We start from the raw sequence: 108764 nt of genomic DNA on the forward strand, positions 1-108764 counted from the left end.
AACTGATGGGCGAGGCCCTGCTGGCCGCCCTGGAAGCCTGATATGAAGAAAATCTGTTCGATCTACCGCAGTCCGCGCAAGAATGAGATGTACCTCTACGTGCTCAAGGCCGATGAGCTCAAGCGCGTGCCGGAAGGCCTGCTGGCCGCCTTCGGCCCGCCGCAGCTGGCGTTCAGTCTGGTGCTGTCGCCGGACAAGCCGCTGGCCCGCGAGGACATCCACAAGGTTCTGGAAAACCTCGAGACCCAGGGCTACCACCTGCAGATGCCGCCGCCGGAAGAGGACTACATCCAGCACCTGCCGGAAGAGCTGCTGCGCCGCAACGACCCGGTCTGATGCGGATACTCCTCGCCGAACAGGGCGCCGCGCGCTACGCCGAGCTGCTGCACGCCGCCGCACCGCAGCTGCTGCTGGTGTGTGGCGATGAGCAGGAGCTGGCGCGCCAGGCCGCCAGCTGCCCGGTCTGGCTGGGCCAGCCGGACCAGCTGGCGCCCCTGCTGCGTCAGGGCCACCGGCCGCAGTGGCTGCAGTCGACCTGGGCCGGCATCACGCCGCTGCTGGCGGCCGGGCTGCCGCGCGACTATGCGCTGACCCGCGCGGTCGGCATCTTCGGCCAGGTCATGGCCGAGTACGTGCTGACCTACCTGCTGGCCCATCGCCGGCGCCTGCTGGCGCGCCTGGTCAGCCAGGTGGAGCAGCGCTGGGATGCCTTGCCGCCGGCGAGCCTGCGCGGGATGAAGGTGCTGATCGTCGGCGCCGGCGATATCGGTTGTGCGGTGGCGCGTTTCCTCGAACCGTTCGGCGTCGAGCTGCACGGCATCGCCCATGCGCCGCGGGCCATCGCGCCGTTCGCCGAGGTGCACGGCCTGGCCGCGCTGGGCGAGCAGGTGGCCTGGGCCGAGGTGCTGATCAACCTGCTGCCGGACACCCCGGCGACCCGCGATATCTACGATGCCGCGCTGTTTGCGCGGATGCCGGCGCAGGCCTTGTTCATCAATGCCGGGCGCGGCGTGGCAGTGGTCGACGCCGACCTGCTGGCGGCCCTGCACGGCGGCCTGCTCGGCGGCGTGGTGCTCGATGTGTGCCGCCAGGAGCCGCTGCCGCCGGGCCATCCGTTCTGGGAGGCGCCGCGTCTGCTGCTCACCGGGCACAGTTCGGCACCGACCGAGCCGGCGGCCATGGTCGAGCTGTTCCTCGACAACCTGCGCCGCTGGCAGGCCGGGCAGGAGCTGCGCGGCCGGGTGGATTTCGCCCGCGGCTACTGACCGTCAGCAGCAGATCCCGGCTCTGCCGTGCGCCGTGCACAGCGGGGCCGGTGTGTGTGCTGCTGCCTAGAGCCTGTGTATAGGCGGGTTCTTAGAAACTGAAACGCTGCAGCATTCCCTGCAGGCGCCCGGACATGGCTTGCAGGCCCTGGATGGCCTGGACTATGCCGCCCTGGGCCGCCGAGTTCTCCTCGACTATCTGCGCCACCCGCTCCACGTTCATCGCCACCTGCTCGCTGGCGGCGCGCTGCTCCTGCAGGGACAGGGAGATCACATTGACCGCCTGCAGCGACTCGCCCAACGCCGTGCGGATGTCCTGCATCGCCGTGCCAGCCTGTTCCACCAGCTGCGTGCCGCTGCTGAGCCGCTCGCGCCCGGCGCTCATGCTGCTCTTGGCCTTGTGCATGCCGCTCTGGATTGAGTCGACCAGGCCGACGATCTCGGTGGTCGACTGCGCCGTGCGGCTGGCCAGGCCGCGCACTTCGTCGGCCACCACGGCGAAGCCGCGGCCCTGCTCGCCGGCCCGTGCCGCCTCGATGGCGGCATTCAGGGCGAGCAGGTTGGTCTGCTCGGCGATGCCCTTGATCACGTCGACTATGGCGCTGATGTTGGCCGACTGATCGGCCAGGTGTTCGATATCCGCCGCGCTCTGCGTCACCAGTTCGGCGATGCCACGCATTTCCGCGATGGCCGCGGCGGTCACCAGCAGGCCGTCGTCACTCAGGCTGCCGGCCTTCTGCGCCATGTCGCGGGTCTGCTGGGCATTCTCGGCGATCTGGCTGATGCTCACCGCCATTTCTTCCATGGTGGCGGCGATGGCCGAGGCGGTATCGCTCTGGATATTGGCGCTGTTGAGCACCTGCTCGGAGGAGGTGGCCAGTTGCAGGGAGGCGCATTCGATCTGCTCGGAAGCCTCGCCGATATTGCCGATCATGTCGCGCAGGCCATGGTGCATGCTCTGTACCGACTTCATCACCCCGGTGCTGGCCTGTTCCAGGTTGGTTTGCGTGGCCAGCTGGCCCTGGGCGATGCGTGCGCTGATGGCTTCCAGCTCGCCCGGTTCGGCACCCAGCTGGCGTTTGAGCAGGCGGGCGAAGTACAGGGCCTGGGCCGCACCGAAGAGCAGGGCGAGCAGCAGCACCGCCACGCTCAGCTGCAGATTGCTGGCATAGGCGCCCTGGCCCTGCTCGAACTGGCGCCTGGCTTCGAGCAGTTGCACCTCGATCAGCTCGGAGAACCTGGCCGAGAGGGGATCGATCAGTGGGTAGAGGCGGTTGTCGGCGAATTGTCCGACCGCGTTCAGGTCGTTCTGCCGCAGCATGTGCTGCAGCTCGCCGAGCGGTTGGTTGGCGGCGGCCATCAGTGGCTTGATCGCTTCGATCAGGCGGCTTTCCTCGGCGATCAGCTGGGTCGCCAGGTAGGCCTGCCAGGTGTCCTCGATGCGCTGCTCGGCCTGTTCGATCAGTTGCTGCGCCGCCGCTGGCGTGAGGGCTCCGCTGCGCGCCTTGTGGGTGGCGTCGACGATGTTCACCGCATACAGGTCGGCGATCAGCTTGAGATCGCGCAGCGGTACCACGCGGTCGAGGTAGACGGTTTCCAGGCCGCGCACGGTAGTCTTGAGGCCATGCACGCCGAGCAGGCCGACCAGCAGCAGGCCGGATAACAGGACGACAACCAGCAGCAGTAGATGGGTTCTGATCTTCCAGCTTTTCATTATTATCTTCCTTGACGAAAGGCGGCTTCCGTTGCGCCGTGGCAATAGGCCAGCGTTGTATCCAGCCTAGACCAGATCTGCCCGATTTCAGTAAAAAACTGCATGCTTGGTCAGCAAAGTCACGGGCGGATAAGCGCGGGCTATCATCGCCCGCGCGATCCGCTAACCACCAGTCGCCGGCGCTTGGCCCGCCCTCGCACAAGGGCTAGACTGCCGGCCTTTTCCGCCCAGCAGTCCGAGTCATGGCCGCCAAAGTCGAACCCTTCTGGAAACGCAAGACCCTCGCCCAGCTCGACCAGGACGAGTGGGAGTCGCTGTGCGACGGCTGCGGCCTGTGCTGCCTGCAGAAACTCGAGGACGAGGACGACGGCAGCGTCTACTACACGCGCATCGCCTGCAAGCTGCTGGACCTGAAGACCTGCCGCTGCACCGACTACGCCAAGCGCCGCGCCCAGGTGCCGGACTGCATCCAGCTCACCCCGGCGCAGGCCGACCAGTTCCAGTGGCTGCCGCCGACCTGCGCCTACCGCCTGGTCAGCGAGGGCAAGGACCTGCCACTCTGGCACCATCTGGTCTGTGGCGACCCCGACGCGGTGCACCACGAACGCATTTCCCAGTCCGGCCGCATGCTCAGCGAGAACAGCGTGGCCGAGGACGACTGGGAGGACCATCTGATTTTCCGCGCCGGTTGAGCGATTCGCGCCAAGGCTGGTCCTAGGTCTACACCTATTCACGCATGGAGCCTGCACAATGCCCGCCCGTCTCAAACTGCTGTCCGCCGCCCTCCTGCTGAGCCTGAGTGCACCGCTCTGGGCGGCGAAGAAAGTCGACCTGGACTACCAGGTGCGCTTCCTGCCCGAGAGCGACCAGGCCGAGGTCAGCCTGATCCTGGAAGACAGCGACCTGGTGCGCAGCCTGACTTTTGATCTGGGCGACAAGGGCTACTACAGCGACTTCCAGGCCGATGGCAGCTGGCAGCTGGACGGCGCCGAGAAAGGTGTCTGGCAGCCGGGCAAGGGCCAGAGCAAACTCAGCTACAAGGTGCGCATCAGCCACCCGCGCCAGTCCGGTAGTTTCGATGCGCGGATGACGCCGGACTGGGCCCTGCTGCGTGGCGATGATCTGGTGCCCAGCGCGCACCTGATCAAGGATGACTCGATCGAGCTGGTCTCGCGCCTGCAGTTCGAGCTGCCCAACGGCTGGAAGGGCGTGGAGACCGGCTGGCCGCGCATCGGCGAGAACCGCTTTCGCATCAATAACCCGACGCGCAAGCTGGACCGTCCCACCGGCTGGATTCTCGCCGGCAAGATCGGCAGCCGTCGTGCCCGGCTCGGCGACACCGAGGTGACCGTGGCCGCGCCAGTGGGCGAGGGCATGCGGCGGATGGATATCCTCACCCTGCTGACCTTCGTCTGGCCGGAAGCCCAAGCGGTGTTCCCGCGCGACCCGGCCAAGCTGCTGATCGTCGGCGCCGGCGACCCGATGTGGCGCGGCGGCCTGTCGGCGCCCAACTCGCTGTTCATGCACAGCGACCGCCCGCTGATCAGCGAAAACGGCACCAGCTCCCTGGTGCACGAGCTGGTCCACGTGTTCAGCCGCATCCGCGACACCGACCGGAGCGACTGGATCAGCGAAGGCCTGGCCGAGTACTACGCCATCGAACTGATGCGCCGCGCCGGCGGCATGAGCGAGGACCGCTACCAGGCGATCCGCAAGAAGCTGATCGGCTGGAGCAAGCCGGTCGAGAGCCTGCGCACCGAGGAGTCCAACGGGGCGGTTACCGCCCGTGCGGTGCTGCTGCTGCAGGAGCTGGACCGGGAAATCCGCAAGCACACCAACAACCAGCGCTCGCTGGACGATGTCACCCGTGGCCTGATGCGCCTGGACAAGGCCAGCACCAAGGGCCTGATCGAGATCAGCGAGAACGTCATGGGCCGCGCGTCGGATGTGCTGGACAGCCCGTTGCTGCGCTGAGCCCTACCGCGTGTGCCGTAGGAGCGGCTTCAGCCGCGAACGCAGGCAACTCGGTGCCGGGCCTGTTCGCGGCTGAAGCCGCTCCTACGGAAGGCCCTGCGTGCCTGGGCCCATGGCTGGAAAAGCCTGCGCAGGCTTCCCTGCCGCTGGATAACGCTTTGCCTGTCCACCTTTGCGGCGCCCCGGAGCGAGTCGGAGCAAAGTCTTGAGCCGCCGCTAGAACAACGGCCCCGAGCGGGTGTTGTTGCCCTTGGCCAGGCGGTCGTAGAGCACCACGTTGACCGTGGCCGCCAGGTTCATGCAGCCCTGGGTGGGGATGTACACCACCTCGTCGCCGCACCAGTCGCGGATTGCCTTGTCCAGCGAGCCGTCTTCCGGGCCGAAGATGTACAGCGCGCGGTCCGGGTGGGTGTAGTCGGGCAGGGCGCGGGCGCCTTCCACCAGCTCCACCGCCACCGGCGTGCAGCCCAGCGGCACGATGCGGCGCAGGTCGTCGATATTGATCAGCGGAATGTCCTGGTGGACCTTCTTGGTGTCGGTGACGAAGTCCTTGGCGCGGTCATAGCGGGTGCCGGTGTAGAACACCGAGCTGACGCCATAGCAGCCGGCGGCGCGCATGATCGAGCCGACGTTTTCCGGTGACTTGGGATTGAACAGGCCGATGCAGCTGTAACGTTTGTTGGCCACGGGGAAGCTCGCGCAAAAAAAGACGCGATTATACGGCTGCCGCTTCGCCCGCGCCCGCCCGCTAGTCCTTTTGTAGGAGCGGCTTTAGCCGCGATGCAGTCTGGTTTGAGAGCATCGCGGCTGAAGCCGCTCTCACGAAGACCGCTAGTCCTTCTTCAGCAGGCTGGCCAGGTCGCCGAAGGCCTTGTAGGTGGTCTTCGCCGCCTGGGGGCTGGCGGTGGAGCCTTCGGCGAAGTACTGCTGGTCGGTGTAGCGCGAGTGCTCGTTGTCATGACAGAACAGGCACAGCAGTTCCCAGTTGGAGCCATCGGCCGGGTTGTTGTCGTGGTTGTGGTCGCGGTGGTGCACGGTCAGCTCGCTCAGGCGCTTGCCGCTGAACTCGCGGGCACAGCGGCCGCACACGTGCGGGTACATCTTCAGGGCTTTCTGCCGGTAGTCTGCTTCGGCCTTGGCCGACAGGGTGTAGCTGGGATTGGTGCTCATGGCAGGACCTGTGGTCGGGTGACGAACGCGGTGGTTCCGATGCTGCCAGAATAAAGCCAAAGTCCGCGCAGCTGGAGCCCCCGATGCGACTTTTTCCCTGCGTTAGCCTGATCCTGCCGTTGCTCCTCGTTTCCACCCTCGGCGTGGCCGGGCCGCCGCCGGGCTCGCCGGGTACGGCCACGCCGCAACCCTATGGTCAGCCGCAGGCTCGCCCCCTGGGTAGCAGTCAGCGCCATCCACCCCTGCTCAACAGCCCGGCCCAGCACAGGCCGTTGAGTCAGCCGCGGCCGGTGCCCAGGGACCGGCCCCTGCCGCAGCTGGAGCAGCCGCGCACGTCCAGCCCCGCGCCGGCCAAGCCGGCCGGGCAACGCTGAGCCTCAGACGCGCCCCAGCACCTTGAGCAGGAAGGCATATTCCAGCGCCACGTCCTTGAGCCCCTGGTAGCGCCCGCTCATGCCGCCATGGCCGGCGCCGAGGTCGGTCTTCAGTAGCAGCAGGTGGTTGTCGGTGCGGGTGGCGCGCAGCTTGGCCACCCACTTGGCGGCTTCCCAGTACTGCACGCGGCTGTCGTTGTAGCCGGCCACGGCGAGCAGCGCCGGGTAGGCCTGGGCGCGCACGTTCTCGTAGGGCGCGTAGCCCTTGATCCGCTCGAACACCTCGGGCTGGCTGGGATCGCCCCATTCGTCGTACTCGGTGACGGTCAGCGGCAGGTCGGGGTTCTGCATGGTGTTGAGCACGTCGACGAAGGGCACTTCGGCAATGGCCGCGGCGAACAAGTCGGGACGCTGGTTGAGCACCGCGCCGATCAGCAGGCCACCGGCACTGCCGCCGCTGATGGCCAGCTGCGCAGGCGAGGTCAGGCCGGCGTCGATCAGGTGCTCGGCGCAGGCGATAAAGTCGCCGAACGTATTGGCTTTATGTTCCAGCTTGCCGGCGCGGTACCAGGCCTCGCCCAGCTCGCCGCCGCCGCGCACATGGGCGATGGCGAAGACGAAGCCGCGTTCCAGCAGGGACAGGCGGGCGTGGGAGAACCAGGGGTCGAGGCATTCGCCGTAGGCGCCGTAGCCGTAAAGGTAGAGCGGTGCGGGGGGGCCTGCGGCGAGCACCTCGCGGCGCGCCACCAGGCTGATCGGCACCTGGCTGCCGTCGGCAGCGCTGGCCCACAGTCGGCGGCTTTCATAAGCGTCGGCATCGAACGGGCCTTCCACCGGGGTCTGCTTGAGCACCTTCTGTTCGGCGCTGCGCAGGTCCAGCTGACGGATCTGCGCCGGGCGGCCCAGCGCCTCGTAGCGCAGGCGGATCACCGGGCTGGTGAACTCCAGGCTGTCCTGCACATGCAGGCTGTAGGCGGCATCCGGCAGCTGCACCGGGTAGGGCGCGGCGCCCTGCGGGTGCACTTCGATGATCGGCAGGCCGCCCTGGCGCAGGCTGAGGATGAAGGCGCCGGCATTCAGGCTGACGCCTTCGAGCATGCGCTGGGGGTCGTGGCCGATCAGCTGCTGCCAGTGCGCGCGGCTAGGGTGTTGCTCGTTGGCCTGGAACAGGGCGAAGTTGATGCCGCTCTGGTTGCTGCGGATCAGCCAGGCCCAGGCGCCGTCCAGCTGGCCGTGATCCACATAGTACTCATGGCCTTCCTCACGCGGCGCCAGGCAGGCGAACTCACCCTGCGGGGTGTCGGCATCCAGCACCCAGCTTTCGCTGGTGGTCTTGCTGCCGAGCAGCAGCACCAGCTGGCGCTCGGAACTGGCGCGGTAGCAGCTGAGGAAGAAGCGCCCGTCGCTTTCCTCGAACACCAGTTCGGCGCTGGCCTCACCCAGGCGGTGACGGTGCAGTCGGTGCGGACGATGGCAGTCGTCGAGGGTGGCGAAGAACAGGGTCTGGCTGTCGTTGGCCCAGGTCAGGCTGCCGTCGCAGTCTTCGAAGGGCAGGGCGCTGATGGCGCCGCTGCGCAAGTCCTTGACGAACAGCTGGTAGACCTCGTCGCCGGCGGTATCCAGGCTGTAGCCGAGCAGATTGTGGTCCGGGCTGGTGCTGAAGGCGCCCAGCGCCAGGTAGCCGTCGCCAGCCAGCGCGTTGGGGTCGAGCAGCAGCTGTTCGGCGCTCTCGTCCACCGTCAGGCTGCCGTCGGCCGGCAACGGGCAGCGGTAGTGGCGCGGGTATTCGTCGCCGGCGGTGGTGCGCTGGTAGTACAGCCAGGGGCCCCAGGGCGTCGGTAGCGACAGGTCGGTCTCGCGGATGCGGCCCTTGATCTCCTCGAACAGCGCCTCGCGCAGCGGCGCCTGTTCGGCCAGTTCGGCCTCCAGGTAGGCGTTCTCCGCCTTGAGGTAGTCGAGCACCTCGGCGGCATCACGTTCCTCCAGCCAGTGGTAGGGGTCGGCAGCGGCTTCGCGACGGGCAATCGGGGCGTTGGGCATGGGGCTTCCAGGGTGGCTTGGGGACGCCGGTGACGGCAGGGGCGCCGGGGCGCTTAAAAGCCGTTATCATAAGCGCCCCTTTGCCGGCCAAGCCATCAACCCGCATGACTGAACAAGACTATCTGCTTGCCTGGGCCATTTACGCCGTTTCCGCACTCGGCTGCCTGCTGGTCTGGTTCCAGATGACCGGCTGGATCTGGCGCTGGCTGCGCGAGCCGCTGCGTCTGCTGGTGGCCGTGCTGCTGCTGACGCCGACCCCGGTCGACCCGGCCCGCGAGCTGTTCGCCCCGGCCATCGCCATCACCGCCATGGACCTGCTGCTCAAGGTCGGCAACAACGCCTGGCGCGCGGTGGCCGATCTGGCCATGTACGGGCTGATCGCCTTCGGCGTGTGGCTGGCCTTCGCCGCCCTGCGCTGGCCGATCGAGCGCTGGTGGAACGCGCGGCGTGCGCCGGCGCCCGGCATGGCGGCGGAAGACGAGCCGACCCTGCGCGAGATGATGGCCCGCGACGAGGGCATGCACGGCGATACCCGCCTGGATGCCAACGGCGACCGCCGCCTGCGCATCGAACCGCGCCTGTAAGGCCTGCCCCGCCAAGGCCCGCAAGTGGCAAGAGACAAGGAGTGCCGATGAACTGCGTGTTCTGCGCCATCGTCGACGGCCAACTGCCGGCCCACATCGTCCATGAGGACGAACACTTCCTGGCGCTGCTGGATATCTTCCCGTTGCGCCCGGCCCATCTGCTGATAGTCGCCAAGGGCCATGCACCGCTGCTCGCCGACCTGCCGCCGGTTGCCCGCGAGGCCCTGCTGGCCCTGGCCGACCGGGTGGGCCAAGCGCTCTATCGCAGCGATCCGCGCGTGCTGGGGATCAACTTCCTGATCAACGACGGCCCGGTAGCCAATCAGCACGTACCGCACCTGCATCTGCACCTGATTCCGCGCCGCACAGGCGACCTGCCGGCGCTATGCTGGCGCATCCTTACCCGCTTCCTGCCGCTGGGCCGCAAGCGCATCGAGGCGCGGTTGCAACAGCAAGCGCAGCGGCTGCGCTGCGCCCTGCAATGAGAGCTAGCAAGCATGTGTGAACTGCTCGGCATGAGTGCCAACGTCCCCACCGACATCGTCTTCAGCTTCACCGGGCTGATGCAGCGCGGTGGCGGCACCGGCCCGCACCGCGACGGCTGGGGCATCGCCTTCTACGAGGGGCGCGGCCTGCGCCTGTTCCAGGATCCGGCCGCCAGCGTCGAGTCGGAAGTCGCGCGCCTGGTGCAGCGCTACCCGATCAAGAGCGAAACGGTGATCGGCCATATCCGCCAGGCCAACGTCGGCCAGGTCGCGCTGGCCAACACCCACCCCTTCGTGCGCGAGCTGTGGGGGCGCAACTGGTGTTTCGCGCACAACGGCCAACTGGCCGCTTTCGCCCCCACGACCAGCTTCTACCGGCCGGTGGGTGACACCGACAGCGAGGCGGCCTTCTGCGACCTGCTCAACCGCGTGCGCGCCGCCTTTCCCGAACCGGTGCCGGTCGAGGCGCTGCTGCCGGTACTGATCCAGGCGGCCCAGCATTACCGTCGGCATGGCGTGTTCAACTGCCTGCTGAGCAATGGCGACTGGTTGTTCGCCTTCTGCTCGACCAAGCTGGCGCAGATCACCCGCCGCGCGCCGTTCGGCCCGGCGCGGCTGAAGGATGCCGAAGTGCTGGTGGATTTCCAGGCGGAAACCACGCCAAACGATGTGGTCACGGTGATTGCCACCGAACCGCTGACCGATAACGAGCGCTGGAACCTGTTCCAGCCGGGCGAATGGAGCCTGTGGCGGCGCGGTGAGCGCGTGGCCCACGGGCAGATGGGGGAGTAGGGCGATGTTTCGGGGTTATCTGCGTCTGGTGCTGTTCGGTCTCGGCCTGCTGGTCGGGGTGCAGGTGCCGGGCTTCATCGACGACTACGGCAAGCGCGTGGCCGCGCACCGCGCCGAATCCGAGGAAAGCCTGAGCGGTTTCCGCGAGACCGCGGCGCGCTTCTTCAACGGCGATCTCAACGCCCTGGTCGCCCACTACAAGGCCAGCACCGACGAGGTGATGCGCAGCGACGCGCAGAGTGTCGAGCACCTGGTGCGCCGCGCCGAACTGCTCGAAGGCGAGTGGCTGGCCATGCAGGGGCCCTGGTACGCCCAGGCCTGGCACCTGGCCAGTGCGGCGAACCGCGAGCTGCTGGACGAAACCGTCGAGGCCTACAGCTACCAGGTGCTGCTGGCGCCGCAGGCGATTGCCTGGGGCCTGGGCTGCGGGTTGCTGCTGGCCTGGCTGGTGGAGCTGCTGGTGCTCGGCGCCGGCTGGACCCTGGGCTTCGGCCGCAAGCACAAGATCATCGCCCACGAGCAGCGCCACTGGCGCTAGACCCTCTCCGGATCTTCCGTAGGGTGCATACGCACCAGAGACCTGTGCGTGCGTGGTCTGTGGTGCGCGCGGCGCACCCTACTGCGATAGTTAAATCCGCAAGTCGGTGCAGGGTCCCGGCCACAGCCTGATCGCGACCGGCAGTGCCGAACTGTTTGTCCAGCGTGCCGGGGGGGGGCTCGGGTGCTAGCACTTCAGGCGAGGCGGATCACGCCGAAGGTCTCCGGCATGTGGAAGTTGAGCTCCGGCACCGGCCGCCAAGAGGCCCAGTGCGGGTGCGAGGTCTCGTCGGCGCACTTGAACAGGTTGCAGCGCCAGGCCTGCCCGGACAGCGCGCCCAGCGGGCCGACGTAGGCTTCCAGCAGCGCGAAGGGCAGGAAGAACTGCAGGCACCATTCGGTCGGCCCGCTTAGCTCCGGTTCCACCACGGCGGGCAGAGTAGAGCGGATGGCCACCTGGCGACCCTGTTCGGGCGTCAGTTTGACGAATTCCTTGAAGCCTCCGGGCGCCCGCTCGGCATCGGTGATGTAGTAGCTGAGCAGGGTGCCGTTGCCGCTCATTTCCAGGTTCAGGTAGCCGTTGTTCTCGGCGTGCCCGACCTTGGGCTGGAAGTACACCTCGACGCAGCTGTCCTTGCATACCAGGTCCTGGAAACTCGTGTGAACGCAGCGCACGTAACGGTCCTGGGCGCGGAAGATGCCGTGGATGCCGGCAGCGCTGTACAGCAGGCGGGCCTCGGTGAGCGGGCGGTGCGCGCTGCTCTCCGGACGGAACTGCTCGATGCGGATGATCTCGGCGGCCTGCCAGGCCGGGGCCGACCAGTCGGCACTCAGGGCCAGCGGTTCGGTGAGGCGATTGACGCGGTATTCCATCGGTGGGATTCCTGCCGTGGGCACGCTCAGAACCTGTTTACGATCTCCTGACTCGCGGCCATACCGCGTTAAAAGTGGCCTCAAAATGCTCATTTACACCTCGTAAACTGCGCTTTTTCGGCCACTTTTGCCTTGTATGGCTCTAATTCAGAAGATCGTAAACAGGTTCTCAGGCACCCTGGATCACGTAGACCTTGCGCACCCGGCTGAGGTTTTCCCAGGTGCCCTTGAAGCCGGCCGCCACCACGAAGGTGCTGCCGGGGCCGAACTCGCGGCTGCTGCCGTCGGCGTCGGTCAGGCGCACCTGGCCTTCGAGGATGTGGCACAGCTCGTCGTAGTCGCAGTCGCAATATTCCTTGTGGCTACCGGCCTCCCAGACGCCTGCGGTGAAGTGCTTGCCGGGGTTGCTGAAGTGGTGCCAGGTGTGGCTGCGGTAGGGAGCCTCGACGATGGCGGGATCGCTGATGTCGCGGACCAGGGCCTCAACCGGGCTGGCGGCGAAATCGGTGACGTGGGCGGGCATCTTGGACACGGGATTTCCTTATTGTTGTGATTCAGGAATCGAAGCCGACGCCGAAGGCGTCCAGGGTCTTCAGCAGCAGGTTGCGCCGGCCGCTGCGGTCTTCCTCGGCCAGGCCGCGTTGCGCCAGGCTGATGCTGGCGTAGCGCAGCGGCTCGGGCGGGAAGGGCACCGGCGTGCGATTGAGCATGCGCAGCGCGGTGCGTTCGGTGTGCTGGCCATCCAGCAGGTCGAGCACTGTGGCGGCGGCGAAGCGGCTGGCGGACACGCCCTGGCCGGTGAAGCCCAGGGCATAGGCGATGCGTCCGCCGGCATGGCTGCCGGTGAACATGGTGGTGCGCGCCGAGGAGTCGATGATGCCACCCCAGGCATGGCTGAAACGCACATCGGCGAGCTGCGGGAAGGTCTGCTGGAACTGCTCGGCGAGGCGCACGAAGGTCTGCGGGCGCTGGGTCAGGCCTTCGTCCAGGCGGCTGGCGAAGGGGTACACGGCGTCGTAGCCCCCCCACAGGATGCGCTGGTCGGCGGTCTTGCGCAGGTAGTGGAACTGGTTGCCGGAATCGGCGATGCCGTAGTGGCCGCGCCAGGCGATGCTGCGCAGTTGCTCGTCGCTCAGCGGCTCGGTGGTCAGCGCGTAGTCGTAGATCGGGATGATCGCGGACTTGTGCCGCGGCAGCAGGTCGGTGAACACGTTGGTGGCTAGTGCTACCCGTTCGGCCTGGATGCTGCCGTAGTCGGTCTTCAGCAGCAGGTGGCCGGGGTGTTGCTGCAGGGCCCGCACCGGACTGTGCTCGTAGATCTCGATGCCCTGCTGCAGGCAGGCGCGGCGCAGTTCCCGGGCCATCTTGGCCGGGTTGAGCAGGGCGTAGTTGCTTTCGAATAGGCCGGCGCCGTACAGCGGTGAGTCGAAGCGTTCCTTCAGTGCGCTGCCTTCCAGGTACTCGCAGGCGATGCCGAGGCGCCGGTATTTCTCCTCCAGGCTGCGCAGTCCCTCGACCTGCCAGGGGCTGCTGGCCACGCTCAGCTTGCCCTGGCGCTGGAACTCCGCGGCCAGACCCAGACGTTGCACATCCTGCTCCAGCTCGTCGAGGTTCTGCCGGCCCAGGCGGATCAGGGTTTCGGCTTCGGCGGGCCAGCGTTTCAGGGTGTTGGACACGCCGTGGGAAATGCTCGGCGCACAGAAGCCGCCGTTGCGCCCGCTGGCCGCGCCACCGCAGGCTTGCGCCTCGACCAGCACGATGCGCGCCTGCGGATGACGCTGGCGCGCCAGCAAGGCCGTCCACAGCCCGCAGAAGCCGCCGCCGACTATCGCCAGCTCGCAGTGCAGCTCACCCACCTGGCGGCTGAAGCCAGGTGCGGGGCCCTCGGCGTCCAGCCAGTAAGGCAGGGGAATGGCTTGCTCAAGGCTGTGCAGGGCGCGATCGCTCATGGGGTGGCTCGCTGGTGGGTTAGGGACTGGGTAGCTGGAGAATCGCCCGGGCGGCCACTTCGGTGCCGCGCGAGGCCTGCATCTGTGCGCTGGCCTGGTGCAGGCGCTGCCGCATGGCGCTGTCGCCGAGCAGTTGGGCGATGGCGGCGGGCAGTGCTGCAACCGGATCTGCGAAGCGCGGCAGATAGCGGCCGACGCCGACTTCCTCGGCGCGCCGGGCATTGTCGTGGCCGTCCCAGCAGTAGGGGATGATCAGTGACGGCAGGCCGAAGTACAGGGCCTCGCAGAAGCTGTTGTTACCACCGTGGTGGATAAACAGCTGGCATTCGCGCAGCACCGCCGGCTGCGGGAACCAGCTGTCCAGGTAGACGTTGTCCGGCACGCTGTCGTACTGCTCGCGGTAGGCGCCGACGTTGATCAGGAAGCGATAGGGCAGGCCGGCCGCTGCGTCGATCAGGCGCTTCATCATGCCGACGTCGGCGGCGCCGAGGCTGCCGAAGCTGAGGTAGATCAGTGGTGCGTCATTGTTGCGCGGGAACTGCGGCGCCACGTACGGCGCCTCGCGGCGCACGCAGCCATCCAGGTAGACGAAGCGCGCCGGGTCGAGTGGCCGCTGGCGGGCGTAGCGCACCGGCGTTGGCGACAGCAGCAGGTTGAGCCAGGGCGATTCTTCGAGGAACAGGCCTGGGGCGCAGGGCTTGTGCCCGCAGCTTTCCAGAAAGCGGGAAAAGCGCTCGTGGGCCGGGGCAACGGCTTTGACGTAGTGCTGCCAGTACTGAGCGCAGGCTTGCGGGTCGCTGGCGCTGGCGCCGGACAGGTAGGGCGGCGCGGCGGTGTCGGGCAGCTCCGTCTCGGCGCAGGATATCACCCGCACCCAGGGGCAGCCGGCCTTGGCGATGGCCGGGAACATCACCACGTTGTCCAGCACGATGGCGTCCGGCTTGAGCCGGGCCAACAGCTGCTGCAGGGGTTTCTCCGCCTCGATGGCGGTATCGATGATGGCTTCCCAGGCCGGCACCACGTAGCTGTCGATCTGCTCCAGCGGAGTCTGGTCGAAGTAGGGGATGCTGCGCTCGATAAAGCGCTCCCAGTAATGCTGGTGTTCCTCGGCGGAGAGCGCGCTGCCGACCAGGATCGGGTACTCGGCGAAACCGTATTCGGCGAACAGGCCCTGGAAGTGCTCGTGGCAGATGAATACCGGGCGTGCACCCTGCTCGCGTAGCGCCTGGGCGATGCCGATGCAGTTCAGCGCGGCGCCGAAGCTGGCTTCGGGGAACAGGGCGATCAGTTTTTCTTTGGGCATGGCGGGTCGTTTCCGTGACCAGGGGGTGGCCCCGGTCTGGCTGGTGTTTTTAGATCATGTATTTTTTGATAAAAAAATACACTGTTTTTTTGAATAAATTAGTACCGGGCGTAAATCAGGCCCGGGGAATGCCGCGGTTGGCGGTCTGTGGGCGCTGTGCGGCGGACAGGCGCAGGTGCAGGCGCATCAGGTCGGCGGCGATTTCCATCTGGCCGCGCTCGATCGCCTCGATGATGCGCAGGTGCTCGCGCAGGGCTTCCTGCAGGCGGTGCACGCTGACCATCGGCAGTAGGTTGGGCAGGCGCCGCAAGCGCTGGTGGTGGAGCAGGGCGTCGCAGATGAAGCGGTTGCCGCAGCTCTGTGCGATCAGCTCGTGGAAACTGATGTCCAGCTCGCGGAACTGCTCGATGTCGAAGGCTTCGATGGGTTGGTTGAGCAGGTTTTGCGTGCCGCTGCGCAATAGCGACAGGCGCTGGCGGTCGGCTTCGAAGTCTGGCGAAAGCAGGGCTTCGGGCTCCAGCAGCATGCGATAGCGCAGGCTGTCTTCGAGGGCGCTGAGGTTGTTCAGTAGTGGGCGGAACAGCCAGGACTGGCCGGGGCCGCGCTCCAGTACCTGGTCTTCGGTCAGCTGGCTCAGCACCTTCTGTGCGGCCGGTCGGCCGATGTCGTAGCGGCGCATGATCTCGCTGGCGTTGATGCTGTTGCCCAGGCGGCCGGCCATGCGGTCGCGCAGTACCGAGGCGGCCATTTGCTCTTCTGCGGCTTGCGGTAGTGCCGGGCTGAGTGCCTGGTTGGCCGGGTCTGCGCTCAGGTAATAGCCGCGGCCGGCCTGGTGCTCGGCCAGCTGCTGTTCGAGCAGTAGGTTGAGGCCGGCGCGGATCAGGGTGCGCGACACCTGGAAGGTGCGGGCCAGTTGCTGTTCGGAGAGGGCGTCGCCGGCTTCCATGCCGTTTTCCTGGGCGTGCTCGATGATGCGGCGGGCCAGCTCCAGGTGGTTGGTGCGGGGTTTCTTTTCGCGGGTAGTGCTCAATCCGTTTGCTCTCTAAATGGGCGGTTGCGGCGCGTGAATCACCTTATGCCACAGCGGCGAACCCCCAACAACAAACAGAAAATTGTTGACTTGGTGTTTCATGTGGTATTTATTCGAAAAAAAAGACACGCAACACCGCTTCAGCTGCCTTCGAAAAAACAACAATCAATCGTTCGCTAGGTGTGCCTCATGAAAAAAACTACAACCCTGTTGTGCGCAAGTCTTTCCCTATCCGTTGCCATGGCTGCGCCATTGGCCAGTGCCAAGGATATGGTGATCTCCATCTGGGACGGCTACATGGCTCCGGATGTCCTGGAGAAATTCCATAAAGCCACCGGCATCGAGGCGGACAAGTCGCTGCATGCCACCAACGAAGAAATCATGGGCAAGGTCATGGCTTCCGGTGGCGCAGGCTATGACGTGCTGTTCGTCTCCTCACCCTTCGCCGAAGTCCTGCAGCAGCAGGGGCTGCTGGCCGCTATCGATCCGGCCAAGGTGCCCAACCTGAAGAACCTCTACCCCGAGGCCAAGGCCCTGGCGTACGACGCCGGCAACCACTACTCCGTGCCCTACACCTGGGGTACTACCGGCATCTGCTACCGCGCCGACAAGCTCAGCCAGGCGCCGCAGAGCTGGAATGACTTGCTCAAACCGAGCGATGCGGTGAAGGGCAAGGTCACCCTGCTGGCCACCGATCGCTGGCTGCTCGGCGCCGGCTTCCTGGCCAACGGCTGGACGGTCAACGAGTCGCAGCCGGAGCACATCAAGGCCGTGCGCGACCAACTGATCGAGACCAAGAAGCGCATCCTTTCCTTCGACGACACCACCTTCTACTCCAAGCTGGCCTCCGGCGAGACGCTGATGGCCCACGCCTGGGACGGCTGGTGCAACTACGGCACCCAGGCCAATGCGGACATCAAGTTCATGGTGCCCAAGGAAGGTTCCGACCTGTGGGTCGACACCATGGTGGTGCTGAAGAACTCGCAAAACCTCGACGCGGCCTACCAGTTCGTCAACTTCATGCTGGCCAAGGAAAACCACGCCTGGGTCGCCGAGAACATCCTCTACAAGGTGCCCAACCAGGCGGCCATGGAGGGGCTGGACAAGGAACTGCTGAACCAGTACCCGAACCTCACTACGCCACCGGCGGAGCTGGTCAGGCAGGAGCTGCTGCGTGACGTCGGCGGCTCCACGCAGAAGGCCTATACCCGCGCGGTCACTGAAATCATGGCCGCCCAATAAGCCGGTAAGGCTCCGACCACGGGGCGGCGTTCGTCGCCCCGTTACCCGAACCCACTGCATACCACCCCACTGGCTTGGGGTTGGGGGAACTACGCATGAGTGTTTTGCACGCTGACAGGCGCCTGTCGGCCTGGCTGTTGCTGCCCGCGCTGGGCTGGCTGGTCCTGTTTCTGCTGCTGCCGTGCCTGCTGGTACTGGTCTACAGCTTTCTCGAACGCGGCGCCTACGGTGGCATCGACTACGTCTTCACCTGGGACAACTACCATCGTGCGCTCGACCCGCTGTACCTGGAGATTCTCCTGCGCTCGGCGAAGATCGCCGGCCTGGCCACCCTGTATGCCGTGCTGATCGGCTACCCGGCGGCCTACGCCATTGCCCGCGCGCCGCGCCAGCGCCAGGCGGTGTACCTGTTCCTAGTGATGCTGCCGTTCTGGAGCAACTACCTGATCCGCACCTACGCCTGGATCGTCCTGCTCAACCGCAAGGGCCTAATCGCCGGCCTGCTCGAACCCATGGGCCTGTACGGCGACCTGCTGAACATTCTCTATACCGAGTCGGCGGTGATCCTGGGGTTGGTCTACAACTACATCCCCTTCGTCATCCTGGCGATCTTCGCCTCGCTGTCGCGGATCAACGGCGAGCTGTGGGAAGCCTCCAGCGACCTCGGTGCCTCCGGCTGGACCACCTTCCGCCGCATCATCCTGCCGCTCAGCGTGCCCGGCGTCGCCGCCGGCGCGGTGTTCGTCTTCGTCCTCAGCATCGGCAACTTCATCACCGCCGATCTGCTCGGTGGCAAGCAGGTGCTGATGGTCGGCAACCTGATCTATGCGCAGTTCCTCACCGCCCGCGACTGGCCGTTCGGCTCGGCGCTGAGCTTCTTCCTGATCGCCATCATGCTGCTGTTGCTGTTTATCCAGGCCATGCTGGCGCGCCGCGCCCAGGGGGCTCGCCATGCGTAATGCATCCGCTGTGCTGCTGGGCAGCCATCTGTGGCTGGTGTACGCCTTCCTTTATGTACCGATCCTGGTGCTGATCCTGCTGTCGTTCAACGCCAGCGGCCTGCCCACCGCCTGGGGCGGCGCGTCGCTCAAATGGTACGGCGCGCTGTTCGCCAACCAGGCGATCCAGCATGCGGCGCTGAACACCCTGATCGTCGCTTTGATCTCCACCAGCCTGGCCTGCGTGCTCGGCACCCTGCTGGCGCTCGGCGTGGAGATGCGCAGCCACGCCAGCGGCAATGCGGCGAAGACCGGCAACCTGGCCGACACCCTGCTGATGGCGCCGATGATCATCCCGGACATCGTCCTGGCCATCGCCCTGCTGAGCTTCTTCAACCTGCTGCAGATGAGCCTGGGCCTGCACTCGATCATCTTGAGCCACGTGGTGTTCAACATCGCCTTCGTCTGCGCGGTGGTGCGCACTCGCCTCAAGCACTTCGACTATTCGATCCTCGAGGCCTCCATCGACCTGGGCGCCAGCTGGCCGACCACCCTGCGCCGGGTGCTGCTGCCGAGCATCTTCCCCGGCGTGCTGGCCGGCGGCTTGCTGGCGTTCACCCTGTCGGTGGACGAATTCATCATCGCCTTCTTCAACTCCGGTTCTGGCAGCTCCTCGACCACCTTGCCGATGCAGGTCTACTCGATGATCCGCTTCGGCGTCACCCCCGAAATCAACGCGTTGGCGACCCTGGTGATGCTGGTCAGCTTCACCGCGCTGTTCGCTTCCCAGCGGCTCAACAAGGTGCACAGCAAGCATGAAGACTAACAACGCCCCGGTGCTGGTCCTGGACAAGATCAGCAAGTCCTACGGTCAGGGCATGGCCGTCAAAGACGTCAGCTTGAGCATCCGCGAGAACGAGTTCTTCGCCTTGCTCGGGCCCTCCGGCTGCGGCAAGAGCACCTTGTTGCGCATGCTCGCCGGCTTCGAGACGCCGACTGCAGGCCATATCTACCTGGATGGCCGCGATATCTCGCCGATGCCGGCCAACCAGCGCCCGCTCAACCTGATGTTCCAGTCCTATGCGCTGTTCCCCAACATGACGGTGCAGGACAACATCGCCTACGGCCTGGAGATGGAGCGCCTGCCCAGGGACGAGATCGCCCAACGGGTCGACGCCATGCTGGAGACCGCGCAGTTGCGCGACTTCGCCCGCCGCCGCCCGGACCAGCTGTCCGGCGGCCAGCGCCAGCGCGTGGCCCTGGCCCGGGCACTGATCAAGCGCCCACGGGTGCTGCTGCTGGACGAACCGCTGGGCGCGCTGGACAAGAAGCTGCGCGGCAAGATGCAGCTGGAACTCAAGCGCCTGCAGCACGAGAGCGGCATCACCTTCATCGTGGTTACCCACGACCAGGAAGAGGCGCTGGTCATGGCCGACCGCATGGCCGTGCTCAAGGACGGCGAAGTCAGCCAGTGCGGTAGCCCCAACGACATCTACGAGAACCCGCGCAACCGCTTCGTCGCCGACTTCATCGGCGTCAGCAACCTGATCGAAGGCCAGCGCATCGCCGGCGATCAGGTCGATGCCGGCGGGCGCTTGCTGAAGATCGAGCCGACTGCGGCGGTGGTCAGCGGCAACGTCGCCCTGGCCCTGCGCCCGGAGCGCCTGCTGGTGCTCGGCGGCGAGTCGCCGCGCTGCGACAACGAGGTCGACGGCCGGGTGGTCGAGGTCGCCTACCACGGCCTGGACACCAACCTGCACGTGCATACGCCGGTCTCCAGCAAGCCGCTGATCGTGCGGGTGCCGTCCGCGCAGCACGACTTCACCACCTTCACCACCGGCATGCCGATCCGCCTGGGCTGGAATGCCCAGCACGCGCGCGTGCTGGCTTGCTGAATCAGAACAACAACATCGGGAATCCAGACCATGAGTGAACGCAAAGTCATCGCCTTCTTCCCCGAGGCCGCCTACGGCCCGGCGCTCAATTCCGTCGGTATCGCCCAGGCCTGCGAGGCCCTGGGGCACAAGGCGGTGTTCCTAACCGACCCGGGGATGACCGGAGTGTATGCCGCCTACGGCTTCGAAGAGCACTACGTGAACATGTCCGAGCCGATGCCGGCCGAGGACATGGCGCGCTACTGGAGCGACTTCGTCAACGGCCATATCCCCAACTTCCGCAAGGAGCCGATCGACCAGCTCGACAACTATGTGAAGGAATGCTGGGCGGCCATAGTCGAGACCAGCAAGTGGGCGCAGAAGGAGCTGCCGGCGATCCTCGACCGGATCAAGCCGGACCTGATCTGCGTCGACAACGTCATCCTCTTCCCGGCCATCAAGCAGTACGGCAAGCCCTGGGTACGGATCATCTCCTGCTCGGAGAACGAGGTCGAAGACCCGGATATCCCGCCGTACCTGTCGGGCATGAGCATCGACGACAAGGACGGCCACGCGCGTTTCCGCGCCAAGTTCGAGGAAGTGATTGCGCCGATCCACGCCGACTTCAACCAGTTTCTCGCCGAATGCGGTGAGCGGCCGTATCCGCTGGGCACCTTCTTCGAGGAGTCGCCCTGGATGAACCTCCTGCTGTATCCGGACCCGGTCAAGTTCGAGCGCCGCTATCCGCTGCCGGCCCGGCGCTTCCACTACCTGCAGGGCTGCGTGCGCCAGGACAAGGCTTACGAAATTCCCGAATTCCGCGCCAACCAGGACAAGCCGCTGCTCTACGTCAGCTTCGGCAGCCTGGGCTCGGGTGACGTGCAGCTGCTCAAGCGCCTGATCTCCAGCATCGGCCAGCTGCCGTACCGCGCGCTGTTCAACGTTGGCGAGCACCTGGAGGAATACCCCGAGCTGCCGGACAACGTGAACGTCTCCAACTGGTACCCGCAGCCCTCGGTGATCGCTCAGGTCGACGCGGTGATCCACCACGGCGGCAACAACAGCTTCACCGAGTGCCTGTACTTCGGCAAACCGGCCATCGTCATGCCCTACGTCTGGGACGGCCACGACAACGCCATGCGCGCCGAGGAAAGCGGCCATGGCTTGCGCATGCACCGCAGCGACTGGCAGCACGCGGAGCTGGCCGAGAAGCTGGCGCTGTGTGTCAGCGACGCCGACATGGCCGCGCGCCTGCAGCGCACCAGCGCCTACATGCGCTCGCGCAAGGGCCCGGAAGACGCGGCCAAGATCCTCGATGGAGTACTGAACCATGGCTAAAGCCCGACTCGACTCCAGCGCGCCGCACATAGTCGGCGCCCGTGGCTATGCCGACCTGGTGGACTGGGGCTACCAGACCGAGCCGCTCAAGGGCAACTCACACTCCAGTGGGCGTCTGCTGTTCAAGGGGCCGAACAACAGCCCGGAGGTTGGGCTGTGGGTGTGCACCCCCGGCACCTGGCGCCTGTCGATCCCGCGTGACGAGCTGTGCCACTTCCTTGCCGGGCGCGCCATCTATCGCCACGACAACGGTGAAGTGATCCAGGTCGGTTCCGACACCCTGGTGCTGTTCCCCGCCGGCTGGACCGGCGAGTGCGAGGTCCAGGAGACCCTGCGCAACGTGTACATGCTGGCCTGAGCCAATCTTTTTCGCCGCGCCCGGCCAAGCGGTCGCGGCTTTTTCTGGAGACTGTTGTGATGAAAACCCCCGTTATCCACCGCCCCCTGCAGGTCACCGAACTGAAAGACTGGGGCGTGATCCCGACCATGCTCGAAGGCCAGTCGCGGGTTTCCGGAGTGGTGCTGCACAAGGGCCCGGAAGGCCAGTCCGAATGCGGCATCTGGCACTGCACGCCGGGGCAGTGGTTCTGCCACGTGACCAGCGACGAGTTCTGCCACTTCCTCGAAGGCCGCTGCACCTACGTGCACGAGTTGGGCGAGGTGATCGAGATCACCCCGGACACCGCCGCCTTCTTTCCCAAGGACTGGAAAGGCGTATGCACCGTCCATGAGACGGTGAAAAAGGTCTACATGATCCGGTGATGACATGAACCAAGCCCTGCCTACTCAAGCCGCCGACGCACGCGCCGGCCAGCGCGCCGCCTTCCTCACCCAGCACGGCCACGCCGCTACTCTGCTGCTGGCGTTGCCGGCTGACGCCTCGGCGCGTCGCTATTTCCGCCTGGACGGCGCCGGCCTGCTGCTGATGGATTCGCCAACCGCCAGCGAGCCGCTCGGCCCTTACCTGCAGGTGGCCGAGTTGCTGCGCTGGCTGGGCCTGTCGGCACCGCGGGTGCTGGCGGCCGATGCGGCGGCGGGGCTGGCGCTGGTCGAGGACTTCGGCCACGCCACCTACACCCGCCTGCTGGCGGCTGGGCATGCCGAGCAGCCCTTGTACGAACTGGCGGTGGATTGCCTGGTGCAGCTGCACCAGGCGCCGGCCAGCCATGGCGCCTCCTTGCCGGGCTACGACGCTGAGCGGCTGGCGGCGGAGTTCGGCCTGTTTATCGACTGGTATGCGCCGCTGCAGGTCGGCCGCGAGCGGGCCGCTGCGCTGCGTGCGGACTACCTGCAACTGTTCGGTGGGCTCTGCGCGGCGGTGGCCGAGCGCCGCGAGGCCGTGGTGCTGCGCGACTTCCATGTCGACAACCTGATGCTGCTGGAAGGCCGCACAGGGGTTGCCGCCTGCGGCCTGTTGGACTTCCAGGATGCCCTGCAGGGCGCGGCGGCCTATGACCTGATGTCGCTGCTGGAAGACGCCCGCCGCGACGTGCCGGCCGCGCTGCGCGCCGAGCTGCTGCAGCGCTACCTGGCGCAACGGCCGCAACTGGATGCCGCACGTTTTATGGCCGACTACGCGGTGCTGGCCGCCCAGCGCCACGCCAAGGTGCTCGGCATCTTCGTGCGCCTGGCCCAGCGCGACGGCAAGCTCGGCTACCTCGACCATTTGCCGCGCACCCTCGGCCTGTTTGCTCAGGCCCTCGACCATCCCGCGCTGCTGCCGCTGCGCGAGTTGCTCGACCAGCAGCTCGCGTCCTGGCGCGACCCCCTGCCGGCCAGCGTCATCGCCGCGCTGCGCGGCCGTACCCTTTGACTGCCCTAGGAAAATCCATGAGCACCTTCACCTGCGACAAGCCGCTGCGCTTTATCAGCCCCGACTACCAGACACCGGCCACCCAGCGCCTGCGTGAGATCTTCGACCCGGCGAACCTGCAGCAGGTCGGCACCATCGGCCTGGGCGATGCGGCCGACGTGCAGGCCGCCATCGATGCGGCCAACGCCGCGCAGCAGGGCTGGCGCCAGACCGATGCCAAGAGCCGGGCGGCGCTGCTACACCGCCTGGCCAATGCCATCGAGAGCGATGTGGAGTGCAACCGCGAAGCGGCGCGGCTGATGACCCTGGAAATGGGCAAGCCGTTTCCCGAGGCCATGGGCGAGCTGGCCAACTGCGCGCCGATCTTCCGCTACTACGCCGAGATGGCCCGGGACGAGGCCGGCAAGGTCGCCGGCACCACGCAGATCGGTTCCTTCCAGCATGTGCGCTACGAGCCGTACGGCGTCAGCGTACATATCATGCCGTTCAACTTCCCGATCCTGCTGATGTGCTGGACCGTGGCGGCGTCGCTCGCCGCCGGCAACGCCTGCATCATCAAGCCGGCGGAAAGCACCAGCCTCTGTACCCTCAAATTTATGCAGCACTTCCGCGTGCTGCCGGCCGGGCTGGTGTCCTGTGTGCCGGGCGATGCGCAGACCGCACAGCTGCTGGTGCAGTCCGAGCGCACCCACGCAGTGGCCTTCACCGGTAGCGTCGGCGCCGGCAAGGCGGTGGCGGTGGCCTGCGCCGAACGAATGAAACCGGCGGTGATCGAGGCCGGCGGCAGCGACCCGATGATCATCAGCAAGCATGCGCCGCTGGAAGTCGCCGCCGCCGGTGCGGTGACCGCAGCCTTCCACCTGAGCGGGCAGATCTGCACCTCGGCCGAGCGTTTCTTCGTGGTCGACGAGATCCACGACCAGTTTGTCGCCCGTTTCGCCGAGAAGACTCGCCAGCTGCGCATCGGCCATGGTCTGGAGCACAGCGAGGTCGGTCCGCTGGTCAGCCAGGCCGCGCGCGACAAGGTCATGCGGCTGGTCGACGACGCGGTCGAGAAGGGCGCCACCGTCGTCTGCGGTGGGCGCATTCCGCCGGGACAGGACTGCGGCTGGTTCTATGAGCCGACCATCCTCACCGGGGTCAACGCCAGCATGAAGATCTTCCATGAGGAGTGCTTCGGCCCGGTGGCGGCGATCTGCCGCGTTGCCGACTTCGACGAAGCCGTACGCCTGGCCAACGACTCGCCATTCGGCCTCGGTGCCTCGCTGTTTTCCACCGATCTGGCCGAGGCCATGGAGGCCGCCGACCGCCTGCAGGCCGGCATGGTCTGGGTCAACAACCCGCTGATCGACAACGACGCGCTGCCCTTCGGCGGTTGGAAGATGTCCGGCATGGGCCGTGAACTGGGTCGCCAGGGGCTCGACGCCTTCCGCCGCTCGAAGATGGTGATCATCGACCACCAGCCGCAGATCCAGTTGTGGTGGTACCCCTACGCCGATGATCAGTTCTACCGCGCCTGAGGACAGCCGAATATGAGCGAACATGCCTTGTTTCCCACCCTGGCGGTGGTGCTCGCCGCCGGCCAGGGCACGCGGATGCGTTCCAGCCTGCCCAAGGTGCTGCACCAGGTGGGCAATCGCCCGCTGCTCGGCCATGTGCTGGCCGCCACCGCTGTGGCGGGTATCGAGCAACTGGCCGTGGTGGTCGGGCCGGATACGCCGGCCGTGGCCGAGTACGTGCAGCAGGTGGCGCCGGCGGCCCAGCAGTTCATCCAGCAGCAGCGCCTGGGCACCGCCCATGCCGTACTGGCCGCGCGCCCGGCGCTGCTCAGGCATGAGCAGGGCTGCGTGCTGGTGCTGTTCGGCGACTCGCCGCTGATCGGTGCGCAAACCTTGCAGCGTCTGCGCCAGACCCTGATCGACGGCGTCGCGGTGGCGGTGGCCGGTTTCACCACGGCGCAGCCCGGCCCCTACGGCCGCCTGCTCACCGAGGGTGGGCGCCTGCTGGCGATCCGCGAGGCCAAGGACGCCAGCGCCGAGGAGCTGGCAATCAACCTGTGCAACGGCGGGGTCATGGGTTTTCGCGCCGACCACTGTCTGTGGCTGCTGGAGCGCATCGGCAACGGTAATGCCCAGGGCGAGTTCTATCTCACCGACGCGGTCGAGCTGGCCAATGCCGCCGGTTTGCCGGTGGTCGCCGTGGCAGTGGCCGAGGAGGAGATCCTCGGGGTCAACGACCGCGAGCAGCTGCATGCGGCGGAGCAGATCTTCCAGCGTCGTCGCCGCCAGCAGGCCATGCAGGCTGGGGTGACCCTGGCTGCTGCCGACACCGTGTATTTCAGCGCCGATACCGAGCTGGGCGTGGATGTTCGCGTCGAGCCTTGCGTGGTGTTCGGCCCCGGCGTGCAGGTGGAGCAGGGCGCGTGCATCGCCGCGTTCAGCCATCTGCAGCATGTGCGCATCACCGCGCAGCCGGCCTGTTAACTCTCAATCGACTCAGTGGAACCCGCGCAGATGGATATCTATCAGCACCTGTACATCGATGGGCAATGGCGACTCCCTGCTCGCCAGCAGAGCTTCGCCAGCTTCGACCCGAGTGACGAGAGCGTGCTGGCCCAGGTGCCGGCGGCCAGCGCCGAGGACGTCGACCTGGCGGTGCAGGCCGCGCGCCGGGCCTTCGACCAGGGCCCCTGGCCGCGCCTGTCGGGTGCCGAGCGGGCAACCCTGCTGCGCGCCATAGCCGCCGGGATTCGCCAGCGCCTGCCGCAACTCGCCGAGCTGGAGGTGCGCGACAACGGCAAGCCGCTGGCCGAGGCGCAGTGGGATATCGCCGATGCAGCCGGTTGCTTCGACTACTACGCCGGCCTGGCCGAAGCCGCCGAGCAACAGCCGACGCAGCCAATCGAGCTGGCTGACGAGCGTTTCAGCTGCTGGGTGGAGCGCGAGCCAGTGGGCGTGGTCGGCGCCATCATTCCGTGGAACTTCCCCCTGCTGATGGCTGCCTGGAAGGTCGCCCCGGCCCTGGCCGCCGGCTGCACCATAGTGCTCAAACCCTCCGAGCTGACCCCGCTGACGGCGCTGGAGCTAGCGGCCATCGTGCATGCCGTGGGGCTGCCGGCCGGGGTGTTCAACCTGGTCACCGGGCTCGGTCCGGACGCCGGCGCGCCGCTGGCCGAGCACCCGCGGGTGGACAAGCTGGCCTTCACCGGCAGCGTGCCGACCGGGCGGCGGATCATGCAGGCCGCCTCGCGCGAGATCAAAAACCTCAGCCTGGAGCTGGGCGGCAAGTCGCCCTTTATCGTCTTCGCCGACAGCGACCTGGACGCGGCGGTGGAGTGGATCATGTTCGGCATCTTCTGGAACCAGGGCCAGGTCTGCTCGGCCACCTCGCGGGTGCTGGTGGAGCGGGCGCTGTATCCGCGCCTGCTCGAACGGCTGATCGAGCAGACGCGCAAGATCCGCATCGGTCACGGCCTGGAGGAGGGCGTGCTGCTCGGCCCGCTGGTCAGCGCCGGGCAGCGCGACAAGGTGCTCAGCGCCATCGCGGACGGGCAGCAGAGCGGCGCGCGCCTGGCCTATGGCGGCGAGGTGCCGGCGCAGCTGGACAAGGGTTATTTCCTCACCCCGGCGATCTTCGCCGAGGTGCCGGTGGACAGTGCGCTGTGGCGCGAGGAGATCTTCGGCCCGGTGGTCTGCCTGCGCGCCTTCGACAGCGAGGAGGAGGCGCTGCGCCTGGCCAATGATTCTGTCTACGGCCTGGCCGCGGCGGTGATGTCGCAGGACCTGCCGCGTGCCGAGCGGGTGGCGCGCGGGCTGCGCGCCGGCATCGTGTGGATCAACTGTTCGCAACCGACCTTCAGCGAGGCGCCCTGGGGTGGCTACAAGCAGAGCGGTATCGGTCGCGAACTGGGCCAGTGGGGCTTCGACAGCTACCGCGAGGTGAAGCAGATCACCCGTTACGACAGCGCCCAGCCCTGGGGCTGGTACATCAAGTAAGTCACGCGCCGGCGTCCTGAACCGGGCGTCGGCGCTTTAACCAGACAAGGTCGCGGTACGGGCCAACCAATCAACCGATTGCGTTGCCGCTCGAGGGCCTGCGCATGCCGGAAAAAGGCCATGGGCAGGGCGGTGAGCGCAATTCGGCAAGGTTTTCTCTTTGCTCAGGCATCAGGGAAAAACGCTGGCGTGTCTCTGCAGTTTTTCGGCGAGCGCCAGCCCATAACAAGCGAAAAACACCTATGGAGCAGCTTATGAATCACGCACTGAAACTCTGCATGGCCGGCATGCTGCTGGCGCCCTGGTCGGCCTCCCAGGCCATCACCCTGAACGACGATTTCAGCCTGGATCTGAACATCGGCGCCTACAGCGATTACCACTCGCGGGGCATGTCGCAGACCCAGAACGACCCCGCTATCCAGGGTTCCGCCACCCTGTCCCACTCCAGCGGCCTGTACGCCGGGGTATGGAGCTCCAACGTCGACTTCGGCTATGGCAGCAAGACCCGCCAGGAGATCGACTACTACCTCGGCTACTACTGGCAGGCCACCGACGACATCGCCCTGGATGTCACCTACTACGAGTACGAGTATCCGAAGGAGGGCGGACTGAACTACAGCGAGAGCTTCGCCAAGCTCTCGGCCTATGGCGGCTACGTCGGCGGCTACTACTCCGACGACATGGGCGGCGACCAGAGCTACCTGTACAGCTTCGTCGGCTACGAGACCAGCCTGCCGATGGATGTCGGCCTGGACCTGCGGTATGGCTGGGTCGACTTCAAGGACGACACCTTCTTCGATGACAACGGCAGTGCCCGTGACAGCTTCAACGAGTGGCAGGTCAGCCTGAGCAAGACCCTGGTCAGCCTCGACTGGTCGCTGGCCTATGTCGACTCCGATCTGTCGGACGAGGAGTGCGCCAGCTACAACGGCTTCGACGACGTCTGCGGGGCCAACCTGGTGCTCGGTGTCAGCAAGACCTTCTGATTCTCATCTGCGCAGTGGCCGCGCCTGCAAGGGCGCGGTTCGTATTCATAGTGGTTCAACCCCGCATTGGAGGTACCCCATGAGTCGCAAGTCCAGTCGTAGCAATTCCCCCTTGGCCCGCCTGTTCCGCCGTTTGCAGTGGGCTCATCACGAATCCGAGCGCACCGGCATCCCGGTCGACGAACTGCTCGACATTCAGCGCGAGCAGACCCGCCTGGCGCAGCTGCAACGTCAGCAGCGCCGTGATTTTCTCAAGACCCTGGGCGCCGGTGTGGCCGGCGCCAGCCTGCTCGGCGCCATGGGCCCGGCCCTGGCTGCCATGGGCGGGCAGGGCAGCAATCCGGGGCGGGTCATCATCATCGGTGCCGGCCTGGCCGGCCTGCGCTGCGCCCATCGGTTGCAGCAGTATGGCTACCCCAGCACCGTCTACGAGGCGAGCACGCGCATCGGCGGGCGGGCCTTCACCACCCGCGGTTTCTTCGACGAGGGCATGGCCGTGGAGCGCGGTGGCGAGCTGGTGTCCACCGAGCACAGTGCGCTGCGCAACCTGGTGCACCAGCTGGGCCTGAGCCTGGAGGACGTCAACAGCGGTGCCTTGCCCGGTGGCGAAGAACTGTACTACCTGAACAACCAGTTCTACCGCGAGGAGCAGCTTGGCGAAGACTGGCGCGGGGTCTATGACCTGTTCAAGCGTACCGAGCAGGCTGCGCCCTGGCAGCCGATGCACAACAGCCACAACGCCGAGCACGCGCGCCTCGACCAGATCGGCGCCATCGACTGGCTGAACCAGACCGGCATCGGTGCCAACAGCCACTTCGGCCAGTTGATGCAGGCCAACCTGATCTCCGAGTACGGCCTGCCGCCGGAGCAGCAGGGCTGTCTCAACCTGGTCTACCTGATGGCGTTCAATTCGATCAACGAGCCATTCCCCCTGGCCGGCACCGACGAGCGCTACCACATAGCCGGCGGCAACGACGCGGTGGCCTACGGCATGGCCAGCCAGTTGCCGGCGGGCAGCGTGGTCACCGGCAAGGCATTGACTGCCATTTCCGGCAGCGCCATGGGGCCGTATGTCTGCACCTTCAGCGATGGCTCCAGCGACATCTGCGATCAGCTGGTGCTGGCCTTGCCCTTCAGCAAACTGCGTGAGGTCGAGTTGTCGCCTCAGGTGCGGGCCACCTTCTCCCCGGCCAAGCAGCTGGCGATCGACGAGCTGCGCATGGGCAGCAATGGCAAAATTCATATCCAGTGCGGCTCGCGCCCCTGGGGGGCGCTGCGCTATGTGGACGACCATCCGGTGCAGATGAACGGGGTGAGCTATTCCGGCGCCAGCGGCTTCGTCACCGTATGGGACACCCAGGTCGGTAAGCCCACCACCGGCAGCGTGCTGTGTGACTACCTGGGTGGGCAGCAGGGGCTGGCGCTGAACACCAGCCAGCCGTTCGCCCAGGCCGCAGCCAGCGATGTGAACAAGCTGTTGACGCAGATCGAACCGGTTTTCCCGGGCACCACCGCGGCCTATCAGGGCAAGGCACTGGTGTCCAAATGGGCGGCCAACCCCTGGAGTAAGGGCAGCTACAGCGCCCCGGCCCTGGGCGACTACACCCGCTTCTGGGGCGCGCAATGGCAGAAGGACGCCGGCAATCGCATCCACTTCTGCGGTGAACACTGCTCGCAGGAGTATTGGGGCTTCCTCAATGGCGCGGTGGAGACTGGCGAGCTGGCGGCCAAGGCGCTGGTACAGGGCTAGCAGGCGGCATGGTGGAATAAGGCGGATCCCGACTGGCTCAGCGTGCGAGTCTGCACGATGGGCCAGGCAGGTCTCCGCCTGCCTGCGCTTCCGGCAGATGTTGCAAAAAGTTGCACTGGCTTGCCGAACCTCTGGATGGGCCATGTTAGGCTAGCGCTCCCCATTTACCCCCGTCGTCATGGAGTTGTTATGTCGATCAAGGAATTGATCCTGGCCACCTTGCTGGCCGCCGCCGTACCCGCCGCCCACGCCGTGGTCGTGGCCCCCGATGCCCCGGCTCCCGCAGCCGCCGAAGCCGCCGCACCGGAGGAGGAGAGCGCCGCGGTCACCGAGGACGAAGTCGAGGAATTCGACGAAGAGGCCTTCATCGCCAGCCTGAACTTCCAGACCGGCCAAGTGGTGATCGGCGACAACCTGGCCACCCTCAACCTGCCGGACAACCTGGTCTTCCTCAACGGTGCCGACGCCGAGCGCCTGCTGGTCGAGGCCTGGGGCAACCCGCCGGATGCCGAGCTGCCGCTGGGCATGGTGCTGCCGGCCGGCATCTCGCCGCTGGCCGCCGAGTCCTGGGCGGCGACCATCGAGTACGAGGAAAGCGGCTACGTATCCGATGAGGACGCCGCCGACATCGATTACGACGACATGCTCAAGGACCTGCAGGAAGAGTCCGTGGCCGACAACCAGTGGCGCGCCGAGAATGGCTACGAGTCGGTCGAGCTGGTCGGCTGGGCCGCCCAGCCGCACTACGACGACCAGGGCAAGAAGCTGCACTGGGCCAAGGAACTCAAGTTCGGCGACAGCGAAACCAACACCCTCAACTACAACATCCGCGTGCTCGGTCGCAAAGGCGTGCTGGTGCTGAACTTCATCGCCAACATGGATCAGCTGGCCGATATCCAGCAGCACGTGCCGACCGTATTGGCCATGACCGACTTCAACCAGGGCCATCGCTATGCCGAGTTCGATCCGGACATGGACGAAGTGGCGGCCTACGGCATCGGTGCGCTGATCGCCGGCAAGCTGGCGGCCAAGGCCGGCCTGTTCGCCACCCTGCTGATCCTGCTGAAGAAGCTGTGGATCGTGCCGCTGCTGGTCATCGGCTGGCTGGGCAAGCGCCTGTTCGGCAAGAAGAGCCAGGCACAAACCGCCGCGCCGGTCGCCGAAGCGACTGCCGAACCGGTTGCCGGGCAGCCGGTCGAGCCCCCGGCACGTACGGTGCTGGACCTGAACAAGGCGGACGGCGATAAGCCCTGAGCCTGATCGCGCATTGCACCCACAAGGGCCCCACTGGGGCCCTTGTCGTTTCTGCCAGGCGCCTGCTGGCCTTCCGGTCTGGGCGGTCGGCCAGCGACTTCCTCCTCGACCACGCTGGGGTGTGCTTATCGACGAGACCTGGCAGAGGCTAGCCGCCACTCGCCAGATCAATGCGGCAAAGCTGGGCCGATTGACTAGGCTGAAGGCAATCGCCGCGCCGGCCCGGCTCTGCGCACGATCCCTCGGACTTGGCCACGCTGGCGACAGTCAGGTGGCCCTGCATCTAACCCCGCTTTTCTTCGCTATGGAGAAGCGCCATGCGTGTGTGCCATCGCTCCATCATCCTGCTTGCCGTGCTGGCCCTGTCCGGTTGCCCGGATGAGGAACCCGCCAAGGCGCAGGCTCCTGCTGCCACTCCTGCTGCCGAGGCGCCGGCAACGGCTCCAGCCGCCGTCACGCCCCCCGTGGCGCCAGCACCAGCACCAGCGCCGGCAGCGGTCAGCAACGCCGTATTCACGCCGGAGGAGCTGGACCAGATGATGGCGCCGCTGGCCCTGTACCCGGACGCGCTGCTGGCCCAGGTGTTGATGGCCTCGACCTATCCGGGCGATGTCGCCGACGCCGTGGCCTGGTCCAAGGCGCATCCGAACAGCAGCGGTGATAGCGCGGTGCGCGAGGTCGCGGATCAGCCCTGGGATCCGAGCGTGCAGTCGCTGGTCGCCTTCCCGGCGGCACTGGCCACCCTGGGGCAGGATCCGGCCTGGGTGCAGCGGGTGGGCGATGCCTTCCTGGCCCAGCCCGACGCCGTGATGGACTCGGTGCAGCGCCTGCGGCGGCAGGCGCAAGCCGCCGGCAACCTGGAATCCAACGAGCAGCAGCGGGTGACCGAGCAGCCCGCCGCCCCGGCTCCCGCCCCCACCTCGGCCGAGTCGACCGTGATAGTGCAACAGGAGGCCGTCCCGCCGACCATCATCATCGAGCCGGCCCAGCCGCAGACGGTCTATGTGCCCAGCTACAACCCCAACGCGGTCTACGGCACCTGGCCCTATCCGGCCTCGCCGCCGGTGTATTACCCACCACCGCCGGGCTACTACTTCGGTAGCGCGCTGGCTACGGGCCTGGCCTTTGGCGCGGGGGTGGCGATCATCGATTCGCTGTGGGGCGACTGCGACTGGGACAATGACGACATCGACCTCGATGTCGAGCACTACAACAACATCAACAGCAACCGGCAGATCAATGCCAACCAGAACAACTGGCAGCACAACTCGATCAATCGCGACGGAGTGCCCTACCGCGACAGCGCCAACCGCGAGCAATACAGTCGGCGCCTGGAGGGGAGCGCGCAGCGTGATGCCTATCGGGGGCACGATACGGCGCGGGTGGCCGAGCGCGAGCGGGCGCGACAGTCACTGGAGCAGCGCGGCATCGACTCGCCGGCCACCAGCAACCAGCAGGCCCGCGAACGGGCGCAGAGCGCGACGCGCGAGCTCGACCGCGATCCGCAGGCCCGCGAGCGGGCTCAGGCCGGGGCCGGCGATTTCAGCCGGGATCCGGCCCGCGATCGCGCCCAGGCCGCCACCCGTGATGCGCAGGCCCGCGAGCGGGCCCAGGCTTCGACCCGTGACGCTCAGACGCGACAGCGAGCCCAGGCCTCGGCCCGCGATGCGCAGGCCCGCCAGCGTGCGCAAAGCAACCCGCAGGCTCGTCAGCAGGTGCGCCAGCAGAGCGCCAGTGCCCGCGGAACCCGCGACAACGCCTTCACCGGTGCCCGCAGCCCCTCGCAGTCGCGTGCGCAAGCCAGCCGTGGCCAGACCAGCCGGGCCACCGCCAGCCGGCCGCAAACGGCCCGCGCCAGCGGCCAGACCGTGCAACGCGCCTCCCGGGCACCGTCCCGGAGCGGCGGCGGCCGCCGGCGTTGACAGGAGAATCACCATGATTGCTGGATTCCGTTTGATCTCGATCCTGTTGCTGGGCGTTCTGGCCCAGGCCGCGCAGGCGCAGCAGGCGTACCCCACTCCAGATGCCGCCGTCGAGGCGCTGGTGGCTGCCCTGGGAACCGAAAAGGGCGATGCCGAGCGCCTGGCGGCTTTGCTGGGCGCCGACTGGCAAAGCTACATCCCGACCGCCGACGTCGAGCGCGAGGATGTCGATGCCTTCCTCGCGCTCTATCGGCAGAAGAGCGTGCTGCACCCCGCCGCGCCCGGGCGCGCCGACCTGGTGGTAGGCAACACGCCCTGGACCTTCCCCTTGCCGCTGGTCCAGGGCAAGGATGGCTGGATCTTCGATACCAAGGCCGGCGGTGAGGAAATCCGCGTGCGCCGCATCGGTCGCAACGAGCTGGCCACCGTGCAGGCGGCGCTGGCTTACCATGATGCGCAGATGGACTACGCCGAGGTCGACCGCGACGGCGATGGGGTGCTGGAGTACGCGCAGCAGTTCATCAGCAGCGACGGTCAGTACGACGGGCTGTACTGGGCCGAAGAGCCCGGTCTCGAGGAAAGCCCGCTCGGTCCGCTATTCGGTGACGAACTGCCCGACGGCGAGTGGCACGGCTACCACTACCGCATCCTCGGCGCCCAGGGCGCCTCGGCACCGGGCGGCGCCTACGACTACCGGCTCGGCGACAACATGAGCCGCGGCTTTGCCCTGATCGCCTGGCCGGCCAAATATGGCGACAGCGGCGTGATGAGTTTCATGATCAGTCACGACGGTCAGGTGTTCGAAAAGGATCTGGGCCCGGACGGCGCGAAACTGGCGACCACCATGAGCCGTTTCGATCCGGACAGCAGCTGGAATGAGGTTGAGGCCGCGGCCGAAGACGCGACATTGGCCACGCCCTGAGCGGCGGCACAGGCGCCAAGACAAGACGGGCCCATGCGGGCCCGTTTTGTTTGGCTATGTGCCCGTTCCATGTTGCACAGGCCATCTAGCTTTAGTGGGAGCGGATTTATCCGCGATAAACCGGCAGCTCGGCGTAGGCCCTGATCGCGAATGAATTCGCTCCCACGAACAGCCAGAGCAGCCACCGCGAGCACTTGAGCCAAACAACAGCGCGGCGTAGCAACGCGTAACAGGTACATAGCTTTCTGTTTACTTGCTGAGAAAGCGCATGCCTTCTTCCAGGCCGCGCAGGGTCAGCGGGTGCATCTGGTCGTTGATCAGCTCGCGGACGATGTTGGTGGAAGCGGTGTAGCTCCATGCATCCTTGGGGTAGGGGTTGATCCAGATGAGCTTCTTGTACTTCTCCATGAAGCGCTTCATCCACACGTAGCCGGCTTCCTCGTTCCAGTGCTCGACGCTGCCGCCGGCCTGGGTGATCTCGTAGGGCGCCATGGCCGCGTCGCCGATGAAGATCACCTTGTAGTCCGGGCCGTACTTGTGCAGCAGGTCGAGGGTGGAATAGCGCTCGGAAGTGCGGCGCAGGTTGTTCTTCCACACCGACTCGTAGATGAAGTTGTGGAAGTAGAAGTACTCCAGGTGCTTGAACTCGGTCTTGCACGCCGAGAACAGTTCCTCGCAGACCTTGACGTGGGCGTCCATCGAACCGCCGATGTCGAACAGCAGCAGCAGCTTCACCGTGTTGCGCCGTTCCGGGCGCATCTGGATGTTGAGCAGGCCGCCGTCCTTGGCCGTGTGGTCGATGGTGCCGCCGAGGTCGAATTCTTCCGCCGCGCCCTCGCGGGCGAACTTGCGCAGGCGGCGCAGGGCCACCTTGATGTTGCGCGTGCCCAGTTCGACCTGGTCGTCGAGGTTCTTGTACTCGCGCTGGTCCCAGACTTTGGCGGCCTTGCCCTGGCGTTTGCCGGCGTCGCCGACGCGGATGCCTTCCGGGTTGTAGCCGCCGGAGCCGAACGGGCTGGTACCGCCGGTGCCGATCCACTTGTTGCCGCCTTCGTGGCGTTCCTTCTGCTCTTCGAGGCGTTTCTTGAATTCCTCGATCAGTTTGTCCAGGCCGCCGAGGCTCTGGATCTGCGCGCGCTCTTCGTCGGTCAGCAGGCGCTCGAACTCCTTGCGCAGCCATTCATCGGGGATCAGTGACTCGATGTGCTGGTTGAGGTTCTCCAGGCCCTTGAAGTAGGCGCCGAAGGCGCGGTCGAACTTGTCGAAATGACGCTCGTCCTTGACCAGGATGGTGCGCGCCAGGAAGTAGAACTCGTCCATGTCGGCGAACACCACGTTGTGTTTCAACGCGTTGATCAGGTCGAGCAGCTCGCGCACCGAGACCGGCACCTTGGCCGCGCGCATTTCATTGAACAGGTTGAGCAGCATGATGTGCCCTCATTTGTGGCTCGATTGCCCGCTCGGTGTGAGGGGCGAGCGAGCTAGAGCCAGGCAAGGCGAGAACGGGCGAGGAAGCGCAGTTTACTCGTGTAAATGAGCATTCCGAGCCCGTTCTCAACGCAGTCTGGCCGACGCGCAGCCGGCCCGTTTATCGAGACGCGCGGCGGCTCATGAAGGCCAGGCGCTCGAGCAGCTGCACATCCTGCTCGTTCTTCACCAGGGCACCGGCCAGCGGCGGGATGGCCTTGGTCGGATCGCGCTCGCGCAGCACCGCCTCGCCGATATTGTCGGCCATGAGGAGTTTCAACCAGTCGACCAGCTCGCTGGTGGACGGCTTCTTCTTCAGGCCCGGCACCTTGCGCACGTCGAAGAACACGTCCAGCGCCTCGGCCACCAGCTCGCCGCTGATCTTCGGGTAGTGCACGTCGACGATCTTCTGCAGGGTGTTGCGGTCGGGGAAGGCGATGTAGTGGAAGAAGCAGCGGCGCAGGAAGGCGTCCGGCAGTTCCTTCTCGTTGTTCGAGGTGATGATGATGATCGGGCGCTGCTTGGCCTTGATCGTCTCGTTGGTCTCGTAAACGTAGAACTCCATCTTGTCGAGTTCCTGCAACAGGTCGTTGGGGAACTCGATGTCGGCCTTGTCGATCTCGTCGATCAGCAGGATCACCCGCTCCTCGGCCTCGAAGGCCTCCCACAGCTTGCCCTTCTTGATGTAGTTGCGCACGTCGTGGACCTTGTCCGAGTCCAGCTGCGAGTCGCGCAGGCGGCTGACCGCGTCGTACTCGTAGAGGCCCTGGTGGGCCTTGGTGGTGGACTTGATGTGCCAGGTGATCAGCTTGGCGCCGAAGGCCTCGGCCAACTGCTCGGCGAGCATGGTCTTGCCGGTGCCCGGCTCGCCCTTGACCAGCAGCGGGCGCTGCAGGGTGATGGCGGCATTCACCGCGAGTTTGAGATCGTCGGTGGCGACGTAGGACTGGGTGCCTTCGAACTTCATCGTGTAATCCTCGAACGGTAACGCCCCGGAGTCTGCGCCCGGCGCTGTTGTAGCGTGAAAAACCGACTATACCGCGCAGTCTGCCAGGCTGTGAACGCAGACGCGGCATTCAGTCACTGAATGGCGAGTCACCCGATCTGCGGTTCAGATAACGGGCCTGGTGCGCCGTGGCGGTTCGCTGTCGGCCAAGCCCCGTGGCCTGTCCGCGCTCAGGTGCTGGACGCCCTCTGGTTGGCGGCTTAGGCTTGTGAGTCTCGCCTCTGCCTGTCCAAGGACCCTGCCATGAGCCGCATCTATTCCGACAACGCCCAATCCATCGGCAACACCCCGCTGGTGCAGATCAATCGCCTCGGCCCCAAGGGCGTGACCATTCTGGCGAAAATTGAGGGGCGCAACCCGGGCTATTCGGTCAAATGCCGGATCGGCGCCAGCATGATCTGGGATGCCGAGTCGCGCGGCGTGCTCAAGCCGGGCATGACCATAGTCGAGCCGACCTCCGGCAATACCGGCATCGGCCTGGCCTTCGTCGCCGCCGCCCGTGGCTACAAGCTGGTGCTGACCATGCCGGCGTCCATGAGCCTGGAACGGCGCAAGGTGCTCAAGGCCCTGGGCGCCGAGCTGGTGCTGACCGACCCGGCCAAGGGCATGAAGGGTGCGATCGAGAAGGCCAACGAGATCGCCAGTTCCGACCCGGCCAAGTACTTCCTGCCCGGGCAGTTCGACAACCCGGCCAACCCGGCGATCCACGAGAAGACCACCGGTCCGGAAATCTGGAACGACACCGACGGCGCCATCGACGTGCTGGTGGCCGGTGTCGGTACCGGCGGCACCATCACCGGGGTGTCGCGCTATATCAAGAACAGCCGGCACAAGCCGATTCTCTCGGTGGCGGTGGAGCCGGTCAGCTCGCCGGTGATCAGCCAGATCATGGCCGGCGAGGAGCTCAAGCCGGCGCCGCACAAGATCCAGGGCATCGGCGCCGGTTTCGTGCCGAGCAACCTCGACCTGTCCATGGTCGACCGGGTCGAGCAGGTCACGGACGAGGAATCCAAGGCCATGGCCCTGCGCCTGATGCAGGAGGAGGGCATCCTTTGCGGCATCTCCTGCGGCGCGGCGATGGCGGCGGCGGTGCGCCTGGCCGAGCGGGCGGACATGCAGGGCAAGACCATCGTGGTGATCCTGCCGGACTCCGGCGAGCGCTACCTGTCGAGCATGCTGTTCAGCGACCTGTTCACCGAACAAGAGTTGCAGCAGTAACAGTTCTCCGCACATGAAAAAGCCGCCTTCGGGCGGCTTTTTCGTTTCCGCGATCAGGCCTTGACCGTTGCCGTGCGCGGCGTGCTCGGCCGCACCACCAGCCACAGCGCCACGCCGATCAGCATGCAACCCGGCAGGTAGGCCCAGCTCAGCGGCTCGTCCAGCAGCAGGGCGCCCCACAGCACGCCGAAGGGCGGGATCAGGAAGGTGGTGGTGGAGGCCTTGATCGGGCCGATATCGGCCAGCAGGCGGAAGTACAGGACGTAGGCGAACGCGGTGCAGAGCAGGCCCAGGCCAGCCAGGGACAGCCACACCTCGATGCCGCCCCAGCTGGTCGGCGGCTGCAGCGCCAGGCTGCCGGCGAACAGCGGCAGGAGGAACAGGCTGGCGCCGCACAGGCTGGCGAAGGCGGTCAGGCGGTTGTCCAGGCCGCCCTGCTGGCCGATCCATTTACGCGTGAGGAAGCCGGCGAAACCGTAGCAGGTGGTCGCCACCAGGCAGGCGCCGGCGCCGAGCAGCAGTTCCAGGTCGAAGGCCACCGGCCCGGTACGGGTCAGCACCGCCACGCCGAACAGGCCGAGGGCCACGCCGGCGGCCTTGCTCGGGGTCATCGCCTCGCTGAAGAACAGCGCGCCGATCAGCACGCCCATCAGCGGCGTGGTGGCGTTGAAAATCGCCGAATAGCCGGCCGGCAGGATCAGCGCGGCCAGGCAGTACATGGCCGAGGGCAGGCCGGCATTGATCACCCCGAGCAGCAGGCATTGCCTGAACTTGCCGCGAAACGCCCAGCTCGGCCGTACCAGCAGCAGGAACAGCAGCAGGCCGATGGCGCCCAGGCTGGCACGGAAGAAGGCGGTGGGCATGCTGCCGAGCACTGGCACGGCCACGCGCATGAACAGGAAACTGGCGCCCCAGATGGCGGCAAGCAGGAGCAGGCGGAGCAGGTCGGCAGGTTTCATGGCGCGGCACGCTTGGGCAGAGCCGTTCAGGTTACGCCAGCCGCCATGGCATGCAATGCGCAGCTGACTTTCAAATCGGCCATACAGTTGGCGCGTCGTCGGGCGGGGGCAATCCGCGATGCCCGGTTGCGCGGGTTGCCCCCGCCCTACGGTCTGCTGGCGGCGTTCTAGAACGCCTTGCTGACGCTGGCCACCACGCCGGCGCTGCACAGGTCGTCGTAGCCGCTGAAGCTGGCGCACTGGTCATCCGACAGGTCGGTGTCGACATAGCTCAGGCCCCAGGTGGCGCCCAGCAGGTCGCGGCTCAGCTTGACCTCCCAGTTGTTGTAGTCCTGCTCGGCCTGGCTCCAGTCGCTGTTGAAGAACACGTCGTCCTTGTAGTCGACGTTCTCGTAGCGCAGCTCCAGGCCGATTTCCAGCGGCAGTTGGGTGCGGTAGCCGACGTAGGTGTTGAAGTAGCTCTCCTCGGTGTCGAGCGAGTGCTTGCCGCCGACGAAGAAGCCGTAGGCGTCCAGGGTCAGGTAGACCTCGGAGCCGTTGAACTGGCTTTCACCCGGGTAGGTGTACTTGTTGTAGTAGGCGTCCAGGCTGATGGCATCGCTGATCTGCCAGTAGTAGCCGGCGTAGTAGTCGATTTCCTGGCGGGTGCCGTAGTCGTCGTCGTTTTCCCAGTCGTAGCCAAATTCGACGTTGCTGGTCCAGGCGCCGAGGTAGGCGCCGCTGGCATGGGTGAGCATCAGGTCGAGCTGGGCGGCGGGGTCGCCGAGGGTTTGCGAGATGCCGCTGGAACGGTAGTCGCTGCTCAGCATGGGGGTGACGACCAGGGAAAACTGCTCGTTCAGTTCGATGGCCGCGGCCTGCAGGCTGCAGCTCAAGGCGGCGATGGCGAGAGTGAGGTGCTGATAGGTACGCATGGGGTGGACCCTGTAGTTGTGATTATCGGGTTTGCAGCGGGTGCCGGGCCGCAGCCGGCCGCTGCGCGCCGAGAACGGGCGCAGGGCAGGCGAGCGGCGGGGCAGGCGCTATTGCGCCTGGGCGACGTCTGGCGTGGCGGCTGCCTGGTACACCGGTTGGCCGGCGAAGTAGGTGGTCAGCACCTGGGTGTCGAACAGTTCGGCGTCGCTGACCTTGAACACGTCGCGGTCGAGGACGATCAGGTCGGCCTGCTTGCCGGGGGCCAGCGAACCGATCTGCTGGTCCAGGCGCAGGGCCTTGGCGGCGTTGAGGGTGTAGGCGTAGAACATGGTCTCGCGGTCGATGCTCTCGGCGCTGTTGAGCACCCCGAGCGGGCCGCTGCGGGTGCTGGCCTGGGCGATGGCGTTCCATGGGTTGGGGCTGGACACCGGCCAGTCGCTGGCCCCGGCGATGGTGGCGCCGGCCTTGTGCAGCGATTGGGCCGGGTACTGGAAGCGGTAGGTGTAGGCGCTGACGTACGGCTTGACCAGCTCCTCGGTGTAGCTTTCCGCGGTGGCCCAGAGCAGCTGCATGGAGGCGATCACGCCGAGCTGCTTGAAGCGCGGGAACTCCTTGGGGTTGACCAGCTGCAGGTGGCTGATGCTGTGCGGCACCGGGATGGGCTTGAGGGTGCGGGCATATTCGAAGGCATTCAGCGATTCGCGCACGGCGCGGTCGCCCACCGCATGGATGTGCGCGATCCAGCCCTGTTGTTCGATGGCGGCCACCAGCTTGCCGAAGTTCTGCGGGTCGATCAGCAGCTGGCCCTGCTTGTGGCTGTTGTTGTAAGGGTCGATCACCGCGGCGGTCTGCCCCGGGAACTCGAGCACGCCATCGGCGAAGATCTTGATGCCGGGGAAGCTCAGGTTGGGCACGTTGGCGAACTGCTGCATGACCTTGTCCTGCACCTTGAGGTCGTCCGGCTGGCTCTGCGGGTGGGCCAGCAGCAGGGCGGCGACGTGCATGTTCAGCTCGCCGCGTTCGGCCAGCTGGCGGTACAGCGGCAGCACGCCGAGGTCGCGCTCGGTGGGGCGCATCTCGAACAGCGACTGCTCGCCGCCGCCATTGGCCGCGGCGTCCATCCAGGCGGTGACGCCGACCTGCAGGTTGACCCGCACCGCCTCGCGCGCGGCCTTCAGCATCAGCTCGGCGGACGGCTCGGGCAGCCGGCCGCGCACCCGGTCCCAGCCGTTTTCGCTGAGGAAGCCGGTGGGCGTCAGGTCGCTCTCGTGTTCGATGTAGCCGGCTTCCTTGGCGTCCAGGCCCTTGATCAGGGTGGCGTCGATGCCGACCCGCTGCAGCATGGCGCGGTTGGCCCAGCCGGTGTGGCCGTCGATGCCGCTCAGCACCAGCGGCTGCTCGGCCCAGCGGCCCTGGTTGAAGCGCTTGGCCAGCTCGCGGCTGTGCTGCCAGTAGGCCGAGCTGACCCCGGAGATCACCACGATGTCGTCCAGGCGCGCCGTGCCGGCCGCATCCTGCTCAATGATCCACTGCTCCAGCTCGGCCAGCGGCTTGACCTCGTCGTACAGGTTGGCCCGCAGGCTGGCCAGGGCGCCCATGATCGGGTGGCTATGGGTGTCGATCATGCCGGGCATCAGTACCTTGCCGCCCAGGTCGACCACTTGGGTGGATGCGCCCGCGAGGGCCTTGATCTCGGCATCGCTGCCGACCTTGAGGATCTTGCCGTCTTCCACGGCAATCGCCTGGGCGCGTGGCTGGCCTGCCTCGGCGGTGAACACCTTGCCGTTGAACAGCACCAGGTCGGCCGCCGCCATGGCTTCCAGGGAGGAAAAAGCTACAGCGCTTGCCAGCAGGCTCGGGATAAACCTTTTCATGTGTGCCCCTTGTTTTTATTGGACTGCAGGCGAGACTAGCGACTGCAGTGCGGGGCCAGAACGCCTAGGCCGTGCAAAACCCTTTTGCCTGATTGGAATAGATCCGATGGACAAGCTCGGTGCCCTGAACATGTTTGTCGCCACGGCCGAGTACGGCAGTTTCAGCCGCGCCGCCGAGCAGCTGGGCAAGACGCCCTCGGCCCTGACCAAGGCGGTCAGCCATCTGGAGGCCGAGCTCGGCGCGCGCCTGTTCGAGCGCAGCACGCGGCGCACGGTGCTCACCGAGGCCGGACGGGTCTACCTGGAAACCGCGCGCCAGGTGCTGCAGCGCCTGCACGAGGTGGGCGAGGAGATCGGTCAGCTGCAGCACGGCCTGTATGGCAACCTGCGCATCACCGCGCCGCTGGCCTTCGGCCGCGCCTTCCTCGACGAGGTCTGCGCCGGCTTTCTCATCCAGTACCCGCAGATCAAGCTGCGCATCGACCTCTGCGATGCCTTCGTCGATCTGCTGGAGAGCGGCTACGACCTGGCCCTGCGCGAGGGTCGTAGCGACCTGCCCGGGTTGATCGCCCGGGTGGTCGGGCAGAACCGCATCGCCCTCTGCGCCAGCCCCACCTACCTGGCGCGGCGGCCGCAGCCACTGACCCCGGACAGCATCGAGGAGCACGACTGGCTGGTCTACCAGCACCCGGCGCTGGACCGGGGCGTCTGGTGGGTGGAACGCGAGGGCCAGCGCATCGGCCTGCCGCAACCGCGCCAGCCGCGCCTGGAAAGCGACAACTACGACCTGCTGCTGGCCGCGGCCCTGGCCGGCGGTGGCGTGCTGCACACGCCGCTGTGGAGCGCCGCACCCTACCTGGCCGATGGCCGCCTGGTGCAGCTGATGGGTGACTACCGGATCGACCCGGACGCCTTCGGCCCGCACATCCTCGCGGTCTACCCGAGCCACCGCCGCGCCACGGCCAAGGTGGTGGCGTTCATCGACTACCTGCAGGACTGCCTGCGCGAGCGCGGCATCGCCTGAGGCCGGCCATGCCGCGGCCCGGCCGGCGAGAACCGGCCGGCTCCGCGCAGCGCTGGCCGATTGGGTCAATGCCGCCGAGCGCTGGGGTCATTGAGGCGGCCGGGATGGCCGCCTAACCTGCTTGGTGTTTTGCTTGATCGTACCCGGCTCCAATAAAAACAAGAGAGCGTCCGATGTCCGAACAACTGCCCCTGCAACGCTTCAATCACTGGCTGGCCGCACAACCTGATCGCGTCTGGCTGCGCCAGCCGGTCAACGGCCAGTGGCACGACTTCACCTGGCGCCAGGTCGACGAGCAGGCGCGGCGCCTGGCCAGTGCCTTGCTGGCCCTGGGCTGCGTGGCCGGCGACCGGGTCGCGCTGCTGGCGAAGAACTGCGCCGAGTGGTTTATCAGCGACCTGGCCATCCAGCATGCCGGGCTGGTCAGCGTGCCGCTGTACCCGCTGCAGGCGCCGGAGCAGATCGCCTACGTGCTGGAACATGCCGGCTGCAAGGTGATCCTGGTCGGCAAGCTGGACGATCCGGACAAGCTGGCCGGCGGCATCGGCGCCCACATCACGCGCATCGCCATGCCCTATCCGACCATGGCCGCGGCCCATGACTGGCACAGCCTGCTGGCCCGCCATGAACCGCTGCAGGGCACCCGCGTGCAGCAGCCCGACGAGCTGCTGTCGATCCTCTACACCTCGGGCACCACCGGCCTGCCCAAGGGGGTGATGCTGTCGGCCCTGGCCATGGCCTTTTCCGGCGCGCACGCCACCGCCGAGCTGGGCATCGGCCCGCGCGACCAGTTCTTCTCCTACCTGCCGTTGTCCCATGCGGCCGAGCGCTTCCTGGTCGAGTTCAACAGCCTGTACAGCGGCGCTTCGGTGGCCTTCGTCGAGTCGCTGGAGACCTTCGCCAGCGACCTGCGCCACATCCGCCCGACCGTGTTCTTCTCCGTGCCGCGCCTGTGGACGCGTTTCCAGCAGGGCGTGCTGGAGAAACTGCCGGCGGCGAAACTCGACCGACTGCTGCGCATCCCGCTGCTCGGCGCGTTGCTGGCGCGCAAGATCCGCTACGGGCTGGGCCTGGACCGGGCGCGCATTCTGGTGTCGGGGGCGGCAGCCATCTCCACCGGCCTGCTGCAGTGGTACCAGCGTCTGGGCCTGATCATTTGCGAGGGCTACGGCATGACCGAGCACTTCGCCTACGGCTGCTTCAATCGCCCGGGGCAGGTGCGCCTGGGTACGGTGGGGCGGCCGATGCCGGGGCTGCAGGTGCGCATCGACGACAGCGGCGAGATCCTCCTGCGCAGCGTCACCCTGATGCAGGGCTACTACTGCGACCCGCAGAAGACCGCCGAGACCCTCCGGGACGGCTGGCTGCACACCGGCGACAAGGGCCAGCTGGATGCCGACGGCTATCTGCGCATCACCGGACGGGTCAAGGACATCTTCAAGACCAGCAAGGGCAAGTACGTGGCGCCGGCGCCGATCGAGGGCGAGATCGCCAAGAGCAACTGGGTCGAGCAGGTCTGCCTGATGGGCAGCAACCTCGACCAGCCGCTGGCGCTGATCGAACTGTCGCCCGCCGCGCGCCTGCAGCCCGAGGCGCAGGTCGGTGCCGACCTGCAGCGCGACCTGGCCGAGCTCAACGGACGCCTGGAACCGCACGAACGCATCAGCCACTTCGTCCTGGTGCGCGAGCCGTGGACGGTGGACAACGGCTGCATGACGCCGACTATGAAGATCCGCCGCAACGTCCTGGAAAGCCGCTACGCCGAGCTGATCGCCAGCCTGCCGGCGCGCCAGCCGCTGGTCTGGGAACACTGATTGTCACCGGCCGGGTTGCCCCGGCCCTGCAGAGGTAATGCGATGAAAGGCCCGTTGTCCTCACTCAAGGTTCTCGATTTCTCCACCCTGCTGCCGGGGCCGTTCGCCTCGCTATTGCTGGCCGACATGGGCGCCGAGGTGCTGCGCATCGAGTCGCCGACGCGGATGGATCTGGTCCGCGTGCTGCCGCCCTTCGATGGCGACAGCAGCACCAGCCATGCCTACCTCAACCGCAACAAGCGCTCGCTGGCCCTCGACCTGAAGAACCCGCAGGCGCTGGCGGTGGTGCACCGGCTGGTGGCCGAGTACGACATCGTTCTGGAGCAGTTCCGCCCCGGGGTGATGGACAAGCTCGGCCTCGGCTATGAGGCGCTGAAGGCGATCAATCCGCGGCTGATCTACGTGTCCATCACCGGCTACGGCCAGAGCGGGCCGTACAAGGACCGCGCCGGCCACGACCTCAACTACCTGGCCCTGAGCGGCCTGGCCAGCTACACCGGGCGCCGCGACAGCGGCCCGCTGCCGCTTGGCGTGCAGGTGGCGGACATCGCCGGCGGCTCGCTGCACGGGGTGATCGGCCTGCTCGCCGCGGTCATCGCCCGCCAGAGCACGGGGCAGGGCCAGCACGTGGACATCAGCATGACCGACTGCGCGTTCAGCCTGCACGCCATGGCCGGCGCCGGCTACCTGGGCGCCGGGGTGGAGCCGGCGATGGAGAACCAGGCGCTGAATGGCGGCAGCTTCTACGACTACTACCGCACCCGCGATGGCCGCTGGCTGTCGGTGGGCAGCCTGGAGCCGCAGTTCATGCAGCAGTTCTGCGCGGTCATCGGCCGCCCGGAGCTGGCCGGGCGCGGCCTGTCGCCCAAGCCGGACGAGCAGAAGGCGCTCAAGCGCGAGATCGAGATCGAGATCGAGAAGCACGACCTGGCCGAGTGGCGGCAGCGCTTCGCCGCGGTGGATGCCTGCGTCGAGCCGGTGCTCAATCTGTCCGAGGCGGTCGAGCATCCGCAGTTGCAGGCGCGCGGCCTGGTCACCGAGGTGCCGCGGGCCGGCCAGCCGGCGCAGCGGCAGATCGCCTGCCCGATCAAGTTCTCGGCGGGGCTGGAGGCGCCGCGCCACACCGGCACGGCGGTGGGCGCGCACAGCCTGGAGGTGCTGCGCGAGCTGGGCTTCGACGACGAGCAGATCGCCGCGCTGAAGGCGCACAAGGTGCTGGGCTGAGCGGCGAACGGATAGAGCGAATCCGCCCTTATTCGACCCGCTGTTCGCCGCTGAACACCAGGGTCGCCCGGCAGCGCCGGCAGAAGTAGCGGCGGCCCTGGCGCACCAGGCTGTGGCGCTGGGCGGAGAAGGGGAACTCGCCGTTCGGGCACTGGCATTGGTAAACGTAGCGGGTGCTCTTGCGCCGGCTGACGGCATAGCTGTGGCAGCGATCCGGCGGCAGTTCGTAGACCCCGCGCATGACCAGCTGCCATTCCTCGCCATGGGGCTGGATGCGCCCGCCGAACATCTGGTGGGCGACCAGGTGCGCCACTTCATGGGCCACGGTCTGCTGGAGGAAGTGCTCGCGGTTTTCCGTGTACAGCTTGGGGTTGAAGCGCAGCAGGTTTTCCGTGAGGTGGGCGACGCCGGCCTTCTGCCCGCGCAGCTTGAAGCTGACTTCGGGGCGGGGAAAGCGGCGCTTGAAGAAGTCTTCGGCCTGCCGGTAGCAGGCTTCGACGCGGGCGTGGATGAGTTCGGGCATATGCCGATTATGCCGAAGAAGCGCGCGCCGATCTGCTGCGCGTCGTCGGCAACCCGGCTATCGCCGCTCTTGTGGGAGCGCATCCGCCCGAGAATGAAACCAGCGGAAAACACAAAGCCGCCAGAAGGCGGCTTTGTCGGCGGCAGGCCGGGGGTTGCCAATCAAGCGTTTCAGCTGGTGTAGACCGGGCCCACACCGAAGCCCCAGAGAATCACCGACGTGGCGATCATCGCCACCAGCACCACCAGGCCGACGGCCAGGACCGAGCTGGAGAACATGAAGCCTTCGTCCTCGGGGATGTTCATGAAGGTCGGCAGGCCCGCATACAGCAGGTAAACCGTGTAGCAGATGGCCGCGGTGCCGATGAACATGGCCAGCCACAGGTTCGGATAGAGCGCCGCGACGCCGCCGATGAACAGCGGGGTGGCCGTGTAGGCGGCGAACACCACGCACTGGGTCATGCTCGGGCTGGAGTCGTAGGTGCGGGCCATCCAGTGGATGAAGGCGCCCATCACGGCGATCCCGGCGAGCATGGCCAGGTAGGACATGATGGTCATCTGCAGCGCGCTGGCTGCGGTCAGCTTGACCGGGTCACCATCGCCGATCGTCCAGCCCACCTCGGTGGTGCCGAAGTAGGCGCAGAGCGCCGGGATGGCCGCAAGAATCAGGACGTGGGTCAGGTACATGTGGCTGATGCTTTCTTCTTCGCCACGGATTTCTTGCCATTCTTGATCGGGATGGGTGAAAAGCCCCCAGACGTGGTTAATCATGCAGTCACCTCCGCTTTTTTATTGTCGATCGCCCCGTGCGTAGCGCCCGGGGCGCATAGGCAGCGCCGCCGGGTGCAGGCCGAATCACTGCGACCGTATGTCGCAGTATAGGCAGAGGCTGGAGGCCGCGTGAGCCGTGGCTTTAGAGCGAATTGCTCTCTGTGGCTCAGCTGTAATAGCGCTGTAGTATTTCCATCGCCAGGTTGATCGACTGCAGACGGCTGGTGCTGCCGCCGCGATCCGGGTGGTGCTGGCTCACCAGTTGCCGGTAGCGCAGCTTGATGGTGGCGAGATTGAGCGGTTGGTCGCCGCCCAGCTCGAACAGTTCGAGCGCCGCGCGCTTCTCGTCACCGCCCTGCATGCGCGTCCAGAAGCTGGCCAGCAGCTTCTGCACATCGGCTTCGGCGGTGTCGCGCAGATGCTGTAGATCGAGATAGTAGTCGCGCAGCCGATCATGCTCGGCCAGCTCACTGTTGCCTGGCTGCCAGGGCAGCAGCTGCATGCACAGCGGGTTGATCTGCAGGTGGGCGCTCCGGGCCTGCCAGAGGCGGTCGCGCAGCCGATAGAGGGCGTTGAACAGCAGGAAGTGGGTGCGAAACAGCACCAGCTTGTCGGCCAGGTCGAGGTGCGGAATGTGCGTGGAATGGCGTTGCTTGAGCTGCTGGATCAGCTGGAATTCGCTGATCCCGGCCGGCGCGGCGCGCAGCAGCTCGTGCAGCTGGTCGGCCAAGTCGAGGGCGGGGTTGAGTTCGCTATTCATCGTTTGAGCCTAACACGGGCTGCCGCCGCCGGCCTTTGTGCGTAAAATAGCCAGCTTTTCGCCTGCCCCCGGATTCCTCAGCGCCATGTCCACCAGCCTTTCGGTCAACCAGAACAAACTGCAGAAACGCCTGCGCCGCCTGGCCGGCGAAGCCGTCACCGACTTCAACATGATCGAGGATGGCGACAAGGTGATGGTCTGCCTGTCCGGCGGTAAGGACAGCTACACCATGCTCGACATCCTGCTGTACCTGCAGAAGGTGGCGCCGATCCGGTTCGAGATCGTCGCGGTGAACATGGACCAGAAGCAGCCGGGCTTCCCCGAGCACGTGCTGCCGGCCTACCTGGAGTCCATCGGTGTGCAGTACCACATCATCGAGAAGGACACCTACTCGGTGGTCAAGGACAAGATCCCGGAAGGCAAGACCACCTGCTCGCTGTGCTCGCGCCTGCGCCGCGGCACGCTGTACACCTACGCCGACGAGATCGGCGCGACCAAGATGGCCCTCGGTCACCACCGCGACGACATCCTGGAAACCTTCTTCCTCAACATGTTCTACGGCGGCACCCTCAAGGCCATGCCGCCCAAGCTGCTGTCCGACGACGGCCGCAACGTGGTGATCCGCCCGCTGGCCTACTGCAGCGAGAAGGACATCGAGGCCTATTCCGAACTCAAGGAATTCCCGATCATCCCGTGCAACCTGTGTGGCTCGCAGGAGAACCTGCAGCGCCAGGTGGTAAAGGAGATGCTGCTGGAGTGGGAGCGCAAATCGCCTGGACGTACCGAGATCATGTTCCGCGCCCTGCAGAACGTGGTGCCCTCGCAGCTGGCCGACCGCAACCTGTTCGACTTCCAGAGCCTGAAGATCGACGACAGCGCCACGCCGCGTTTTCTCGATGTGATGAGTCTGTGATCAGCAACCGGCCGCCTAGAGCGGCCGGTTTCCTTTCTAGCCGCGCATGATCAGCTCGGCCACTTCGCGGCCCTCGACGAACTGCTCCTGCACCAGACGCTGCACATCGGCCTCGCTGCGTACCTGATACCAGGCGCCGGACGGGTAGACGCTGAGCGTCGGCCCCTGGTCGCAGGGGAACTGGCACTGGGTGCGGGTGAGATGTACGCCGCCCGCGCACTCCAGCTTGCCGGCCGCTTTCAATTGTTCGCGCAGCATCTTCCACAGCGGCAGGGCGCCACGGCGGGTGCAGCGCGGGCCGTTGCACAGCAGCACGCGATACTGGTGTGGCGGAATGCACGACCAGCTGTGGCGCTCCGGCAGTTGCGGAATGTCCACGCAGCCCAGATGCCGCTCCGGCTGCTGGATCAGTGCGGCCAACGCGGCGACATCTTCGGCATTGCCGGCGCAGACGAAGACCTGCGCGGCGTGCGCGCCGGTCTGGGTCTTGAGCCGGTCGCGCAGCCAGTCCAGCTGCTGACTGCCGCCCAGCGGGTCGAGATCGACCAGCAGCAGCGGCAGTTCGCCGGCTTCCAGGCAGCCGCGCAGCCGCGTCCACAGCGCGGCGTGGCCGGCGCCGGTATCACACAGAGCGTCCAGCACGGTGGCGCCAAGGTGCTCGACCAACTGGCGGCGCAGCAGCTCGGCAAAGCTGCCTTGGTTCAGGTCTGGCCCGGCGAACAGCACGCGGGCGTAGTGGGCGGTCTTCATGGCGTTTCTCGAAGCAGGGGTTGCAGCGCCTGCCATAGGGATTCGGGATCGGCGAAGGCGCGTTCCACCTCGGGCAGTTCCGGGCGCGCCAGCAGCAGCACCGGCAAGCCCCGTTCGCGGGCCACCTGCAGCTTGGCCTCGGTGGCCGCGCCGCCACTGTTCTTGCTGATCAGCACGTCAAAACCTTCGCTGGCGAACAGCTCGCGCTCGCCCTGCAGATCGAACGGGCCGCGGTTGGCGATGATCCGTGCCCGCGCATTGCCCGGATGGGCGTCGAGCAGGCGCAGGGTCCAGAATTGTTCCGCGGGGATCGCCTCAAGGTGCTCCAGCGGCTCGCGGCCGAGGGTGAAGAAGGGTCGGCGAAAAGGCGCCAGGGCGCTGCGCAGCTCGGGCCAGTCGGCCACTTCGCGCCAGTCGTCTCCGCTGCCGGCTAACCAGCCGGGGCGGCGCAGGGCCCAGCAGGGGATGCCGGATAGTTGCGCGGCGCGGGCAGCGTTGGCGCTGATCTGCGCGGCATAGGGGTGGGTGACGTCCAGCAGCAGGTCGATGCCCTCGGCGCGGATGAACTCGGCCAGGCCCTCGGCACCACCGAAGCCGCCAACGCGCACCTGGCAGGCCAGGTCCTGTGGCACCTTGCCCAGCCCGGCCAGGCTGTAGATATGCGCCGGGCCGAGGCGGCGGGCAATGCTCAGGGCGTCGCCGACCCCGCCGAGCAGGAGGAGGCGTGGGCTCACGGCTTGCGCACCTGCAGCAGGGTGATCGGCAGGGCGCTGCGCCAGGTGTCGAAGTCGCCCAGCGGCTGGGCCTGGGCCACGCTGATGCGGGTCAGCTCGCCGCCGTGCTGTTCGCGGAAGGCCACCAGCATGGCCTCGCTTTGCAGGGTCACCGCGTTGGCGACCAGCCGGCCGCCGGGCTTGAGCGCCTGCCAGCACTGCTCCAGCACGCCGGGCACGGTGACGCCACCGCCGATAAAGATCGCCTCGGGTCGCTCCAATCCATCCAGCGCCTGCGGGGCGCTGCCGGCCACCAGCTGCAGGGCCGGCACGCCGAGGGCGTCGCGGTTGTGCTGGATCAGTTGCTGGCGGCCATTGTCGGCCTCGATGGCGATGACTCGGCAGCTGGGGTGGGCGCGCATCCACTCGATGCCGATCGAACCGCAACCGGCGCCCACGTCCCACAGCAGCTCGCCGGGTGTCGGCGCCAGGCGGGCCAGGGTGATGGCGCGTACGTCGCGCTTGGTCAGCTGGCCGTCGTGGCGATAGGCCTCGTCCGCCAGGCCGCAGGTAAGCGGCAGGCGCACGGCATTGGCGTCGGCCAGGCATTCCACCGCCAGCAGGTTGAGGGCGGCGACTTCGTCGATGCTCCAGCTGTCGGCCAGACCGTCGATGCGCCGTTCCAGCTCGCCGCCGAGGTGTTCCAGCACCGTCAGCCGGCTGGAACCGAAGCCGCGCTCGCGCAGCAGGCTGGCGATGGCGGCCGGGCTGCCGCCGTCATTGCAGAGGATCAGCAGGCGCTGGCCGGCATGGATCTGCGCGTGCAGCGCCGCCAGTGGGCGCGCCACCACCGAGAGCAGGGCCACCTCCTGCAGCGCCCAGCCCAGGCGCGCGGCGGCCAGGGAGTAGGAGGAGGGCGCCGGCAGCACGCGCATCTCACCTTCGGCCAATTGCCGCGCCAGGCTGGCGCCGACGCCGAACAGCATGGGGTCGCCGCTGGCCAGCACGCACACAGGCGTGCCGCGCCGCTGCAGCACCGGCGCCAGGCTGAACGGGCTCGGCCAGCTCTGCCGCGGTGCGCGGATGCACGGCGGCAGCAGCTGCAGCTGGCGCGGTGCACCGACGATCTGCTCGGCCGCCAGCAGCGCGCGGCGCGCGGCCTTGCCCAGGCCGGCGTAGCCGTCTTCGCCGATTCCCACCACCGTCAGCCAGGCTGTCATGCGTGTTTCCTTGATCTGTTGCGGGCGACACGCGGGCTTGGCCGGGCGCCGGAAAAAGCGGGCATAATAGCGTCTTCGTCGGTGCCCGGCGTTCTCACGGACGTCATGGGCCTAAGAGGGAACACGGACCAACCGTGGCTGCCCCCGCAACTGTAAGCAGCGAGTCGCTACGCACATGCGCCACTGAGCAATCGGGAAGGCCGCGCAGCGATGATGACCTGCCAGCCAGGAGACCTGCCGACGACGCTAGTCGCGAGTGCCAACATCGGGCGGGGTGTACCGATGCCAAGGAATCCCTATGGGCGGATTCCGCTGGTTCGGTCGCCGCGTCGTTGTTGTGGATGACCGTTTTGCGCGACCTCCCTGCCGTCGATTCCTGCGTGCCACGCCCCAGTGCGTGCCCCGGCCTGCTGCGCATCGTTGCCGCGCTGGACGGCGGCATCTGCCGGGTCAAGCTGCCCGGCGGCCGGCTCTCCAGCGCCCAGGCGCGGGCCATCGTCGCGGCCGCCACGGCCCATGCCAGCGGCGTGCTGGAACTGACCAATCGCAGCAACCTGCAGATTCGCGGCGTGCGCGACAGCGAGCACGCCGCTCTGGTGCAGCACCTGCTGGCCGCCGGCCTCGGCCCGCGGGTTGCCGCCGCCGACGATGTGCGCAACCTGCTGCTCAGCCCCGCCGCCGGTCTCGACCCGGCCGCGCTGCTCGACGTGCGTCCGCTGGCCGGGCAACTGCTCGACCTGCTGCAGGATCATCGCGAGTTCCACGCCCTGTCCGCCAAGTTCGCCCTGCAGCTGGACGGCGGCGAAGCCCTGACCATGCTCGACCACCCCCACGACCTGTGGCTCGGCGCCATGCCCGGCGCCGAGCCGCTGCTGGCCTTCGGCCTGGCCGGCTGCCCGCTCGATGCCCCGCTGGCGGCGGTGACGCCCGCGCAGGCCGTGCCCCTGGTGGACGCCGTGCTGCGCCTGTTCCTCGAACTGGCCGGCGCCGAGCACAGCCGCATGCGCCAGCTGCTGGCCGCGCTGCCGCGCGGCGAATTTCTCGACCAGCTGCAGGCGCGCCTGCCGTTCCCGCTGCGCCGCGACCCGGCCGTGCTGGGCTGGCGTCGCGCCACCGGGGCCAGCGCCGTCCCGCTCGGCGCGCACGCGCAGCGCCAGGCGGGCCGGCAGCTGATCCTGGCTGCCGCCCAGCTGGGGCGGATCGGCGCCGGGCAACTGCACGCCCTGGCCGATCTGGCCGAGCGGTACGGCGACGCCAGCCTGCGCCTGACCCCCTGGCAAGGCCTGCTGCTGCCGAATATTCCCACCGCGCAGGTGCCCCGGGTGCAGCAAGAGCTGCATGCCCTCGGCCTGCTGCTGGATGCCCGCGAGCCTCTGAGCCAGCTGCTCGCCTGCAGCGGCTCCGCCGCCTGCGCCAGGGGCCTGGCCGACACCAAGGCCGATGCCCGTCGGCTGGCCGAGCTGCTGCGCGCCGGCAACGTGCGCCCGCAGGTGCACCTCAGCGGCTGCCCGCGCTCCTGCGCCGCCGCGCATACCGCTCCGCTCACCCTGCTGGCCCAGCCCGGCGGGCGTTACCAGCTCTATCAGCGCGCCGCGGGCGTGGCCGGTTTCGGCCGCCTGCTGGCGCCTTCCCTCAGCATCGAAGAAGCCGGCGCCTGGTTCGCCGCGCAGCCCGCATCAGGAACCTCTGTATGATCGATTACATCCGCGACGGCCAGGAAATCTACCGCCAGTCCTTCGCCACCATCCGCGCCGAGGCCGACCTGTCGGCCATCCCGGCCGACCTGGAAAAGCTCGCCGTGCGCCTGATCCACGCCTGCGGCATGGTCGACGTGGTGCAGGACCTGCGCTTCTCGCCGGGTGCCGGCGCCGCCGGCCGCGCCGCCCTGGCCAAGGGCGCGCCGATCCTCTGCGATGCGCGGATGGTCGCCGAGGGCATCACCCGCGCGCGCCTGCCGGCCAATAACCCGGTGATCTGCACCCTGCACGATGCCGGCGTGGCGGAGCTGGCCTTTGAGCTGGGCAATACCCGTTCGGCAGTGGCCCTGGAGCGCTGGCGCGAACAGCTTGAAGGCAGCGTGGTGGTGATCGGCAACGCGCCGACCGCGCTGTTCTACCTGCTGGAAATGCTCGACGCCGGCGCGCCCAAGCCGGCGCTGATCCTCGGCATGCCGGTGGGCTTCATCGGCGCGGCCGAGTCGAAGGACCTGCTCGCCGCCGACAGCCGCGGCGTGCCCTATGTGATCGTGCGCGGCCGGCGTGGCGGCAGCGCGATGGCCGCGGCGGCGGTCAACGCTCTGGCCACGGAGGTGGAATGATGAGCGCTATGGAACGCCCCGGAAAAGGACGTCTGCTCGGCCTCGGCGTCGGCCCCGGCGACCCAGAGCTGATCACCCTCAAGGCCCTGCGTCTGCTGCAATCGGCGCCGGTGGTCGGCTACTTCGTGGCCAAGGCCAAGGCGAATAAAGGCCAGGGCGGCAACGCCTTCGGCATCATCGAGGCGCACCTGAGCGAGACCCAGCAGCGCCTGCCGCTGGTCTACCCGGTGACCACCGAGAAACTCGAACCGCCGCTGAGTTACGAGGATGTGATCAGCGACTTCTACGACACCTGCGCGGTGCAGATCGCCCTGGAGCTGGACGCCGGCCGCGACGTGGCGGTGATCTGCGAGGGCGACCCGTTCTTCTACGGCTCCTACATGTACCTGCATGATCGCCTGGCCGGACAGTACGAGGCGCAGGTGGTGCCCGGCGTGTGTTCCATGCTCGGCTGCGCCTCGGTGCTCGGCACGCCGCTGGTGTACCGCAACCAATCCTTGAGCGTGCTCTCCGGCGTGCTGCCCGAGGACGAACTCAAGCGCCGCCTGCAGGACGCCGAAGCCGCCGTGGTGATGAAGCTCGGGCGCAACTTCGACAAGGTGCGCCGGGTGCTGCGCGAGCTGGGCCTGGATCAGCGTGCGCACTACGTCGAGCGGGCGACCATGGACAGCCAGCGCATCGTGCCGCTGGATGAAGTGGAGCCGCTGGCCTCGCCGTATTTCTCGATGATCCTGGTGCCGGGCGAGAAATGGCGCGGGTAGGTTGGGTTGAGCGCAGCGAAGCCCAACGCTTGGGATCGCCACCCGCTGTTGGGCTTCGTCGCGATGCTCCTCAACCCAACCTACGTTCGCCGCAGCCTATTTCCAACAGGATCCAGCCATGACCCCATCCCCGGCCATCGTCATTCTCGGCGCCTCCGCCCTGGCCACCGCCCGCCGCCTGCAGGGCCTCTACCCGCAGGCGGCGATCCATGGCCTGCGCGAGCGGGTGACGGGCGTCGAGCAGCCCTACGACGACTTCGGCGTCACTCTGCGCGGGCTCTATCGCGCCGGCACGCCGATCATCGCCCTGTGCGCCGCCGGCATCGTTATCCGCAGTCTGGCTCCGGTATTGGCGGAGAAGGGCGCCGAGCCGGCGGTGCTGGCCGTGGCCGAGGACGGCAGCGCCGTGGTGCCGCTGCTCGGCGGGCTCAGCGGGGTCAATGTCCTGGCCCGCGAGATTGCCGCGCTGCTGGCCGTGGCGCCGGCCATCACCACCAGCGGCGAGCTGCGCTTCGGCACCTGCGTACTCAACCCGCCGGAAGGCTACGTACTGGCCGACCTGGAGCAGGGCAAGCGCCTGGTCAGCGACCTGCTCGGCGGCGAGTCGCTGCGCATCGATGGCCATGCGCCCTGGCTGCAGGTGGCGAACCTGCCGCTGGATGCGCAGGCCAGCCGCTGCATCCGCATCAGCCCACAACTGGCGGAGCAGGGCGGTGTGCTGCTGATCCACCCGCGCCTGGTGCTGGCCCGCTGCAGTGCGCTGGACGGCGATCTGCCCGATACCGTGCGCGTCGTCCTGCAGCAGGCTGGCCTGGCCGAGGCGGCACTGGCCGCGCTGTTGGTCGATGCCGCCGCGATGGCCCAGCCGCAGTTGGCCGCCGCAGCCGCCGAGCTGGGCGTGCCGCTGCGATTTATCGACGCTACCGCCAGCCTGCCCGCCGCTGTCTATGAACAAGTGGGCATCAGCCTGCACCTGGCTGCCAGCCCAGAGGCCGCGGCGCAAACCGGCAAGCCGCGCGGTCGCCTCAGTGTGATCGGCCTCGGCCCCGGTTGCGCCGAACTGATGGCCCCGGCCGTGCGCCAGGCGCTGGACCAGGCCGAGGATGTGCTGGGCTACGAGACCTACGTGAACATGGCCGGGCCGTTCCGCGCCGAACAGCTGCTGCACGCCAGCGACAACCGCGAGGAATTGCAGCGCGCCGCTCATGCCTTCGAGCTGGCCGCCCAGGGCCGACGCGTGGTTATGGTGTCGTCTGGCGACCCCGGCGTGTTCGCCATGGCCGCCGCCGTGCTGGAAGCGCTAGAGGCGTCCAGCGATGCGGCCTGGCAGGCGGTGGAACTGGAGGTGCTGCCGGGCATCTCCGCCGCCCTGGCCACCGCGGCCAAGGCCGGCGCGCCGCTGGGTCATGACTTCTGCATGCTGTCGTTGTCGGACAACCTCAAGCCCTGGGCCATGATCGAGAAGCGCCTGGATCACGCCGCCGCCGCCGACCTGGCCATGGCCTTCTACAACCCGATCTCCCGCGCGCGCCCCTGGCAGCTCGGTCGCGCCCTCGACATCGTCCGCCAGCACCGCACGCCGCAGACCCTGGTGGTACTCGGCCGCGACATCGGCCGCCCGGCCGAGGCGCTGCGCGTGCTGACCCTCGGCGAGCTGAGCGCGGAGCTGGTGGACATGCGCACCCTGGTGATCATCGGCTCCAGCCAGACCCGCCGCTTCCCCCGCGCGGGTGGCGGCGAGTGGGTGTATACGCCACGCTGGTATCCGCAGGACTAGAAGTGCCCGCCGGCCACATGGTGCAGCATTCTTTGTTGGGTGGATAATGCTCTGCTTATCCACCATTACGGCGGCACAGAGCGAACCAGAAGGCGACTTTGAGCAGGTTCTAAGATGGCTGTTGTCGTATCTGCTGTTCTATAGGTTGCAGGTCAACTGGTAGAGGTGGGCCGGCTCATCGAGTCGGCGCCCGGCCAGTTGGGCAATTTTCGCAAGCTGTTCGGTACTCAGGTTGTAGCCCTCATCGCCACGTTGTTCCTCGATCCAGCCCATGATCCGGGTCAGCTGATCGTCGCAGCCTACGGGAAGCTCTATTTCATCCCGGAGCTCCTCCGTCTCGCGATCAAATACCTCAATAACAAATTTCATGGCTCATCCTCGCGGTTATTGTCTGAGTCTGTTGGGATAGATATTCGCTGGGTAATCAGCTCTGCAGCGCCTCGCCGATGGCATAGAAATGCCCGCCGGCCACATGGTGCAGGCTGCGCCAGGCCGGGTCGGCGTCTTCGAATTGCCAGCGGCCGTCCTTGAACACCCGCTCATCCGCCCAGGCAGCGACCACTTCGCCGATGAACAGGTCGTAGGTGTTCTGGTTGTGCGGCTCAGGAATCAGCTCGCAGGCCAGCCAGGCCGAGCAACCGGCGACGAAGGGCAGGTCGTGGCCGGGCAGCTCGAACAGCTGCACGCCGGCCTTGGCCAGCTTGTCCGGATCGTCCTTGAGGCTGTGGTTGCCGACCTGCTCGGTCAGTTGCAACTGCGCCGCCGTCGGCACCTGGATCACGAAACGGCCGCTGCGCTCGATCAGCTCGCGGGTGCGGGTGGCCTTGTCCAGCACCACGGTCAGCTTGGGCGGCGCAAAATCCAGTACACAGGCCCAGGCTGCGGCCATCACGTTGTCCACGCCGGCGTGGCGGGCCGAGACCAGCACGGTGGGGCCGTGGTTGAGCAGGCGGTAGGCCTTGGCCAGGTCGACGGCGGCGAGGTGGGGATGCATGGCGGCTCCTGATGGCGGGATTCGGGATGGGCGGGGGCAATTGCGGCTGGCTGGTCGCCGGCGACGGGGCAGAGTGTCGCTGTTGCGATTTTTCTGCAGCGCACTTGGTGCTAAATAGAGTGGCTAACCCTATCGCGTAATGCCGTGCAACGAGAACCGCTATGAGCACCCATCCTGAGACCAGCCGTGAGCATCCAGTCAGCCAGCCTGTGGCGGCGGTGAGCCTATGATCGAAGTCACCGAGGTTTCCATCGCCGAACTGCGCGCCGCGCTCGAAGCCGGCCGCACCAGCGCCGTCGAACTGGTCCAGGCCTACTTCGACCGGATCGACGCCTACGATGGCCCAGCCACGCCCACCGCGCTGAATGCCGTGGTGGTACGCAACCCCGACGCACTGGCCGAGGCGCAGGCCTCCGACGCCCGCCGCGCGCGTGGCGAGACCCTCGGCCCGCTGGATGGGATCCCCTACACGGCCAAGGACAGCTACCTGGTCAAAGGCCTTACTGCCGCCTCCGGCAGCCCGGCGTTCAAGGACCTGGTCGCCCAGCGCGACGCCTTCACCGTCGAGCGCCTGCGCGCTGGCGGCGCCATCTGCCTAGGCAAGACCAACATGCCGCCCATGGCCAACGGCGGCATGCAGCGCGGCGTGTATGGCCGTGCGGAAAGCCCGTACAACGCCGCTTACCTCACCGCGCCGTTCGCCTCGGGCTCGTCCAACGGCGCCGGCACCGCCACCGCGGCCAGCTTCGCCGCCTTCGGCCTGGCCGAGGAAACCTGGTCGAGTGGCCGAGGCCCGGCCTCGAACAATGGCCTGTGCGCCTACACGCCGTCGCGCGGGGTGATCTCGGTGCGCGGCAACTGGCCGCTGACCCCGACCATGGACGTGGTGGTGCCTTATGCGCGAACCATGGCCGACCTGCTCGAAGTGCTCGACGTGGTGGTGGCGGACGACCCTGAGACCCGTGGCGACCTCTGGCGCCTGCAGCCCTGGGTGGCGATCCCCAAGGCCTCGACGGTGCGCCCGGCTTCCTACCTGGAACTCGCCGCCACGCGTGATGCCCTCAAGGGCAAGCGCTTTGGCGTGCCGCGCATGTTTATCAACAAGGATGAGCTGGCAGGAACAAGCGAAAAACCCGGTATTGGCGGCCCGACCGGCCAGCGCATCCATACCCGGCCCTCGGTGATCGAGCTATGGCAGGCGGCGCGCCAGGCCCTCGAAGCCGCAGGCGCCGAAGTGATCGAGGTGGACTTCCCGCTGGTCTCCAATTGCGAGGGCGATCGCCCCGGCGCGCCGACCGTGTTCACCCGCGGCATCGTCTCCAAGGAGTTCTTACACGACGAGCTGTGGGAGCTGTCGGCCTGGGGCTTCGACGATTTCCTGCGGGCCAATGGCGATCCCAAGCTGAACCGCCTGGCCGACGTCGACGGCCCGCTGATCTTCCCCCACGACCCGGGCACCCTGCCCAATCGCGAAGACGATCTGGCTGCCGGCATGGACGAGTACGTGAAGATGGCCCAGCGCGGCATCAAGTCGTGGGACCAGATAGCTACGCTGCCCGATGGTCTGCGCGGCCTGGAAAAGACCCGCAAGTTGGATCTGGAAGACTGGATGGACGGTCTCGGCCTCGACGCGGTGCTGTTCCCCACCGTGGCCGACGTCGGCCCGGCGGACGCCGATGTGAATCCGGCCTCGGCGGATATCGCCTGGAGCAACGGCATCTGGGTGGCCAACGGCAACCTGGCCATCCGCCACCTGGGCGTGCCCACTGTCACCGTGCCGATGGGCGTGATGGCGGACATCGGCATGCCGGTGGGGCTGACCTTTGCCGGGCGTGCTTATGACGATTCGGCGTTGCTGCACTTGGCAGCGGCGTTCGAGGCGACAGGCTCGAAGCGCTTGGTGCCGCCGCGGACTCCGCCGTTGGGGCGGGGGTGATAGGGGGGCGTTGCCTGGGGGGCAGATAACGTGTGCTGCGTTATCTGCCGGATTTTTCGTGCCGCTGCTTGTTGTCGCGCTGGTTGATGCATTGGTTCCGCCCTGCTGGGCGGGTCCCTTTTGGCAGTCGCCCCAAAAGGAACCAAAAGGTCTTGCCCCTGCATCCGGCCCTGCGCTTCGCTCCATCGCCGTTCCAGGGGCCCGCCGCGAAGGGCCATCCCTGGCCCATCGCGGCTCTCGCGGCATCCATGCCGCTCAACCCCTTCCACGACGATTCCGCTCACCCTCCTGAAGGGGCGTTTGGTGCTGCCTGACAGTTCCGCGTGCTTTTCGTGGGAGCGGCTTTAGCCGCGATAGCAAGCAATAAGGTGCCGCCCGTTATCGCGGATAAATCCGCTCCCACAAAAGATGCATTGAGTGAGCCGTTCACTCCCAGACAGATCGAATCCTGATGGCCGATCATCCGCGAAGCGGCAAGAAGAGCTAACAAGCAACTCGGAGCCCGAACCCCGTCAGGAGGCCGAAACGTAGCGAAGCGGAGTAACAGCCGTAGGCTGGCCCGCAGGGCGAGCGCAGCGAGTAGTGGAGGTGTTGCGCAGGGGGACGAGCCGCATGGATGCGGCGACGACTGCATGGATGCAGGAGGTAGGGAGAAGCAGGATGCCAGAGCCGAGAGGCTTAAAGGGCCATGGATGGCCCTTGTCAGCCGGCCCCCGGAGCGGCAACGGAGGGAAGGAAGTTTCGCGTAGCGAAACCCGGATGTCGGGCGCGCTTTCTCTTTGGTTACTTTCTGCGCGGGCAAAGAGATACGGAGCGAAGCGGAGTAACAGCCGCAGGCTGGCCCGCAGGGCGAGCGAAGCGAGTCAAGTGACTCGCCGTGCGAGGCGAAATCTGTAGTTTCAGCCGAGGAAAGTGTTGCGATTTAGAGCCGAAATTTCGGCCAAAAAACGTGGTCTGTCCCCGTTTATCCTCGTTTACCTCGGAAACCAGGCGCCATAAAACCATCGCAATAAATGATGGCTACCTGCCATAATCGTGCCGCGTAGGCCGCTAAGACGAGATCTAGAGGCTATCCATACCTACCCTGAAAGGGATTTCCCATGCAAAACCGCTTCAAGCTGTTTGTCAGCGCACTCGGCCTCGCAATTCTTGCAGGTTGTGCTTCCGTACCAATGGACACCCCCTCGGCAGACGCCGCGCTGAAGGCCTTTCCCACACCGCCAGCCGATCAGGCCGGGCTGTATATTTATCGCGACAGCTTCGCTGGCCAGGGACTGAAAAAGACTCTGAAGGTCGATGGCGAAGTGATTGGCGAGACAGCCAACCGCACCTACTTCTACCGCCTTGTCAGCCCGGGCAATCGCGTCATCGCCACCGAGTCCGAATTCAGCGACAACACCATCAACCTGATGGCCGTCGCCGGTCAGAACTACTACGTGCGCCAATCCATCAAGATGGGCGTATTCGTCGGGGGCGCCAAGCTGGAAGTCGTTCCGGAGGCAACTGGCCAAGCGCACCTGCAGAAGTGCGAACTAGCGAAGTAGTCGATCCCCGCGCCTGGGAGCAATGGTTCTGTAACCGCCGTGGTCAATGGCAACCGATAGACACCGGCTCAGTCAATTGCTCCCAGCCTTCTGCAACAGGTAACTATCCATAATCCACCCATTCCGCTCCCGCGCCTGCGCGCGAGTCGCGGCAATCCGCTGCGCCACCTCATCCAGCGGCCCGGCAATCAGAATCTCGTCCGCCGTCCCCACATACGCCCCCCAATAGATATGCAGGCCCTGTCCGACAAACCGTAGGTAGGTGTCCTTGGCATCAAGCATCACCGCCACGCTGTCCACGCCTTGTGGCCAGCCCTCGGCCAGCAGGCGGCCGGTGGTGATTTCCACGGCGCGGCCGATCTGGTTCAGTGGTACGCGGTGGCGGGCGGTGAGGGCCTGCAGGCTGGTGATGCCGGGTATCACGTCATAGCTGAGGTCGCTGCGCGCGGCGGCGATGGCCTCGACGATGCGGATGCTGCTGTCGTATAGCGAGGGATCGCCCCAGACCATGAAAGCGGCCGTCTCGCCGTCGCTCATCTGCTCGTCGATCAGTTGCTCGAACACCGCCTGCTTGTCGCGGTTCAGCTCGTCCACGCTGGCGCGGTAGTCGGCGGCGTCGCGTTCGCGTTCCGGCTGCACGCCCTCGGCGAATCGAAGCATGCGTCCTTCGAGGAAGCGCTCGCAGATTTCCCGGCGCAGGGCGTTGAACTTGTGCTTGGCCGGGCCCTTGTCCATCAGGAAGATCACATCACTGCGGCGCAGGGCCTTGATCGCCTGTTGGGTGATGTAGTCCGGGTCGCCGGCGCCGATGCCGACCAGCAGCAGTTGTTTCATGGTCTGTTCCAGGTGGGCGCGCGGGTGCTTGGCGCCAGTTCGTCGATGTGGTGGTAGTCGGCGCCCAGCTCAAAGGCCAGCTGGCGGGCGCGGCCGAGGCGGATGGGCACGCGCTCGATGTCCAGCAGCAGGCCGGGGCAGGGTAGCGCGGTAAGCCGCGGCCAGTCGCGCAGGCGGCCGTCGGTGAGCAGCAGCAGGCGCTGCTGTTCGCCCGGTTTGTGGCGTTGCCGGCGGATGAGCCAAGGCGTGGCTAGTTGCAGTGCCTCGATGATCGGGGTGCCGCCGCCGGCGCCGAGCTGATTCAGCCAGCTGTGTAGCTCAGGCGAGGCCTTCTGCCCTTGCCACAGCCAGCGCGGCCGGGCGCCGCCGGCTTCGAGCACAGCCAGGCGTGCGCGCTGGCGGTAGGCGCTGGCGAACAGCTCGGCGAGCAGGCCCTTGGCCTGGGCCAGGGCGCCATGCCGACGGGTGCTGGCCGAGGCATCGACTATCACCAGCCACAGCTGGCCGGGGCGCAGGCGGCGGGCGTGCCAATGCAGGTCGGCGCGGCGGTGCGGGCGGCCGTGGGCGAGGGTTGCCGGCCAGTCGATGCGCGTGGGCGTGCCAGTGCCACGTGCGCCGCTGCGTCCGCCTTGGGCCTGGCCGGGTTTGGGGAGGGCATCCGCGCCTGGGGCCTGGCGCGGGCGGATGCTCAGGGCTTTTTTGGCCAGGCCGGCGGTTCGCGGCGTTCGCCGAGCGCTACGGTCTGCGGCGGCAGCGCGCCCCACAGGCCTTCGCCCTGGTCCGGTTGCGAGGGCTGTTGTTCCGACTGGTTCGGCGCGGGTGGCTGGCTGGTAGCAGGCGGCGCGAGTTCGCGGCGGCGATGGGCGAGGACGAAGGGCTCCAGAGCGTCGATGTCCTGCACCTCGATCTGGCTGGCGCCGCGCCAGGCGGCGTGGGCGCGGGCGCCGCGCAGCCACACCAGGTCGGCGCGCAGGCCGTCCACGGCGGCGGCGAAGCAGCGCTGGGCGATGGCGTCCAGGCTGGCGTCGTCCAGTGCGATTGCACTCAGGCGCTGGCGGGCCTCCGCGCAGCGCTGGCGCAGGGCTTCCTGCTCGCTTTGCCACTGGGCGAGGAAGGTCTCGGGGGCGTCGTCGAAGGCTAGGCGGCGGCGGACGATCTCGGCACGCTGCGCCGGCTCGGGTGTGCCGCCGAGCTGCACCTTGAGGCCGAAGCGGTCGAGCAGTTGCGGGCGCAGTTCGCCTTCCTCGGGGTTCATGGTGCCGATCAGCACGAAGCGCGCCGGGTGGCTGTGCGACAGGCCATCGCGCTCGATGTGGTTGATGCCGCTGGACGCCACGTCGAGCAGCAGGTCCACCAGGTGGTCGGGGAGCAGGTTGACCTCGTCGACGTAGAGCACGCCGCCGTGGGCATTGGCCAGCACGCCGGGAGAGAAGCGCACGCGGCCCTCACCGAGCGCGGCGTCGAGGTCGAGGGTGCCGACGATGCGTTCCTCGCTGGCGCCCAGCGGCAGGGTGACGAAGCGTCCGCCGTCGAGCAGGTCGGCCACGCCGCGCGCCAGGGTGGACTTGGCCATGCCGCGCGGGCCTTCGATCAGCACGCCGCCCAGGGCTGGGTCGATGGCGGCCAGGCACAGCGCCAGCTTGAGCTCGTCGGCGGCCACCACGGCGGCCAGGGGGAAGTGGGGCTGCATGGCGTTACCTCAGGACAAGGGTTGAAGTTGGATAGGGCGATCGGTTAGCGTGGCAACCATCGTCTTGGAGATCAGCATGTCGTCTCGTCCTTTCCTGAACCGCCTCGTTCGCTGCGCCGCTGTCGGCGTGGCTGGTGTGCGCGCGCAGGTCGAGGCCGTCGCTTATTTCTTTTACGGGTATTGGTTTAGCCAGCGGCGCGCCTGATACCCCACAGGCGCCCCAGAGCAAAGGGTCGCCACCAGAGCGTTTCACGAAACCCCGGTCGGCCACCCGACCGGGGTTTTTGTTTTTCCGGCCCACAAGGCCAGCACGATGCAACCAGAGGATCGAAACATGACCGCTCACACCGCCTATTACCGCAGCTACCGCAACTCCGCCTGGCGATTTAGCAGTGCTGCCGCGCACCTCCGAGAATCCAGTCGAACACCCAGATAGCGCGCCGCGCGTGGCATGAGGCCACGCCGGACGAGGACCACCGCCATGAATGCTTCCGTTACTGCTCTGCGCGCTCAAACCGTGCCGCCATCCACCACTCGCCGCCGCGCCACGCCGCTGCCGAGCCCCACCGATCTGCGCCAGCGCCTGCCGCTGTCCGCCGCCCTCGCCAGTCAGGTGCAGACCCAGCGCCAGGCCATCCGCGCCGTGCTCGACGGCGCCGACCCGCGCCTGCTGGTCGTCGTCGGCCCCTGTTCCCTGCACGATCCGCTTGCCGCCCTGGAATACGCCGACCGCCTGGCCGCACTGGCCCCCGAGGTGAGCGACCAGTTGCTGCTGGTGATGCGCGCCTACGTCGAAAAGCCGCGCACCACCATCGGCTGGAAGGGCCTGGTGTATGACCCGCAGCTGGACGGCAGCGGCGACATGGCCGGCGGCCTGGAACTGTCGCGCCGGCTGATGCTGGCCATGCTCGAACGCGGCCTGCCGGTGGCCAGCGAACTGCTGCAGCCGCTGGTGGCCGGTTACTTCGACGACCTGCTGGGCTGGGCCGCCATCGGCGCGCGCACCAGCGAGTCGCAGGTACACCGCGAACTGGTCAGCGGCCTGGAGCTGCCGGTGGGCTTCAAGAACGGTACCGATGGCAGCCTGTCGATCGCCTGCGACGCCATGCGCTCGGCGGCGCATCCGCACCAGCATTTCGGCGTGGACGGCCTGGGTCGCCCGGCACTGGTCGAGACCGATGGCAACCCGGATACCCACCTGGTGCTGCGCGGCGGCCACGGCGGGCCGAACCATGATGCGGCCAGCGTGGCCGTGGCGCGGGCGAGCCTGGCGAAGCAGGGCATTGCCGCGCGGATCATGGTCGACTGCAGCCACGCCAACAGCGGCAAGGACCCGTTGCGCCAGCCGGCGGTGCTGCGCGACGTGCTCGACCAACGCCTGGCCGGCGACGCCAGCCTGCGCGGGGTGATGCTGGAGAGCCACCTGTTCGACGGCTGCCAGGCGCTGTCCGCCGAGCTGCGCTACGGCGTGTCGATCACCGACGGCTGCCTGGGCTGGAGCGGCACCGAGGCGATGCTGCGCGAGGCGGCCGAGCGACTGCGGGCGGGGCACTGAGGGCATCAGCTTTCCTCCGCATCCAGCAGCAGGTTTTCCAGCTGCGCCCGGTATTCGCCGGGCTCTTGCCAGAGGCCGCGCTGCTGGGCTTCCAGCAGGCGTTCGAGCATGTCCTGCAGCGCGCCGGGGTTGTGCTGCTGGATAAAGGCGCGGGTCTCGCGATTCAGCAGGTAGGCATCGGCCAGCAGGGCGTACTGGTGGTCGTCGACCAGTTCGCTGGTGGCGTCGAAGCCGAACAGGTAGTCGACCGTGGCGGCCAGCTCGAAGGCGCCCTTGTAGCCGTGGCGCTTCATCCCGGCGATCCACTTGGGGTTCACTGCACGGGCGCGCACCACGCGGTTCAGTTCTTCCTTGAGGGTGCGGATGCGCGGGTTGTCCGGTTGGCTGCTGTCGCCGAAGTAGCTGGCGGCCTTGGCGCCGCGCAGGGTCTCGACGGCCGCCAGCATGCCGCCCTGGAACTGGTAGTAGTCGTTGGAGTCGAGGAGGTCGTGCTCGCGGTTGTCCTGGTTGTGCAGTACCGCCTGTAGCTGCTGCAGGCGTTCGGCGAACTGCGCGCGCGCCGGCAGGCCCTCGACGCCCTGGCCGTAGGCGTAGCCGCCCCAGTTCAGGTAGACCTCGGCGAGATCCGCGCGGGTCTGCCACAGGCGTTCCTCCACCGCGTTCTGGATGCCGGCGCCATAGGCGCCCGGCTTGGCGCCGAAGATGCGCCAGCCCGCCTGGTGCCGCGCCTCGACCGGATCGAGGCCCTGGTCCTGATGGGCCAGGGTCTCCTGCCACACCCGTGCCGAGAGCGGGTTCATATGTTCCGGTTCGTCCAGTTCGGCCACTGCCTGCACGGCCGTATCGAACAGGCGGATCAGGTTGGCGAAGGCGTCGCGGAAGAAGCCGGACACGCGCAGGGTCACGTCCACCCGCGGGCGGCCGAGCTGCGCCAGCGGCAGCACCTCGATGCGTTCGACCCGCTGGCTGCCGGGCTGCCACACCGGGCGCACGCCGAGCAGGGCCAGGGCCTGGGCGATGTCGTCGCCGCCGGTGCGCATGGTCGCCGTGCCCCATACCGACAGGCCCAGGCGCCGCAGATGCTCGCCCTCGTCCTGCAGGTGGCGCTGCAGCAGGCGCTCGGCGCTCTGCACGCCGATGCGCCAGGCGGTGGGGGTGGGCAGGTGGCGCACGTCCACCGAATAGAAGTTGCGCCCGGTGGGCAGCACGTCCAGGCGCCCGCGACTGGGCGCGCCACTCGGCCCCGGCGGCACGAAGCGGCCTTCCAGTGCGGCGAGCAGGCCGTTTATTTCGGCGGCGCCGCAGGCGTCCAGCAGCGGGGCGATATGGCCGCGCAGCTCGTTCAGTACCGCGGCGCTGGCCGGACCCGCTGCGGGTGATTCGGGCTGCTCGATCAACTGCAGGGCCAGCAGCTCCAGGCGCTCACGGGTATCGCCACGGCTGCGCCAGGGATCAGTGCTCAGCGCCTGCAGGCTGTCCGGGCGCGGGCCGTGCCAGGGCTCGGCGGGCTCGCCGCCGAGTGGGTCGAATTCCAGCTCAAGGTCCTCGGCGAGGGCGCGCAGCAGGCTGGCGTGCCGGCCCTGACCGTCGCCCCGCGGGATGCGCACCAGGGAGAGCAGGGTGTCGCGGCGCAGGCGCCCGCTCGGCGATTCGCCAAAGCAGTGCAGGCCATCACGGATCTGCGATTCCTTGAGGTCGCACAGGTAGGCGTCCAGCTGCGGCAGCCAGCTGTCCGGGTCGTCGCCCACCTGCAGGCCCAGTTCGCGGTCGAGGCTGGCCTCGCGCACCTTGCGCTGGATCTCGCCGCGCAGCTCCACAGCGCGGCGCGGGTCGAGCTGGCTGGCCTCGTAGTACTCGTCGGCCAGGCGCTCCAGGTCGCGCAGCGGGCCGTAGCTCTCGGCGCGGGTCAGCGGCGGCATCAGGTGGTCGAGGATCACCGCCTGGGTGCGGCGCTTGGCCTGGGCGCCTTCGCCGGGGTCGTTGACGATAAAGGGGTAGAGGTTGGGCAGCGGGCCGAGGATCGCACTCGGCCAGCAGGCCTCGGACAGGCCGACGCTTTTGCCCGGCAGCCACTCCAGGTTGCCGTGCTTGCCGACATGGATCAGTGCGTCGACGGCGAATGCCGTGCGCAACCAGCAGTAGAAGGCCAGATAGCCGTGCGGCGGCACCAGGTCCGGGTCGTGGTACACCGCCGCCGCGTCCAGCTGGTAGCCGCGTGCCGGCTGGATGCCGACGAAGGTCAGGCCGAAGCGCAGGCCGGCGATCATCAGTCGGCCGGCGCGGTACATCGGGTCCTGCTCGGGCGGGCCCCAGCGTTCGATCACTGCACGTTGGTTGGCCTCGGGCAGGCTGGCGAACCAGCTTTGGTAGTCGTCCAGCGCCAGGCTCTGGGCGCAGGGGCGCGCATCGAGGTTGTCGAGGTCGTTGCTCACGCCGCCGAGCAACTGGTGGATCAGCGTGGTGCCGTCGTGCGGCAGGCCCTCGACCGGGTAACCCTGCTGCTGCAGGGCGCGCAGGATATTCAGCGCCGCGGCGGGGGTGTCCAGGCCGACGCCGTTGCCGATGCGGCCGTCGCGGGTCGGGTAGTTGGCCAGGATCAGGGCGACGCGTTTGTCCGCGTTAGCCTTGGCGGCAAGCTGGGTCCAGCGCCGCGCCAGCTCGGCGACGAAGTCCATGCCCGGCAGGTGCGGGCGGTAGCGCACCACGTCGCTCTGGCTGCGCTCGCTGCGCGCGGCCACGCCCTTGAAGGTGATCGGCCGGGTGATCAGGCGGCCGTCCAGCTCCGGCAGGGCGATATGCATGGCCAGGTCGCGCGGGCCCAGGCCCTGGGCGCTGGCCTGCCACTGCTCCTCGCTGTCCAGCGCGCAGAGCGCCTGCAGCACCGGCACGTCGCGGCGGAACGGCCGCTCCTGCGGTGCCTCCGGGTTGGACTGGGCAAACCCCGTGGTGTTGAGGATCACCGCAGCGTCGGCCTGGTCCAGCCAGGTCTCGACCCGGGCCAGGCACTCGGCCTCCTTGAGGCTGGCCACGGCGATGGGCAGCGGATTCAGCCCCTGCAGTTGCAGGCGCTGGTAGAAGGTGTCGACGAAGGCGGTATTGGCCGCCTGCACCTGGGCCCGGTAGAACAGCAGCGCGGCCACCGGTCGGCCGGGCTGCCAGTCGGCGCGCCAGTGCTCCAGGGTGGCTTCACTGTGGCGCGGGTGGTGGATCAGCGTGCGCGGCAGGGCGCGCGGCTCGCGCCACGGGTAGTCGCGCTGCAGCCAGCGGCTGGCGAGGCAGTGCAGCAGATGGCGGGCGTTGTCCGCGCCGCCCTGGCGCAGGTACTGCCACAGGCGCTGGCTGTCCTCGGTCGGCACGTTGCTCAAGCTGGTCAGCTCGGGATCGGGGCGGTCGTCGCCGGGCACCAGAATGATCCTGGCGCCTTGCCGGCCCAGCTCGACCACACGCTCGATGCCGTAGCGCCAGTAGCTGACGCCGCCGTGTACCGAGACCAGGATGACCCGTGCGTGGCGCAGCACCTGCTCGACGTAGAGATCCACCGAGGCGTGGTTGGGCAGCTGCGCCGGGCTGGCCAGGCGCAGGCTGGGGAAGTCCGCGGGCAGCTCGCGCGCCACCTCGGCCAGCAAGGACAGGTGCGAGTCGCCAGTGCAGAGGATCACCAGCTCGGCTGGGGTCTGGCCGAGGTCGGCGATGCTGTCGGCCGGCAGGGTGACGCCGGCCTGGGCGCGCAGCAGGTGCATGTCAGCCGGCCAGCGCGGCCTGCAGCTGCGCCTCGATGGCTGCGCGGTCGAGGCCCTGGCCGATCAGCACCAGGCGGCTGACGCGCGGCTCGTCTGCGCTCCAGGCGCGGTCGAAGTGGCGGTCGAAGCGCTGGCCGACGCCCTGCACCAGCAGGCGCATGGCCTTGCCGGGGATGGCGGCGAAGCCCTTGACGCGCAGGATGCCGTGCCTGGCCACGGCGTCCTTCAGGGCGGCCAGCAGGCGCGCCTCCTCGGCTTCCGGCAGGATCAGGTCGAAGGCGTCGAACGCGTCGTGGTCGTGGTCTTCGTCTTCCTCGTCGTGGTGGGTGCGGCGGGCGTCGATATGCAGCTCGGTCGCGCAGTTCAGGCCCAGCAGCACCTCCAGCGGCAGCTCGCCGCCCTGGGCCTCGATCACCTTGACCGCCGGCGGCAGTTCCTCGACCACTTCGGCGCGCACGGCAGCCAGGGCGGCGGCGTCGAGCAGGTCGGTCTTGTTCAGCAGCACCAGGTCGGCGCTGGCCAGCTGGTCGGCGAACAGCTCGTGCAGCGGCGATTCGTGGTCGAGGTTCGGGTCCTGCTGGCGCTGGGCATCCACCTGTTCGGGGAAGGCGGCGAAGGTGCCGGCGGCCACGGCCGGGCTGTCGACCACGGTGATCACCGCATCCACGGTGCAGGCGGTGCGGATTTCCGGCCAGTTGAAGGCCTGCACCAGCGGCTTGGGCAACGCCAGGCCGCTGGTCTCGATGAGGATATGGTCCAGCTCGCCGCGGCGCGCCACCAGTTCGCGCATCACCGGGAAGAATTCTTCCTGCACGGTGCAGCACAGGCAGCCGTTGGCCAGTTCGAAGATGCGGCCGTTGGCTTCCTCCTCGCTGCAGCCGATGGCGCACTGCTTGAGGATGGCGCCGTCGATGCCCAGCTCGCCGAACTCGTTGACTATCACCGCGATGCGCCGGCCGCCGGCATGCCCGAGCATGTGACGGAGCAGGGTGGTTTTGCCGGCGCCGAGGAAGCCGGTGACGATGGTGACGGGAAGTTTGGAGAGGGTTTGCATGGAGGGCCCCGGAGCGTCGGTGAATTCGACGGACGGGCAGGGGCAGGCCGGCGTCCGGACGGACGCGGGCCTTGCACCACCGGATCACCCCGCCCGGACAGTTAGCTGGTTTGTCGAGGCAGGTCTCCTGGCTCACGGTGTGCGCTGGGCGCGCTCCCTTCACCTTCCCGCCGTTGGCAGTGGTGCATCGAAGGGGCTTGAACCGTTCACAGTTGCGGGGGCAGCCAGGGCATAAACCCTGTTCCCTCTTAGCTGCACCCGCACGGGTGCAGAACCTCGAAAGGGCGGAAGGCTACGCAGTGCCCGCGGGCCGGTCAACCTTGGCGGTTGACGCTGGTGCGGGCTTCGTGATGTTCTAGAAAAGCTGTTTCAGGTGTCTCGCACCGGCGTGTGCGAGGTGAAACGGGAAGCCGGTGGGTCTCTTGCGAGACGAGTCCGGCGCTGCCCCCGCAACGGTAAGCGTACGTAGGGTTCTTGTAGTCACTGCACCGACAGGTGTGGGAAGGCTGACCCAGTCACTGTCGAGTAGACAGTCGTCGCAAGCCCGGAGACCGGCCTGAATCCTCGTTTGGCAACCCGCGGTGGGCGGGTGCGCGCCGGATTCAGGCCCCGGATGGGCCTGCACGTGCTGCGTCCTTCTGCCCCGTTTTCACATCACCAGAAGGTCAGCTCATGTCCAGCAGCGCACTGTCGTCTTCCGCATCCGTTACCCGTCCTCTCTCGCAACGCCTGCTCCTGGCCGTTGGCAGCTGCCTGCTCGGCGGCGCCCTGATCTTCGTCGCCGGCTTCTCGCACATCGAGGCGATGCACAACGCCGCCCACGATACCCGGCACAGCGCCGCGTTCCCCTGCCACTAAGCCGCCAGTTCACCTGAGCGCTGCTGCCATGTATGGCGGCGGCGCTGCCTTGCCGCTGTTTCGAGAAGTCCCGAGATGATCAAACGTATCGCCCAGACGGCCGGTTTTTCCGGCCTGCTCGCCGCCATCGTGCTGACCCTGCTGCAAAGCCTGTGGGTCACCCCGCTGATCCTGCAGGCGGAAAGCTACGAGAACGCCGCGCCGGCGCAAGCCGTGGTGGCCGAGCACAGCCATGCCGCCGCTGAACCGGCTCACGAGCATGCACAGGCGGAGGTCGCCGGCCATAGCCACGATGGCGAAGCCTGGGCCCCCGAAGACGGCTGGCAGCGCAGCCTGGCCACCGGCCTGAGCAACCTAGTGGTGGCGGTCGGTTTCGCCCTGATGCTGGCCGGTCTGTTCACCCTGCGCGCGCCGGGCCGGACCTGGCAGGGCCTGCTCTGGGGGCTGGGCGGTTTCGCCACCTTCTCCCTGGCGCCATCCGCCGGCCTGCCGCCGGAGCTGCCGGGCACCGCCGCCGCCGACCTGCTGCTGCGCCAGTACTGGTGGATCGGCACCGCCCTCGCCACCGCCGCCGGCCTGGGTCTGCTGGCGTTCGCCCGCCACTGGGCGTTGCGCATCGCCGGCCTGGTGTTGCTGGCGCTGCCGCACCTGATCGGCGCGCCGCAGCCGGACGTGCACCAGAGCCTGGCGCCGGAGGCCCTGGAGCGCGAGTTCATCCTTGCCTCGCTGCTGACCAATGCGCTGTTCTGGTCCGCCCTGGGTCTGGCCGCGGCCTGGTTCTTCGCCCGTGGTGCCCGGCAGGATGCCTGATCCGGTGATCATCGCCGGCCTCGGCTGCCGTCGCGGCTGCACGGCGGCCGAACTGCGCGAGCTGCTGGAAAAGACCCTGGAGCAGCTTGCGCTGCCGCTGAGCGCGCTGGATGGCCTGGCCAGCAGTGCGCACAAGCGGGGCGAGGCGGGGCTGCTGCAACTGGCTGCCGGCCTCGGCTTGACGATGGATTTCTACGCCGCCGAGCAACTGACGCCCTACGAGTCGCAACTGAGCGAAGGCTCGGACCTGGTGCGTGAACTGACTGGTTCCGCCAGCGTGGCCGAGGCCAGTGCCCTGGCCAGTGCCAGCGAACGTTCCGGTCGCGCCGCCCTGCTGATCTGCCCCAAACAGCGCAGCGCCGCTGCGACCCTGGCCATCGCCCGCGCCTGAATCGGAACCTTCCATGACCGTCTATTTCATCGGCGCCGGCCCCGGCGACCCGGAGCTGATCACCGTCAAGGGCCAGCGCCTGATCCGCAGCTGCCCGGTGATTCTCTACGCCGGCTCGCTGGTGCCCGAGGCCGTGCTGCAGGGCCTCAGCGCCGAACAGGTGGTGAACACCGCCGAGCTGCATCTGGACCAGATCATCGCGCTGATCCGCGCAGCCGCCGAACGCGGCCAGGATGTGGCCCGCGTGCATTCCGGCGATCCGTCCCTGTATGGCGCCATCGGCGAGCAGATCCGTCAGCTACGGGCGCTGGGCATCGCCTTCGAGATCGTGCCTGGGGTGACCGCCACGGCCGCCTGCGCGGCGCTGCTGGAAAGCGAGCTGACCCTGCCCGAGGTGTCGCAGACGGTGATCCTCACCCGCTACGGGCACAACTCGCCGATGCCGGCGGGAGAGGCGCTGGGCGCCCTGGCCAGCCATCGCGCAACCCTGGCCATCCACCTGGGCGTGCAGCACCTGGCGCGCATCGTCGAGGAATTGCTGCCGCATTACGGCGCCGACTGCCCGGTCGCCGTGGTCCATCGCGCCAGCTGGCCGGATCAGGACTGGGTGCGCGGCACCCTGGCGGATATCGAGGCGAAGGTGGCCGGGAAGGGTTTCCGGCGCACCGCGCTGATCCTGGTCGGTCGGGTGCTGGGCGCCGAGGATTTCGCCGACTCGGCGCTGTATCACGCCGATACCCACCACCTGTTCAGGGCAGACGGCGCAGGCAGTAAAGGCTGAGGTCGGTGCTGGCCCGGTTGTCGGCGATGGCGATCTCGCCGCCCAGTGCTTGCAGGCGGGTATTCAGCTCGCTGGCGTAGAGCGCCTGGCGAAAGCGCGGGTAGTCCAGCTGCGGTGCCAGCCACTGCTGCAGCTGCGGCAGCCGGAAGGCCCAGTAAGCAACCCGGCAATCGAAGCCGGTCGCCTGCAGGCGAGCGAGCAGGTCGGTATCGCCGGCGAGCACGGCCTGGCAGTGGGCGAAAAGGCTTTCCACGGAATCGTTCATGGCGGCGAATATTGCGTGCCGGTGGGGGTTGCGGGCAACCTGTGCGACCAGAGAAATGCCGCAAGGACCGATCATGCGCGACTACCAATGGCTGCACGAATACTGCCTCAACCGCTTCGGCTCGGCCGCGGCGCTGGAGGCCATGCTGCCGCAGCCGAAGAGCGACGCCGAGTTGCGCGCCCTGGGCGACGACCGCTACCTGTCGCTGATCGCCCTGCGCGTATTCCGCGCCGGCCTCAAGCACAGCCTGGTGGACGCCAAGTGGCCGGCCTTCGAGGAAGTGTTCTTCGGCTTCGTCCCGGAGAAGGTGGCGCTGATGAGCGCCGAGCATCTGGAGCGGCTGATGCAGGATGCGCGCATCATCCGCCACCTGGGCAAGCTCAAGAGCGTGCCGCGCAACGCCCAGTTCGTGCTGGACGTGCAGCAGGACAAAGGCAGCTTCGGCGCGCTGATCGCCGACTGGCCGGTGACCGATATCGTCGGCCTGTGGAAGTACCTGGCCAAGCACGGCAGCCAGCTCGGCGGGCTGTCGGCACCGCGCCTGCTGCGCATGATCGGCAAGGACACCTTCATCCCCACCGACGACATGGTCGCCGCGCTCAAGGCCCAGGAAATCATCGACAAGGCGCCGACCAGCCTCAAGGAACTAGCCACCGTGCAGGCGGCCTTCAATCAGTGGCATGCCGAGAGCGGCCGGCCGCTGTGTCAGCTGTCGGTGATGCTGGCGCATACGGTCAATCACTGACAAAGCCACTGCGCTCGCCAGCTCGCGACGCTTTGGATTCCGCGTGGAGGTCGTATGGAACAGGACATCATCCGCATCGCCCAGGCCATCGAGCGGGCTGAGCGCATTCTGATCATCACCGGCGCCGGGCTGTCCGCCGACTCGGGGCTGCCGACCTATCGCGGCCTCGGCGGCCTGTACAACGGCCTGACGCCGGAAGGCCTGCCGATCGAGGCGGCGCTGTCCGGGCCGATGCTGCGGCGCGCCCCGGCGCTGTGCTGGAAGTACCTGGCCGAGCTGGGCAAGGCCTGCCTGGGCGCCCGCCCGAATGCCGGCCATGCGGCCATCGCCGAGCTGCAGCGGCGCAAGCCCGGTTGCTGGGTGCTGACGCAGAACATCGATGGCTATCACCGCCAGGCCGGTTCGCCGGCGCAGCGCCTGATCGAGATCCACGGCCAGCTGGCGCCGCTGTATTGCCAGTCCTGCGGCGCCGAGGACCCCGAGCTGGCCGCGCACCTGCAGCGGCCCTTGCCGCCGCGCTGTGCCCAATGCGGGGGCATCCTGCGCCCGCCGGTGGTGCTGTTCGAGGAAATGCTGCCGGAGCAGGCCATCGACAAACTCTACGACGAGGTGTGCAAGGGCTTCGAGGTGGTGCTGGCGGTGGGCACCACGGCGAGCTTCCCCTACATCGTCGAACCCCTGCTGCAGGCCCGCAGGAACGGGGGTTTCACCGCGGAAATAAACCCTGCGACAACTGACCTCAGTGGCTGGGTGGACGCCCACATAATGCGGGGGTCTTTAGATGTTTTGCCGGAACTACTGAGTCACATTTCTCGGCATTGAATTTGCAATCCTGGTCTTCAGCGGGCATAGTCGCCCCCTCATAAAAACCAGACAAACACGGTCGTGCCCATGCTAAAGCGCTTCGCACCCCTCGTGCCACTTGCACTGATTACCCTCCTGGCGGCCTGTGCCGGCCAGGTTCCGCAGCAGCCGATCGAGCAGCTTGCGGTCGAGCCGGAAGCCGTCGAGTACATCTCCGACGAGCAGATGATGGCCGATATCACCGACGACAAACCCTATGCGCTGCCGCAGCTGGCAGACAGCATCCTCAGTCAGGGCCTGTCCCTGGTCGGCACCAAGTACCGTTTCGGCGGCACCTCGGTGAAGACCGGCTTCGACTGCAGCGGTTTCATCGGTTTCCTGTTTCGTGAAGAGGCCGGCATGAAGCTGCCGCGCTCGACCCGCGAAATGATCAACCTGGATGCCCCGCTGGTGGCCCGCGAAGAGCTTGAGCCGGGCGACATCATCTTCTTCAACAACCGTGGCCGTGGCCGCGTCAGCCATGCCGGCATCTACCTGGGCGATGACCAGTTCATCCACTCCAGCAGCAGCCGCAGCGGTGGCGTGCGCATCGACAGCCTGGACGACAGCTACTGGAATCGCAGCTACATGGAAGCCAAGCGCGCCCTGGCGCTGGCCCCGCAGCTGCAGGCCGAGCGTTCGGTCCAGCGTTAAGCCTGCACGGGCACAGGGCTTGCGCCTGTGCCCGGCGCGCGGCAGAGTAGGGCGCATTCCGGCCAGGATCGCCCGCCATGCATGTAACGGCTCGCTTCGCCCTGCTAGCCCTCGCCGCGCTGCTCACCGCCTGCGCCGGCAACGCTCCCTCTCCTGATTACCCCGTCGACCCTTTTCCCATCGTTGGCAACGAAAATGCCGATGATGTGCTGATGAGTGCCATCGGCCTGGTTGGCACGCCCTATCGTTATGGCGGCAACACCCCGGACGGCGGCTTCGACTGCAGTGGCCTGATCGGTTACGTGTACCGCAACTCGGCCGGCATCCAGCTGCCGCGCTCGACCCGCGAGATGATCAACCTGCGCGCCCCGACGGTCAGCCGCAATGCCCTGCAGAGCGGTGACCTGCTGTTCTTCGCCACCAATGGCGGCGGCCAGGTCAGCCATGCCGGCATCTATGTCGGCGAGGGGCGTTTCGTCCATGCGCCGTCCAGCGGCGGTACGGTACGGCTGGACACTCTGAGCACGGCCTACTGGCAGAAGGCCTACCTCAGCGCCAAGCGCGTGCTGGCGCCGGCGCAGCTGGCGCGCCAGCCATGACCAATCGCACCCTCAACCTCGAGGACAGCCTCTACCAGTACCTGCTGGATGTCTCCCTGCGCGAGACCCCGCTGCTCAAGCGCCTGCGCGACGAGACGGCGCAGCTGGCCAGCGCGCACTGGCAGATCGCCCCCGAGCAGGGCCAGTTCATGGCCCTGCTGGTGCAACTGACCGGTGCCCGGCGCATTCTCGAGATCGGCACCTTCACCGGCTACAGCGCCCTGTGCATGGCCGCCGCCATGCCGGCCGACGGCCAGTTGATCTGCTGCGACCTGCCCGGCGACTACAACGCCATCGCCCGTCGCTACTGGTACGAAGCCGGCCTGCTGGAGCGTATCGAGCTGCGCCTGGCGCCGGCCCTGGAAACTCTCAACGCGCTGGAGCGAGGCGGGCAGGGCGAGAGCTTCGATCTGATCTTCATCGACGCCGACAAGGCCAACTACCCGGTGTACCTGGAACACGCTCTGGTGTTGGCGCGCCAGGGCGGGCTGATCCTGTTCGACAACGTGCTGTGGAGCGGCCGGGTGCTCGAGCAGAACCCGGACAGCGCCGACACCCGCGCCATCCAGGCGCTCAACCGCACCCTCAAGCGCGACCGGCGTGTCGATCTGTCCCTGCTGCCGCTGGGCGACGGCCTGACCCTCTGTCGCAAGCGTTGAGCTTTCAGCGCATCAGACAGTAGTTAATGAGCTGTTCTTCGATGCTTTGGCGTTGACGCAGAATCAGGGCGACAACTACCAGTGCTTCGACTTCGTCGTATTGATAGAGGATGCGATAGTCCTCCAGATGCAGCTCCCGGTAATGGTTGATACCCAGCAGTGCGGCTTGCTGGCAGATCGGGGCCGCCATCGGATGGTGCTTCAGGCGTTTCTCTGCACTCTTGATCAACTCGACCAGTCTGGCTTGCGCCAATTGGGTGCCGTGATAAGGCGCCAGGTGATGCAGTTGAGAGACCAGGCTTTCCTCTGCAGTTGTGGTGTAGCTGACCTTAATCGTCTTGCTCATCGGGCTTGGCTCCTGCCGATCCCTGAGCAGCTGGGCTGCGCTGTTTCAGGCGTTCCAGCAAGCTATCCCCCGAGATCAGGCGGCCTTCAGCCTTGTCGCGCTCGGCGAAAGACAACAGCTTGATCAGCGCCAGGGCTTCGTCCCGACGCTTGCGCTCGGCGTAGGACTCGACCACATAGGCCGGTACGCCATTCTGGGTGATAACCATCGGTTCGCTGAGATCCAGCGAAGCAGCATGCTGCTTCAGGTAGCTGATGGTTTGAACTTTCATGGCGTGCCTCCTGGTGGTGGAAGGAAGTCAGCCCCGGCATGGGGATAGCTGCCTTCAAGAGAGCGTGCCGGTTACGGCGTGCTGTGTCAGCCTACATATAGTCTTAATTTAGGCTGATGGCAATCTGGGTAATGCGACTGAGGTCGGTGAATCGCAGCGCTTCTTCGTTGACGCTCCACCCCCAACCTTCTACCCTGCGCCCCTTGCTACAGGTGCCCCGGCCGCGACGCGTCCACGGGGTGAAACAGGGAAGCCGGTTCATTCAGTCGAACAATCCGGCGCTGCCCCCGCAACGGTAGGTGAGTCAAGGATCGCATCCAGCCACTGTGTCATTCGACATGGGAAGGCGCGACCGGGAGTCTGTAGATTCTGCTCACAAGCCCGGAGACCGGCCTGAAGCGATCCACGGCATTGCGGCGGGCTTTGCGAGTGGGTGGGCCTGCTCGGCCTCCCCGTGTGTTGTCCTCCTGCTGCCTCTGTTTTCTGTGTCGGCGCCGCGCCTGTTGAAGGTCGTGGTGCTGCTGCTTTGCCGCGCCGCAGCCGGTCGCGAGGAGTTGTAGATGAGCGAGTCCGCCGCGCGTGACGAACGCCACAAGGCGCGCATGCAGCGCAAGAAAGCGCTGATCGACGAGAAAATTGCCCAGGCCCAGGACGAATACGGCCTGCTGCTGGTGCACAGCGGCAACGGCAAGGGCAAGAGCAGCTCGGCCTTCGGCATGGTCGCCCGCGCCCTCGGCCACGGCATCAAGGTCGGCGTGGTGCAGTTCATCAAAGGCGCGGCCAGCACTGGCGAGGAAAGCTTCTTCCGCCGCTTCCCCGAGGAAGTCAGCTACCACGTGATGGGCGAGGGCTTCACCTGGGAAACCCAGGACCGCCAGCGCGATATCGACAAGGCCCGCGAGGCCTGGGCGGTGGCGGCGCAGCTGCTCAGCGACCCGCAGATCGGCCTGGTGGTACTCGACGAGCTGAATATCGCCCTCAAGCACGGCTACCTGGAGCTGGACGCGGTGCTTGCCGACATCGAGGCGCGCCCGCTGTTGCAGCACGTGGTGGTGACCGGCCGCGGCGCCTTGCCGGGGATGCTCGAGGCGGCGGATACCGTCACCGAAATGAGCCTGGTCAAGCATGCCTTCAAGGCTGGGGTGAAGGCGCAGAAAGGCGTGGAGTTCTGATGAGCCAGTCCGTTGCTCGCAGTTGCCCGGCCCTGCTGATTGCCGCCCCGGCTTCCGGCCAGGGCAAGACCACCGTCACCGCCGCCCTGGCGCGCCTGCATACCCGGGCCGGCAAGCGCGTGCGGGTGTTCAAGTGCGGGCCGGACTTTCTCGACCCGATGATCCTCGCCCGCGCCTCGGGCCAGGCGGTGTACCAGCTCGACCTGTGGATGGTCGGCGAGGACGAATGTCGGCGCCTGCTCTGGGAGGCGGCCGGCGAGGCCGACCTGATCCTGATCGAAGGGGTGATGGGCCTGTACGATGGCAGCCCGTCCGCCGCCGACCTGGCGCGACGCTTCCAGGTGCCGGTGCTGGGGGTGATCGATGGCAGTGCCATGGCCCAGACCTTCGGCGCCCTGGCCTATGGTCTGGCCAACTTCCAGCACAACCTGCCGTTCGCCGGGGTGCTGGCCAACCGCACCGGTAGCGCCCGGCATGGCGAGATCCTGCGCGACAGCCTGCCGCCGGCGATCCGCTGGTACGGCGCCTTGCCGCGCAGCGCCGCGCTGGAGCTGCCCAGCCGCCACCTGGGCCTGGTCCAGGCCGAGGAGCTGGCGGACCTGGATGCGCGCCTGGACGCTGCAGCCGATGCGCTGCTGGCCAGTGCCGGCGATGCCCTGCCAGACCCGGTGCGCTTCGCCGCGCCCGTAGAGGCAGAAATCGAGCCGCTGCTGGCCGGTGTGCGCATCGGCGTGGCCCGCGATACCGCGTTCGCCTTCCTCTACCAGGCCAACCTCGACCTGCTGCACCGGCTTGGCGCCGAGTTGTGCTTCTTCTCGCCGCTCAGTGAGCGCCAGTTGCCGGAGGTGGACAGCCTCTACCTGCCCGGCGGCTACCCGGAGCTGCACCTGCAACAGCTGGCCGACAACCTGGCCATGCGCGAGGCGATTCATGTGCACCAGGCCGCCGGCAAGCCGATCCTCGCCGAGTGCGGTGGCATGCTCTACCTGCTCGAGCGCCTGACCGACAAGGCCGGCCACAGTGCCGAACTGCTCGGCCTGCTGCCCGGCCACGCGCAGATGCAGCCACGCATGGCCGCCCTCGGCCTGCAGCAAGTGGAGCTGCCGGAAGGCCTGCTGCGTGGCCACACCTACCACCATTCGCAGCTCGACTCGTCCGTTGAGCCGCTGGCGCGCGGCGTCAGCCCGAACCAGCGCCCGGCCAGCGAGGCGGTCTATCGCCTGGGTCGGCTGACGGCCTCCTATATCCACTTCTACCTGCCGTCCAACCCGCAGGCCGCCGCCGGGCTGCTGTTGCCATGAGCGAGCATGCTTTCAGTCCTGCGGAACGTGCCGCGGTCTACCGGGCGATTGCCGAGCGCCGCGACATGCGCCACTTCGCTGGCGGCACGGTGGCGCCGGAGCTGCTCGCGCGCTTGCTGGAGGCGGCGCACCAGGCCCCCAGCGTCGGCCTGATGCAGCCCTGGCGCTTTATTCGCATCACCCGCCCGGCGCTACGCGAAGCCATCCATGGCCAGGTCGAGGCCGAGCGGGTGCGCACCGCCGAGGCGCTGGGCGAGCGCAGCGACGCGTTCATGCGGCTCAAGGTCGAGGGCATCCGCGATTGCGCCGAGCTGCTGGTGGTGGCGTTGATGGACCAGCGCGAGAAACACATCTTCGGCCGCCGCACCTTGCCGGAAATGGACCTGGCCTCCCTGGCCTGCGCCATCCAGAACCTCTGGCTGGCCTCGCGCGCCGAAGGCCTGGGTCTGGGCTGGGTCTCGCTGTTCGAGCCGCAGGCGCTGGCCGAGCTGCTGCACATGCCGGCCGGCAGCAAGCCACTGGCGATTCTCTGTCTGGGCCCTGTCACCGCGTTCTACCGCGAGCCGATGCTGGTGCAGGAAGGCTGGGCCACGCCGCGACCGCTGCAGGAGCTGCTGTTCACCGACAGCTGGGGGCAGCAGGAATGAGCCTGCTGTTGGCCACCCTGGCCGGAGTGACCCTGGACGGCCTGCTCGGCGAGCCCAAACGCTGGCACCCGCTGGTGGCCTTTGGCGGCCTGGCGCAACGTATCGAACAACGCCTCAACAGTGGCGGCCACGGCTGGCGCAGCCACGGCGTCACCGGCTGGTGTCTGGCGGTATTGCCGCTGACCCTGCTCAGCCTGCTGCTGGCGCGCCTGCCCTATCTTGGCTGGCTGGTGGAGGTACTGGCCCTGTACGCCGCCCTCGGCCTGCGCAGCCTCGGCGAGCACGCGCTGCCGGTGGCCCAGGCGCTGCGCCTGGGCGATCTGTCCGAGGCGCGCACGCGCGTCGGCTATATGGTCAGCCGGCAGACCGCCGAGCTGGACAGTGAGGGCGTGGCCCGCGCCGGCACCGAGTCGGTGCTGGAGAACGGCTCGGACGCGGTGTTCGCCGCGCTGTTCTGGTTCCTCGTCGCCGGTGCGCCGGGCGTGGTGCTCTATCGCCTGAGCAATACCCTGGACGCCATGTGGGGCTACCGCAACCCGCGTTTCGAACGCTTCGGCTGGGCTGCGGCGAAGATCGACGATGGCCTCAACTACATTCCCGCGCGCCTGGTGGCGCTGACCTACGCACTGCTCGGCAAGACCGCCTTGGCCCTACGCTGCTGGCAGCAGCAGGCGCCGCAGTGGGACAGCCCCAACGCCGGCCCGGTGATGGCCGCTGGTGCCGGCGCCCTCGGCGTGAGCCTGGGCGGCGCGGCGATCTACCAGGGCGAGCTGCATGTGCGGCCGGTGCTGGGTGCGGGCCCGGCAGCGCGGGCGCGGGATATCGAGCGGGCGCTCAATCTGGTCAATGGCGGCGTGCTGCTGTGGCTGGCGCTGTTGCTGATCGGGAGTCTTTACCTTGCTTGAACATGGTGGCCGCCTGCGTGCGGCGGCGCAGCGCTATGGCATCGCCCTGGCCGACTGGCTTGACCTGTCCACCGGCATCGCGCCCTATGGCTGGCCGCTGCCGGCGATTCCGGCAACGGCCTGGAGTCGTCTGCCCGAGCCTGACGATGGCCTGGAAGCGGCGGCGCGTGATTACTACGGCGTGCCTGCCTTGCTGCCGGTGGCTGGTTCCCAGGCGGCGATCCAGGCTCTGCCGCAGTTGCGCCGGCCGGGGCGGGTTGGGATCGTCTCGCCGGCCTACGCCGAACATGCCGAGGCCTGGCGCCGCGAAGGGCATCAGGTCACTGAACTCGGCGAAGGGGCGGTGGGCCGCGCCCTGGAGCGCCTCGATGTGCTGTTGCTGATCAACCCCAACAACCCGACCGGGCGACTGCTCGCGCCGCAGCAGTTGCTCGACTGGCATGCCCGCCTGGCCGAACGCGGCGGCTGGCTGGTGGTGGACGAGGCGTTCATCGACTGCACGCCTGAGCACAGCCTGGCGGCGTTCAGTCAGTTGCCGGGGCTGATCGTGCTGCGCTCGTTCGGCAAGTTCTTCGGCCTGGCCGGCATCCGCCTGGGTTTCGTTTTGGCCGAATCGGCGCTGCTCGAACGCTTGGACGAGCGCCTCGGCCCCTGGACCATCAGCGGCCCGACGCGGGCGGTGGCCACCGCCATCCTGCAGGACAACGCCGGCCAGCAGGCCCAGCGCGAGCGCCTGCAGGCCGACGGTCTGCGCCTGGCCGTGCTGCTCAGCGCCCATGGTCTGGCGCCGGCGGGCGGCACCGCGCTGTTCCAGCTGGTCGCTCATCAACATGCGGTCGGCCTGCATGGCTACTTCGCCCGGCGCGGCATCCTCCTGCGTCTGTTCGCCGAGACCCGCTGCCTGCGCTTCGGTCTGCCCGCCGACGAGGCCGGCTGGCAGCGGCTGGAGCAGGCCCTGCAGGATATGCCGCGATGAGCGCCACCTTGATGGTGCAGGGCACCACCTCCGATGCCGGCAAGAGCACCCTGGTGGCGGCCCTGTGCCGCTGGCTCAAGCGCCAGGGCGTCAGCGTGGTGCCGTTCAAGCCGCAGAACATGGCGCTCAATTCGGCGGTCACCAGCGACGGCGGCGAGATCGGCCGCGCCCAGGCGGTGCAGGCCCAGGCCGCCGGCCTCGAACCGCATACCGATATGAACCCGGTGCTGCTCAAGCCCAACAGTGACACCGGCGCCCAGGTGATCATCCACGGCCGCGCCATCGGCAACATGCACGCGGTGGCCTACCACGACTACAAGCAGACCGCGCGCGCCGCCGTGCTGGAGTCCCACCAGCGCCTCAGCGCGCAGTACCCGGTGGTGATGGTCGAGGGCGCCGGTTCGCCGGCGGAGATCAACCTGCGCGCCGGCGATATCGCCAATATGGGCTTCGCCGAGGCGGTGGACTGCCCGGTGATCCTGATCGCCGATATCGACAAGGGCGGCGTGTTCGCCCATCTGGTCGGCACCCTCGAATTGCTCAGCGCATCTGAGCAGGCACGGGTGCAGGGTTTCGTGATCAACCGTTTCCGTGGCGACCTCAGCCTGCTGCAGCCGGGTCTTGACTGGCTGGAGGAGCGCACCGGCAAGCCGGTGCTGGGCGTGCTGCCGTACCTGATGGATTTTCACCTGGAGGCCGAGGACGCGATCGCCACGCGTCAGGTGATCCAGGCGGAGCAATCGCTCAAGGTGGTGGTGCCGGTGCTGCCGCGCATCAGCAACCACACCGACTTCGATCCGCTGCGCCTGCACCCGCAGGTCGACCTGCAGTTCATCGGCCCCGGCCAGGCCATCCCACCGGCCGACCTGATCATCCTGCCCGGCTCGAAGAGCGTACGTGCCGACCTGGCCTTCCTCCGTGAACAGGGCTGGCCGGCGGCCATCGACCGCCACCTGCGCTACGGCGGCAAGCTGCTCGGCATCTGCGGCGGCCTGCAGATGCTCGGCACACAGATCGACGATCCCCACGGCCTGGAAGGCGCGCCCGGCAGCAGCGCGGGCCTCGGCCTGCTGGACTTCGCCACCGTGCTGGAGCCGGAGAAGCAGCTGCGCAATGTGCTGGGCCGGCTGTGCCTGGAGCAGGCGGCGGTGAACGGCTACGAAATCCATGCCGGGGTCAGCGCGGGCGTCGGGTTGAACGGTGCGGTGCAGCTGAATGACGGTCGGTCTGACGGTGGCCTGAGCGCCGATGGCCAGGTGCTCGGCACCTACCTGCATGGCCTGTTCGAGTCGAGCGAGGCCTGTGGCGCACTGCTGCGCTGGGCCGGCCTGCGCGAGGTGCAGACGGTGGACTACCATGCCCTGCGCGAACGCGACATCGAGCGCCTGGCTGATCTGGTCGAGGCGCATCTGGATACCGCCAGGCTGCGCCAGCTGTGCGGTCTGGCCTGCAAATAGATTGGTTGGTGTAGGAGCCAGCTTGCTGGCGATGCTCTTCACGTCCGAATCGCCAGCAAGGACTAGGCGTCCCCCTGGCTCATACAAGAATCGCGCTGTTTAACCCGGTCTTCATACTTATTACAGGCCGGATCAATAGGGGAGAGGCCATGCTTGAACTGATTTTGGGCGGTGCCCGTTCCGGCAAGAGCCGCCTGGCCGAGAAGCTGGCGGCCGATAGCGGTCTGGCGGTGACCTATATCGCCACCAGCCAGGCGCTGGACGGCGAAATGAGCGAGCGCATCGCCCAGCACCGCGCGCGGCGTCCGGCCGGCTGGGCGCTGGTCGAGGAACCGCTGGAACTGGCCCAGGTGCTGCGCGAGCAGGCGGGTGAGGGCCGTTGCCTGCTGGTCGACTGCCTGACCCTGTGGCTGACCAACTTGCTGATGCTGGACGATGAGGTACGTCTGCAGGCCGAACGCGCGGCGCTGCTGGATTGCCTGGCCGAGCTGCCGGGACGGATCATCCTGGTCAGCAACGAAACCGGCCTCGGCGTGGTGCCGCTCGGTGAGCTGACCCGCCGTTATGTCGACGAGGCCGGCTGGCTGCACCAGGCCCTGGCCGAACGCAGCCAGCGGGTGGTGTTTACCGTCGCCGGCCTGCCCATGGTTCTGAAAGGAGAACGCCTGTGAATGCATTCTGGTGGCAGGCGAGCTGCCGACCGCTCGACCAGCAGGTGGCCGCCCAGGCTCTGCAACGCCAGGCCGAGCTGACCAAGCCGGCCGGTGCGCTCGGCCAGCTGGAGCCGCTGGCGGTGCGCCTGGCGGCCCAGCAGGGGCGCGTGCGTCCCGAGCTGGAGCGGGTGTGGATCAGCATCTTCGCCGGCGATCATGGGGTGGTCGCCGAAGGCGTGTCGGCCTATCCGCAGGCGGTGACCGTGCAGATGCTTGGCAACTTCGCTGGCGGTGGCGCAGCGATCAGCGTGCTGGCCCGCCAGCTGGGCGCGACTCTGGAAGTGCATAACCTCGGTACGGTCGAACCGGCGCCAGCGATGGCCGGGGTCTGCCAGCATCAGCTGGCGCCGGGTACGGCCAATTTCACTCAGGCGCCGGCGATGAGCAGCGAGCTGTGCCTGGCCGCGCTGCAGGTCGGCCGCGCGGTGGCCGAGCGCGCCGCGGCGGCCGGCTGTCAGCTGTTTATCGGTGGCGAGATGGGCATCGGCAACACCACGGCGGCCAGCGCGCTGGCCTGCGTGCTGCTGGACAAGCAGCTGAGCGAGCTGGTCGGCCCCGGTACCGGGCTGGACAGCGCCGGTATGGCGCGTAAGATCCGCGCCGTCGAATCTGCCCTGGCCCTGCACGGTCAGGCCCGCGCGCCGCTGGATTGCCTGCAGCGCCTGGGCGGTCTGGAGATCGCCGCGCTGACCGGCGCCTACCTGGCCTGCGCGCAGCAGGGCGTCAGCGTGCTGGTCGATGGCTTTATCTGCAGCGTCGCGGCCCTGCTGGCGGTGCGCCTGAATCCGGGCGTGGCCGACTGGCTGTTGTTTAGCCACAGTGGTGCCGAGCCGGGCCATCGCCACGTGCTTGCTGCCCTGGAGGCTGCGCCTTTGCTGCAACTGGGCCTGCGCCTGGGCGAGGGCAGTGGGGCGGCGCTGGCGGTGCCGTTGTTGCGCCTGGCGTGCGCCCTGCACGGGCAGATGGCGACTTTTTCTGAAGCAGCAGTACAGGAGCAAGGTTGATGAGTTTGCAGCTGGATCTTTTGCGCCACGGTGAAACCACCGGCGGCAACGGTTTTCGTGGCAGCCTGGACGACGCTCTCAGTGAGCGTGGCTGGCAGCAGATGCATGCGACCCTGGCCGAACAGGGCGGCTGGGACCTGATCATCAGCTCGCCGCTGCAACGCTGCGATGCCTTCGCTCGCCAGCTGGCCGAGGCCAAGGGCCTACCGCTGCGCATCGAGGCTGATCTGCGCGAGCTGCACTTCGGCGACTGGGAAGGGCGCAACGCCGCGGAAATCCTTCTTGAGGACACCGAGGCGCTGGGCAGCTTCTGGAACGATCCGTTCAACTTCACCCCGCCGAATGCCGAGCCGGTGCGCGACTTCGCCGCCCGGGTGATGGCCGCCATCGAGCGTCTGCAACAGGAACTGGCCGGCCAGCGCGTGCTGCTGGTGACCCACGGCGGCGTGATGCGCCTGCTGCTGGCCCAGGCCCGCGGCCTGCCGCAGCAGCAGATGCTGCAGGTCGAGGTCGGCCATGCCGCGCTGTATCGCCTGCAGGTCGCGGCCGACCTGAGCCTGCGCGAAGCCTGAGTATGCGTCTGGCCGAGCCGCTGCTGATCGCCCTGCAGTTCCTCACCCGTTTGCCGGTGAGCCTGGCCGGCATGCCTGAGCCGCAGCAGATCGGACGCTCGCTGCTGTGGTACCCGGCGGTCGGGCTGCTGCTCGGTGGTTTGTTGCTGTTGGCGCAGCTGCTGCTGAGCGGCGCACCGGCCTTGCTGCAGGCAGCACTGTTGCTGGCGCTGTGGGTCGGCCTGAGCGGCGGGTTGCATCTGGACGGTCTGGCCGACACGGCGGATGCCTGGGTCGGCGGTTATGGCGACCGCGAGCGCACCCTGGCGATCATGAAAGACCCGCGCAGCGGGCCGATCGCCGTTGTGGTGCTGGTACTGCTGCTGTTGCTCAAGTTCGCCGCGCTGGTCGCACTATTGCAGGCCGGGCAATGGAGCGCGCTATTGCTGGCGCCCTGGCTGGGGCGCGGGCTATTGCCGCTGCTGTTCCTCTCCACCCCCTATGTGCGCGCTGGTGGCCTGGGTCAGGCACTCAGCGAGCACCTGCCACGTCAGCAACTGCCTGCGGTACTGGCTGGCAACGCCCTGCTCATGCTGCTTTTTGGCTGGGCAGGGTTGCTGGCCATCGGCGCTGCGCTGCTTACCTTCTTTGTGCTGCGCCGCGCCTTCCTCGCCCGCCTGGGCGGCACCACCGGCGATACCGCCGGGGCATTGCTGGAGCTGGCCGAGTGCGCGGTGCTGGTGGTGCTGGCGCTCGCCCTGGCTTGAATGTCTGGGTGCAACCTCTGCCGTAGGCTGCGCCGTGCGCACCAGAACGCCTGTGCGGGGCATTGGTGCGCGCGGCGCACCCTACAACTGTGCTGCCGGTTTAGTGATTAGCTGTGTTTGGCGCGCGGCGCGTTGCCGGTATATACAGCCTGTATCTTGCCGCCGGCATGCGCCTTCCTGGTTTCGTACCGGTTGCTGGGCGCACTGGCGAGCTCTCTATTTCGCGCACCGGCGGGGATTGCCCGTCCACAAGGATCAAGCATGACTTCGGTATGGCGTACCAGTGGCTGGGTGTTGCTCGGGGCATCGCTGATCCTGGCGCTGTCGCTGGGCATCCGCCATGGCTTCGGCCTGTTCCTCACGCCCATGAGCAGCGAGTTCGGCTGGGGGCGTGAGGTGTTCGCCTTTGCCATCGCCCTGCAGAACCTGATCTGGGGCCTGGCGCAGCCGGTGACCGGGGCCATCGCCGACCGTTTCGGCGCGCGCCGGGTGATCGCCGTCGGCGGCCTGCTGTATGCCGCCGGCCTGTTGTTGATGGGCTATGCCGACTCGGCCGCGTCGCTGTCGCTGAGTGCCGGCCTGCTGATCGGTATCGGCCTGTCCGGCACCTCCTTCTCGGTGCTGCTGGGCGTGGTCGGCCGCGCCGTGCCGGTGGAGAAACGCAGCATGGCCATGGGCATCGCCGCCGCGGCCGGCTCCTTCGGCCAGTTCGCCATGCTGCCGGGCTCGCTCGGTCTGATCGGCTGGCTGGGCTGGTCCGCCGCCCTGCTGGCGCTGGGCCTGCTGGTGGCGCTGATCGTGCCGCTGGCGCTGCTGGTGCATGATCAGCCGCTGCCGTCGCTGGGTGCCGAACAGAGCCTGGGCGAGGCGTTGCGTGAGGCTTGCGCGCACTCCGGCTTCTGGTTGCTGGCGCTGGGCTTCTTCGTCTGCGGCTTCCAGGTGGTGTTCATCGGTGTGCACCTGCCGGCCTACCTGGTCGACCAGCACCTGCCGGCCACGGTGGGCACCACGGTGCTGGCGCTGGTCGGGCTGTTCAATGTGTTCGGCACCTATATCGCCGGCTGGCTCGGTGGCCGGCTGTCCAAGCCGCGCTTGCTGACCGGGCTTTACCTGGCGCGCACGGTGGTGATCGTGGCCTTCTTCTACAGCCCGCTGAGTGCGTGGAGCGCCTATGCCTTCGGCATCGCCATGGGCCTGCTGTGGCTGTCCACCGTGCCGCTGACCAATGGCACGGTGGCCACCCTGTTCGGCGTGCGCAACCTGTCGATGCTGGGTGGCATCGTCTTCCTCTTCCATCAGCTCGGCGCCTTCCTCGGCGGCTGGTTGGGCGGCTATCTGTACGACCACACCGGCAGCTACGACCTGGTCTGGCAGATCTCCATTGCCCTCGGCCTGCTCGCCGCGGCGCTCAACTGGCCGGTGCGCGAGCAACCGGTGGCCCGTCTGCAGGCGGTGGGAGGCCTTGCATGAGTACGCGCGCTACCGGGCTGCTCATCGCGCTGGGCCTTGTCGGGTTATTGCTGCTGGCCTGGTGGGGCTGGCAGCAGGTCGGCCTGGCGGCGCTGCAGCTGGGCATGAGCCTGTGCTGAGCGTTGCCGCGCGCCGGCAAGGCGAGTAGCGTTGCTTCTGGATTCAGTGCAGAGGTTGTCATCATGAGCATGTCGCGTAGTGCCCTGGCGTTGCTGGTCGGGCTGTTCAGCGGGGCGCTGCTGGCGGCCGAATGCCCGCCGCTGTTGCAGGGCGAGCTGCAGCAATTGCGCTCCAAGGAGCGCATCGATCTGTGCCAGCGCTTTGCCGGCAAGCCGCTGCTGGTGGTCAATACCGCCAGCCACTGCGGCTTCGCTCCGCAGTTCAAGGGGCTGGAGGCGCTGTACCAGCGCTACAAGGGTCAGGGCCTGGAAGTGCTCGGCGTGCCGTCCAATGACTTCAGGCAGGAAGCGGACAACAGTGAAGAAACGGCCACCGTGTGCTTCGTCAACTACGGCGTGACCTTCGCCATGAGCGAGCCGCAGGTGGTCAGCGGCGACGACGCGCTGCCGCTGTTCCGCGAGCTGGCGGCGCAGAGCAGCACGCCGCGCTGGAACTTCTACAAGTACGTGGTCGGCCGCGACGGCAAGGTGATCGCCAGTTTCTCCAGCCTGACCAAGCCGGATGACCCGGACCTGATCGAGGCCGTGGAGCAGGCCCTGGCCAGCCAGCCCTGATTCCTGCAAGCAGAAACAAGCCGGGCAATGCCCGGCTTTTTCATGTGCACCAGATGGCCTGTCAGAAGCGATAGGTCAGCTGCATGCCCACGCCGTGGGCGCTGTTCTTGTAGGTGGCGCTGTAGCCGGGGCCGACGTCGACGCCGGCGATCTTGGTGGCGTGCTGGTCGACCTTGGCATCGCTCTCGTGCAGGTAGGAGTAGGCCAGGTCGATGGTCATGTCCGCCGAGGGCGACCAGCCGGCGCCGACGGCGAAGACCTTGCGGTTGCCCACCGGAATGCGCACGGTGCGGTTGTCGTTGGCGGCCGGCGAGGCGTCCAGGGCGAAGCCGCTGCGCAGCACCCATTGCCGGTTCAACTGGTAGGCCGCGCCGATGGCGTAGGACCAGGTGTCCTGCCAGTTCATTTCTTCGCTGACTTCGCCGATCGGCTGCATGCCCAGCAGGCTCGGCGTGCCTTGGTTGTGCACGGTGATGGCCTGCAGTCGGCTCCAGCGGGTCCAGGTGGCGCCGCCGTAGAGGGTCCACTTGTCATCCAGCTGGTAGGTCAGCGAGCTGTCGAGCATTTCCGGGGTGGTGAAGTCCAGTTGGGCGTCATAGTCGCCGTTGAACTGACCGAAGACCGGGCCTTCGCCGCCGGTGACGCGGGTACGGCCTTCCAGGCTGTAGTCGACCCTGGAGTGGTAGGTCAGGCCCCAGGCCAGTTGCTCGGTGATGTCCACCAGCACGCCGGCATTGAAGCCCAGGGCGGTGTCGTCGCCCTTGATATCGATTTCGGTGTCGCCGCTGCCGCCGAGGGCGCCATCGTTGAGCTTGCTGACCAGCTTGCCCTTGATCTTGTTGAAGGTCGGGCCGAAGCCGAGGGAAACCCGGTCGTTGATCCGGTAGCTCAGGGTCGGTTGCAGGGTGACCACTTCCACCTTGCTGTACTGGCCCTTGTAGCGGCCGCCGAAACCTTTCTCGTAGTCGCTGATCAGGGCGAACGGCACATACAGGCCGATGCCGTAGTGCCAGTCTTCGTTCAGCGGGCTGGCGTAATAGGCGAACGGCACAGCTGCGGTGGGCACCATGTCGCCTTCGCTGGAGTCGGCGCTGGCGTCGTCGATGTCGACATTGGCCTTGACCACGCCCAGGCCGCCGACCGCTTCGGCGCGCTTGAGCTTGCTCAGGCCGGCCGGGTTGCCGAACAGGGTGGTGGCGTCTTGTGCCGATGAGGCGCGCCCGGCGAAGGCGGTACCCATGCCGCTGACGCTTTGTTCGTTGATGGCAATTCCGTTGCCCAGGCTGTGAGTGGAAATGGCGCCGATGGCCAGAGCGAGGGTGGTTTTGAACCAGGTGTGTTTCATTGGGAACTCGTCGACAGCAAAACGGGGGCGGCAAGCTACCCCTTTTGCCAACCCTTGCAAACCGCTCTATTCCGGTATTTCCCAGGTTATTCGTCGGAGTAATGCAGAGTATAAATCTGACCGATTGGTCATGTCTTTTCAGGCGGCGTGGGGCTGGCTGTCGACGCACAGTTGCCAGGCCTGGAGGAAGTCGCGCAGGCGCCCGTGTGGTTGGAAGACTTGGCGCCAGATACGCGCCAGCGCCGGCAGGTCATCGGCCGCGGGCAGGGCGCTGCCCTGGGCCTCGACCAGCATCCAGGCGATGGCGGTGGCATAGCGCAGGTTGACGATCAACTCGAGATGGGGCGCGCAGAGGAAGGCGTGCTGGCTGGCCAGGCCGCGCACCAGGCTGGCCAGGTCCGGGTCGCGCGCCAGGTGCTGGTCCCAGAGCAGCTGATGGCGGCGGGTGCTGATGCGATAGAGGCCGTGGCCGTGCGGGTCGTCGAGGGCGGCGCCGAGTGCTGATTGGCTGGCGGCGGCGCCCAGTAGCAGGGCTTCGGCAGTGGGAGAGTGGCGCCCCAGGTAGAGCAGGGTGGGGCGGATGACGTGCTGGCACAGCTCGCTGGCGGCAATTCCCATAAGGCCCTCGCGAAGGGTGCCGGCGGGGGCAGTGTTTGGCAGCTGTTCTTGGTTTTAATAAAGCCCCCGCCGGGAGCGGGGTTAGCCGCTCGTTTTGAAGTGTAGTGCGATAAAGGCGCTGTAAAGGGCTGTTTTTAAACTGTTTAAAGATCTTGGTAAGGCTTCATATATCGACCAGCACTTACGCATCCTGTGTTTGGTACTAGGCGGAGGCAATCGCTGGCCTGGGCGCTGGGGCGCTTGCGCAGGCGAAAGCCGCGGTCATTGCCATTGGCGTTGACCGCGGCTCGTCCGAACGGGCCGGGGATGGCTGGTGCAGCAGGTGATGGCGCCCCAGGCGGGGCGCCGGGGCTTCAGAGGTGTTCGATGAGCAGGTTGGTGAAGTTCACCGCGCCGGCTTCGCTGGCATCGCCGAGGTTGTCCTGCACATAGGAGCCGGCCTTGAAGTAGAGGTTCTGCGTGGCCCAGCTGGGGTCGAGCTTGGCCGTCCACTTGCTGGTGGTGCTGCTCGGCGTCTTCACATTGACCACCAGGGTGCCGCTGGGAGTCAGGCGGATGGTGTAGGAGAAGCTCTGGTTCAGTGGCACGTCGCGGAAAACCGTCACGCTGGTGGTGTCGATGCCCGGCTTGAGGCGGTAGATGACGACGATGTTGCCGGTCCTGGTATCGCTCTTGTACTGGTAGGACAACTTGATCGGCGGATCGTCGCCTTCCAGGTTGTGGATCTGACCAATCACGATCTTGCCGGTGGAGGGCACCTGGGTGACCTTCAGAGAGGCGCGCAGGTAGTTGTCGGCCGCGTTGTATTTCCAGTTGCGCAGGCTGCCATCGGCATAGGTTTCACGCAGTTCGCTGCGCGGATACTTGGCGTTGGGGGTGGTCGAGCCACTGACCGGGGTCCAGAAGAACAGTGCGCCGTTGATGGTCTGGAAGTAGTCGTCCTGGTAGCCGCCGACCAGTAGCGGCGTTTCGATGGTGGTGGCCGGTTCGCCGACGGGGATGGTGAGGTTCCATGTGTTGAGGTCGATCATGATGGTGGCAGACTCCGAGAAAATACTTAAATCATTCGCGGTGCCTATCGATCCCGAATCTGAAACTATCCAGCTGCCCTGCCGGTAACTTACGCGCCGAATGAAGCCCTAGCAGTTCGCCCGGCCGGTGGCTGTGGGGCGAACATGGGCGATTTATAGAGCCTGATGGCGGCTGCGGTAACCACCGTTTGTCGTTAGATTGGCGTCATTAAAATGGCTATTTATGGAATTGGAATTCCGCTTCCCTCTCGGATTTGCTGATGGCAAAGCGTTTTTTTCACGGAACCTGACCGCGCGTCCATGCGCGGCGGCAGGCGCGCCTTTGTGTCGTTTTGTGAGAAGTCGCACGTTTCGTGCGGGCAGCAAAAGGGCGCCATAAGGCGCCCCGAGGTGCAGGCTTGAGCGGTCGGCTATTTTCCCGGCAGTAGCAGCAGGCGCTTGTTGCCGTAGACCCTGTCGATATTGCGGCTCTGGAACGGGAAGCTCATGTAGCCACCCTTGAGCCAGGCGTCGATGCCGTCGGCATAGTGCGGGCTGGCCGGGTTGCCGGACTGGCCGGAACTGTTGAGACCGATCATCGGCTCCTCGCGGCCGAAGTCGACGACCACGCGCATGGCCGGAATCAGCCAGGTGTTGAAGTCCTCGCCCCAGTGGTAGGCCGCCACGTTGAGGGTGCCGTGATCGCCGCCGGCCGCGTAGGGGCCGCGATCCAGGTAGCCCTGGATGGCGTTGATGCTGCTGCGCTCGCTGGCGCCGAGATGGGGCGCCATCTTTGTTGCGTTGCTGGCCCAGGTGTAGGTATGCAGCTTGCCCCACTGCCAGGCCTGGCGGTCGGCGCCCAGTTTGCTTTCTACCAGGGTCACGGCGGCGGCCAGGGTGCGGGCGAGGATTGCCGGTTTGTCTTCCTTCTGCGCGGTGCGGATGTCGTCCCAGAACGGGCTGTCGTCGCGGCCGAGCAGGTGGTCGGCCTGGGCCGAGTAGGAGTCGTTGGCGGTGTCCACCAGCGCCTGCCAGGCCGGATTGCCCTCCGGCCCCAGTTCGTCGAGGAAGGTCTGCCGCGCGCTTTCATGCAGGAAGGCGCCGTACAGGGCGGCGTCCGCCGAGGTCGCGCTCATCCGTCCGTCGAAGGCCATCAGGCGCCGGTAGGCTTCCTCGGCCTTGCTGCGCTCGGCGGCGGGCAGGGCGGCGATGGCCTGGCGCAGCGGCTGGGCCATGCCCGGCCCGTCGAACATCGCCTGCAGCTTGCCGGCGAACGGCGTGGTCTGGTCGTACTGCATGGCGATCATGCTGCGCTGGTCGTGCTTGCCGGCGCCGGCCAGCTGGGCGATGCGCTCGGCGCGCTCCGGGTAGAACCAGGAGTTGGACAGCTGCATGCCGTAGCCGCGCGGCACGGTGCGCTGGTTGGCGGTGCCCAGCCAGCCCTGCATGGGATCCTGGTCATAGGGGTGCAGCATGGGGTCGGCGTAGCCGTCCCAGTCGTAGGCGCCGTCCCAGCCGGGCGAGGGCAGCAGGCCCAGGCCCTGCTTGCGGTTGGGGTAGCGGCCGGTGACCTGCCAGCCGATGTGCTGGGCATCGGCGAACACCAGGTTGAGGGCCATGGCGCGCACTTCGCGGGTGGCCTCGAAGGCCTGCTCCACCGATTGCGCGCGGGACAGGTCGAAGAAGGCATCGATCGAGTGATCCTCCTCGAACTGCGCGGTGCGCAGGGCCAGGCCATAGCCGCTGTTGAATTGCAGCGGTTGCAGGGGGTGCTTGCGCTCGCCCAGCACCGAGTTGAGCAGCGGGCCGTGGCGGGTCTCGTAGAGGGTTTCGCGGATCGGCCGCTGACCCTTGATGAAGAAGGTTTCCTGGCGTTCGCCGGCCGGCTGCCATTGGCCGTCGGCCAGGTAGTACAGGCGGCCGCCCTGGCGTTTGACCTTCTCCAGGAACAGATCCTGGTTGTCGCCCATGACCATGGTCATGCCCCAGGCCAGCTTGCCGTTGAAGCCGGCGACCACGGCCGGCACGCCGGCGATGGAGACCCCGGCGGCCTGGAATTTCGGCGAGCGGATCTGCACGTAGTTCCACACCGAGGGCATGGACAGCGGCAGATGGGTGTCGTTGGCCAGCAGGCTCTTGCCGCTGCGGCTGCGCTGCGGGGCGATGGCCCAGTTGTTCGAGGCGGCGACGCCGAGCATGTTCAGCTCGGCCACCTGGCCGGCGGCCTGGTCGATGGCGGCCAGGCCCTGGATCTGCCCGCCGAGGTTGAGGCCGCGCAGTTTCTCGGCTTCCTCGAACGGCAGTGGTTCGTCCGGGTAGGTCGGCAGCAGCCAGGCCAGCTTGTCGGCGCCGACCTTGCCGGTCAGGGTCAGGGCGGCGATCTCCTCCTTGAGGTTCACGGCCAGGCCGAAGTTGAGCAGGCAGAACACCAGCACCGAGTCTTCCGGCTTCCAGTAGGCCGGGCGGTAGCCGGATTCGGCCAGGTCCATCGGCAGCTTGTCCTGGTAGCGGAACAGGTAGGCGTTGACGCCGCGGGCGTAGACCTCGAAGAACTGCTTCATCCGCGGCGAGGCGTTCTTGTACAGCCCCTCGGCGCTCTTGCGCAGGTTGACCGCGCGCATGAAACGGTCGATTTCCAGCACGCCGGGGCCGTTCATCTCGGCCAGGCGGCCCTCGGCCAGCAGGCGCATGCCGACCATCTGGCTGAGGCGGTCGCTGGCGTGTACGTAGCCCAGGGCGAACAGCGCATCGTGGAAGGTGGTGGTCTCGATCAGCGGCATGCCCAGCGGGTTGCGCCGTACCACCACGCTCTGCGCCAGGCCCTGGACGCGGACGATGCCCTGATCCGGGGGCACGCTGTTGCTGTAGCGGCTATTGAGGAACGACTGGCAACCGCCGAGAAACAGGCTGCTGGCTACAGTGGCAGCGGCAATCAGCTTCAGCGAATGAGAAACACGGCGCGAACCCATGGACTGGCTCCTGGCGCGAAAGTGAGGGTGGGAATGCTGGTGCGGATTGTAGAGGGCTGGCGGGGGGCGGCGGTAGGGCTGCGTGGGGCAGGCAGGGCCGGTGTTGCACCATCGCCCTGCCGCTATTCAGTTCAGGCGCCGTGGCACTTCTTGAACTTCTTCTGGCTGCCGCAGGGGCAGGGGTCGTTGCGGCCGACTTCCTTCAGCGGGTTGCGCACCGGCTCCTGGTGGGCGTGGTTGCAGTGCGGGCCGTGTACGTGGCCGTGATCATGGTGAGTGTGGTCATGCTCGTGGTTGCAGTCGGGGCCGTGGACATGGGGTTGCTGGTTCATCGGTGAATCACTCCGGAAGGTAATCGCCGGGGATTATCTCGCCATTGCGCGAAAGGTGCACGCTGCGGCCAAACAGCAGGCCGGTTTTCACCATGCCCTGGAAGCTGTAGTGGATCGGCTCCTCGGTTCGTTCCAGGGCGCGCACGATGCCCTTGAGGTGGCGCCACAGGTTGGTACGCACCGGCACCTCGAACTGCAGGTGGCTGTGCGGGGGCACGGTGAACCATTCGCTGGACTCCCCTTCGGCCAGCAGCACGCCATTCAGGCTCACCCGGTAGTCCAGGCGGCGCACCGGCAGGCTCGCGGCGTTGGGATTGTCGATGCGAAAGCGCAGGATGAACTGTTGTTCCATGAGCTTGGCCTTGACCAGATCGACCTTGACCAGGCGCACCTGCGGGTCTTCGAAGCTGTCGGTCAGCCAGGTCGAGCAGCCGGCGATGCTCGCGGGGAGGGCGAGGCAGAGGATTAGGCTGATAATTCTTATCATTTGCGCCTGGTAAAGCATTTCAATCTCCGGCTGATGCCTCAGTTTAACAAGCGGTTGCTTGGTGGCAATCTGTTGTTGCAGGAAAAAAACCTGCGCCATACTGGGCAGCAAAATAGACAGGAGTGTGACGATGAGCCTCTACGAGATCGCCTTTGCCGGGCAACTGGTGCCGGGCGCTCAGTTGCCGCAGGTCAAGGAGAACCTGGCGCGGCTGTTCCAGGCCGACGCCCAGCGCATCGAGCTGCTGTTTTCCGGGCGGCGCATGGTGATCAAGAGTGGCCTGGATGCGGCGGGGGCGGAGAAGTACCGTGCCACCCTGGAGCGGGCTGGAGCCGTGGCCATGGTGCAGGCTCTGGAGGTGCCGGTCGAGGAAGTCGAACTGGCCCCGGCCCCCGTGCCAGCCGCCACGGCGGCGCCGGTAGCGGCGCCCGGTACAGGGGCGCGGGTGATTCCGCGGGATGAGTACATGGCGGCCTTTGCCGATGTGCAGGCGCCGGATTTCGGCATTGCCCCGGTCGGCGCCGACTTGCAGGACAGCCGGCCAGCCGCGCAGGCGCCGCAGGTCGATCTGTCGCAGTTCAGCCTGGCCCCGGTGGGCAGCGACATGGGCCAGGCCAAGGCCGGCCCGGCCGCGCCGCCGCCGGATGTGTCGCATCTCAAGCTGCAATGATCGACGGGCCCGCTGCATGCGGGCCCGTTCAGTTCACAGGTAGGGCGCGCAGCACTTCTTGAATTTCTCGCCGCTGGCGCAGGGGCAGGGATCGTTGCGACCGGCCTTGAGCGGCACGGTAGGGTCGATGAAATACCAGCGCCCGGCGTGCTGGACGAAGGCCGAGCGTTCGCGGTGGCTGTGCTCGCCGCCGTCATCGTGCCAGTGGGCCGTGAAGGTGACGAAGGCATGTTCGGGCTGGCCACCGAGCAGTTCGGCACTTTCCACCTCCAGACCGAGCCAGGTGCTGCCCAGGCTCCAGGCGCTGATGGTGGAGCGGTCCAGAGCGGCCTGTTGGGCGGGCAGGGTGGTGGCGATCAGGTAGTCGACCAGCCCCAGAACATAGGCGCTGTAGCGCGAACGCATCAGGCTCTGCGCGCTGGGTGCCGGGGTGCCGGCGTGGTAGCGCCCGCAGCATTGTTCCAGAAGGTTGCCGCTGCCGCAGGGGCAAGTCTGGCTCATGGCTTTACCACCAGTACTTGCCGAAGTTTTCCGGGTTGGCCCAGAACTTGGCGTTGAGCCAGTCCGGCACCTGCTTGTAGTCGCGCAGGTCGTAGGTGAACAGGCGCAGGGTCTGTTCGTCGCGCTGGAAGCTCTCGCTGTTTTGCAGGGCCAGGGCGAAGAAGTCGGTTTCCTGCCAGTCGCAGGCCTGCAGGTCGACCAGCACGGCGATCCGGCTGGCGTTGAGGTTGCGGATGCCGCCGAGCAGTTCCAGGGCGGTGCGCTTGGGCAGGTGCTCCAGGCAGTCGACCACCAGGGCCAGATCGAAGCGCTGCGCCGCCAGCTCGGCCGGCAGGGCGCCGGCAGCGGCAGTAGCGACCTCACTCGCGGGGTGGGCGGCCCGGAAGGCCTCCAGTGCCGGCAGATGGCTGGCGCCAATCAGCAGTAGGCGCTGCGGGGCGTGGTGTTCGAGCAGAGCGGCCAGCGCCTGCTGCGGCGTGCGGGTGGAAAGTCTGTCAGTCATTGCCAAATTCCGAACTTGTAGGTAAAGACTAACCTGCCGCATGGAAATGGCCTAGTAATGACATGGGTCAGTGTAGTTTCCTAATAGCTGGCGGATTGTAAAACAGCTGTCTTTACTACTTGAGTGTCGGTTTGGTGCCGATTATTACAGGAGAGCAAAAAATGAGCATTACAAGGAAAGCTGTACCCCTGTTGTTGGCAAGCGGCCTGTTGACTGGTTGCTCCGGCCTGCAGAAAACCGATTGGCCTACCTGCGCGGCCGTTGGCGGTGTGGGTGGCGCTGCTCTGGGGGCGATTGAAAGCTCCGCTTGGGCGGGTGGCGGTGCTGTGGTTGGTGCAGGCATGGCAGCGGCGTACTGCTGGGTGCATGGTGCCGAGGAGCAGGTCGCTGTAGTCGAAGAGGCCGTAGTCGAGGAAGTCGTGGCAGAGCCTGCCGAGCCGGTGCGTGTCGAGCTGGATGTGAAGTTCGATTTCGACAAGGCAGCCGTCAAGGAAGAGAGCCAAGGCGATATCAAGGCCCTGGCCGACTTCATGAGCCAGTATCCGCAGACCACCACCGTGGTTGAAGGTCACACTGACTCCGTGGGTACCGATGCCTACAACCAGGGTCTGTCCGAGCGTCGTGCCAATGCCGTGCGTGACGTGCTGGTCAATCAGTACGGCCTGTCGCCGGATCGCGTCAATGCTGCCGGTTATGGCGAGAGCCGCCCGGTTGCCGACAACGCCACCAGTGACGGTCGCGCCATCAACCGCCGCGTTGAGGCCGAGGTCGAAGCCCGTCCGGAATGATCCCTTCCCCTTGCCTGTGTTCACCGACGTGTCAGTGACTACCGGCTTGTACACTTAGGGGGACGGGTCTTTACTCCTGTGTTACCGGTAATCAACCGGTGACACAGGAGATCACCGCCATGAGAACAAGACTCTCAAGGGCTGCAGTACCCCTTCTCTTGGTCAGCAGTGTTCTTTCTGGTTGCGTCACGACTTCCAGTACGGGAGATGCGCCGCTCAACCAAGGGAACTGGCCCATTTGTACGGCGATTGGCGGCCTGGCCGGCGGCGGTCTTGGCGCAATCGAGAGTTCAGCCTGGGCAGCAGGAGGTGCGGTGGCCGGTGCGGTCATCGGAACCCTGGTGTGCTACGCCCAAGATGGCGACGCAGACGGCGATGGCGTATTCGACCGGCGTGACCGTTGCCCCGATACCCCAGCCAATACCCCCGTTCGGCACAACGGCTGCCCGTTGCCGGTCTATCCGAGCGGCGAGGAGCCCGTGGCGCCGGTTGTCGAGGTAAGCGATCCGGTGCGCGTCGAACTGGACGTGAAGTTCGATTTCGACAAATCCGTGGTCAAGGAAGGCAGCTTCGCCGACATCCAGAGCCTGGCCGACTTCATGAAGCAATACCCGCAAACCTCCACCGTGGTTGAGGGGCACACCGATTCTGTCGGTACCGATGCCTACAACCAGGGCTTGTCCGAACGCCGTGCCAATGCCGTGCGCGATGTGCTGGTCAACCAGTACGGGGTGGAGAGTGGTCGGGTGTCGTCCGTGGGGCATGGCGAGTCGCAGCCGGTTGCCGACAACAATACCGACGAAGGTCGAGCGATCAACCGTCGGGTAGAGGCCGCGGTTGAGGCACAACCCTAGCCGGCCGTTGAAAACGTAAGCCAGGCGTGTGCCCGCGCCGCCTATGGGAGTGCAGTTCTCCTGTGTCACCTGGATTGCGGGTGACACAGGGTTCCCTTCAAGTTTCCTTCGGCCTCGTTCGGGCCTCGTAGTCCTGTTGCAGCCGCTGGTCGGTGCCAGGCTCTGCTTCAGAGTGTCGGCCGCAGACCGGCGATCGCCACCAGAGCCAGGCCGATCAGCAGGTTGATGCCCACCAGCTTGCGGATACGTCCAAGCGTCTCACCGCCTACTGGCCAGTTCTGTGCCGCTATGGCACGGCGCAGCTCCGGCAACTGGAGGAACTGGATGCGCAGGAACAGCGCGAGCATGGCGATATACAGGCCGATCATGATGTGCACGTAGCGCGGTGCGGTCTCGAAGCCGGCGAAGCGCAGGTGCAGCAGGCCCATGCCGGATACCGGCAACAGCAGCACGGCGAGCCACACCCACTGGAAGAAGCGGCGGAACACCTCGGCCCACAGGGTCAGGCGTGCCGGCGCCTCGAGCACGCTGACTGCGGCGGGGCGGAGGATCATCCAGGCGAAGAACATGCCGCCGACCCAGATCAGGGCGGCCAGCAGGTGCAGGGTGTAAATGGCGGCGAAGGCAGTCATCGGGTTCTCCGTATAAGGGGCGCTTAAGCATGGCGCGGCATCATAACCTGCCGGTAAACTACTGAGAATTTATCCAGTCTCTATTGCGCGCCCATGCTCAGTCCCGAACTCAAGTCCCAGATCCAGGGCGCCTACAGCCGTTTCCTCGAAGCCAAGAGCCTCAAGCCGCGCTATGGCCAGCGCCTGATGATCGCCGAGATCGCCAAGGTGCTCGGCACTATCCAGCATAACGACGAAGGCCAGCGCGACGGCGAGGCCGCCGTGGTGGCGGTGGAGGCGGGTACCGGTACCGGCAAGACCGTGGCCTATGCCCTGGCCTCGATTCCCATCGCCAAGGCCGCCGGCAAGCGCCTGGTGATCGCCACCGCGACCGTGGCCTTGCAGGAGCAGATCGTGCATAAGGACCTGCCGGACCTGCTGCGCAACAGCGGCCTCAACTTCAGCTTCGCCCTGGCCAAGGGCCGTGGCCGCTACCTGTGCCTGTCCAAGCTCGACATGCTGCTGCAGGAAGGCGAGGCCCAGGGCGCCACCGCGCAGATGTTTGCCGAAGAGGGATTCCGCCTGGATGTCGACGAGAGCAGCCAGAAGCTGTTTACCGGGATGATCGAGAAACTCGCCGGCAATCGTTGGGACGGCGACCGCGACAGCTGGAGCGAGGAGCTCGACGATGCGGTGTGGAGCCGCCTGACCACCGACCACAGCCAGTGCACCAACCGCCATTGCCCGAACTTCGGGCAGTGCGCCTTCTACAAGGCGCGCGAGGGCATGACCAAGGTCGACGTGATCGTCACCAACCACGACATGGTCCTGGCCGACCTGGCCCTGGGCGGCGGCGCGGTGCTGCCCGATCCGCGCGAAACCCTCTACGTGTTCGACGAGGGCCACCACCTGCCGGACAAGGCCATTGGCCATTTCGCCCACTTCACCCGCCTGCGCAGCACCGCCGACTGGCTCGGCCAGGTGGAGAAGAACCTGACCAAGCTGCTGGCACAGCACCCGCTGCCCGGCGACCTCGGCCGGCTGATCGAGAAAGTGCCGGAGATGGCAAGGGAGCTCAGGACACAGCAGCAATTCATGTTCAGCGCCTGCGAGCAGCTGGCCGACTTCAAGGCCGGCGAGGACATGGAAGGCCGCGAGCGCCCGCGTCACCGCTTCGTCGGCGGCCTGGTACCGGAACATCTGCGCGAGCTGGGCATCGAGCTGAAGAAAGGCTTCTCGCAACTGACCGACGTGTTCACCCGCCTCACCGAACTGCTCAAGCAGGCGATGGACGACGAGGCCAGCGGCGTGGGCATCTCCAGCGGCCAGGCCGAGGAGTGGTACCCGCTGTTTGGCAGCCTGCTAGCCCGCGCCCAGGGCAACTGGGAGCTGTGGACCGCCTTCACCGTCGAGGACCCGGAGGACAGCCCGCCCATGGCGCGCTGGCTGACCCTGGCCGAGGGTGGCGCGCTGTTCGATATCGAGGTCAATGCCAGCCCGATACTCGCTGCCGAAACCCTGCGCCGCAATCTGTGGAACGTCGCCTACGGTGCCCTGGTGACCTCGGCCACGCTGACCGCGCTGAACAGCTTCGACCGCTTCCGCATGCGTGCCGGCCTGCCCAAGGCGGCGGTCACCGCGGTGGTGCCCAGTCCTTTCCTGCATGCCGATGCCGGGGTGCTCAAGGTGCCCGACCTCAAGGCCGATCCGCGCGATGCGGCGGCGCACACCGCGGCGATCATCCGCGACCTGGCCAATCTGGTGGCCGGCTCGCGCGGCACCCTGGTGCTGTTTTCCTCGCGCAAGCAGATGCAGGACGTGTTCGACGGCCTCGACCGCGACTGGCGCAAGCGCGTGTTTATCCAGGGCAACTTGTCCAAGCAGGAGACCCTGAACAAGCACAAGGCACGGGTCGACAGCGGCGAGGAGAGCGTGCTGTTCGGCCTGGCCAGCTTCGCCGAGGGCGTCGACCTGCCTGGTGCCTATTGCGAGCACGTGGTGATCGCCAAGATTCCCTTCGCCGTGCCGGACGATCCGGTGGAAGCGGCGCTGGCCGAGTGGATCGAGGCGCGCGGCGGCAACCCGTTCATGGAAATCGCCGTGCCGGATGCCTCGCTCAAGCTGGTGCAGGCCTGCGGTCGCCTGCTGCGTACCGAAGAGGACCGCGGCACCATCACCCTGCTGGATCGGCGCGTGGTGACCCAGCGCTATGGCAAGGCGATCCTCAATGCCTTGCCGCCCTTTCGCCGGGAAATCAGCTAACCCCATCGCCTAGGAGAAAGCTCAGTGCCCGAGCTTTGCGGTTCCATTCTGATCACCGGTTGCTCAACGGGCATCGGTTATGCCACCGCCGTGGCCTGCCGCGCCGCGGGTTGGCGGGTCTTCGCCTCGGCGCGGCATGCCGCGGATGTCGCTCGCCTGCAGGCCGAGGGCTTCAACGCCGTGCAGCTCGACCTGAGCGACCCGGCCAGCATCCACAGTGCGCTGGCGGCGGTGCTGGCGCAGACCGACGGCCGCCTCGATGCCCTGTTCAACAACGGCGGCTACGGCCAGCCCGGCGCCATCGAGGACCTGCCGCGGGCTGCCTGGCGCGAGCAGTTCGAGACCAACGTGTTCGGCCCGGCCGAGCTGACCGCCGCGGTGCTGCCGGTGATGCGCCGCCAGGGCCACGGCCGCATCCTGTTCAACAGTTCGGTGCTGGGCTATGCCGCCTTGCCGCTGCGCGGCGCCTACAACGCCTCCAAGTTCGCCATCGAAGGCCTGGTCGATACCCTGCGCCTGGAACTCACCGGCAGCGGTATCGAGGCGGTATTGATCGAGCCCGGCCCGATCATCGCGCGTTTTCGTGCCAACAGCCTGCTGGCCCTGGGCAAGCATGTGGATACCAGCCAGGGCGTGCATGTCGCGGCCTATGCGCAGATGGAGGAACGCCTGGCCAAGGAGGGCGCGGCAGTCAAGTACACCCTGCCGGCCCAGGCGGTGGCCGAAGTGGTCCTGCAGGCGCTGCAGCGCCGCGTGCCGCGCACCCGCTACCCGGTGACGGTGCCGGCCAAGCTGTTCCGCGTACTCAACCGTCTGCTGCCGGATCGCTGGCTCGACCGCATGAAACGCTCGACCATCTAGATGCCGCCGGCCTGTGACTTGCGCCAAGCCGGCGACGGCCACGGGCTGCTAATCTGCGCGCAGTCCGATCGGACATGAACGAAGTTTTGGCTGCGCTGGCAGCCCGGGAGCAAGGATGAACCTGAATGAGCTGGCCGCGCGCACGGCCCTGGTACTGGAAACCAACAACCTGCGCGGCGGCGCCGACCTGCAGCGGGTGGCCGTCAGCCTCGGTCGCCTGTTCCAGCACCTGAAAGGGCAAAGCCTGCCGCTGACGCGACTGGCCCAGGTGGTGGTGACCCATGACGGCCTGCCCGAGGCCGTGTGCGAGGAACTGGCCCAGGCCGCCGGGTTGTCGCTGCAGTTCGTCCCGATCGATGCGCAGACCGGCTACTACGCGGCGAAGAACCTCGGTTTTGCCGCGCTGCAGGCTGAGCGCTGCGACCACGTGGTGTTCGCCGACGCCGACTGCATCCCGGCTGCCGACTGGCTGGAGCAACTGCTCCTGCCGCTGTGCGCCGAGCAGCCGCCGGCGGTGGTGGCCGGGCGCACCAGCTACAGCAGCAGCCTGACCGGCACGGCGCTGACCACCATCGATTTCATGTACTTCCCCAGCCCGCTGGCCGCCGGCGCCACGCGCAACTTCTACGCCAACAACGTGGTATTTCGCCGCGAGGTGTTCGCCGAGCATGCCTATCAGGCCCTGGACGGCGTGTATCGCGCCCATTGCCAGGTGCTCGGCCTCAACCTGCAGGCCGCCGGTATCGCCCTGCACTATGCCGCGGCGGCGCATACCGAGCACCGTCTGCCGGATACCCGCGGCGAGGCCCTCAAGCTGCGCTGGATGCGTGGCCAGGACTCGGTCGGCCTGACCCCCTACCTGCTGCGCGCCTACCTGCCACAACGCTGGCAATGGCTGGCCCACAGCGGTCCGCTGGCGCCGCTAAGCATCCTCCTGGCGCGCCTGTACTTCAGCCAGCGCGCGCTCAATCACCAGGGCCTGCCGGCCCTGCATGGCCTGCGTGGGCTGGGCGCCCGGGGCCTGATCCTGGCGTTCTCCCTGGTCGACATGGCGGGCGCGCTGGCACGCGGCGTCGGCATCAATACCCTGGGGCGCACGGCGGCCGATGCCCAGGCGCTGTCCTATCACCGGGCCTGAGCGCCCCTGGTTAACGGAAGGGATTACCGTGAACGCATCTTCGACCTCTCGTCTTGTTTTCCCCCTGCTGGCCGTGCTGCTGGCCCTGGGTCTGGGCAGCGGCTTCGCCCAGGCCGAGGAGTTCGGCGGCCGCGGCGTGTTCCAGTTCGCCAGCGCCAGCGGTTGTCCCCTGGCCACCACTGCCACGCCGCTGAGCGACTGCAATCGTATCGCCCTGGACGATGGCCATACCCGCGCGCGGCTGGACGGCGCGGGCAAGACCCTGGTGCTGCGCAACGGCCAGGATTACGCCGATGAGACCGTCATCGCCGATGTGCTGCTGCATGGCCAGGCGCGGGCGCAGAATGGCCAGGTGGTGCCGGTCAGCCTGCATCTGCTGATCAGCAAGGAGGGCCAGGCGTGGAGCACCAGCCTGCACGCCCATGCGCCGGTGGCGGGCGATCTGCGCGAGGTGCGCATCGATGCGTACCGGGTGGAGGCTGAGGTGCAAGGCAAGCGCCAGACCCTGCTGCACCAGGACCATGCCCTGCAGGTGCTGAGCTCGCCCTCGACCGCGGCCCGGCTGGCCAAGCAGTTCGTCCAGGTGCGCGACAACCGGGTCGAGGCGGCCAAGGCCGAGTATGCCGACATCACCATTGCCCTAGGCGTGGGGCCGGCCGCGCTGCCGGCATTGCGCGCCAGCCTGCATGTGCCGGGCGGCCATGCCGAGCTGGCCAAGACCCTGCACGGCGGCAGCTGGACCCTGGAGCTGCAGGCCCTGCGCAGCCGCCTGCCGCTGTCGGTGATCCGCCGCGACCTGTTCCTCTTCGGCCTGGAGCGGGTCGCGCTGCTGCAGCCGCTGCAGGCCGAGGGCTTCAGCAAATACGAGAAACTGCTGCTCGGCGCGCAGGAGGGCAAGGGCTACCTGAGCTATCGCGGCCAGCGGATCGATTACCCGCAAGCCGGCGCGGTGGCCCAGGCATTCCTCCAGGACAGCTTCATCGGCCTGGTCCTCAGCGCCCAGCAGCACGACGCGGCGCCATGAGCGTCGTGCCCCTGGCCCTGTTCGCCGCGCCGCAGCTGCGCGGCTGGCCACGCCTGCAGGCCTTCCTGGTCGACCGCATCAAGCGCGCCGCCCTGCGCCAGCTGCATGCCAGCTGCGCCGGCGAGCTGCTGTTGCTGCGCATTTACCTGATCGGCGAAGAGGCGACGGAGCAGACCCTGCAGCATGAGCTGCTGGCCAGTCCGCCGGCCTGGCTGGAGCGCCAGGTGCGGCAGCACTTGCTGGAGGAACAGGAACACAGCGCGCTGTTCGCCGCGGCCCTGCGCGAACGCGGCATGCAGCCGCCCAGCGAGCTGCGCCCCGATCGCCTGAGTCAGGCCAAGATCCGCCGCTGGCAGCGTATCGCCCGCCGGCATGCCGCGCATTTCCAGCAGGGCCTGCTGGTGCCGGCCTATGCCATCGGCCTGTGCGCCGAGCAGATGGCCGAGCGGGTGCTGAGTCGCCATTGCGCGGTGCTGCCGGCCGAGCATCCGCTGCAGGGCCTGCTCGGTCGCGTGCTCGACGACGAGCGCAAGCATGTGCGCATGTGCATGCGCACCCTCGGCCTCAGCGTGGCCGAACATGAGTTGCCGCGCCTGCAGCAGATGCTGGCCGAGGCCCGCGCGGTGGACCGCGCCTGGGGCGTCAGCGGCGCCCTGGGCCTGTACCTGGCCGGCGTCGCCTTGCGCCTGCGTGCCGCTTGGAGCCACTGATGGCCACGCGGATTCTCTACCTGGCCACCGCCGATGCCCGCGGCCACCTGATGCGTGCCCAGCTGCTCGCCCGGGCCCTGGGCGAGCGTGGCGCCGAGGTGGAGCTGCTGACCACCTCCGACGCGGGCGTGGCCTTCCTCGCCGAGTTCGGCATCGCCGCCGAGGTGCTGTCGCGGCACTATGCCGTACAGTTCGACGAGCAGCAGAACATGCAGCGCGGGGCGACCGACCGCACCGTCGCCCGCTACCTGTTCGACCCGCGCCGCATGCTGCGCGATATCTGGCGGCTGCGCCGGCGCCTGGCCCGCGTCGACCTGTTGGTCAACGATTCCTTCCACCCGGCGCTGCTGGTGATGGGCTGCCTGCCGGTCTGGCGGCGCAAGATCGTCCATGTGTATGGCGCCAGCCTGCGCCAGGCCCTGCAGGACAATTTCCACGGGCGCCTGCCCGGCTGGCTGGCGCGCGCCTTCGCCGCGGCCATCGGCTTCGAACTCGTGCGTGCGCGGGCCCGGTTGCAGCATGATTTCGCCTATGCCGAGGCCCGCGAAAGCGCGCCGGCCAGTTTCGAGCTGCCGACTCCGGTGGCCCTGGCAGAGCGCCCGGCGGCCTTGCCGCCGTCTTGCGCGGCGGTCTACCTCAACCCGCACTTTCGCGACCCGGCCCTGGCCGCTGGCCTGGAGCAGGGCCTGGCGCAGGCCGGCCTGGCCAGCCTGCGGGTGGCCGAGGGCTATGCCGAACGGCCCGGCTGGCTGGCGCGAGACCCGCGCTGGATCGACGCGGCGGCGCACAGCGCGCTGATCATCTCGGCGCCGGGCATGGCCGCGCTGTCGGTGGCGCAGGTCTACCGGCGGCCGATCCTGCTGCTGGTCAGCGATCAGCCGGAGCAGCTGAGCAATGCCCGGCGCGCCGCCGAGCTGGGGCTGCGCCACGAGGTGCTGGTCTGGCGTGGCGATGCGCCGCAGTTTGCCGAGCAACTGGCGGCGGCTAGCCGGCGCCTGCTCGCGGCCGGCGCGGGCGAGCCGGATGATGCTGGCCTGCACCATGCCCGGCGGCGCCTGGAGGCCTGGGTCGATTGCCTGCTGGACGTGGCCGGCACGGTGACGCAACGGGCGGGGTAGAGCGCTACCCGGAATAAAGTCGGGCTGGCATCAGGCGCCCGACCTGTTGTCTACTGGCGCGTCGTTTCGGAGTGCTGTCACATGATTCGCCGCTCGTTGCCTGCCGCCTTTGCCCTGTTGCTGACCCTTCCCGTTGTTGCCGCCCCGGCGGAACCGCAGACCCTGTTCAACTTCGTGCGCCCGCTGGATGCCGTGCAAGTCAGCACCGAGCAGGCCAGCCTGCCGCAACTGACCGCCGAGCCCACCGCCGAAGGCGAGGTGCTGCGCCGCGTGCTGTTCAATGCCGCCGAGCGGCCGACCCTCAGGCTGACGCCGCAGAGCGGCGACTGGGACTGGTCGCAGAGCGGTGCCATGAGCCTGCGCATCCAGAACGCGATGGATTGGGCGATCACCCTCGATGTGCAAATCGCCAGCCGCGACGGCAAGCTCCTGCACAGCCGCATCGCCCTGCCGGCCGGCCCGGCGCAGACCCTGCTGGTGCCGCTGGCGGCCAGCTCGCCGCTGGCCCGCGGCATGCGCGCCGGCCCGCCGATGCCGATCAGCGTCAACGGCCAGCGCATCCTGCTGGCGGAAACCGTGAGTGGCGAGCTGAACGCGGCCCAGGTCAGCTCGGTCAGCCTGTCCCTGGAGCGCCCGAGTGCGCCGCAGAGCGTGCTGCTCGGCCGCTTCGGCGTGCAGGCGGCGGATGCCGCGCAGCAGGCCGCCTACCACGGCATCATCGATGCCTGGGGCCAATACAGCCGCGGCCACTGGCCGGAGAAGATCGGCAGCGACCAGCAGTTGCGCGAGGCCGCCAGTCGCGAACAGGCGCAGTTGCAGGCCTGGCTGCAGAAGCGGCCGAACCAGGACCGCTTCGGCGGCCTGCTGCAAGGCCCGCAGTTCGAGGCCAAGGGCTTCTTCCGCACCGAGAAGCAGGCCGGCCGTTGGTATCTGGTGACCCCGGAGGGGCATCCGTTCTATTCCCTCGGGGTCAATGCGGTCAGTGCCTGGCAGAGCCGCACCTATGTCGAAGGCCGCGAAGCGATGTTCAGCGCCTTGCCCAAGGACGGCGAAGAACTGGCCCGTTACTACGGCAAGAGCGACAGCCGCAGCGCCACCGGTGCCAACCGGGGCCGCGACTTCGCCCAGGGGCGCTGGTTCGATTTCTACCAGGCCAACCTGCAGCGCAGTTACGCCCAGCCGTGCCCGCCGGTGGTCACGCCGCCGCTGGCCGCCTCGCCGGCCCCGGCCGAGCAGCAGGCTAGCGCATGCCCGCCCGCCGGCCTGGATGCGGCGCGCTGGACCGCGCACAGCCTCGACCGCCTGCAGGCCTGGGGCTTCAACACCCTCGGCAACTGGAGCGACGACACCCTCGGCGCGGCCCAGCGCATGCCCTACACGGTGCCGCTGTCGATCTCCGGCGATTACGCCACCATCAGCACCGGTCTCGACTGGTGGGGCGGGGTGCCCGACCCGTTCGACCCGCGCTTCGCCATGGCCGCCGAACGGGCCATCGCCATCGCCAGCCGCGACCGCCGCGACGACCCCTGGCTGCTCGGTTTCTTCGCCGACAACGAACTGGCCTGGGCCTCGCCCGGCAGCGATGCAAAGGCGCGCTATGCCCTGGCCTACAACACCCTGCGCCTGACCACCGATGTGCCGGCCAAGCGCGCCTTCCTCAAGCTGCTGCGCGACAAGTACCGCAACCAGAACGGCCTGTCCAAGGCCTGGGGCATCCAGCTGAACGCCTGGGAGCTGATGGAGGACCCGGGTTTCGAGGCGCCGCTGCCGAGCGCCGAGCACCCGCAGATCGAGGTCGACCTGCAGAACTTCCAGCGTCTGTTCGCCGACACCTATTTCAAGACCATCGCCGACTCGCTGAAGTGGCACGCGCCCAACCACATGCTGCTGGGCGGCCGTTTCGCCATCAGCACGCCGGAGGCGATTGCCGCCTGCGCCCAGTACTGCGATGTCATGAGCTTCAACTTCTACACCCGCGAACCGCAGCACGGTTACGACTTCGCCACCCTGCGCGCGCTGGACAAGCCGCTGCTGATCAGCGAGTTCCATTTCGGCTCGCGTGACCGCGGCCCGTTCTGGGGCGGGGTCAGCGAGGTGTACAAGGAAGAGGAACGCGGCCCGGCCTATGCACACTTCCTCGACAAGGCCCTGGAAGAGCCGAGCATCGTCGGCGTGCACTGGTTCCAGTACCTCGATCAACCGGTCAGCGGGCGCCTGCTCGATGGCGAGAACGGCCACCTCGGCCTGCTCGGCATCACCGACCGGCCCTGGCAGGGCTTCGTCGAGGCGGTGCGCAAGGCCAACCTGCAGGTTGCCGCGAAACTGCTCAAGGCCAGCCCGGCGCCGACTGCGCCGCAACTTTGAGGGGCACCGTTGGTCTGACCGACGGCGCTGGCTGAAGCGTCAGGATTCACATGCGCGGCTGCGGCTGGAACAATGCCGGCCAGTCTGACCGAGGAGTATCAGGTTGCAGATCCAGGGCCATTTCGACCTGCGTTTCGAAGCGCTGAAAGACGCCTTCGCCGAGTTGTTCAACGATCCCCAGGAACGTGGCGCCGCCCTGTGCGTG

At 67.3% G+C, this 108764-nt stretch carries 108 protein-coding genes, 4 pseudogenes and 4 riboswitches (2 of these 116 cut by a window edge); of the genes and pseudogenes, 72 read left to right on the forward strand and 40 right to left on the reverse strand.

Translation table 11 applies throughout. From position 1 onward, the window contains the following. The 3 genes in view from rnd to F3I16_RS07045 are tightly spaced (at most 1 nt apart) and all read left to right on the forward strand, a layout consistent with a single transcriptional unit that may run on beyond the window. Positions 1-41: the final stretch of a ribonuclease D gene (rnd, locus tag F3I16_RS07035; protein ID WP_160493015.1), read on the forward strand. It extends 1078 nt beyond the left edge of the window; 41 of the gene's 1119 nt are visible here — the last part of the coding sequence; the start codon falls outside the window, past its left edge; its stop codon occupies positions 39-41. A gap of 1 nt (position 42) precedes the next feature. Further along, the gene (locus F3I16_RS07040; RefSeq protein WP_160490063.1) at positions 43-336 is read left to right on the forward strand and encodes a YcgL domain-containing protein; all 294 of its coding nucleotides are present in this window, start codon (positions 43-45) and stop codon (positions 334-336) included. After that, a complete protein-coding gene (locus F3I16_RS07045; protein ID WP_160493016.1) occupies positions 336-1265 on the forward strand; it encodes a D-2-hydroxyacid dehydrogenase in 930 nt (309 codons plus the stop codon). Before F3I16_RS07040 ends, F3I16_RS07045 begins: the two co-directional genes overlap by 1 nt. A gap of 91 nt (positions 1266-1356) precedes the next feature. Here the strand turns inward: F3I16_RS07045 and F3I16_RS21335 are convergent. Both F3I16_RS21335 and F3I16_RS21340 read right to left on the reverse strand, forming a co-directional pair. Beyond that, positions 1357-1893, reverse strand: a pseudogene (locus tag F3I16_RS21335) (methyl-accepting chemotaxis protein); the annotation flags it as partial. A gap of 579 nt (positions 1894-2472) precedes the next feature. Then, positions 2473-2979: pseudogene (locus F3I16_RS21340) on the reverse strand (Tar ligand binding domain-containing protein); the annotation flags it as partial. A 242-nt stretch (positions 2980-3221) separates the two neighbouring features. On the opposite strand from F3I16_RS21340, the gene F3I16_RS07055 reads away from it, so the two are divergent. Together F3I16_RS07055 and F3I16_RS07060 are read left to right on the forward strand one after the other, a co-directional pair. Further along, positions 3222-3671 carry a YcgN family cysteine cluster protein gene (locus tag F3I16_RS07055; protein WP_160493018.1) on the forward strand — a complete coding sequence of 150 codons (450 nt, stop codon included), beginning with the start codon at positions 3222-3224 and terminating at the stop codon, positions 3669-3671. Positions 3672-3729: 58 nt separating this feature from the next. Further along, positions 3730-4953, forward strand: a complete 1224-nt coding sequence (locus F3I16_RS07060) for a hypothetical protein (RefSeq protein ID WP_160493019.1) — start codon at positions 3730-3732, stop codon at positions 4951-4953. A 216-nt stretch (positions 4954-5169) separates the two neighbouring features. On the opposite strand, the gene F3I16_RS07065 is transcribed toward F3I16_RS07060, so the two are convergent. Together F3I16_RS07065 and F3I16_RS07070 are read right to left on the reverse strand one after the other, a co-directional pair. Next, entirely contained in the window at positions 5170-5640 is a 471-nt protein-coding gene (locus F3I16_RS07065) for an RNA methyltransferase (RefSeq protein WP_160493020.1), read from the reverse strand. A 144-nt stretch (positions 5641-5784) separates the two neighbouring features. Beyond that, a pseudogene (locus F3I16_RS07070) lies at positions 5785-6084 on the reverse strand (YajD family HNH nuclease); the annotation flags it as partial. A 122-nt stretch (positions 6085-6206) separates the two neighbouring features. On the opposite strand from F3I16_RS07070, the gene F3I16_RS07075 reads away from it, so the two are divergent. Beyond that, positions 6207-6497, forward strand: coding sequence for a hypothetical protein (locus F3I16_RS07075; RefSeq protein ID WP_160493021.1), 291 nt, complete (start codon positions 6207-6209; stop codon positions 6495-6497). 3 nt (positions 6498-6500) lie between these two features. Here the strand turns inward: F3I16_RS07075 and F3I16_RS07080 are convergent, their stop codons facing one another. After that, the gene (locus F3I16_RS07080) at positions 6501-8537 is read right to left on the reverse strand and encodes a S9 family peptidase (RefSeq protein WP_160493022.1); all 2037 of its coding nucleotides are present in this window, start codon (positions 8535-8537) and stop codon (positions 6501-6503) included. Between the two features lie 104 nt (positions 8538-8641). On the opposite strand from F3I16_RS07080, the gene F3I16_RS07085 reads away from it, so the two are divergent. The 4 genes from F3I16_RS07085 to F3I16_RS07100 are packed head-to-tail and all read left to right on the forward strand — an operon-like array spanning position 8642 to position 10936. Continuing rightward, the gene (locus F3I16_RS07085) at positions 8642-9121 is read left to right on the forward strand and encodes an MFS transporter (protein ID WP_160493023.1); all 480 of its coding nucleotides are present in this window, start codon (positions 8642-8644) and stop codon (positions 9119-9121) included. A 47-nt stretch (positions 9122-9168) separates the two neighbouring features. Further along, positions 9169-9606 (forward strand): HIT family protein, encoded by a 438-nt coding sequence (locus tag F3I16_RS07090; RefSeq protein WP_160493024.1) that lies wholly within the window; start codon positions 9169-9171, stop codon positions 9604-9606. A 12-nt stretch (positions 9607-9618) separates the two neighbouring features. Beyond that, positions 9619-10398: a class II glutamine amidotransferase gene (locus F3I16_RS07095; protein WP_160493025.1), complete on the forward strand. Its 780-nt coding sequence runs from the start codon at positions 9619-9621 to the stop codon at positions 10396-10398. 4 nt (positions 10399-10402) lie between these two features. Further along, positions 10403-10936 carry a DUF2937 family protein gene (locus F3I16_RS07100; RefSeq protein WP_160493026.1) on the forward strand — a complete coding sequence of 178 codons (534 nt, stop codon included), beginning with the start codon at positions 10403-10405 and terminating at the stop codon, positions 10934-10936. Between the two features lie 194 nt (positions 10937-11130). Here F3I16_RS07100 and F3I16_RS07105 read toward each other — a convergent pair whose 3' ends face one another. The 5 genes from F3I16_RS07105 to F3I16_RS07125 all read right to left on the reverse strand — a co-directional run bounded on the left by F3I16_RS07105 (position 11131) and on the right by F3I16_RS07125 (position 16090). After that, complete coding sequence (locus tag F3I16_RS07105; RefSeq protein ID WP_160493027.1) at positions 11131-11808, reverse strand: carbohydrate-binding family 9-like protein; 678 nt, start codon at positions 11806-11808, stop codon at positions 11131-11133. Positions 11809-11977: 169 nt separating this feature from the next. After that, positions 11978-12331, reverse strand: coding sequence for a cupin domain-containing protein (locus tag F3I16_RS07110; protein WP_160493399.1), 354 nt, complete (start codon positions 12329-12331; stop codon positions 11978-11980). A 31-nt stretch (positions 12332-12362) separates the two neighbouring features. Beyond that, positions 12363-13757, reverse strand: a complete 1395-nt coding sequence (locus F3I16_RS07115) for an FAD-binding oxidoreductase (RefSeq protein WP_160493028.1) — start codon at positions 13755-13757, stop codon at positions 12363-12365. 19 nt (positions 13758-13776) lie between these two features. After that, positions 13777-15060, reverse strand: coding sequence for a glycosyltransferase (locus F3I16_RS07120; protein WP_160493029.1), 1284 nt, complete (start codon positions 15058-15060; stop codon positions 13777-13779). Positions 15061-15175: 115 nt separating this feature from the next. Next, positions 15176-16090, reverse strand: a complete 915-nt coding sequence (locus F3I16_RS07125) for a GntR family transcriptional regulator (protein ID WP_160493030.1) — start codon at positions 16088-16090, stop codon at positions 15176-15178. A 189-nt stretch (positions 16091-16279) separates the two neighbouring features. On the opposite strand from F3I16_RS07125, the gene F3I16_RS07130 reads away from it, so the two are divergent. From F3I16_RS07130 to F3I16_RS07205, 16 genes are all read left to right on the forward strand, one after another. After that, positions 16280-17332: a spermidine/putrescine ABC transporter substrate-binding protein gene (locus F3I16_RS07130; protein WP_160493031.1), complete on the forward strand. Its 1053-nt coding sequence runs from the start codon at positions 16280-16282 to the stop codon at positions 17330-17332. A gap of 95 nt (positions 17333-17427) precedes the next feature. After that, positions 17428-18291, forward strand: a complete 864-nt coding sequence (locus tag F3I16_RS07135) for an ABC transporter permease (RefSeq protein WP_160493032.1) — start codon at positions 17428-17430, stop codon at positions 18289-18291. Further along, positions 18284-19096 carry an ABC transporter permease gene (locus tag F3I16_RS07140; RefSeq protein ID WP_160493033.1) on the forward strand — a complete coding sequence of 271 codons (813 nt, stop codon included), beginning with the start codon at positions 18284-18286 and terminating at the stop codon, positions 19094-19096. Before F3I16_RS07135 ends, F3I16_RS07140 begins: the two co-directional genes overlap by 8 nt. Beyond that, positions 19086-20165 (forward strand): ABC transporter ATP-binding protein, encoded by a 1080-nt coding sequence (locus tag F3I16_RS07145; protein ID WP_160493034.1) that lies wholly within the window; start codon positions 19086-19088, stop codon positions 20163-20165. The genes F3I16_RS07140 and F3I16_RS07145 overlap by 11 nt, the downstream gene beginning before the upstream one ends. 30 nt (positions 20166-20195) lie before the next feature. Further along, the gene (locus tag F3I16_RS07150) at positions 20196-21482 is read left to right on the forward strand and encodes a glycosyltransferase (RefSeq protein WP_160493035.1); all 1287 of its coding nucleotides are present in this window, start codon (positions 20196-20198) and stop codon (positions 21480-21482) included. Next, positions 21475-21840, forward strand: coding sequence for a cupin domain-containing protein (locus F3I16_RS07155; RefSeq protein ID WP_160493036.1), 366 nt, complete (start codon positions 21475-21477; stop codon positions 21838-21840). The genes F3I16_RS07150 and F3I16_RS07155 overlap by 8 nt, the downstream gene beginning before the upstream one ends. Before the next feature lie 59 nt (positions 21841-21899). Next, positions 21900-22244, forward strand: coding sequence for a cupin domain-containing protein (locus F3I16_RS07160; protein WP_160493037.1), 345 nt, complete (start codon positions 21900-21902; stop codon positions 22242-22244). 4 nt (positions 22245-22248) lie between these two features. Further along, positions 22249-23295, forward strand: a complete 1047-nt coding sequence (locus tag F3I16_RS07165; RefSeq protein WP_160493038.1) for an aminoglycoside phosphotransferase family protein — start codon at positions 22249-22251, stop codon at positions 23293-23295. Between the two features lie 17 nt (positions 23296-23312). Beyond that, a complete protein-coding gene (locus tag F3I16_RS07170) occupies positions 23313-24815 on the forward strand; it encodes an aldehyde dehydrogenase (protein ID WP_160493039.1) in 1503 nt (500 codons plus the stop codon). 12 nt (positions 24816-24827) lie between these two features. After that, positions 24828-25778, forward strand: a complete 951-nt coding sequence (locus F3I16_RS07175) for an NTP transferase domain-containing protein (RefSeq protein WP_160493040.1) — start codon at positions 24828-24830, stop codon at positions 25776-25778. 30 nt (positions 25779-25808) lie between these two features. Further along, positions 25809-27290, forward strand: a complete 1482-nt coding sequence (locus F3I16_RS07180; protein WP_160493041.1) for an aldehyde dehydrogenase family protein — start codon at positions 25809-25811, stop codon at positions 27288-27290. Between the two features lie 254 nt (positions 27291-27544). Next, positions 27545-28276, forward strand: a complete 732-nt coding sequence (locus F3I16_RS07185) for a TorF family putative porin (protein ID WP_160493042.1) — start codon at positions 27545-27547, stop codon at positions 28274-28276. A gap of 79 nt (positions 28277-28355) precedes the next feature. Next, complete coding sequence (locus F3I16_RS07190) at positions 28356-30026, forward strand: NAD(P)/FAD-dependent oxidoreductase (RefSeq protein WP_160493043.1); 1671 nt, start codon at positions 28356-28358, stop codon at positions 30024-30026. 189 nt (positions 30027-30215) lie between these two features. Next, positions 30216-31280 carry a DUF2167 domain-containing protein gene (locus F3I16_RS07195; RefSeq protein WP_160493044.1) on the forward strand — a complete coding sequence of 355 codons (1065 nt, stop codon included), beginning with the start codon at positions 30216-30218 and terminating at the stop codon, positions 31278-31280. 317 nt (positions 31281-31597) lie between these two features. Further along, on the forward strand, positions 31598-33202 hold the full coding sequence (locus F3I16_RS07200) for a DUF3300 domain-containing protein (RefSeq protein WP_160493045.1): 1605 nt from the start codon (positions 31598-31600) through the stop codon (positions 33200-33202). 13 nt (positions 33203-33215) lie between these two features. Next, positions 33216-34124 carry a DUF2950 domain-containing protein gene (locus tag F3I16_RS07205; RefSeq protein WP_160493046.1) on the forward strand — a complete coding sequence of 303 codons (909 nt, stop codon included), beginning with the start codon at positions 33216-33218 and terminating at the stop codon, positions 34122-34124. 249 nt (positions 34125-34373) lie between these two features. Here the strand turns inward: F3I16_RS07205 and F3I16_RS07210 are convergent, their stop codons facing one another. After that, positions 34374-35552, reverse strand: coding sequence for a VWA domain-containing protein (locus F3I16_RS07210; protein WP_160493047.1), 1179 nt, complete (start codon positions 35550-35552; stop codon positions 34374-34376). A 160-nt stretch (positions 35553-35712) separates the two neighbouring features. Beyond that, a complete protein-coding gene (locus F3I16_RS07215) occupies positions 35713-36558 on the reverse strand; it encodes a MoxR family ATPase (protein ID WP_160490078.1) in 846 nt (281 codons plus the stop codon). 282 nt (positions 36559-36840) lie between these two features. On the opposite strand from F3I16_RS07215, the gene cysK reads away from it, so the two are divergent. Then, the gene (gene cysK / locus F3I16_RS07220; RefSeq protein WP_160493048.1) at positions 36841-37815 is read left to right on the forward strand and encodes a cysteine synthase A; all 975 of its coding nucleotides are present in this window, start codon (positions 36841-36843) and stop codon (positions 37813-37815) included. A gap of 53 nt (positions 37816-37868) precedes the next feature. Here cysK and F3I16_RS07225 read toward each other — a convergent pair whose 3' ends face one another. From F3I16_RS07225 to F3I16_RS07235, 3 genes are all read right to left on the reverse strand, one after another. Then, entirely contained in the window at positions 37869-38774 is a 906-nt protein-coding gene (locus F3I16_RS07225) for a DMT family transporter (protein WP_160493049.1), read from the reverse strand. Positions 38775-38941: 167 nt separating this feature from the next. Next, complete coding sequence (locus F3I16_RS07230; protein WP_160493050.1) at positions 38942-39688, reverse strand: TorF family putative porin; 747 nt, start codon at positions 39686-39688, stop codon at positions 38942-38944. A 108-nt stretch (positions 39689-39796) separates the two neighbouring features. Then, positions 39797-41563 (reverse strand): amidohydrolase, encoded by a 1767-nt coding sequence (locus F3I16_RS07235; protein ID WP_160493051.1) that lies wholly within the window; start codon positions 41561-41563, stop codon positions 39797-39799. Between the two features lie 106 nt (positions 41564-41669). On the opposite strand from F3I16_RS07235, the gene F3I16_RS07240 reads away from it, so the two are divergent. The 3 genes from F3I16_RS07240 (at position 41670) to F3I16_RS07250 (ending at position 45625) form a co-directional block, all read left to right on the forward strand. Further along, positions 41670-42587, forward strand: coding sequence for a LysR family transcriptional regulator (locus F3I16_RS07240; protein ID WP_160493052.1), 918 nt, complete (start codon positions 41670-41672; stop codon positions 42585-42587). 173 nt (positions 42588-42760) lie between these two features. Continuing rightward, the gene (locus F3I16_RS07245; RefSeq protein WP_160493053.1) at positions 42761-44401 is read left to right on the forward strand and encodes an AMP-binding protein; all 1641 of its coding nucleotides are present in this window, start codon (positions 42761-42763) and stop codon (positions 44399-44401) included. 42 nt (positions 44402-44443) lie between these two features. Continuing rightward, on the forward strand, positions 44444-45625 hold the full coding sequence (locus F3I16_RS07250) for a CaiB/BaiF CoA-transferase family protein (RefSeq protein WP_160493054.1): 1182 nt from the start codon (positions 44444-44446) through the stop codon (positions 45623-45625). 28 nt (positions 45626-45653) lie between these two features. Here F3I16_RS07250 and F3I16_RS07255 read toward each other — a convergent pair whose 3' ends face one another. The 3 genes from F3I16_RS07255 to F3I16_RS07265 all read right to left on the reverse strand — a co-directional run bounded on the left by F3I16_RS07255 (position 45654) and on the right by F3I16_RS07265 (position 47678). Then, the gene (locus F3I16_RS07255; RefSeq protein WP_160493055.1) at positions 45654-46148 is read right to left on the reverse strand and encodes a SprT family zinc-dependent metalloprotease; all 495 of its coding nucleotides are present in this window, start codon (positions 46146-46148) and stop codon (positions 45654-45656) included. 170 nt (positions 46149-46318) lie between these two features. After that, a complete protein-coding gene (locus tag F3I16_RS07260; protein ID WP_160493056.1) occupies positions 46319-46918 on the reverse strand; it encodes a Yip1 family protein in 600 nt (199 codons plus the stop codon). Positions 46919-47084: 166 nt separating this feature from the next. Then, the gene (locus tag F3I16_RS07265) at positions 47085-47678 is read right to left on the reverse strand and encodes a DNA-J related domain-containing protein (protein ID WP_160493057.1); all 594 of its coding nucleotides are present in this window, start codon (positions 47676-47678) and stop codon (positions 47085-47087) included. Between the two features lie 85 nt (positions 47679-47763). On the opposite strand from F3I16_RS07265, the gene ttcA reads away from it, so the two are divergent. Beyond that, complete coding sequence (gene ttcA / locus F3I16_RS07270; RefSeq protein WP_160493058.1) at positions 47764-48591, forward strand: tRNA 2-thiocytidine(32) synthetase TtcA; 828 nt, start codon at positions 47764-47766, stop codon at positions 48589-48591. 36 nt (positions 48592-48627) lie between these two features. On the opposite strand, the gene F3I16_RS07275 is transcribed toward ttcA, so the two are convergent. From F3I16_RS07275 to cbiE, 3 genes are read right to left on the reverse strand one after another with little or no spacing between them, the layout of a single operon-like run. Further along, positions 48628-49341, reverse strand: coding sequence for a ferredoxin (locus tag F3I16_RS07275; protein ID WP_160493059.1), 714 nt, complete (start codon positions 49339-49341; stop codon positions 48628-48630). Then, positions 49338-50075, reverse strand: a complete 738-nt coding sequence (locus F3I16_RS07280) for a cobalt-precorrin-6A reductase (protein ID WP_160493060.1) — start codon at positions 50073-50075, stop codon at positions 49338-49340. The genes F3I16_RS07275 and F3I16_RS07280 overlap by 4 nt, the downstream gene beginning before the upstream one ends. Beyond that, positions 50072-51274 (reverse strand): precorrin-6y C5,15-methyltransferase (decarboxylating) subunit CbiE, encoded by a 1203-nt coding sequence (cbiE, locus tag F3I16_RS07285; RefSeq protein WP_160493061.1) that lies wholly within the window; start codon positions 51272-51274, stop codon positions 50072-50074. The genes F3I16_RS07280 and cbiE overlap by 4 nt, the downstream gene beginning before the upstream one ends. Positions 51275-51336: 62 nt before the next feature. After that, a riboswitch (cobalamin riboswitch) is annotated at positions 51337-51531 on the forward strand. Between the two features lie 84 nt (positions 51532-51615). On the opposite strand from cbiE, the gene cobG reads away from it, so the two are divergent. The 4 genes from cobG to cobJ all read left to right on the forward strand — a co-directional run bounded on the left by cobG (position 51616) and on the right by cobJ (position 56129). Then, positions 51616-52968: a precorrin-3B synthase gene (gene cobG / locus F3I16_RS07290; protein WP_160493062.1), complete on the forward strand. Its 1353-nt coding sequence runs from the start codon at positions 51616-51618 to the stop codon at positions 52966-52968. Beyond that, positions 52965-53591: a precorrin-8X methylmutase gene (locus tag F3I16_RS07295; RefSeq protein ID WP_160493063.1), complete on the forward strand. Its 627-nt coding sequence runs from the start codon at positions 52965-52967 to the stop codon at positions 53589-53591. Before cobG ends, F3I16_RS07295 begins: the two co-directional genes overlap by 4 nt. A gap of 8 nt (positions 53592-53599) precedes the next feature. Continuing rightward, positions 53600-54352, forward strand: coding sequence for a precorrin-2 C(20)-methyltransferase (locus tag F3I16_RS07300; protein ID WP_372239607.1), 753 nt, complete (start codon positions 53600-53602; stop codon positions 54350-54352). A 118-nt stretch (positions 54353-54470) separates the two neighbouring features. Next, a complete protein-coding gene (gene cobJ / locus F3I16_RS07305; protein ID WP_160493065.1) occupies positions 54471-56129 on the forward strand; it encodes a precorrin-3B C(17)-methyltransferase in 1659 nt (552 codons plus the stop codon). Between the two features lie 138 nt (positions 56130-56267). On the opposite strand, the gene F3I16_RS07310 is transcribed toward cobJ, so the two are convergent. Together F3I16_RS07310 and F3I16_RS07315 are read right to left on the reverse strand one after the other, a co-directional pair. Continuing rightward, positions 56268-56498 (reverse strand): hypothetical protein, encoded by a 231-nt coding sequence (locus tag F3I16_RS07310; RefSeq protein WP_160493066.1) that lies wholly within the window; start codon positions 56496-56498, stop codon positions 56268-56270. Between the two features lie 55 nt (positions 56499-56553). Further along, a complete protein-coding gene (locus F3I16_RS07315; RefSeq protein WP_160493067.1) occupies positions 56554-57123 on the reverse strand; it encodes a flavin reductase family protein in 570 nt (189 codons plus the stop codon). 226 nt (positions 57124-57349) lie between these two features. Here F3I16_RS07315 and F3I16_RS07320 point away from each other — a divergent pair, with 226 nt between their 5' ends. Both F3I16_RS07320 and F3I16_RS07325 read left to right on the forward strand, forming a co-directional pair. After that, positions 57350-59059, forward strand: a complete 1710-nt coding sequence (locus tag F3I16_RS07320; protein WP_160493068.1) for an amidase — start codon at positions 57350-57352, stop codon at positions 59057-59059. 1100 nt (positions 59060-60159) lie between these two features. Next, entirely contained in the window at positions 60160-60603 is a 444-nt protein-coding gene (locus tag F3I16_RS07325; protein ID WP_160493069.1) for a DUF2846 domain-containing protein, read from the forward strand. 72 nt (positions 60604-60675) lie between these two features. On the opposite strand, the gene cobF is transcribed toward F3I16_RS07325, so the two are convergent. The 3 genes from cobF to F3I16_RS07340 are packed head-to-tail and all read right to left on the reverse strand — an operon-like array spanning position 60676 to position 63127. Further along, positions 60676-61437 carry a precorrin-6A synthase (deacetylating) gene (gene cobF / locus F3I16_RS07330; RefSeq protein WP_160493070.1) on the reverse strand — a complete coding sequence of 254 codons (762 nt, stop codon included), beginning with the start codon at positions 61435-61437 and terminating at the stop codon, positions 60676-60678. Beyond that, the gene (locus F3I16_RS07335) at positions 61434-62144 is read right to left on the reverse strand and encodes a VWA domain-containing protein (RefSeq protein ID WP_218573185.1); all 711 of its coding nucleotides are present in this window, start codon (positions 62142-62144) and stop codon (positions 61434-61436) included. The genes cobF and F3I16_RS07335 overlap by 4 nt, the downstream gene beginning before the upstream one ends. Then, positions 62126-63127 carry an ATP-binding protein gene (locus tag F3I16_RS07340; protein ID WP_160493072.1) on the reverse strand — a complete coding sequence of 334 codons (1002 nt, stop codon included), beginning with the start codon at positions 63125-63127 and terminating at the stop codon, positions 62126-62128. The genes F3I16_RS07335 and F3I16_RS07340 overlap by 19 nt, the downstream gene beginning before the upstream one ends. A gap of 49 nt (positions 63128-63176) precedes the next feature. Between F3I16_RS07340 and F3I16_RS21005 the strand changes: the two genes are divergently transcribed. Together F3I16_RS21005 and F3I16_RS07345 are read left to right on the forward strand one after the other, a co-directional pair. Further along, the gene (locus F3I16_RS21005) at positions 63177-63332 is read left to right on the forward strand and encodes a hypothetical protein (protein WP_178116649.1); all 156 of its coding nucleotides are present in this window, start codon (positions 63177-63179) and stop codon (positions 63330-63332) included. A 276-nt stretch (positions 63333-63608) separates the two neighbouring features. After that, the gene (locus tag F3I16_RS07345; RefSeq protein WP_160493073.1) at positions 63609-64682 is read left to right on the forward strand and encodes a 3-deoxy-7-phosphoheptulonate synthase; all 1074 of its coding nucleotides are present in this window, start codon (positions 63609-63611) and stop codon (positions 64680-64682) included. 5 nt (positions 64683-64687) lie between these two features. Here the strand turns inward: F3I16_RS07345 and cobN are convergent, their stop codons facing one another. Both cobN and cobW read right to left on the reverse strand, forming a co-directional pair. Continuing rightward, on the reverse strand, positions 64688-68422 hold the full coding sequence (gene cobN / locus F3I16_RS07350) for a cobaltochelatase subunit CobN (RefSeq protein WP_160493074.1): 3735 nt from the start codon (positions 68420-68422) through the stop codon (positions 64688-64690). Between the two features lies 1 nt (position 68423). Then, complete coding sequence (gene cobW / locus F3I16_RS07355) at positions 68424-69476, reverse strand: cobalamin biosynthesis protein CobW (RefSeq protein ID WP_160493075.1); 1053 nt, start codon at positions 69474-69476, stop codon at positions 68424-68426. A gap of 99 nt (positions 69477-69575) precedes the next feature. After that, positions 69576-69770, reverse strand: a riboswitch (cobalamin riboswitch). A 60-nt stretch (positions 69771-69830) separates the two neighbouring features. After that, positions 69831-70051, forward strand: a riboswitch (cobalamin riboswitch). Between the two features lie 97 nt (positions 70052-70148). On the opposite strand from cobW, the gene F3I16_RS07360 reads away from it, so the two are divergent. The 4 genes from F3I16_RS07360 (at position 70149) to cobM (ending at position 72316) form a co-directional block, all read left to right on the forward strand. Further along, positions 70149-70334: a CbtB domain-containing protein gene (locus tag F3I16_RS07360; protein WP_160493076.1), complete on the forward strand. Its 186-nt coding sequence runs from the start codon at positions 70149-70151 to the stop codon at positions 70332-70334. Positions 70335-70409: 75 nt separating this feature from the next. Further along, the gene (locus tag F3I16_RS07365; protein ID WP_160493077.1) at positions 70410-71144 is read left to right on the forward strand and encodes a CbtA family protein; all 735 of its coding nucleotides are present in this window, start codon (positions 70410-70412) and stop codon (positions 71142-71144) included. Further along, positions 71137-71535 (forward strand): cobalamin biosynthesis protein, encoded by a 399-nt coding sequence (locus F3I16_RS07370; protein WP_160493078.1) that lies wholly within the window; start codon positions 71137-71139, stop codon positions 71533-71535. The genes F3I16_RS07365 and F3I16_RS07370 overlap by 8 nt, the downstream gene beginning before the upstream one ends. 13 nt (positions 71536-71548) lie before the next feature. Next, entirely contained in the window at positions 71549-72316 is a 768-nt protein-coding gene (cobM, locus tag F3I16_RS07375; protein ID WP_160493079.1) for a precorrin-4 C(11)-methyltransferase, read from the forward strand. Here the strand turns inward: cobM and F3I16_RS07380 are convergent. Then, positions 72285-72569, reverse strand: a complete 285-nt coding sequence (locus F3I16_RS07380) for a hypothetical protein (RefSeq protein WP_160493080.1) — start codon at positions 72567-72569, stop codon at positions 72285-72287. The two genes, cobM and F3I16_RS07380, sit on opposite strands and share 32 nt — an antisense overlap. An 85-nt stretch (positions 72570-72654) precedes the next feature. Between F3I16_RS07380 and F3I16_RS07385 the strand changes: the two genes are divergently transcribed. From F3I16_RS07385 to F3I16_RS07405, 5 genes are all read left to right on the forward strand, one after another. Beyond that, positions 72655-73326, forward strand: a complete 672-nt coding sequence (locus tag F3I16_RS07385) for a DNA-3-methyladenine glycosylase I (protein WP_160493081.1) — start codon at positions 72655-72657, stop codon at positions 73324-73326. Between the two features lie 54 nt (positions 73327-73380). Continuing rightward, complete coding sequence (locus tag F3I16_RS07390; RefSeq protein WP_160493082.1) at positions 73381-74148, forward strand: NAD-dependent deacylase; 768 nt, start codon at positions 73381-73383, stop codon at positions 74146-74148. 69 nt (positions 74149-74217) lie between these two features. Next, a complete protein-coding gene (locus F3I16_RS07395; protein WP_160493083.1) occupies positions 74218-74823 on the forward strand; it encodes a C40 family peptidase in 606 nt (201 codons plus the stop codon). Between the two features lie 77 nt (positions 74824-74900). Then, positions 74901-75422 (forward strand): C40 family peptidase, encoded by a 522-nt coding sequence (locus F3I16_RS07400; protein ID WP_160493084.1) that lies wholly within the window; start codon positions 74901-74903, stop codon positions 75420-75422. Continuing rightward, positions 75419-76081, forward strand: a complete 663-nt coding sequence (locus tag F3I16_RS07405; RefSeq protein ID WP_160493085.1) for an O-methyltransferase — start codon at positions 75419-75421, stop codon at positions 76079-76081. Before F3I16_RS07400 ends, F3I16_RS07405 begins: the two co-directional genes overlap by 4 nt. Before the next feature lie 4 nt (positions 76082-76085). Here the strand turns inward: F3I16_RS07405 and F3I16_RS07410 are convergent, their stop codons facing one another. Beyond that, positions 76086-76427, reverse strand: a complete 342-nt coding sequence (locus tag F3I16_RS07410) for a type II toxin-antitoxin system RelE/ParE family toxin (RefSeq protein ID WP_160493086.1) — start codon at positions 76425-76427, stop codon at positions 76086-76088. Then, a complete protein-coding gene (locus F3I16_RS07415) occupies positions 76411-76698 on the reverse strand; it encodes a type II toxin-antitoxin system Phd/YefM family antitoxin (RefSeq protein WP_160493087.1) in 288 nt (95 codons plus the stop codon). Before F3I16_RS07415 ends, F3I16_RS07410 begins: the two co-directional genes overlap by 17 nt. Before the next feature lie 193 nt (positions 76699-76891). After that, a riboswitch (cobalamin riboswitch) is annotated at positions 76892-77110 on the forward strand. 148 nt (positions 77111-77258) lie between these two features. Here F3I16_RS07415 and cobO point away from each other — a divergent pair. The 13 genes from cobO (at position 77259) to F3I16_RS07475 (ending at position 88395) form a co-directional block, all read left to right on the forward strand. Then, on the forward strand, positions 77259-77870 hold the full coding sequence (cobO, locus tag F3I16_RS07420) for a cob(I)yrinic acid a,c-diamide adenosyltransferase (RefSeq protein ID WP_160493088.1): 612 nt from the start codon (positions 77259-77261) through the stop codon (positions 77868-77870). Continuing rightward, a complete protein-coding gene (locus F3I16_RS07425; protein WP_160493089.1) occupies positions 77870-79171 on the forward strand; it encodes a cobyrinate a,c-diamide synthase in 1302 nt (433 codons plus the stop codon). The genes cobO and F3I16_RS07425 overlap by 1 nt, the downstream gene beginning before the upstream one ends. Further along, positions 79168-79818: a 5,6-dimethylbenzimidazole synthase gene (bluB, locus tag F3I16_RS07430; protein ID WP_160493090.1), complete on the forward strand. Its 651-nt coding sequence runs from the start codon at positions 79168-79170 to the stop codon at positions 79816-79818. Before F3I16_RS07425 ends, bluB begins: the two co-directional genes overlap by 4 nt. Next, positions 79815-80723 carry an adenosylcobinamide-phosphate synthase CbiB gene (gene cbiB / locus F3I16_RS07435; RefSeq protein WP_160493091.1) on the forward strand — a complete coding sequence of 303 codons (909 nt, stop codon included), beginning with the start codon at positions 79815-79817 and terminating at the stop codon, positions 80721-80723. Before bluB ends, cbiB begins: the two co-directional genes overlap by 4 nt. Then, the gene (cobD, locus tag F3I16_RS07440) at positions 80716-81699 is read left to right on the forward strand and encodes a threonine-phosphate decarboxylase CobD (RefSeq protein WP_160493092.1); all 984 of its coding nucleotides are present in this window, start codon (positions 80716-80718) and stop codon (positions 81697-81699) included. Before cbiB ends, cobD begins: the two co-directional genes overlap by 8 nt. Beyond that, a complete protein-coding gene (locus tag F3I16_RS07445; RefSeq protein ID WP_160493093.1) occupies positions 81696-83156 on the forward strand; it encodes a cobyric acid synthase in 1461 nt (486 codons plus the stop codon). The genes cobD and F3I16_RS07445 overlap by 4 nt, the downstream gene beginning before the upstream one ends. A 149-nt stretch (positions 83157-83305) precedes the next feature. Continuing rightward, positions 83306-83827, forward strand: coding sequence for a bifunctional adenosylcobinamide kinase/adenosylcobinamide-phosphate guanylyltransferase (gene cobU, locus F3I16_RS07450; RefSeq protein WP_160493094.1), 522 nt, complete (start codon positions 83306-83308; stop codon positions 83825-83827). Continuing rightward, positions 83824-84873, forward strand: a complete 1050-nt coding sequence (gene cobT / locus F3I16_RS07455) for a nicotinate-nucleotide--dimethylbenzimidazole phosphoribosyltransferase (RefSeq protein ID WP_160493095.1) — start codon at positions 83824-83826, stop codon at positions 84871-84873. The genes cobU and cobT overlap by 4 nt, the downstream gene beginning before the upstream one ends. Then, a complete protein-coding gene (gene cobC / locus F3I16_RS07460; protein WP_160493096.1) occupies positions 84873-85445 on the forward strand; it encodes an alpha-ribazole phosphatase family protein in 573 nt (190 codons plus the stop codon). Before cobT ends, cobC begins: the two co-directional genes overlap by 1 nt. Positions 85446-85447: 2 nt before the next feature. Further along, positions 85448-86191: an adenosylcobinamide-GDP ribazoletransferase gene (locus F3I16_RS07465; RefSeq protein WP_160493097.1), complete on the forward strand. Its 744-nt coding sequence runs from the start codon at positions 85448-85450 to the stop codon at positions 86189-86191. 261 nt (positions 86192-86452) lie between these two features. Next, positions 86453-87661, forward strand: a complete 1209-nt coding sequence (locus F3I16_RS07470) for an MFS transporter (protein ID WP_160493098.1) — start codon at positions 86453-86455, stop codon at positions 87659-87661. Then, entirely contained in the window at positions 87658-87780 is a 123-nt protein-coding gene (locus F3I16_RS21165) for a hypothetical protein (RefSeq protein ID WP_256670113.1), read from the forward strand. Before F3I16_RS07470 ends, F3I16_RS21165 begins: the two co-directional genes overlap by 4 nt. Before the next feature lie 63 nt (positions 87781-87843). Beyond that, positions 87844-88395: a glutathione peroxidase gene (locus F3I16_RS07475; RefSeq protein WP_160493099.1), complete on the forward strand. Its 552-nt coding sequence runs from the start codon at positions 87844-87846 to the stop codon at positions 88393-88395. A gap of 61 nt (positions 88396-88456) precedes the next feature. Here F3I16_RS07475 and F3I16_RS07480 read toward each other — a convergent pair whose 3' ends face one another. The 6 genes from F3I16_RS07480 to F3I16_RS07505 all read right to left on the reverse strand — a co-directional run bounded on the left by F3I16_RS07480 (position 88457) and on the right by F3I16_RS07505 (position 95174). Further along, positions 88457-89740, reverse strand: coding sequence for an OmpP1/FadL family transporter (locus tag F3I16_RS07480; protein ID WP_160493100.1), 1284 nt, complete (start codon positions 89738-89740; stop codon positions 88457-88459). A gap of 138 nt (positions 89741-89878) precedes the next feature. Next, positions 89879-90358 carry a hypothetical protein gene (locus tag F3I16_RS07485; protein ID WP_160493101.1) on the reverse strand — a complete coding sequence of 160 codons (480 nt, stop codon included), beginning with the start codon at positions 90356-90358 and terminating at the stop codon, positions 89879-89881. A gap of 353 nt (positions 90359-90711) precedes the next feature. Further along, positions 90712-91389 carry a polysaccharide lyase family 7 protein gene (locus F3I16_RS07490; RefSeq protein WP_160493102.1) on the reverse strand — a complete coding sequence of 226 codons (678 nt, stop codon included), beginning with the start codon at positions 91387-91389 and terminating at the stop codon, positions 90712-90714. A 410-nt stretch (positions 91390-91799) separates the two neighbouring features. Beyond that, positions 91800-94337, reverse strand: a complete 2538-nt coding sequence (locus tag F3I16_RS07495) for a penicillin acylase family protein (protein WP_160493103.1) — start codon at positions 94335-94337, stop codon at positions 91800-91802. Positions 94338-94468: 131 nt separating this feature from the next. Then, positions 94469-94669, reverse strand: a complete 201-nt coding sequence (locus F3I16_RS07500) for an SEC-C metal-binding domain-containing protein (RefSeq protein WP_160493104.1) — start codon at positions 94667-94669, stop codon at positions 94469-94471. A 7-nt stretch (positions 94670-94676) separates the two neighbouring features. Beyond that, positions 94677-95174 carry an LEA type 2 family protein gene (locus F3I16_RS07505; RefSeq protein ID WP_160493105.1) on the reverse strand — a complete coding sequence of 166 codons (498 nt, stop codon included), beginning with the start codon at positions 95172-95174 and terminating at the stop codon, positions 94677-94679. A 112-nt stretch (positions 95175-95286) separates the two neighbouring features. On the opposite strand from F3I16_RS07505, the gene F3I16_RS07510 reads away from it, so the two are divergent. Continuing rightward, positions 95287-95826, forward strand: coding sequence for a hypothetical protein (locus F3I16_RS07510; RefSeq protein WP_160493106.1), 540 nt, complete (start codon positions 95287-95289; stop codon positions 95824-95826). A 33-nt stretch (positions 95827-95859) separates the two neighbouring features. Here the strand turns inward: F3I16_RS07510 and F3I16_RS07515 are convergent, their stop codons facing one another. Continuing rightward, positions 95860-96327 (reverse strand): YchJ family protein, encoded by a 468-nt coding sequence (locus tag F3I16_RS07515; protein WP_160493107.1) that lies wholly within the window; start codon positions 96325-96327, stop codon positions 95860-95862. A 4-nt stretch (positions 96328-96331) separates the two neighbouring features. Continuing rightward, a complete protein-coding gene (locus tag F3I16_RS07520) occupies positions 96332-96829 on the reverse strand; it encodes a DUF6231 family protein (RefSeq protein WP_160493108.1) in 498 nt (165 codons plus the stop codon). Positions 96830-97260: 431 nt separating this feature from the next. Here F3I16_RS07520 and F3I16_RS21170 point away from each other — a divergent pair. Both F3I16_RS21170 and F3I16_RS07530 read left to right on the forward strand, forming a co-directional pair. Further along, positions 97261-97617: pseudogene (locus F3I16_RS21170) on the forward strand (OmpA family protein); the annotation flags it as partial. 119 nt (positions 97618-97736) lie between these two features. Beyond that, positions 97737-98471, forward strand: a complete 735-nt coding sequence (locus F3I16_RS07530; protein ID WP_160493110.1) for an OmpA family protein — start codon at positions 97737-97739, stop codon at positions 98469-98471. 167 nt (positions 98472-98638) lie between these two features. Here F3I16_RS07530 and F3I16_RS07535 read toward each other — a convergent pair whose 3' ends face one another. Further along, a complete protein-coding gene (locus tag F3I16_RS07535) occupies positions 98639-99103 on the reverse strand; it encodes a CopD family protein (RefSeq protein WP_160493111.1) in 465 nt (154 codons plus the stop codon). A gap of 93 nt (positions 99104-99196) precedes the next feature. Here F3I16_RS07535 and dinG point away from each other — a divergent pair, with 93 nt between their 5' ends. The 8 genes from dinG to F3I16_RS07575 form a co-directional block, all read left to right on the forward strand. Beyond that, entirely contained in the window at positions 99197-101344 is a 2148-nt protein-coding gene (gene dinG / locus F3I16_RS07540) for an ATP-dependent DNA helicase DinG (RefSeq protein ID WP_160493112.1), read from the forward strand. A gap of 24 nt (positions 101345-101368) precedes the next feature. After that, a complete protein-coding gene (locus F3I16_RS07545) occupies positions 101369-102205 on the forward strand; it encodes an SDR family NAD(P)-dependent oxidoreductase (protein WP_160493113.1) in 837 nt (278 codons plus the stop codon). A gap of 115 nt (positions 102206-102320) precedes the next feature. Continuing rightward, complete coding sequence (locus F3I16_RS07550) at positions 102321-103343, forward strand: glycosyltransferase family 2 protein (protein WP_160493114.1); 1023 nt, start codon at positions 102321-102323, stop codon at positions 103341-103343. Between the two features lie 28 nt (positions 103344-103371). Then, positions 103372-104367 (forward strand): hypothetical protein, encoded by a 996-nt coding sequence (locus F3I16_RS07555; RefSeq protein WP_160493115.1) that lies wholly within the window; start codon positions 103372-103374, stop codon positions 104365-104367. Further along, entirely contained in the window at positions 104364-105077 is a 714-nt protein-coding gene (locus F3I16_RS07560; RefSeq protein ID WP_160493116.1) for a hypothetical protein, read from the forward strand. Before F3I16_RS07555 ends, F3I16_RS07560 begins: the two co-directional genes overlap by 4 nt. Beyond that, positions 105077-106195 carry a glycosyltransferase family 1 protein gene (locus tag F3I16_RS07565; protein WP_160493117.1) on the forward strand — a complete coding sequence of 373 codons (1119 nt, stop codon included), beginning with the start codon at positions 105077-105079 and terminating at the stop codon, positions 106193-106195. The genes F3I16_RS07560 and F3I16_RS07565 overlap by 1 nt, the downstream gene beginning before the upstream one ends. Positions 106196-106276: 81 nt before the next feature. Beyond that, positions 106277-108559 (forward strand): beta-galactosidase, encoded by a 2283-nt coding sequence (locus F3I16_RS07570; protein ID WP_160493118.1) that lies wholly within the window; start codon positions 106277-106279, stop codon positions 108557-108559. A 103-nt stretch (positions 108560-108662) separates the two neighbouring features. Then, positions 108663-108764: the 5' portion of a serine hydrolase domain-containing protein gene (locus F3I16_RS07575; protein ID WP_160493119.1), read on the forward strand. 1044 nt of this gene lie beyond the right edge of the window; the window shows 102 of its 1146 coding nt (coding positions 1-102); it begins with the start codon at positions 108663-108665; the stop codon falls past the right edge of the window.

This window comes from Pseudomonas sp. L-22-4S-12, from assembly GCF_009799935.1.
Taxonomy (GTDB): Bacteria; Pseudomonadota; Gammaproteobacteria; order Pseudomonadales; family Pseudomonadaceae; genus Aquipseudomonas.

What these genes read in the sequence shown, in the direction of transcription:
- F3I16_RS07265 (WP_160493057.1), bottom strand. Translation starts at nt 47,678, where the DNA reads ATGAATAGCGAACTCAACCCCGCCCTCGACTTGGCCGACCAGCTGCAC.
- F3I16_RS07465 (WP_160493097.1), top strand. Translation starts at nt 85,448, where the DNA reads ATGCGTCTGGCCGAGCCGCTGCTGATCGCCCTGCAGTTCCTCACCCGT.
- F3I16_RS07340 (WP_160493072.1), bottom strand. Translation starts at nt 63,127, where the DNA reads ATGCAGCCCCACTTCCCCCTGGCCGCCGTGGTGGCCGCCGACGAGCTC.
- F3I16_RS07370 (WP_160493078.1), top strand. Translation starts at nt 71,137, where the DNA reads ATGCCTGATCCGGTGATCATCGCCGGCCTCGGCTGCCGTCGCGGCTGC.
- dinG (WP_160493112.1), top strand. Translation starts at nt 99,197, where the DNA reads ATGCTCAGTCCCGAACTCAAGTCCCAGATCCAGGGCGCCTACAGCCGT.
- F3I16_RS07550 (WP_160493114.1), top strand. Translation starts at nt 102,321, where the DNA reads ATGAACCTGAATGAGCTGGCCGCGCGCACGGCCCTGGTACTGGAAACC.
- cobG (WP_160493062.1), top strand. Translation starts at nt 51,616, where the DNA reads ATGACCGTTTTGCGCGACCTCCCTGCCGTCGATTCCTGCGTGCCACGC.
- F3I16_RS07165 (WP_160493038.1), top strand. Translation starts at nt 22,249, where the DNA reads ATGAACCAAGCCCTGCCTACTCAAGCCGCCGACGCACGCGCCGGCCAG.
- F3I16_RS07200 (WP_160493045.1), top strand. Translation starts at nt 31,598, where the DNA reads ATGCGTGTGTGCCATCGCTCCATCATCCTGCTTGCCGTGCTGGCCCTG.
- F3I16_RS07215 (WP_160490078.1), bottom strand. Translation starts at nt 36,558, where the DNA reads ATGAAGTTCGAAGGCACCCAGTCCTACGTCGCCACCGACGATCTCAAA.
- F3I16_RS07045 (WP_160493016.1), top strand. Translation starts at nt 336, where the DNA reads ATGCGGATACTCCTCGCCGAACAGGGCGCCGCGCGCTACGCCGAGCTG.
- F3I16_RS07320 (WP_160493068.1), top strand. Translation starts at nt 57,350, where the DNA reads ATGATCGAAGTCACCGAGGTTTCCATCGCCGAACTGCGCGCCGCGCTC.
- cobW (WP_160493075.1), bottom strand. Translation starts at nt 69,476, where the DNA reads ATGCAAACCCTCTCCAAACTTCCCGTCACCATCGTCACCGGCTTCCTC.
- F3I16_RS07490 (WP_160493102.1), bottom strand. Translation starts at nt 91,389, where the DNA reads ATGATCGACCTCAACACATGGAACCTCACCATCCCCGTCGGCGAACCG.
- F3I16_RS07160 (WP_160493037.1), top strand. Translation starts at nt 21,900, where the DNA reads ATGAAAACCCCCGTTATCCACCGCCCCCTGCAGGTCACCGAACTGAAA.
- F3I16_RS21165 (WP_256670113.1), top strand. Translation starts at nt 87,658, where the DNA reads ATGAGTACGCGCGCTACCGGGCTGCTCATCGCGCTGGGCCTTGTCGGG.
- F3I16_RS07495 (WP_160493103.1), bottom strand. Translation starts at nt 94,337, where the DNA reads ATGGGTTCGCGCCGTGTTTCTCATTCGCTGAAGCTGATTGCCGCTGCC.
- F3I16_RS07385 (WP_160493081.1), top strand. Translation starts at nt 72,655, where the DNA reads ATGCGCGACTACCAATGGCTGCACGAATACTGCCTCAACCGCTTCGGC.
- F3I16_RS07425 (WP_160493089.1), top strand. Translation starts at nt 77,870, where the DNA reads ATGAGCCAGTCCGTTGCTCGCAGTTGCCCGGCCCTGCTGATTGCCGCC.
- F3I16_RS07515 (WP_160493107.1), bottom strand. Translation starts at nt 96,327, where the DNA reads ATGAGCCAGACTTGCCCCTGCGGCAGCGGCAACCTTCTGGAACAATGC.
- F3I16_RS07095 (WP_160493025.1), top strand. Translation starts at nt 9,619, where the DNA reads ATGTGTGAACTGCTCGGCATGAGTGCCAACGTCCCCACCGACATCGTC.
- F3I16_RS07260 (WP_160493056.1), bottom strand. Translation starts at nt 46,918, where the DNA reads ATGATTAACCACGTCTGGGGGCTTTTCACCCATCCCGATCAAGAATGG.
- F3I16_RS07115 (WP_160493028.1), bottom strand. Translation starts at nt 13,757, where the DNA reads ATGAGCGATCGCGCCCTGCACAGCCTTGAGCAAGCCATTCCCCTGCCT.
- F3I16_RS07180 (WP_160493041.1), top strand. Translation starts at nt 25,809, where the DNA reads ATGGATATCTATCAGCACCTGTACATCGATGGGCAATGGCGACTCCCT.
- F3I16_RS07295 (WP_160493063.1), top strand. Translation starts at nt 52,965, where the DNA reads ATGATCGATTACATCCGCGACGGCCAGGAAATCTACCGCCAGTCCTTC.
- cobN (WP_160493074.1), bottom strand. Translation starts at nt 68,422, where the DNA reads ATGCACCTGCTGCGCGCCCAGGCCGGCGTCACCCTGCCGGCCGACAGC.
- F3I16_RS07530 (WP_160493110.1), top strand. Translation starts at nt 97,737, where the DNA reads ATGAGAACAAGACTCTCAAGGGCTGCAGTACCCCTTCTCTTGGTCAGC.
- F3I16_RS07105 (WP_160493027.1), bottom strand. Translation starts at nt 11,808, where the DNA reads ATGGAATACCGCGTCAATCGCCTCACCGAACCGCTGGCCCTGAGTGCC.
- F3I16_RS07110 (WP_160493399.1), bottom strand. Translation starts at nt 12,331, where the DNA reads ATGCCCGCCCACGTCACCGATTTCGCCGCCAGCCCGGTTGAGGCCCTG.
- F3I16_RS07310 (WP_160493066.1), bottom strand. Translation starts at nt 56,498, where the DNA reads ATGAAATTTGTTATTGAGGTATTTGATCGCGAGACGGAGGAGCTCCGG.
- F3I16_RS07170 (WP_160493039.1), top strand. Translation starts at nt 23,313, where the DNA reads ATGAGCACCTTCACCTGCGACAAGCCGCTGCGCTTTATCAGCCCCGAC.
- F3I16_RS07445 (WP_160493093.1), top strand. Translation starts at nt 81,696, where the DNA reads ATGAGCGCCACCTTGATGGTGCAGGGCACCACCTCCGATGCCGGCAAG.
- F3I16_RS07235 (WP_160493051.1), bottom strand. Translation starts at nt 41,563, where the DNA reads ATGAAAAGGTTTATCCCGAGCCTGCTGGCAAGCGCTGTAGCTTTTTCC.
- cbiE (WP_160493061.1), bottom strand. Translation starts at nt 51,274, where the DNA reads ATGACAGCCTGGCTGACGGTGGTGGGAATCGGCGAAGACGGCTACGCC.
- F3I16_RS07470 (WP_160493098.1), top strand. Translation starts at nt 86,453, where the DNA reads ATGACTTCGGTATGGCGTACCAGTGGCTGGGTGTTGCTCGGGGCATCG.
- F3I16_RS07360 (WP_160493076.1), top strand. Translation starts at nt 70,149, where the DNA reads ATGTCCAGCAGCGCACTGTCGTCTTCCGCATCCGTTACCCGTCCTCTC.
- F3I16_RS07080 (WP_160493022.1), bottom strand. Translation starts at nt 8,537, where the DNA reads ATGCCCAACGCCCCGATTGCCCGTCGCGAAGCCGCTGCCGACCCCTAC.
- F3I16_RS07505 (WP_160493105.1), bottom strand. Translation starts at nt 95,174, where the DNA reads ATGCTTTACCAGGCGCAAATGATAAGAATTATCAGCCTAATCCTCTGC.
- F3I16_RS07485 (WP_160493101.1), bottom strand. Translation starts at nt 90,358, where the DNA reads ATGGGAATTGCCGCCAGCGAGCTGTGCCAGCACGTCATCCGCCCCACC.
- F3I16_RS07300 (WP_372239607.1), top strand. Translation starts at nt 53,600, where the DNA reads ATGGAACGCCCCGGAAAAGGACGTCTGCTCGGCCTCGGCGTCGGCCCC.
- F3I16_RS07175 (WP_160493040.1), top strand. Translation starts at nt 24,828, where the DNA reads ATGAGCGAACATGCCTTGTTTCCCACCCTGGCGGTGGTGCTCGCCGCC.
- F3I16_RS07075 (WP_160493021.1), top strand. Translation starts at nt 6,207, where the DNA reads ATGCGACTTTTTCCCTGCGTTAGCCTGATCCTGCCGTTGCTCCTCGTT.
- cbiB (WP_160493091.1), top strand. Translation starts at nt 79,815, where the DNA reads ATGAGCCTGCTGTTGGCCACCCTGGCCGGAGTGACCCTGGACGGCCTG.
- F3I16_RS07415 (WP_160493087.1), bottom strand. Translation starts at nt 76,698, where the DNA reads ATGAAAGTTCAAACCATCAGCTACCTGAAGCAGCATGCTGCTTCGCTG.
- cobJ (WP_160493065.1), top strand. Translation starts at nt 54,471, where the DNA reads ATGACCCCATCCCCGGCCATCGTCATTCTCGGCGCCTCCGCCCTGGCC.
- F3I16_RS07120 (WP_160493029.1), bottom strand. Translation starts at nt 15,060, where the DNA reads ATGCCCAAAGAAAAACTGATCGCCCTGTTCCCCGAAGCCAGCTTCGGC.
- F3I16_RS07395 (WP_160493083.1), top strand. Translation starts at nt 74,218, where the DNA reads ATGCTAAAGCGCTTCGCACCCCTCGTGCCACTTGCACTGATTACCCTC.
- F3I16_RS07185 (WP_160493042.1), top strand. Translation starts at nt 27,545, where the DNA reads ATGAATCACGCACTGAAACTCTGCATGGCCGGCATGCTGCTGGCGCCC.
- F3I16_RS07480 (WP_160493100.1), bottom strand. Translation starts at nt 89,740, where the DNA reads ATGAAACACACCTGGTTCAAAACCACCCTCGCTCTGGCCATCGGCGCC.
- F3I16_RS07535 (WP_160493111.1), bottom strand. Translation starts at nt 99,103, where the DNA reads ATGACTGCCTTCGCCGCCATTTACACCCTGCACCTGCTGGCCGCCCTG.
- F3I16_RS07210 (WP_160493047.1), bottom strand. Translation starts at nt 35,552, where the DNA reads ATGCTGCTCAACCTGTTCAATGAAATGCGCGCGGCCAAGGTGCCGGTC.
- F3I16_RS07275 (WP_160493059.1), bottom strand. Translation starts at nt 49,341, where the DNA reads ATGAAGACCGCCCACTACGCCCGCGTGCTGTTCGCCGGGCCAGACCTG.
- F3I16_RS07410 (WP_160493086.1), bottom strand. Translation starts at nt 76,427, where the DNA reads ATGAGCAAGACGATTAAGGTCAGCTACACCACAACTGCAGAGGAAAGC.
- F3I16_RS07565 (WP_160493117.1), top strand. Translation starts at nt 105,077, where the DNA reads ATGGCCACGCGGATTCTCTACCTGGCCACCGCCGATGCCCGCGGCCAC.
- ttcA (WP_160493058.1), top strand. Translation starts at nt 47,764, where the DNA reads ATGTCCACCAGCCTTTCGGTCAACCAGAACAAACTGCAGAAACGCCTG.
- cobU (WP_160493094.1), top strand. Translation starts at nt 83,306, where the DNA reads ATGCTTGAACTGATTTTGGGCGGTGCCCGTTCCGGCAAGAGCCGCCTG.
- F3I16_RS07100 (WP_160493026.1), top strand. Translation starts at nt 10,403, where the DNA reads ATGTTTCGGGGTTATCTGCGTCTGGTGCTGTTCGGTCTCGGCCTGCTG.
- F3I16_RS07090 (WP_160493024.1), top strand. Translation starts at nt 9,169, where the DNA reads ATGAACTGCGTGTTCTGCGCCATCGTCGACGGCCAACTGCCGGCCCAC.
- F3I16_RS07570 (WP_160493118.1), top strand. Translation starts at nt 106,277, where the DNA reads ATGATTCGCCGCTCGTTGCCTGCCGCCTTTGCCCTGTTGCTGACCCTT.
- F3I16_RS07245 (WP_160493053.1), top strand. Translation starts at nt 42,761, where the DNA reads ATGTCCGAACAACTGCCCCTGCAACGCTTCAATCACTGGCTGGCCGCA.
- F3I16_RS07400 (WP_160493084.1), top strand. Translation starts at nt 74,901, where the DNA reads ATGCATGTAACGGCTCGCTTCGCCCTGCTAGCCCTCGCCGCGCTGCTC.
- F3I16_RS07345 (WP_160493073.1), top strand. Translation starts at nt 63,609, where the DNA reads ATGAATGCTTCCGTTACTGCTCTGCGCGCTCAAACCGTGCCGCCATCC.
- F3I16_RS07520 (WP_160493108.1), bottom strand. Translation starts at nt 96,829, where the DNA reads ATGACTGACAGACTTTCCACCCGCACGCCGCAGCAGGCGCTGGCCGCT.
- F3I16_RS07405 (WP_160493085.1), top strand. Translation starts at nt 75,419, where the DNA reads ATGACCAATCGCACCCTCAACCTCGAGGACAGCCTCTACCAGTACCTG.
- F3I16_RS07205 (WP_160493046.1), top strand. Translation starts at nt 33,216, where the DNA reads ATGATTGCTGGATTCCGTTTGATCTCGATCCTGTTGCTGGGCGTTCTG.
- cobM (WP_160493079.1), top strand. Translation starts at nt 71,549, where the DNA reads ATGACCGTCTATTTCATCGGCGCCGGCCCCGGCGACCCGGAGCTGATC.
- F3I16_RS07315 (WP_160493067.1), bottom strand. Translation starts at nt 57,123, where the DNA reads ATGCATCCCCACCTCGCCGCCGTCGACCTGGCCAAGGCCTACCGCCTG.
- F3I16_RS07145 (WP_160493034.1), top strand. Translation starts at nt 19,086, where the DNA reads ATGAAGACTAACAACGCCCCGGTGCTGGTCCTGGACAAGATCAGCAAG.
- F3I16_RS07240 (WP_160493052.1), top strand. Translation starts at nt 41,670, where the DNA reads ATGGACAAGCTCGGTGCCCTGAACATGTTTGTCGCCACGGCCGAGTAC.
- F3I16_RS07255 (WP_160493055.1), bottom strand. Translation starts at nt 46,148, where the DNA reads ATGCCCGAACTCATCCACGCCCGCGTCGAAGCCTGCTACCGGCAGGCC.
- bluB (WP_160493090.1), top strand. Translation starts at nt 79,168, where the DNA reads ATGAGCGAGCATGCTTTCAGTCCTGCGGAACGTGCCGCGGTCTACCGG.
- F3I16_RS07365 (WP_160493077.1), top strand. Translation starts at nt 70,410, where the DNA reads ATGATCAAACGTATCGCCCAGACGGCCGGTTTTTCCGGCCTGCTCGCC.
- F3I16_RS07190 (WP_160493043.1), top strand. Translation starts at nt 28,356, where the DNA reads ATGAGTCGCAAGTCCAGTCGTAGCAATTCCCCCTTGGCCCGCCTGTTC.
- cobO (WP_160493088.1), top strand. Translation starts at nt 77,259, where the DNA reads ATGAGCGAGTCCGCCGCGCGTGACGAACGCCACAAGGCGCGCATGCAG.
- F3I16_RS07325 (WP_160493069.1), top strand. Translation starts at nt 60,160, where the DNA reads ATGCAAAACCGCTTCAAGCTGTTTGTCAGCGCACTCGGCCTCGCAATT.
- cobF (WP_160493070.1), bottom strand. Translation starts at nt 61,437, where the DNA reads ATGAAACAACTGCTGCTGGTCGGCATCGGCGCCGGCGACCCGGACTAC.
- F3I16_RS07475 (WP_160493099.1), top strand. Translation starts at nt 87,844, where the DNA reads ATGAGCATGTCGCGTAGTGCCCTGGCGTTGCTGGTCGGGCTGTTCAGC.
- F3I16_RS07060 (WP_160493019.1), top strand. Translation starts at nt 3,730, where the DNA reads ATGCCCGCCCGTCTCAAACTGCTGTCCGCCGCCCTCCTGCTGAGCCTG.
- F3I16_RS07040 (WP_160490063.1), top strand. Translation starts at nt 43, where the DNA reads ATGAAGAAAATCTGTTCGATCTACCGCAGTCCGCGCAAGAATGAGATG.
- F3I16_RS07390 (WP_160493082.1), top strand. Translation starts at nt 73,381, where the DNA reads ATGGAACAGGACATCATCCGCATCGCCCAGGCCATCGAGCGGGCTGAG.
- F3I16_RS07250 (WP_160493054.1), top strand. Translation starts at nt 44,444, where the DNA reads ATGAAAGGCCCGTTGTCCTCACTCAAGGTTCTCGATTTCTCCACCCTG.
- F3I16_RS07230 (WP_160493050.1), bottom strand. Translation starts at nt 39,688, where the DNA reads ATGCGTACCTATCAGCACCTCACTCTCGCCATCGCCGCCTTGAGCTGC.
- F3I16_RS07500 (WP_160493104.1), bottom strand. Translation starts at nt 94,669, where the DNA reads ATGAACCAGCAACCCCATGTCCACGGCCCCGACTGCAACCACGAGCAT.
- cobC (WP_160493096.1), top strand. Translation starts at nt 84,873, where the DNA reads ATGAGTTTGCAGCTGGATCTTTTGCGCCACGGTGAAACCACCGGCGGC.
- F3I16_RS07510 (WP_160493106.1), top strand. Translation starts at nt 95,287, where the DNA reads ATGAGCCTCTACGAGATCGCCTTTGCCGGGCAACTGGTGCCGGGCGCT.
- F3I16_RS07130 (WP_160493031.1), top strand. Translation starts at nt 16,280, where the DNA reads ATGAAAAAAACTACAACCCTGTTGTGCGCAAGTCTTTCCCTATCCGTT.
- F3I16_RS07155 (WP_160493036.1), top strand. Translation starts at nt 21,475, where the DNA reads ATGGCTAAAGCCCGACTCGACTCCAGCGCGCCGCACATAGTCGGCGCC.
- F3I16_RS07055 (WP_160493018.1), top strand. Translation starts at nt 3,222, where the DNA reads ATGGCCGCCAAAGTCGAACCCTTCTGGAAACGCAAGACCCTCGCCCAG.
- cysK (WP_160493048.1), top strand. Translation starts at nt 36,841, where the DNA reads ATGAGCCGCATCTATTCCGACAACGCCCAATCCATCGGCAACACCCCG.
- F3I16_RS07195 (WP_160493044.1), top strand. Translation starts at nt 30,216, where the DNA reads ATGTCGATCAAGGAATTGATCCTGGCCACCTTGCTGGCCGCCGCCGTA.
- F3I16_RS07135 (WP_160493032.1), top strand. Translation starts at nt 17,428, where the DNA reads ATGAGTGTTTTGCACGCTGACAGGCGCCTGTCGGCCTGGCTGTTGCTG.
- F3I16_RS07225 (WP_160493049.1), bottom strand. Translation starts at nt 38,774, where the DNA reads ATGAAACCTGCCGACCTGCTCCGCCTGCTCCTGCTTGCCGCCATCTGG.
- F3I16_RS07085 (WP_160493023.1), top strand. Translation starts at nt 8,642, where the DNA reads ATGACTGAACAAGACTATCTGCTTGCCTGGGCCATTTACGCCGTTTCC.
- F3I16_RS07560 (WP_160493116.1), top strand. Translation starts at nt 104,364, where the DNA reads ATGAGCGTCGTGCCCCTGGCCCTGTTCGCCGCGCCGCAGCTGCGCGGC.
- F3I16_RS07150 (WP_160493035.1), top strand. Translation starts at nt 20,196, where the DNA reads ATGAGTGAACGCAAAGTCATCGCCTTCTTCCCCGAGGCCGCCTACGGC.
- F3I16_RS07140 (WP_160493033.1), top strand. Translation starts at nt 18,284, where the DNA reads ATGCGTAATGCATCCGCTGTGCTGCTGGGCAGCCATCTGTGGCTGGTG.